Genomic DNA, 110,267 nt, shown 5'->3' on the forward strand with positions numbered 1-110,267 from the left:
TCAACTAAACGAATGGTGAGTTCGCTCGGCTCGTTGCGCATGGCTAGTGCTGCATCTACCCATTGCTGAAACTGCGCTGCAGTGGGTAGCTGCGCAGCGTCCGCGGCATATTGCAACTCTAAGGTGACACTCATTGGCTGTCGGTTCCGCTCAACGCTGCACGTTTGTCGACTTCCAGCTTTTGCTCGAAATCTTCGTATGCCTGCACAATTCGTTGGACAACTGGGTGGCGGACGACATCGGCGGCTTGAAACAGGTTAAAGCTGATGCCGTCGATCTCTTTCAATACTTCGATGGCATGGCGTAAGCCGCTTTTTTGCGAGCGCGGCAGGTCGATCTGGGTTATATCCCCGGTGATCACCGCTTTCGAGTTAAAACCTATTCGGGTCAGGAACATCTTCATCTGTTCCACCGTGGTGTTCTGCGCTTCATCGAGAATGACGAAGGCGTCATTGAGCGTACGTCCGCGCATATAAGCGAGAGGGGCTACTTCGATGACATTTCGTTCAATCAGTCGTTCAACCTTTTCAAACCCTAACATCTCAAAAAGTGCGTCATACAGCGGGCGTAGGTAGGGGTCCACTTTCTGGCTGAGGTCGCCGGGTAAGAACCCGAGCTTCTCGCCAGCTTCAACCGCGGGGCGTGTCAGTAAAATACGGCGGACATCCTGACGCTCTAATGCATCCACTGCGGCGGCAACGGCGAGGTAAGTTTTACCGGTACCGGCGGGGCCAATGCCGAAACTGATGTCGTTGAGTAGAATGTTTGCGACATAGCTGTTCTGGTTGGGATTACGAGGCTTGATAACACCGCGTTTGGTTTTGATAAACAGCTCTTTGGCCGGGCTGACCATCTCTTTTGGAGTGATCTGCTCAACAATACGGCTTTCTTGGATCGCTAGATGTACCTGATGGGCATCCAGTTCCGAAAGTTTGCCTTTGACTGTTTGGGTTTCGACGTAGAGCTTTTTCAACAGCTCGCCCGTAGCCACAGCGGTACTCTCGCTGCCAATAACGCGAAAGCTGTTGTCACGGTAGCTGATCTCGACACCGAGGCGACGTTCAATCTGCTTCAAGTTGTCGTCGAAAGGGCCACAAAGGCTAGAGAGACGCTTATTATCGGCGGGCTCTAATGTTACGTCATGGGTACTAATTTGAGTGCTCAACATCTACCTCCTGACCGGCGCTTAGCGTCGGCCAGTTTGGAATTAGTTAGGGGTGAAAGTCGCAACGCCCAGCTCATCTACGCCATTACCCTGGCGTATGATCTCTGCGGGTGAAACGTCACTACGCAGAGACATTTCTGCTTCAGTGCGGATCAGCTCACCGCGGAGTGAATTTGGCAATACTTCGGTGATCTTGACGTCAACAAATTGCCCGATAGAGGAGTGTGGCCCTTCAAAGTTGACCACACGGTTGTTTTCGGTACGGCCGCGTAACTCCATAGGGTTTTTCCGTGATGGTCCTTCCACCAGAATACGCTGTTCGCTGCCGATCATGCGGCGACCGATCTGTTGTGCTTGTTGCGTGATACGGTTTTGTAACAGATAAAGACGCTGCTTCTTGGTCTCTTCGTCGATATCGTCAATCATATCGGCTGCAGGTGTGCCGGGACGCGCGCTGTAGACAAAGCTGAAGCTTAGATCGTAGCCAACGTCCTGGATCAGGTTCATGGTGGCTTCAAAATCATCTGCGGTTTCGCCAGGGAAGCCGATGATAAAATCTGAGCTCATGCTGATATCTGGACGGATCTTACGCAGACGTCGGATCTTCGATTTGTATTCCAGTGCGGTGTGCCCACGCTTCATCATGGTCAAAATGCGATCGGAGCCACTTTGAACCGGTAGATGTAGGTGGCTCACTAATTCTGGCAGTTCAGCGTATACGTCAATCAGATCATCGCTAAATTCGACCGGATGAGAGGTGGTATAGCGAATGCGATCAATGCCATCGATGGCGGCAATGTAGCGCAATAGATCGGCGAAATGGCAGATGTCACCCTCATTAGTGTCACCGCGGTAGGCGTTAACGTTTTGCCCCAGCAGGTTGACCTCACGAACACCTTGGTCTGCCAGTTGCGCCACTTCGAACAAGACATCATCCAGTGGTCGGCTGACCTCTTCGCCACGGGTATACGGTACAACACAGAAGGTGCAGTACTTTGAACAGCCTTCCATGATAGAGACAAAAGCCGTTGGACCTTCAGCTCTAGGCTCTGGTAAACGGTCGAATTTTTCAATTTCTGGGAAGCTAACATCGACCACGGGTGCACTGTCATTCTGCACGCTACGGATCATTTCAGGCAGGCGGTGCAAAGTTTGCGGGCCAAACACGATATCTACATAGGGAGCACGTTGGCGCAGCGCGTCACCTTCTTGGGACGCAACACAACCGCCAACACCAATCACCAGGTTGGGGTTTTGCTCTTTCAGTTCGCGCCAGCGACCAAGTTGATGAAATACCTTTTCTTGAGCCTTTTCCCTGATTGAACAGGTGTTTAGCAGTAGAAGGTCGGCTTCTGCCGGTTCTTCCGTCAGCTGGTAACCGCCGATCGAATTGAGTAGGTCTGCCATCTTTGACGAGTCGTACTCGTTCATCTGACAACCCCAAGTTTTGATATGCAGTTTTTTGCTCATGTGCCGCCTAACCTATTACGAAATTGCTTTCCCGAATTCGGGGGCAGGCATTTTACTCTGAATGGGCGGCAGTGGCTAGAAAAAGGCCGCTCGGGATTGAGCGGCAAGCTATGTTTGCCATGAGCGGCTGGGAAAATCAGTCGTTAACCGTTGCACTCCGTCATCGGCAGTAAAGCAGCTTCCGGCAGTTGCGGTGCCATTCTGGCCTGCATCTCTTGGGATGGCTGTTGATGGCTAGCCACTTCGGAAGTCGCAAAACTTTCTGCCAAAGCCAGCTGCGCACTGTGGCGGATCTCTGCTTTGAGCTGTTGTTGCAGTGTTTGCTGGGTTTGCACCATCAATGCTTTACTGTCAGTCATCTTCTCTGCTGCTTGCACGGCGCTGGTGTGGCTTAATAGCAGTGCAGTTAGCGTGGCGACAATTGTTTTGCTAACCATGATTTCAACTCCATATCCTTTGGTAGCACCGGTTTTTGCCAGAGCTTTCCAGTGCGTGATTAATGTGAGTTGAAGAGTAGTCCTATAGATATGTCAGTGTTGTGCAAGATGTAAGCAACCTTGTCTGTGCGGCGGAACTATCATGTTTGCTTACAATTGTTGAAAAAAATAAGCAGTGAAAACCGTGGTTATTCTTGGAAAAAAGTTCGCGTACACTGTCTAGGTTGATCAAGGAGCTGTTATGGAAAGGTTTGAGCTGATAGTTGTGGGCGGCGGCATGGTGGGCGCATCGTTGGCGTTGAAAGTAGCTATGAGTGGCGTGCGAGTAGCCTTGATAGAGAAACGACCGCCAGCAGAGTTTGAACCTAGCAGTCCTTGTGGTTTACGGGTTTCCGCACTTAATCGCAGCTCTGAATCATTGTTAGAGACTGTGGGGGCCTGGCCAGAGCTGATGGCTATGCGCAGCCACTGTTATCGGCGTTTGTCGGTGTGGCAGCAGGGGGGAAGCCGGACTGACTTTGATGCCTCGGAGGTAGGTGAAGCTCACTTAGGCTACCTAGTAGAAAATGATCTGATTCAGCGCGCGTTGTGGAACGCGTTGGAACAGAGCAATGTCGCTCTTTACACACCAGACTCCGTTGTTGAGTTAGCGCAAGAGAGTAGCGCCTGCCATCTCAAGTTAGAGAGCGGGGCGGTGTTGCAAGGGGCGTTAGTGGTGGCGGCGGATGGTGCGGATTCTAAAATGCGTTCGCTGGCCGGTATTGGGGTGACTGGATGGGATTATCAACAACACGCCTTGGTGGTGGCCGTTAAACTGCAGCAGCCTGCCCCTGATATTACCTGGCAATCTTATGTTGAGAGTGGTCCTAGAGCGTTCTTACCATTGGCGGAAGAGCAAGCATCATTGGTGTGGTACCACTACCCGCATGAAGTGAAGAGGTTGCGGTCGATGGCGCCACTGAAGTTAGCGGAGGCGGTCCGAGAAGCGTTTCCAGATGATCTTCCTGAGTTTGAGATCCTGAACCAAAGTAGTTTTCCCCTTAAGCGGCAACATGCTAACCATTATGTGTCTGGGCGAGTGGTGCTGGTGGGGGATGCGGCTCATGTGATTAATCCGATGGCGGGGCAGGGAGTTAATCTGGGATTTCAAGATGTGATCGCTTTGTCTGAGCAGCTAGCTGCAGTGCAGCCTGACGAGTGGCCACAAGCGGCGCAGGCCTATGAGCGCAAACGGCGCGGCGCAAATTTACTGATGATGAGTACCATGGATGGCCTGTATGCGACGTTTGGTAGCGATAAGATGCCGCTGCGGATATTGCGTAGTGTTGGATTGTGGGCAGCCAATAGAGCAACGCCTTTGAAAGCTTCAGCGTTGCGCTATGCCATGGGGTTGCCACTTATTTGAGTGGTTCTGCTAAACAAAACTAAAAAAGCCCAGCATTAGCTGGGCTTTTTTAGTATATGGCTGGGATACCAGGATTCGAACCTGGGAATGGCGGGATCAAAACCCGCTGCCTTACCGCTTGGCGATATCCCAATTGTTTGGTGTGGCTTGCTCAGCCAGAGAAAATGGCTGGGATACCAGGATTCGAACCTGGGAATGGCGGGATCAAAACCCGCTGCCTTACCGCTTGGCGATATCCCAACAAACAATCACATGGTGCGGAAAGAGAGACTTGAACTCTCACACCCTAAGGTACTGGAACCTAAATCCAGCGCGTCTACCAATTCCGCCACTTCCGCATTCTTACTGTGACATTAGAAGATATGGTGGCTATGGCGGGACTTGAACCTGCGACCCCAGCATTATGAGTGCTGTGCTCTAACCAGCTGAGCTACATAGCCACTACTATCTTCTAACTTTGCCCCTTTCGGGTGGCGCGTATTATGCGAATAGGCCCCTACCTCGTCAACCCCCAATTTCGTTCTTTTTTCTATTTGCACATACTCTGAACAATTTGAACGAATTCTCAGCACCAATTTGAGGTGTGTGTGCAGATAATTGGACGGTTATAAGGAAATGCCAGATAAATGCGGCTTGGCGAAGATGGAGGTGAGCGTCTTCGCTGGTTAGAATAGCGTCGAATTTACTGAATATCATGGGTAGTTATGTTTTTTAAACGGATTGGAATACTGATAACTGTTAGCTTGGCTATGCTGTTCTCTTCACTTCAAGTGAATGCTGCCAATGTCTCTGATGTGCAATACAGCATAAGCATGACTGATCCCGCGCATCATATTGCTGACGTGTCTATTACTCTTGATGCTGACGTCGGTACTTTGGATCTGTATTTGCCTGTATGGCGAAGTGGTAAATATCGTATTTTACCTTTAGCCAACGGAGTTCGTCGATTTTCTGCGGTCGACTCACAGCAGCAAACACTCGCTTGGATGAAAGCTGATAAAAGTCATTGGCAAGTCGATGTTAAGCATGCTTCTGTGATCACCATTTCTTATCAAATCTACGCAAACATGTTGAGTGATAGAGTCCGTCATATTGATGATAGCCACGCTTTTCTTGATGCGTCTGGGGTATTTATGTATTCGCCCAAGCACCGAGATTTACCCTTAAGCGTGGTTTTGAATGTCCCTGAAAAGTGGCAATCGCGTAGCGGTATGAAGAGCTTGGCGCCCCATCACTTTGTTGCTGACAACTATGATGTATTGGTTGATTCGCCTATTGAGAGTGGAATTCATGAATATCACAGCTTTAGTGTTGGTGATCGGGAGTACGGCTTATTGTTTTGGGGAAGGGGGAATCACGATAGTCAACAGGTGATCACAGACCTGAAAAAGCTGGATAAAGCCGCAGGGGAGTTGTGGGGAGATTATCCGTTCAACGACTACCTCTATATGGTGCATGGCACCAGCGGAGCACGGGGTGCTACGGAGCATTTGAACTCAACCATCATTCAGTTCCCTTGGTATGCTTTTCATGAGCGCAAGGACTATATCCGCTTTATTTCCACTTCTGCCCACGAATTGATTCATACTTGGAATGTCAAAGCGTATCGACCTAAAGGACTAACGCCTTACGGCTATCAGCAGGAAAATTACACGCCGTTATTGTGGATCGCAGAGGGCTCAACGAGCTACTACGATTTGTTGCTACCAGTGCGTGCAGGGGTGGTAACAGAGAAAGAGTTTCTGGAGCTGTTTGCTAAAGAGTTGCAGTCGTATATGAATCGTCCAGGAAAGTCAGAAATGTCAGTCGCTGAGGCGAGTTTTGATTGGTGGATTGAAGGTGGTGGTGATAGAGGGCATAACCACAGCGTTAGTATCTACGGTGAAGGCTCGTTGGTCTCTTGGTTTTGGGATGTACAGTTGCGTCAAAGCAGCGGTGGTGAAGCTAGTTGGGATGATCTGCATCGCGCGCTCTATCGAGGGTTTTCTGTTACCCAAGGCGAAGGCTATCAAGTGGCGGACGTACAGAAAATCCTCGGTGATTTGAGTGGTGATGATATTTCACATTCTTGGGCAAACTACGTTGATGGCACTGAAACGTTAGACATTGCTACGCTGCTTGAACATTTCGGTTTGAGTATGGAGTGGCAGCATGACGATGCGATTGCTGATGCCGGGTGGAAGTTGGCAAACAAGCAGGGACGCTGGTTGGTTCAACAGGTGAGCCGTGGTAAGCCCGCATGGGCTGCTGGCATAACGGCAGACGATCAGATCTTAGCTATTAATGGCCAGCGTCTTTCTTCCGCGTCGGCTAAGAGTATTCTTACCCAGCATAAACCCGGTGACAGCGTGGTGGTCCATTATTTTCGCCGAGACGAATTGTTAAGAACGACAATGACATTGCAGGGTTCAAAAGGAAAACTAAAACTGGTCAAGGACAAAGCAGCGTCACCGATGCAACAGGCTCAATATGAAAGCTGGACGGGCCAACCTTTTTTCGAAGAAGTTGCTTCTGAAAAGCCGGTTAACAGCGCTAACAAAGAGTAATCGAGGATGTTCGTTAGAGTGAGCAACCAATCGGTTGTTCACTCAGCTTTATTTCATCTATCAGAATCCCTGCTTCGCTATGGTGCCCATGGTGGTAGAGCCCCATAATGACTCTATTTAGTTCTAATTTTCCGTCGCTTCGTAACCACAGGTTTTGCCAAGGCCCCAAGGCCTGGTTATCGATGGTGAGGTTCATACTGCCATTGGCTTGTGCTGCCGATGACGTGGGAGATCCTAGATCGACCATTAACTCAATACAGTACCACTGGTTGCTTGTTAAGTGAGGTAGGTTGGATATGGGGTGGTAGGCAGGATCTCGACAATAGCGTCGCTGATCTATAAAGCAGGGAAGGTGATCTCCCCAGCATCGACCATCAGGGTCTTGGCAATCCATCGACATACCAGGGTAGTAGGCGTAGATGAAAGGAGAAGGGAGACCGTTCGCTAAATTGATGCCGTGGTCTACTTTCGCGGAAAACCGATCGTTTCCTTTTGGACGATAACCCGGTTTTCCCCATTTTACATTTGCTTGTAGTCCTTGGCCGTGCATTTGCGCTGTAAAATCAAATCCAGATTCATAAAGGATAAACCAGCGTAAGTAGAGTTTTTGATATCCTTTAGCAAGTTGGCGGTTTATTCCCGAAGCGCCTTTCCCTGGAGAGACGCGAAGCTGCAATACTCGATTATTTGCGTTGCTGCCAAAAGGGCCCGGAAAAAGGACCGTTTTCGCATTGTTGTCTTTCTCCCCTTTTTGCCATTGACTGAATGGCTGCCATTCTTCGAAGTTGGTGTGCCAGATTAGTCCATCTTCATCAGCGTATGCATTGCTTTGATAACCGACATAAGCACCCGCCAAGGCAAATATCCCTACCGTGGCGAGCAGGGTGATTGCAGCGATAGTACGCCATGTGCAGCAGTGGCTACCTGATGGATTCATGGTTTGTCGTCTCAATCAGACACATTGCTGTTCTTAATCGTTTGTCAGTGAAGGAGACAGACGTGCCATAGCGTAGCTATCACAATACTCACCGTTCTTAAATGCATCAGCCCTCATCACCCCTTCTGTCTCAAAACCATGTTTTTTGTATAAGTGGATGGCTGCCTCGTTATCGGTAAAGACGGTCAGTTCCACTCTCATTAGGTTTAGCCAACGGTCTGCTTGTTGAAGTAACACCGTCATCATGTGATTTCCTACCCCTTTACCTTGCCAAGCGGGGGCCACAGTCAATGCGAGTTCCGCACTATGCTTGCGTCGGGGGTTTGGGTTTGTGAGCAAGCTACCGGCAGCGACAAGTGTACTACCAGAAAAAGCTAATAAGTGAGTATGATCTGGATTAGCGAATAACGGCGTGACCATGGCTACCGAATTGTATGGTTGCCGAGTGGTGTTTGGAAAAACTTCAGGTGTCGAAAGCATACCTGTGACCGCGGTTATATCTGAGGGCTCATAGGCCCTGATTGTAAGTTCCATCTCGCTTGCTCATTGTTAAATCTGTTTCGATTAATACTGCAATCTGTTGCATTGGATAGCAAGGTTCTATTTAGGCATTAAAAACTCGGCAATTGCCGAGTTTTTAATGCCTTACCAGAAGTTCGGGCCTAAGAGTCTACAAGCGACTTAGACGTTAAAGCGGAAGTGGATCACGTCACCATCTTTAACGATATATTCCTTACCTTCCAAACGCCATTTACCCGCTTCTTTTGCTCCGGATTCACCGTTGTTAGCAATATAGTCGTCAAAGCCAACGATCTCTGCGCGAATAAAGCCCTTTTCGAAATCGGTATGGATCACACCCGCCGCCTGTGGTGCGGTAGCGCCGACTTTTACCGTCCAAGCACGTACTTCTTTTACGCCGGCGGTAAAATAGGTATGCAGATGAAGCAGTTCATAGCCTGCACGGATAACACGGTTTAAGCCTGGCTCTTCAAGACCCATCTCTTCCATGAATTCCGCTTTATCTTCATCGTCGAGCTCAGCAATTTCTGATTCAATAGCGGCACACACTGGCACAACAACGGCATTTTCTTCTGCTGCAATCTCACGAACTTTATCTAGATATGGGTTGTTTTCGAAGCCATCTTCATTGACGTTGGCAATGTACATGGTTGGTTTGCCGGTGAGGAAGTTCATGTAGCGGATAGCGGCTTGCTCTTCCTTGGTAAGATCCAAGGCGCGCACCATTTTGCCCTCTTCGAGGTGGGCAAGGACCCGCTCAAGAACTGGCATCTCGAACTTGGCTTCAGCATCGCCACCTTTGGCTTTTTTAGCTACACGCTGAATGGCGCGTTCACAGCTTTCCATATCTGATAGCGCTAATTCGGTATTGATCACATCAATATCATCGGCAGGATCGATACGCCCTTCGACGTGGACGATATCATCATTTTCAAAACAACGAACAACGTGGCCGATGGCATCGGTTTCACGGATATTGGCAAGGAACTTATTACCCAACCCTTGGCCGGTGGAAGCGCCTTTGACCAGTCCGGCGATATCGACGAACTCCATTGTTGTCGGCAATATGCGCTGCGGATCTACGATCTTAGCCAGTTGATCCAAGCGTAGATCTGGAACGGGTACCACGCCCGTGTTGGGCTCGATAGTACAAAACGGGAAGTTGGCTGCTTCAATGCCAGCCTTAGTCAGTGCATTAAACAGGGTAGACTTGCCGACGTTAGGCAAACCAACGATGCCACATTTAAAACCCATTTTGATTATCCCCAGAAGTTAATTACTCGGCTTTAAAGCCGTGAAGTCTGTTCATGGCTTTGACTAAGCCATCTTTGACCAGGATGTCGGTGCAGCGCACGGCTTCATCAATGGCCTGATCGATCTGATCTTGCTCTTTACTCGGTGCTTTACCCAGTACATAGCCAGTGACCAGATTTTTGTCGCCGGGATGGCCAATACCGATCCGCAGACGATGAAAGTTCTTATTGTTTGCCAAGCGGGCAATAATATCTTTTAGTCCGTTATGCCCACCATGGCCACCGCCTTGCTTAAACTTGGCGACTCCGGGTGGCATATCCATCTCATCATGGGCGACTAACACCTGTTCAGGGGCTATACGATAAAAATTCGCCAATGCGCCAACGGCTTGACCGCTGCGGTTCATGAAGGTCGATGGAATTAACAGACGAACGGTTTCGCCGTTCAATTGGATCTGGGCAGTGCGCCCATAGAACTTGCTTTCCGCCTTAAGAGTTGCACCGTGGCTACGGGCAAGTTCTTCAACATACCATTCACCGGCGTTGTGGCGGGTTCTTTGATATTCGGGGCCTGGATTACCCAGGCCCACAATCAGTAGGATATCTTTGCTCAAGTGTGATTACCCGGGCAATTATTCCTCAGAGGCTGCTTCTTCAGCATCGCCAGCTTCAGCTTCGTCGTCAGCAGCAGCGCCTTTCGGTGCAGCAATACCAACCAATGCTTGGTCGTGACCTTCGCCTTTGCCCAGTTCAACTAAAACAACGCCTTCTGGCAGTTTAATGTCGGACAGGTGCAGAGTTGAGCCTTGCTCCAAGTCAGCAACATCAACTTCGATGAACTCAGGCAGATCTTTAGGCAAACAAGCAACTTCTACTTCAGTGATGTGGTGAACAACAACGCCACCCGCTTTCACTGCTGCTGAAGTGTCTTCGTTAAGGAAGTGAACTGGTACTTTAGTGTGAATTTCGTGAGTCGCATCAACGCGCAGGAAATCCAAGTGCATGATCTTTGGCTTATAAACGTGACGCTGAACATCTTTCAGCAAAGCTTCAACCTTCTCACCGCCGATGTTCAGGGTCAGAATGTGGCTATAGAAACCTTCATTTTCAGACGCTTTGAATACCTTGTTATGGGCCAAAGTCAACGAAACGGCTTCTTTGTCACCGCCATAGAGGACTGCAGGAACTTTATCCGCGTGACGTAGGCGGCGGCTCGCACCTTTCCCCAGGTCTGTACGAATTTCTGCATCCAGAGTGTAGAGATCAGACATGTGTGTAACTCCAATTAAGTAATTTTTGCCCGTCTTTTGCGACCAAAGAACGGACCCTGCCTTCAAAAGGCGCGGTATCCTAACACTTCACACCGACACGCTCAATTTAAAAAGCAAGAAAGGAGCCTAAAGGCTCCTTTCTTTTCACGAAGACAGCGAACAGATTAACTAAACATCGCTGAAATCGATTCTTCATTGCTGACGCGACGGATCGCTTCGGCCAACAGACCGCTCATGGTGAGCTGGCGAACATTAGGCAGTTTTGCCATGTCTGGGTGCAGCGGAATAGTGTCTGTGACAACGACTTCATCAATCACGGAGTCACGGATGTTGTCGATCGCACTGCCTGAAAAGACAGGGTGAGTTGCGTAGGCAAATACACGTTTAGCGCCGTGAGACTTCAATGCTTCGGCTGCTTTACAAAGTGTACCACCGGTATCGATCATGTCATCAACTAAGATACAGTCGCGGCCTTCCACATCACCAATGATATTCATTACTTGAGACACGTTGGCTTGTGGGCGACGCTTGTCGATGATCGCGAGGTCGGTTTCTAACAGCTTCGCCATGGCGCGTGCGCGTACAACGCCGCCAATATCGGGAGACACAACAATCGGTGCTTCAAACTGCTTTTGCTTGAGATCGTTGAGCAAGATAGGTGTACCGAATACGTTATCAACAGGGACGTCGAAGAAGCCCTGGATCTGCTCAGCATGAAGGTCAACGGTCAATACGCGGTCTACACCAACGCTAGACAGGAAGTCAGCAACCACTTTGGCTGTGATAGGTACACGTTGTGAGCGTACGCGACGATCCTGGCGGGCATAACCAAAGTAGGGGATTACCGCAGTGATTCGGCCAGCTGAGGCGCGACGCAGGGCGTCAACCATAACAATCAATTCCATGAGATTGTCATTGGTCGGTGCACAGGTGGATTGGATAATAAAGATATCCAGACCACGGACGTTTTCTTTAACCTCTACGCTGATTTCACCGTCACTGAAACGGCCGACAGTGGCGGAACCCAGTTTGATGTAAAGACGTTCGGCAATCTTTTCTGCGAGTTCCGGTGTAGCGTTTCCGGCAAAAAGCTTCATATCAGGCACAGGCTGACCCTCGGAGCATTAAAAGTAAGTGGCTGGGATACCAGGATTCGAACCTGGGAATGGCGGGATCAAAACCCGCTGCCTTACCGCTTGGCGATATCCCAATAACATGTCTTGGTTTACGTATTCAGATACTTTAGCAGAGGAGATGAGTTGATACCTTGTGCAACAAAGCCTTGGTAGGTATCGGCTGCTGCAGCAAGGCAGGCATTTGCCTGTATTTGACTGTCAAACTGTGCAAAAACACAGCTGCCTGTCCCCGTCATCCTAGCCGGCGCGTATTCTAGCAACCACTGTAAGGCCTTTTCAACCACAGGGTGCTTGTCACACACCAGTTTTTGACAATCATTGTTGAGCTGCCACAAATCTTCGGGCAGTTTCTCCAGTTTTTTTGTATTTCTTGGTAAGGCCGGATCGCAGAACACCTCTGCGGTGCTGACATGGCAATCAGGCCGTAATACCACGTACCAAGGTTCTGGCAATGTCACTGGGCGTAATTTTTCACCGACACCTTCGGCGTAGGCGGCTTTACCACGGACAAACACCGGTACGTCGGCGCCAAGAGACAGGCCTATATCTGCTAGCTGCGCTTCAGATAACCCTAGTTGCCAAAGCTGATTGAGACCATGGAGCGTTGTCGCTGCGTTTGAGGAGCCTCCGCCAATACCACCGCCCATTGGTAGCCGTTTTTCCAATTTAATGTCAGCGCCTAGCGTGCATTCAGTTGCTTGCTGCAGTTTTTTGGCTGCTTTTATAATTAAATTGTCGGCATCAGCCACCCCAGGTAATGATGGGGATAAAGTGAGTTCGCCATCACTGCGCAAGTGAAAGCGTAAGGTGTCGCCGTAATCCACAAACTGAAACACTGTTTGCAATTCATGGTAGCCATCAGTGCGGCGGCCATTGATGTGTAAAAACAGATTCAGTTTGGCTGGACTGGGCAGTGTCAGTGCCGTGTTCGTTGTTTGCGCTTTCATTGATCTTGGAGTTCCCACTTGCTGATCACCAATTTAATCGTGATCTCTGGGCCGTGTATGGTCATTTTTCTTGGCAGCCAATGGCCACCTGCTTGTTGATACTCACGATAGTCTATTTGCCAAAGTAAACCGTCGTCGGTTTGCAACGATTGACTGGCAAGCTTGCCGCTACTGTCTAACACATGTTTTGCGTTTGGCTGACTGAGTCGTCCTAAGATCCAATCGGGGAGGGTGCTGACAGGGAGGCGCCAGCCTGTTGTTTGGTAGATCAGACGTTCTGGTGCGCGGGAGTGATAGGTTTCGCCATCGACTTTTAATACCGCTTGGTATTTATCACCTTCAAGCTCCATTAAAGAGGTACCAATGAAGCTGGTGAGCATTAACTTGTAGTCAGCCCCAGCAAGTTGCCAGTTGAGATTTGCCGTATTGGATTCTTCAGCTGTTTTGATCGCTACTTTGCCACGCACCTGCCAGTGTGACAGCGTTGTCAGTGATTGCTGGTGCTGGGCAAAAGCTTGTGCAGGATCCGCGACCTCCGGGGCTTCCACGACAGGAGTTTGCGGGCAACCGAATAAAAACAGGCTGAAAAAAAGCAATAAGCTGGTGGCAGCGTAAGGGCGAAAACAGTGAAATGCAGATCTCATTATGTGCTCTTATTTATAACGGTTTTTGTCGAGCAATGTTGGTTCGCGTGGATGGCTAAGCAACAAGATGTGGTTGGCAAGTATACCTTGGCGGTTTAAGCAGGCAACTGTTCGACTTCCTTGTTGGCGCCGATTTACGTAAAATCATCGGATTGAGTATAAATTAATGATGGTTTGTTTTCTTCATGGCGCTATACGCCTTCGGTATTAATCATAAAACCGCTTCGGTTTCGGTCAGAGAGCAGGTGGCATTTTCGCCCGACACTCTGGTCGATGCGACGCGTGCGTTGCAGGCGAATAATGGTGTCCACGAGGCTGCTATTGTATCGACCTGTAACCGTACCGAGATCTATTGTCATGCTGACGATGGGTTGGCTGAAAACCTGGCTGCCTGGTGGGCAAATTATCATGGATTACCCCAAGCGCTGCTGAATGACTGTCTCTATCAATATCAGGATAATGACGCAGTGCGTCATTTGATGCGGGTTGCCAGTGGGCTCGATTCCTTGGTACTGGGTGAGCCACAGATCTTGGGGCAGGCAAAGCAGGCGTACGCATCAGCGCGAGCGGCGAATACGCTGGGTACTATTTTAGATCGCCTTTTTCAGCAAGCGTTTAGCGTGGCCAAACGGGTGCGTAGTGAAACTGAAATTGGTGCCAGCGCAGTTTCTGTCGCCTATGCCGCAGTGAATCTGGCGAAGCATATTTTTGGCTCGTTGGATAAAAGCCGGGTGATGTTAGTGGGAGCGGGTGAGACCATCGAACTGGTGGCGCAGCATCTGGCGGAGCAAGGCGTGCGCCAGATAGTTGTAGCAAATCGAACGGTACCGCGGGCGTTGGAGTTGGCTGATCGTTTTCATGGCGAAGCGCTGACGCTTAGTCAGATCCCCGAGCGCATGGCGGGTGCCGATATTGTCATCAGTTCGACTGCTGCGCCGCTGCCAATCATTGGCACCGGCATGGTCAGTGCCGCACTTGCTGAGCGTAAACGCGCGCCGATGTTGCTGGTTGATCTGGCCGTTCCTCGAGATATCGAGGCACAGGTGGGAGATCTTGATGATGCTTACCTCTATACTGTCGACGATTTACAAGGGATCGTGGAGCAGAATGTGGCCTCCCGCCAAGAGGCTGCGGCGGAGGGAGAGCAGATCATTGCGGATTACGTGGTCGCCTTTGAAGGATGGCTGCGTGGTCAAAGTGCGGTAGACACCATTCGTTCTTACCGTCAACTTGCTGAAGAGACCCGTGACGAGTTACTGGAGCGGGCATTGAAGAATTTGCAGTCAGGGGTTTCACCTGAACAGGTGTTGAATGAACTGGCTTATAAATTGACCAACCGACTTATCCATTCTCCGACCCGGGCGTTAACTGACGCAGGACAGGCGGGCGAATTGGAAAAACTCAATCTAATAAGAGATGTACTGGGCTTAGATCTGATTAAGAACGGCTAACATCTTATTCCGAGGAAAGATGAAACCATCTATCTACGCAAAATTAGAAGCGCTGAATGAGCGCTATGAAGAAGTACAGGCGCTATTGGGTGATCCTGGCACCATTGCTGATCAAGACCGCTTTCGCGCGTTGTCGAAAGAATACTCTCAGCTTGAAGAAGTGATCCAAGGATTCCATCGTTATCAGCAGGCCGAGCAAGATCTGGAAGCGGCTGAAGAGATGCTTAAAGATGATGATCCCGAAATGCGCGAGATGGCGCAGGACGAGTTTAAAGAAGCAAAGTCTGCGGTAGAGCAGCTCTCTGATGAGTTGCAGATCTTGCTGATCCCTCGCGATCCGAAAGATGACAATAACGCCTACCTTGAGATCAGGGCTGGGGCCGGTGGTGATGAAGCCGCGATTTTTGCCGGTGATTTGTATCGTATGTATGGTCGCTATGCCGAGCAGCTGGGTTGGAAGATGGAGCTGGTCAGTGCCAATGAGGGCGAACATGGCGGCTATAAAGAGGTCATTGCCCGCGTTGTCGGCAGTGGTGTCTATGGTCGGATGAAATTTGAATCTGGCGGACACCGTGTGCAACGGGTACCTGAAACTGAGTCGCAAGGACGGATCCATACATCAGCTTGTACTGTGGCGGTGATGCCTGAGGTTCCAGAAGCGGAAGCGATTGAGATCAACTCTGGCGATCTGCGCGTCGATACCTTCCGCGCCAGTGGCGCTGGTGGACAGCACGTTAACAAAACTGACTCGGCAATCCGTATTACTCATATCCCGACGGGTGTTGTGGTTGAGTGTCAGGATGAACGTTCACAGCACAAAAACCGAGCTAAGGCGATGAGCGTGTTGCAGGCTCGACTGCAGGCTGCTGAAGATGAAAAACGCCAGGCCGAAGAAGATACGATGCGTCGCAGCTTAGTAGCAAGTGGCGATCGATCTGAGCGGATCCGTACCTATAACTTCCCCCAAGGGCGGGTTAGCGATCATCGGATTAATCTGACTTTATATCGCTTGGCAGAAGTGATGGAAGGCGAACTAGACGCAGTGTTGCAGCCCATTATCCAAGAGCATCAGGCGGATCTACTCGCTGCGTTGGCGCAAGACAACTAAGACCGTTGGTCGGGATAGCTCGCGATATGCACTCCATAGCCGCCTTACTGCGCTGGGCGAAATCAGCTTTGGCTGACTGTTCTGATTCGGCCTCTTTGGATGCCGATGTGTTGCTCTGTTTTTTGTTGGATAAGCCTCGTAGCTATCTTTTGACTTGGCCGGAAAAGGAGCTGGATGAAGAGACTGAATTGGCTTTTCGTCAGCTCGTGGCGCAGCGGATCGCAGGTCATCCTGTGGCTCATTTAACGGGAGTGAGAGAGTTTTGGAGCCTACCGTTGGCGGTGAGCCCTGATACGCTTATTCCCCGTCCTGATACCGAAGTTTTGGTGGAGGTTGCATTAGATTTACCTCTGCCTGCGTCTGCGCGAGTGGTTGATTTGGGTACTGGTACCGGAGCGATTGCCCTTGCGTTGGCGAGTGAGCGGCCGGCCTGGCAGATTTATGGCGTAGATCGCATGGCGGGTGCTATCACGTTGGCAAAAAGCAATGCTCAGCGCCTTGGATTAGAGCGATGCCAGTGGCAACAAAGTGATTGGCTCGCTTGCTTCAGTCGTTCACCATTGTTCGATTTGATAGTGAGTAACCCTCCCTATATTGATGCCAATGATCCCCATCTGCGTGAGGGGGATGTGCGTTTTGAGCCATTGTCTGCCTTGGTGGCAGAGGAGTCTGGCTTAGCTGATATTCGCACGATTTGTGAACAGGCTAAAACCCACTTAACTTCACCGGGTTGGTTGTTGATAGAGCATGGTTGGCAGCAAGGCGCGCAAGTCGCAGCGTTGTTTGAAAGTGCCGGTTTCGTGGATGTGAAAGTGATAAATGATTATGCCGGGAACCCTAGGTGTACCTTGGGTTGTTGGCAAAGAGATAGCGAACAGATTCACGAACCAGAGTGAATGATGGGATGAAAGCAATACAGCAGATGATGGAGAAAAATGATGTTGGCTGAGAACTATATGATGTTGAAACACCTGCATATGACGTTTGCAGTGCTGAGTATTTTTCTTTTTGTGTTTCGCTTTTTTCTACAGCAATTTGCAGTAGGAATGGCGTCTGCTAAGTGGTTGAAAATTCTACCTCATGTCAACGATACATGCTTGTTGCTGACTGCGGCACTGCTGGCAATCGCTTTGCAGCAGTACCCACTAAGTGACGCTTGGCTGACTGAGAAAGTGTTGCTGTTAGTGGTTTATATCGTCTTGGGCCTGTTTGCCTTGAAACTCGGTAAAACTGCCACCATAAAGCGCATATCCTTTGTTCTCGCTGTGGCTACATTTGGTTTTATCCTCTACTTGGCTCGTAGCAAAGCGCCGATGTTGCTGGGATAAGCCTGTGGAACTTAGTAAAAATTTAGATAGAGAAAATTTAAAGTTGACTGTGCAGTTTGATATTAAAGCCGTGACCGCGAGGTCGTTAGAGCTATCTTCGAAATTACAGAAGCGTTTTGTTACAGCGCAAACCTTGCTGCACCTAGATAAGTGGGCATGGGATGCGGCACAGCGTACAGCCTATTATGATTCGATGGATGCCAGGCTTGCAGCTTTTCATGAATATCTTTATCAAGAGCTAAAGTTTCGGCCACAAGCGGAAAATTGTTTAAGCCCAGATAATGGCTTAGTTGACAGAGTGATAGAGCAGTCTGCTGGTAGCCCTATCGTGATGTCTATGCTGTATCTTTACCTGTTGCAATACAGTGAGATCCCTTGTGCTATCGTCGAGTACCCCGGCGCAGTCTTGGTACGTATTGATGATCAGCAATTGGGATATCGCTATATCGATGCTACGGACGGTCGTGAGTTGCGCTTTGCTGAAATGGAAGCTCGATTGCGCGGTATTCGCGGTGATCTGGCTCGTTTGTCAGACGATATGCTGCAACCGATTGATGAGGATCAGGCATTGAGTCGTTTGCTATTGGGTTTAAAGGCGGCATTGATCCGTGAGGAGCGCTTCGCGGAGGCTTTGATTTGCTGTGAGCAACTGCTGATTTTGAATCAGGATGACCCATTTGAGGTGCGAGACCGAGGGTTTTTATTACAGCAGTTGCAATGCTTTCCGTTGGCTTTAAAGGACTTTGAATTCTTTTTGCAAAAATGTCCCGATGATCCCTCGGCGCCGCTGCTAAAAACTCAAATGCGTCAAATGGCTAGCGAACAGGTTGTGTTCCACTAATCTTAGGTCAGGTGCTGTCGCAACCGGCAATGACGGTACCCATTTGTATAACTTATTCAGCAACCCCAATTAAGAGAGATTGTTATGGCACAGCAGGTTGTGAAGATTGGCGATATTCAAGTAGCAAACCAGGCTCCTTTTGTACTGTTTGGTGGTATGAATGTTTTGGAATCGCGAGACATGGCGATGGCGGTTGCTGAGCATTATGTGACCGTAACCGAGAAGCTGGGGATCCCTTATGTTTTTAAAGCCAGTTTTGACAAAGCTAATCGCTCTTCTGTGTTCTCTTATCGTGGACCAGGGATGGATGAAGGGCTAAAAATATTTGAAGAGCTTAAAAGCACTTTCGATATACCAATTATCACGGATATCCATACCTGCGAGCAGGCTGCGCCGGTCGCTGAGGTGGTGGACGTTATCCAATTACCGGCATTTTTGGCACGGCAAACCGATCTGGTTGAAGCGATGGCGAAAACCAATGCGGTTATCAATGTCAAAAAGCCGCAGTTTCTTAGCCCCGGGCAGATGAAGAATATTGTCGATAAATTTGCCGAGTGTGGGAATGAGCAGATCATTCTTTGTGAACGCGGTAGCTGCATGGGCTACGACAACCTCGTCGTTGATATGTTGGGTTTCGGCGTGATGCGAGACGCCTGTGACAATGCACCGATGATTTTTGATGTTACCCATGCCTTGCAGTGTCGAGATCCGCTAGGTGCTGCATCTGGTGGTCGTCGCCATCAGGTGACAGAGTTAGCACGTTCCGGTATGGCCGTTGGCTTGGCAGGGCTGTTTTTGGAATCTCACCCTGATCCTGAAAGCGCTCGTTGCGATGGCCCTAGTGCACTGCCACTAAACAAGCTGGAAGCCTTTTTGTCTCACGTTAAAGCGGTTGATGATGTGGTGAAATCGCTGCCGGATGTTGATACCAATTCCTGATGATTAACAAGCTCCCGCCGCTTAATGCGGTTAAGACTTTTGAAGCGGCTGCCCGCCATTTAAGCTTCACTCGAGCGGCGGAAGAGTTGTTTGTAACGCAGGCGGCGGTCAGCCACCAGATAAAAGCACTGGAATCCTTTCTCGGTGTGCGCCTCTTTCGGCGTGCCCATCGTACTTTGCTGCTGACGGAAGAGGGACAAAGTTACTTTCAGACAGTCAGCCCTCTGTTGCGCGCTTTGTCAGAAGCGACGGATAGAATGATGGCGATGCGGGCCAGTGGTGCGTTAACTGTCAGTCTTACGCCGAGTTTTGCTATTAGTTGGTTGGTTCCCCGGCTAAGTGAGTTTAGTGCCAAGTACCCTGAAATTGATGTACGGATTAAAGCCGTGGATAAAGAGTCTGGCCCATTGGATGATGACGTGGATGTTGCATTCTTCTACGGACGTGGTCGCTGGCCGGGTTTGGAATCGTGTAAGCTGCACTCAGAGTATCGAATCCCTGTTTGTGCGCCGCAGTTATTGCAGGGTACCCATCCGCTGAAAACGCCTAATGATCTGCAATACTACTCACTACTTCATGACGGTAGCCGTCAAGACTGGAAGCGTTGGCTGCGACAAGCATCGGCTAAACACGTCAATGCTAATGTCGGCCCGATATTTAGCCATTCAACTATGGCGTTACAAGCCGCTATTTTGGGGCAGGGAGTGGCGCTAGGGCATACCACGCTTGCTAGGCCAGACATCGAGAGTGGCCGCCTGGTTGTGCCGTTTAAAACCGCCATGTTGAGTCGTGATTCCTATTTCCTGGTCTTTCCAGACGAGGATGTTGATAACCCGAAGGTGGTTGCGTTTAAGGCGTGGGTGATGGAACGGGTGATGAAAGAGCAAAATTATTTAGTCGGGATCCAACCTGAGCCGATGGATGGCTCATATGAGTGAGCCGCTTCCGATCCAACTTATTAGTCAAGCTGATAAACCTATTGCCCGTATGATCATGGCCCATGGGGCGGGTGCGGGTATGAATTCTGAATTCATGGCGCAAATGGCTTCGCTTGTTACTGCGCAGGGGATTGAGGTTATACGTTTCAATTTTCCCTATATGGTCAAAATGATAGATGAGCAACGGCGACGTCCCCCCGATCGTATGCCGATTTTGATCGCGGCCTTTAAACAGGTTATGCAGCAATTTGATGATGAACTGCCATTGTTTCTTGCCGGCAAGTCGATGGGGAGCCGTGTGGCCGCTAATGTGGCTGCAGAGACTGAAACGGCACTTGGGCTGGTCGCTTTTGGCTACCCATTTCATCCGCCTGGTCAGCCAGATAAGTTGCGCCTGGCGGAACTGCATAGTTGCCAAGTACCGACGTTGATCTTGCAGGGGCAACGGGATCCATTTGGTAAAGAGGATGAATGGCCAGGTTTTAAGCTGCCCAATGATGTGTCGATTACCGCGGTTATTGATGGCGAGCATAGCTTTATTCCGCGTAAGCGCAGTGGAACGACTCTCGCGGAGAATATGATTTTTGCGGCATCGCAAGTGGCTAAATTTGTAAATCAGCAAGTCACCGTTGTCGGCGATAAGAGATAAAAATAGTTATGAAAAAAATTGCCACGATAGCGGCGCTGATGATGGCGACGGGAATAGCCTTGGGTGCTTTTGGGGCTCATGGTTTAAAGCATCGTTTGTCGCCAGAGTTAATGGCGGCCTTTAATACTGGGGTGCAATATCAGATCTATCATGGCTTAGGCGTACTGGCACTCGTCGCTTTGTCTCTTTACAGCAAAGTGTCGCTGCGTAGTGAAGCCATTTGGTTAATTCTTGGGGCGACCCTGTTTAGTGGAAGCCTTTACCTGTTGGCAGTTTCAGGTATAGGTGTTATCGGTATGATCACCCCTATAGGGGGCTCTGCCTTAATCTTAGGCTGGTTATTAGCCGCCAAAAAACTTTGGCAGGAGATGTCATGAACGCGCTGTTACTTTATTGTCGGCCCGGGTTTGAAAAAGAGTGCGCCGCAGAGATCACGCAGCGCGCTATGAGTGTATCTGCAGGCTATGCGGAAGCAAAGCCAAACACAGGTTATGTCTTGTATCGATGCTTCACTGAAGGCGATGCGGAATATTTGGTTCGCCGCTTGCAGTTCTGGCGTCTGATTTTTGCCCGCCAGATGATCGCTTGTGTTGCCCATTTGCAGGATATGTCGGTTGAAGATCGTATTTCTGAAGTTGTAGCGGCCGCGTCAGAATTTCCGCTATGCGGAGAATTGATGGTGGAGCCGGTTGATACCAACGAAGGTAAAGAGCTGAGTAAGTTCTGCCGTAAGTTTTCGGTGCCATTACGCCAGGCGTTACGCAAACATAGAAAGCTGACAGACAAGCCGAAAGCGGACAAACCCGTGTTTCATCTGTGCGTACTTGATGGGGCTGAGATGATGTTGGGTTACTCGATTCCAGGCAACAATAGTCGCTTTGAAATGGGAATACCGAGGCTACGTTTGGCTAAAGATGCTCCTAGTCGATCAGCGCTGAAGTTGGAAGAAGCTTTCATGACATTCGTCCCCCCGGAGGAGATGGAGAAGCGTGTTACATCGGGCATGAATGCTGTTGACCTTGGCGCCAGTCCCGGAGGTTGGACTTATCAACTGGTGCGCAGAGGCATGATGGTATCTGCGGTCGACAACGGCCCGATGGATGAAGGGCTGATGGAAACCGGTCAGGTGAAGCACTTCATGGCGGATGGCTTTGGCTTTGAACCAAAACGTAAAAATATCACCTGGCTGGTATGCGACATGGTAGAAAAGCCTGGCCGCATAGCTCGTTTGATGGGCCAGTGGCTAGCTAATCGTTGGTGTGAAGAAGCGATATTTAACTTAAAACTGCCAATGAAACAACGTTTCAGCGAAGCAGAACGCTGTTTAGAGCTAATGAAGCAGTTCTTACGAGATGAAGGTGTAAGATACCAAGTGACAGCGAAGCACCTCTATCATGATAGAGAAGAGATCACTGTACACTTGCGTCGGGAGCCTCGTCGAGACCGATAGATGCCCAGGCGCTCGCGCCGGGTACTATGCAGTCGTATTTATACCACTGCACACAGATTTGAACAGGGTGGCGCTGCCCGGGCTTCATTTGTGCGGCGCCGCATTCAACTTCGCCTTTTCTAATGTTAACCACTTGCCCGTACTTATGTTGGCCATCAAAGACACTGTAGCTCGGGCAAGCATTATCCGGCCATGAATCCAGCTCAGAGAGTGGCTGTTGGGCGACGAACTCTTTTAATTCTTGCTCTGGTTGTTTACCCGCTTCGAAGTAAAAACCGCGACACCAACGTTGAGTATGTCTATCGAGATCGCAGTCACCTGCTTGAAGTTGCATTTCTGCTGCAACTTTCTTTGCTACCGTTGGCGTGGCTTGCAACTTGGGGCGGTAGGTTTTGGGCTTGAGCTGCTCTTCGTAATCGGGAAGTTGATAGGTGTCACCTTCAATCTGGGTATGAGCATTTGCTAGGCGAGGCACTTCTGTAACATCAAAGCTATGTTGGCTATGCATCCAGAATCCCCAAGCGAATAAGCCTAAGCCTACAGGGATAGACAACATGAACGGACGAAATGCATAAGCGGCACCGACGCCCCAGTTTCGAGCGAAACAGGAAGCTCCAGCTACGCCCCATATGATCACCGCCAAATATACTGTGGTCGGTAGCGTTGGATTAGTACGTAATACGCCGTCCACAACAAAAAGGGCGGTTGCCGCCAAAATTAACAGGCTGAAAACCCAACGAATCAATACCAGCAATCTACTTCTCCTAAAACAGTCGGTGCCCGTTTACCGACAGATCGTTGATTCTACCACTGTTCATAAAATCAGCAAGCTAATCGAGTGGTGTGTAGGGGTGATATTGTTGAATAAATGTATTAAAGGTATTTTTAAGCTGACTATCGTTGATACTGAGTGAAACAGCTAATTCCTTGGTTTCTTTGTTTGTTAACGTCATTTCACCCGTTGCCATAAAGTGCTGATAAAGCTGGCTACAAAGTTTTAACAGGTGAGCGTAGCCGATCGCTTTTCTGCTGGCATTCGGGGCAACACGTTCTGCGGCGAGGAGCAGCGCGTTCAGGGCGAAAGGTGGAAGCTGCCAGCGCTTGGCGAAGGCAAGGCTTAGCGATTCCAATCGCAGGTTGTCCTGCTGTTTGAACCAAAATCCGGGACGTTGCCCGTCGTTTTGTATGTTGGCTGGGCGGGTGGCAATGAGTTCGGGAGACAATAGAAAGCCCGCACATTGAGCTGTGGAAATGATGCGGGTCTTCTCCATATCTGCAAATTTGGTTTGCTCTGCCATGAGAGAACAAAAAGCGCTATAGCACTCAATCAGTGAACTAAGTGTTCGTTGATATGGCCCAGCGTTGGCCTCAAGGGCTTCTAGCATAGCGTTACGCTGCACTAAGGGAGATGCACGCTCGAGTCCTAGCATCATTAAGATCTGTTTCGGGTCGCTGACGTTAAGCTGACGCCGGCTTAAACGTTGGGCTTGCTGCGCTAAACGCGACAATAGGGAGGGGTATTCGGTTAATAATCTAGCTAATGCTGGTATGTCAGGCTCTTCTAATTCAAATAGGTAAGCCACTTCTGTAATTTTTTCTGGGCTGAGTGTTTCTTGCCGGGCTATTTGTAGGCCGTCAAGTAAGGTGATGGATTGTGCTTGCATCTGCTGCCAGCCACGGATCAGTCGAGCGAGAAAGTGACGTCCCTTGTCGATCTGGGTGGGGTAGCGCTTTATTATGCCGCTGATATTGCACTGCTGAATATCCAGATCTTTAGTGACCACAGAGGTGATAATAGCTTCGCGCCTGTTTTGCCGGCCAATCACTATGGCATGTTGTTCATCTTCGGTCTTAATGACAGCCCCTGGCTGAATAGGTGCGAAGATCTGTGCGGTTTTATTAATTAGCTGTCGATCAAAGGCGTGCCGTCTGCGGCCTAAGGCGTAGCGGATGATTTGTCTGGGACGTAAGCCTGTGCGGTTGGCTCGGGGACAAATCTGTTCAGAAAAAAAACTGCACCAACTCAGTAGCCTGACCGCTGGTGTCAGCTGATAGCCGGCGAGAGCTGGGTAGCCAGAGCCGTCCATTTTGGCTGCATGCCCAGCGACAGCTTCGAGCCAAAGTTCGGAGGTGACTCCTGCGGCACTCAACCACTGCTTGGCACGATCACCACGGTTATGCCATTGCAGTGTTTCTTGCTCGTTAAAACGGGTGCCATCAAAGCGATTATTGTTTAACTGCAAGTCAGCAATATCTTTGCTGATGGCCGCAGCGATCAATGGTACGACGTGGTGGCTGCTCCAATGGCTTTGATAACCAAGTGCACAGGTCAAGATGGCACAATTGAGCGCTTCGTTAACTGCCAAACTAAACTTGTCATTGTGCAGCGACAGGTGGGCAATGACCACCGGGGCATCAAGAGGGTAAGACTGATAGATGATTTTTGCTAATTTGTGTACGCCAACGACAAATTGACTCGATGGCCCGTCGGTGCTCAAGTGAAATAGCTTATCCACCGCCAGATAAAGAGTATCAGGGTGTTTAATATGTAATGACTTGTCTACTGCTTTAGTTTTCATGACGTAACAGCTGTCGCTAAAAGGTTATAGGTGATTCACCATGGGATCACTGTACCATCGTAGTTCAACATGCGTCCTATTTGATTTTCATCGATATTTTCGATCACTCTTACCATGCTGTCGACTGACTTTGTGGTTGATATTAAGGCATTCGCACCACCCATCTCGGTTTGTACCCAGCCAGGATGAAGCGCGACAATTTTTATCTCATGGTTGTATAGATCCAGAGCAAGGCTTTTGACTACGGCATTCAGGGCTGCTTTGGAACTGCGATAGATATAACTTCCACCAGAGCTATTGTCTGCCATGCTCCCCATTTTGCTACTAATACAGACCATGATCTTTTGCTGGCTTTGCGCTACCTGTTGTTGAAACGCCTGACAAACCAAGAGTGGTGCGATGGCATTGGTGGTAAATACTTTTTGCCAGTCGTTTTGACTAATCTCGCCGAGAACAGAGCCTTTTGGTCCGTAAACACCTGCGTTATTGATCAGGATGTCGATGCGGGCAGTGCTCAGTTTATTTGCTAACTGTTCAATGCTTTCCGGAGCGTCAACATCTAGGGTATGCATTTGCAGCTGGTCTTTATGAATGCGCTTCAACGAATGCAACTGATGTGCTTCGCCAGGATGACGGCAGCAGGCGATGACTTGATCTCCTTGTTGCAGATACTTTTCGACAAAGGCTAGGCCGATACCTCGGTTTGCCCCTGTGATCATGATGGTTGATGAGTTAGTCATGACTTGCTCTCTGATAGCGAATATCGCTCATGGAAAACCCCAGTGGGATCTCCGTCCTGTACGTCAGTATTTTAAAGTTAGTGTGTAGCTTTTCCTGTTGCTCATGCAGCTTTAATGAAATTTTTTCCGGTATATCGTCAGCCCGTAGCAATGCGTCGATGGTGGTATAACGATTGAGTAAAGAGCTGGCCGTCTTCGCACCAACACCTTTGATACCTTTGATGTCATGACTATTGCTTCCGACCAGCGCATTGAACAAAGGTAGCTGATGGGGATGAAGCTGGTAGCGTTGTTGATAGAAATTGATGTCCAGAAATTGTCGGGCGAAACAATCCCATTGGTGTACCTGTGGCGACAGAAGTTGTCCGAATCCGTGGTCAGTGGAGATGATGATAACATCGGCGTGGTGACACGACTTGCTGCTTAGTGTCGCGATTAGGTCATCCGCTTCATCTGACTCTGACAGTAGCGAGTCGACTCCCATCTGCCAAAACGCTTCTTGTATCTGTTCTAAGCCTAGCTTCAGTGCGCTGGGCATTCCTTTGCGACTAATTTTATAATTCGCCAATAAGTCTCGGCGCCAATTGGGTTGATCACCATCGAACACACACAGGGCGTGGGTCGGTCTGTGCTGTTTAACGACACGATTCAGGGTCTGTGTGCAGCGTGATAGCGTTTGTTCTAGGGCATTGTGTTCAGAATGACGAGAGCAGGCAGCATAGATACGGCGCACCATATTCATGCCATCAAGCAATATAATGCGTCCTCGTTGGCCGGCTTTTTTATTAAGCGCGGACGGTGTAACAGGGGACATAGTCGCTTCCGGGCAATTTCATGCGTTGCTGTTCGACAAACGCTCTGAGTAGTTTATCTAACATCTTCATTAGCATCGGATCACCATTGATCTCAAATGGTCCGTGTTTTTCAATCGCTTTCATTCCCTCTGCTTTTACATTGCCGGCAACAATAGCAGAGAAGGCACGTCTTAGATCGGCGGCAAGTGCAGCTTTATTTTGATCTTTGTGCAGGTTGAGCGCAGCGATATTGTCATGGGTAGGCTCGAACGGTAGTTGAAATTCGGGTTCGATTTTTAACGACCAGTTAAAATGATAGGCATCACCAATAGTCTTTCGATACGCGCGTACATCAGGCATTGATTCTTTTAACACGCGAGCGGCTAGCGATGGATCGCCTATCACTATGCGATATTTATTTTGTGCTTCAGGACCTAATGTGGCACCAACAAATTGATCTATTTGATGGAAGTACTCTGCAGACTCTACAGGCCCTGTGAGCACTATAGGGAAAGGTTGCTTGGCATTTTCTTCATTGAGTAATATCCCGAGCAAATACAAAAGCTCTTCGGCCGTACCTACGCCGCCGGGGAAGATGATAATACCGTGAGCAACGCGAACGAAGGCTTCTAAACGTTTTTCTATATCTGGCAATATCACCAGTTCATTAACGATAGAGTTGGGCGGTTCGGCGGCAATAATGCTGGGCTCTGTTAGTCCAAGGTAGCGACCATTTCTGACTCGTTGCTTGGCGTGGCTAATGGCGGCGCCGCGCATCGGGCCTTCCATTGCTCCTGGACCACAGCCTGTGCAGACATTGAGTTGTCGGAGTCCGAGGGCATGACCTACTTCGAGGGTATATTGATGTTCGATATCGGAGATAGAGTGGCCACCCCAACACACCACCATATTGGGATCTGATTGCGAATGCAGTGCTCCAGCATTACGCAGAATATCAAAGACAACATGAGTTAGGTGTTGAGAGTTGGTCAGATTGATATAGGCATTGTTTTGGTACCTGTCACTGACATAAACGATGTCTCTGAGAACAGAAAATAGATGCTCTTGTATGCCCCGAATAATCTCGCCATCAACAATCGCTTCTTCCGGGGGGTTGATTAATTCGATTTTAACCCCACGCTCTCGGCGTAATACATTGATATCGAAACTTTTATAACGCTCAAGGGTTTCTTTGCTGCTATCGGTTTTGCTGCCAGAGTTCAAAACCGCCAATGAGCAGTTCCGATACAGGCGATAGAGTTGACTGGTGGAACTGGCTTTTAATCGTTCGACTTCTAATGGGGACAACAACTCCATGCTGCCGGAGGGACTTATTTGGGTGATCATAGGGCACCTCTCATAGGAGAAAGCCCCCAGCTATTGGGGGCATGATGATTTGGGAGACGGATAGCTATTTGATAACGAGTTGATTCCGGCCACTTTCTTTCGCTGCGTACAGCGCTTGATCGGCGCGCTCGAATACGGTTTCGGTGTTTTCACCTTTATTAAAGGTTGCCAGGCCGATAGACACGGTTACCGTGACATTTTGTCCCTTAAATTTAAAGGGCAGTTTTGATACCGCAATACGTAGTTTATTCATCGGTTGTGTGGCCGATTCAGCAGTTTGCTCCGGTAGGATCAACACAAACTCTTCACCGCCGAAGCGACAGATAAAGTCGGTTTTTCTAACTGTTTTACCGAGTAGCTTAGCGATTACCTGAAGGGTCTTATCACCGGCGATATGGCCGTAGGTATCGTTAATGTTTTTGAAGTGATCGAGATCTAACACGGCAATAGAGAGATCTCCGCCGTAGCGCTTCCAGCGTTGATATTCGATCTCTAATCGTTCATTGAAGGCTGCTCGGTTAGGCAGTTGAGTGAGACTGTCCAGGTAAAGCTGTTGCCGCTGTTCGTTCAACCTACTGCGATACGATTTAGCGTCCTCTTCTAGGGTATCAATACGATTTTGCATCGCCATCAGCAACTCGTTGAGACTTTGCTCCTGCTCGGCTAAACGTTCTCTTTTCTCTAATGCACTGGCGATCTCTTGCAGATGCAATCGGACTTTCTCTTTTAATAAATCGAGATCATTGGCCGCATCAACTTCTGCCCCCAGCTTCTCTATCTGGGTCTTTAATGCACTGTTAACCTCACGGCTTTGTTCGGTCAGCAGTTGAGAATTTTGCAGGGTTTGGGTGACGGCACCATAAACAGTGCTAAGTGCTTCATTGAGGTGGTTTAAAAACGCTTCTGATGACTTTCTTTCTTGTTGGACACTTTCCACCAAGAGTTTTATTAGTTCAATACAGTAACTAAGTAACTCATCAATATCGTTGGCCAGGCCGACTTTTTGTTTCAGTTGTTTGAGCCGAGTATTGGCTTCGTTATCAAACTCTACTTCGGTCATCAGTGCTAGCAATTCGTCACTGAATTCCCGCTTTAACTCTCTAACCTGTTGCGGTGCAGCTGTGTCGCCACTGCCAGCGGCATCGTACGCGTGATTATAGAGTTCAACGAGCTTTTGCAGATGGGGTAGAAAATCGTAAACAGACTGTTCGACTTTACCGCTTGAATCTATTAATGAGCGCAGATCTCGGCGCAACTGAGGTGGTAACCCTCGCCACTGCTGAAGATTTTTGCCTGATGTTTGGAACTGGTCTCTGGTGTAGCTGAGCTGCTTTTCAACATGGCTGGTGTGACTATTGAGCAACTGATCGATGCTCAACAACAATTTGTTGGCTTTCTCAATACTAAGGTTTTCTGTTAAATGACCTCGGAGTAATGCCAACTTGTTGTCGAGCTCAATGTTTTGCCCTTTACATGCGAGGGATAACTTATTTATCAGCTTATAAAGTGCCGCCGCTTCCTGTTTGTAGCGGACTTCGAGTTGCTGGTAAGCCTGCTGAGATTGCTGCAACTTTTGGCTGACCAATGCAATATTTGCACTTGCTGGTGCGGATTCCGTCATCATTATCTTCCTGAACTTACCACTGGCATCCACCTACTCTTGGAATTCAACTATAAACATAGCGTCTTTTACAACTATTTGATGATTGAATTCAGATATCAGTCATTAGGCCATTCAATCAATTGTTTATCGTGTGACGCTTGTACCTTTACTAAGCCTTTTCTTAAGCCTAACAAGCATCCTGTTCTTGCGTCATTATTGAACAGGGTGCCGGGCGTTGCATCGATCGCATGGAGTGTTACCCAGGCCGACTCGCCATTGATAACTCGCAGTTGATTAGCGCCATTTAAAGCCAAAACCAGTAGCTCGGGAAGGTTATTGCTGTCTATGGCTCGGCTTGCTTTTGATAAAAATGGCATACTAATAACACCAATAGAGTACAGTCGGGCGCGCTCAGACAGTGCCAATGCCTCAAATATGTCGTCGAGAATGGCTTGCACCTTCTTTACTGCTTGCGCTGATGTCAGGTAATTCGTTCCCGTTAAGCAAGCGCATAGGACATACTCTCTTGGGTGAAAAAATTTCAGCTCAGAGGTTATATTGGCTTGAATTAATTCGCCAAACTTAGCATCAAACAGCCGCCCTGCTTTAAACCCTTTTTGAACATAAACCTGCTTTAGTACAGGTAGCTCAATCAACAAGTAAAAGCTTTTGTGGTCTTTGCCTTGAGCATCACTTTCACTATAGAAAATTTCATGTTGCTTTTGTGCATCAGTGATTTTCTGTTTGAGGAAGTCATGCAAATGTTGTGTCCCCAGAAGTCCTGTCGTGGGGTGGAGGAATTGCTGTTTTTTTAATTCGACCGTCTGCCGTTTATTGCTTAGATAAAGGCGCAGAATGAGTATCAACAGCAGTATGCATATGGCTGTTATAGCCAATGAAATTATCAACCAGCTACTCTGTTGCTCATGTTCTATAGATGTATCTTCAAGCTGATTTCTTAAGCTTTGGAGAGTACGTTGTAATTGCTGCTGTTGATAGCGCTCGTCTGATACTTGAGCGGGGGGTAACAGCGCCTTATCAGGCCGCTGGTAATCACTCGCCTTACGTTGATGGTGGTAGGCGTCTGCAAACAATTCTTTGTCAGCGTAAAGCGTGGCCAATAGCAAGTGTGCTTCTGCCGGGGTAAACAGGTACTCACTTTCAGAAGAGAGTTTAAGTGATTGATGAGCGTGTTGCAGAGCCTCATTTACACTGTTTTGCTTATGTTTTAGTTTTGCCATCAACAGGTGAGATGCGCCAAGGTAATGATCTCTGCTGGCGGTTGTTAACTCCTGGAGCGAGCGTTCAAGGTAGCGCTGCGCATTGACGTAATCGTCTTGATGGAGATAGATCTGGCCAATATTATGATATAGCAGCCCGAGTTTCGTGGCTGTTGGGTGGTTTCTTGTTAGTTCTAATGCATTTAGGTAATGCAGCAGTGCGGTGTCGTACTGTCCTTGCTGTTCGTAGATAGTGCCTAAAAAGTTTAAACTATGGGCTAAATTCGAATCATCATTAAGAGATTGATAAATCTCTGCTGATCGCTCTACATAGTCTTGTGCTCTGGAGTAGTTTGACAGCTGTTTATAAACCAACCCTAGGCGACCAAAAATATACGCGGACAAGCTATCGTCTTTTGCTTTTTCAGCGATTGAAAGCGCCGATAAAAGGTACTTTATTGCCTGCTGCGATTGTAACAGCCCCTTGTAGGATTGGGCTAAATACACCCTTGTCCATGCCTTTAACAGTGGGTCATCAGTTTTTTGCGTTAGCGCCAGCGCGGCTAACATATGCTGACTGCCGAGGCTAAATTGTGCTTGATCGTTATAGGCGCGGCCAATGGCTTCATGCAGGGCATGCTTAAGTAGGCGAGGGGATGCCCCCGAATTATTGGCGAGTAATTGCAGGGCGCGGTCGAAGCGCTTGATCGCTGTGGGTACATCGTTATCAAAATAAGCCGCTATTCGTCCTTCAATTAATAGTGCTTCGGCTTCCAGGGTGCTATCGGGGGAGCTGGCGATTTGCCGTTGAGCAAAGTGCAGATGGTGTTTTGCTTTTTCCGCTTCGCTTTTTTCTTCGACATAAGTTGCCGCAACTAGGAGATGAGCACGGGCTAACAGCTGACCATCGGCTAGTGTTTCTGCGCCGGTTAACTCGGTGAGGATCAGTTCTCTGGCTTTTTGCGGGTTCTCAATTAACAGCGAGCGAGCTTCCGTGAGCAGATCCAAAGCTGCGTCGGTACCCCACGCAGGTGTATGGAAGAGCAAGATGCAGAAAACAAAGGATAGTTTTTTCAACAAGCCACTGACGTAATTAATAAAATGTTTCTGCATAGTAAAAGTTCTGACAGCAAATCGCGACCCTATTATTGCCGTGCCATTCTAATATTCGTTGGCATTGGTTCAAAATTACTTCTAAATGGATTGATATCTAATCCCCCTCGTCTTGTATATCTTGCATAAACAGTGAGTTTATCTAACGCGAAGCGAGATTGTAGGTCAGTAAAGATCCGTTCAACGCACTGCTCATGAAATTCATTGTGATTGCGAAATGACACTATGTATCGCAGCAGCGAGGCGTGGTTAATCTGTTGGCCTGTGTAACTGATCATGACGCTTCCCCAATCGGGTTGATTGGTGATCAGGCAATTTGATTTGAGTAGATGGCTTTGCAGTTTTTCACTAACAATTTTTTTATCGCTACCTGCTTTGAGAAGCGCTGGTTGGTAGTCATAATCAGTGATGTCGATATCTTGGTTATCAATGAGCTCGGCGTCAAAGCCGGTAATTTTTTGCTTTTCAAAGCTATCCAGCGTTGCCAACGACACATCAACTTCTGCCTCTGCGCACTTGGAAAGGTCCTGCTTTAATACCATTTTCACCGTTGCCCAATCGGAGAACGTGTGCTGGTTGAAGCTATTCAGGTACAGTTTAAACGACTTCGATTCAACCAAATTTGTGGAAGTGCAGGGTATGGCGAAGGTAGCAATGGCTACCTGAGGTAAGCCCTTTTCGTTTAACCATGATAATTCATAGCCAGTCCAGATATCACCGCCGTGGAACGGGAGGTCACTTGTCACTCCTATCTGTTCACGATTTAGGCGTCGTGGCACGGGTTGTAACAACTCGGGAGCGTAGTGCTGGCGATATTCGGTCTTTTCGCCCAGAGCGAGGTTAGATAGATCAGGGTGATTGTCGTAAGCGCTAGTCATAATAGAACTTGGTTGGTTAAACTGATGCCATTGTAACGCTTATTTGGAACCTCAAGAAATGATGTCTGCCACAACTGATGCTCTGGCGTCGCTTTTTCAACGTTTTCTTCAAGCAACGCAAGAAGCAACGGGTGAATTGCCAACACTCTGTTCTGATCCTGATTTACCCTCTCCCTGTTTTGTTGATGAGGTTGAGGATAAAGAGGGCGACAAGCATTGGCAGCCTTTTAAGCGAGACGAGCTGGGCGATTTTAGCAATGTGGAAGAGGCGATTGAGTGTGTGCTTGATGAGAGTGTTAAGGCATTTTATCAAAGCTATTTTTGTGACTCATTGGCGCTGAATTTCGCTGGCCATTCGTTTGATCTTATTCAGGTTTGGAATGAGCAGGACTTCAAAGGATTGCAGCAAAATATGATTGGCCACATCGTGATGAAAAAGCGGCTTGGGCAAAAGATCACGCTGTTCATTGGTTGTATCGATGATGACACCATTATTAGTGTCAACAATGAAACTGGGCAGGTGGTTGTCGAAAAAGTAGGCTGTGAGCCTCACAAAGTGCTGGCGGAGACTCTGCCTGATTTTCTTAACGCATTAACTGTCTGAAGCAGATTCATTCTGCTTTTCTATGTGAGCGCGGATCCAGGTGAGCTCGTTGCGGATCGCTTTGAGTTCCGCGAGCACCTCTGCTGAATTTGATGTTTCTGCATTACTGTTTTTAGCTGCCGTACTCGCAGCTGGTGCGGGGGCAGTATCAGCCGCAAGTATTTTTTCCGGTGCTGTTTTCGCCTGTTGTACTGCTGAGATCAGTTCATGCATGCTGACCTGCTTACCGACTCGCCCTTTTAGTAACGCAACGGAAGGAACCTTACCCTCTTGTAAAAGCTGTTGTAACGCCCTCATTAATTGATTATCCATGTACTTCCTTTAACGCCATCAGAGAAAGTCGCTATGTTAACTTGTGATGGGAAAAATGCCGAGATGGAACGGTGATAACTCGGCTCAATTACGCTTTTACGTCGGCTCTAAGCATACTGTCTAACTGATCGACAATCTCCGTCCAATCACTATCTTCGCTAAGTGCTTCACTGAGGAAGGTCGCTTGAGATGCGTTCCAAAATGGCGCGTCAGCTAACTTTTGTTCAGGGTTAAGTGAATGAGCGATGATGAAATCTTTGAGACTTGCAGGATCTGATGCTAATCCTAATTGAGCAAATAGATTACTCAGGTTATGCGTTGAAGTGTCCACTATGGTGGCCTCACTGTGGTGTATATCGAAAATGCTTCGATGATTTAACGTGGCAGAATAGTGCAATTATAGACTCTAGCTAAGGCGACACAGCTTAGGTTTCCGATTGGCGTTTTCGCAGGGAAATACAATGACAGAACAGAAATTTGAAAGCTTTCAGCAGTTCTATCCATACTATCTGCAAGAACACCGAGACCCGCGATGTCGTGCATTACACTATGTGGGAAGCACCTTAGTGTTGTTGACGGCCATCGGGATCGTTTGGCAGGCGCAGTGGCACTATATTTGGCTGCTACCTGTCATCGGTTACGGCTTTGCTTGGTTAGGACATTTTGCTTTTGAACACAATCGGCCTGCGACATTTAAGTATCCCTTGTATAGCCTGATGGGGGATTGGGTTATGTACTTTGAGTTTCTTTGTGGCCGAATTGGGCATCGCTTTAATTAGGTTTTAGCCTTCGCTAACCATTAACGTAGTGACGCTAAAAAATTACCGATGGCTCCAGCTAATGCTGGAGAGCGATCGCTACTACGGAAGGCATTTTGTAGCTTTCCTCTCATTCCAGGGATAGCAAATAGATCAAGAAGCAATGTGTTAAACAGCACTTGGTCTTGTCGTTTCGCTGTTTTTTCTAAGAACAGCGACAGGTTGGGATCAATTAGTAGCTCCCATCCGCGACCAGCGACGAGAATGAGGAACTCAGCATTATCACCTAACTCTGAACTCAACAACTTAGGTAGCATAGGGCTTAAGATGGCCTGATGTTTTGGGTGCAACAACATACGGGTTGCGCATAGTTGTTCGGCAATATCGCTACTCTTTTCAAGGTGTAGGGTAACAGCTTTGGCCAGTGTATCAGAGATGCCAACTTGTTCTGCCATGGCCGCTAATCCAGCTTTAACTTCTATTGGCAGCGCCTGATAGTCTGCGATGCTTGATGCTGAATCGCATTGCTGCTCCATTCTTATTATAAAGTCTGCTACCCCCTGTAATGGCAGTGACTGCCATTGCGAGTAGGGCAGTTGGCCACTGAAGTAGTCGGCGGCTTGTTCATAGTATTTAGATGCTGCTTGCTGTTTCTGTGCTCGTATGTGGGCGGTGATCAGAGCCAACTGTTGTTGGCTTGGTGCATAGGCGAAGGGGTTGCTTTTTAACATTGATTCCCGCTGCTCGACGGCAACTGCATGGTTAAATGCCTGCTGTATCAATGCACATAGTTGGTTTAAGGCGGAAAAGTCAAGCATACCCTGTTCGTCTAAGGGCAGTTTAAGGCACCAAAACGAAGGCTCAAACGGTGCTAATGCCGTTTCTATCACCATGGCGAGAATGGCATGGCGCTGCAGTGGGAAGGGGTAAGGAACTTCCTGTAACTGGAGCTGCGTAAACAGCGTTTGATCCAACAATTCGACTCGCCGGCCCAGATTATAGACGGTCAGGTTAAGCCCCAATTGCTTACAGCATAGATCTAGTTCAGCGTTCATCATCACCCCTCTTGGCTTGGCTGCGCCATTATAGTGGTCCGTTCTATCCCCTCAACCCCCAATTCGCTGTGATAATATGCAGCCGAGATAGAGGAGTTGTTATGAAATATATAGCAATAGAGAAATACCTTGGAGATGTATCCAAGTTGTTACGACAAGCGGGTCTATGGAGCGAACAGGCACCAGAAGCCGCAGCGCTTAGTTCATCGGCTCCGTTTTGTTGCGATACTTTGTCGTTTCAGCAATGGTTACAGTTTGTTTTTTTACCGCGAATGCAAGGTATCGTTAATCAGCGAGCGCCTTTACCGACAAGCTGCGATATAGCAACGATGGCTGAGCAGGTACTCGACCTATCCGTGCCAGAGGTTAGAAAGTTGATTGTTACATTGAAAGCGCTAGACCAGTCGTTAACCATGACAGCGGGGCATTAAGGGTGTCGAGTGAACTGAGAATTTTGCACCAAGACCCTTATATAGTGGTGATTGATAAGCCGGGCGGCATGTTAGTACATCGCTCTTTCATCGATCGTCATGAAACACGCTTCGTTATGCAGACTTTGCGGGATCAACTTGGGCAGCATGTCTACCCCGTGCATCGGTTAGATAAGCCAACGTCAGGATGTTTGATCTTTGCACTGGATCCGTCCACGGCAAGTGCTCTCTCTTTATTGTTTCAAAATGGCGAGATAGAGAAGCAATATCACGCAGTGGTTCGTGGATATGTTAACAGCGCTGATATGATTGACTATCCGCTCAAAGAGAAGCGCGATAAGCATGAAGATAGGCGTACTAGCGAAGATAAACCGCCTCAGCCTGCCGTTACTCACTATCAGCCTTTGGAGCAATTGTTATTACCAATTCCGGTAGGGAATTACCCAGAGGCACGCTATTCATTGCTTAAGTTGCGACCAGAAACGGGCCGACGACATCAATTGCGACGCCACATGGCTCATATTTCACACCCTATTGTGGGCGATACCACCCATGGCGATGGTAAACATAACAAACTGTTTCGTCAGGAATTAGGCCTAAAAGGGTTGTTACTACGTGCGACCCGGATCAGTTTTGTTCATCCCGTGAACGAACAGCTGGTCGAATGTGAGGCGGGTTGGGATGAGCTTTGGCATGGGGTAATCGAGTTGCCGAATTGGACAGTTGTTTGAAAACCAATCTGTAAATAAATTACAAACAAAAGGCTGCAGATCGCAGCCTTTTGTTTTTTTTCTACACCGCGCACATATTTGTCATACGTCTGAAAATACCAGTTAACAAGCGGTCTGCAATCAGTTATTAACGGTAACTTTAGAGCGAATGTTCAGTAACATTTTTCACCGAAGGTTCTATACTTGTAACTATCTTGTGAAGATAGTCACAGAAAAGTTGCTGACTCAGGTTTAGCATCTCCCCTGACTTTTAACGCCGGGGGGTGATTAAAGTCAGGTAGGCAGCGAAAGGCACTTAGCTGAATACCGGAGTGTTAACTAAATGAACACGAAGAGGTTCGTTAGCTAACGCTCCCAAGGGAATGTTGGTTTCTCAAATAACGAAGTAATAATCAAAAAAGGGATTAGTCAAATGGCTAAAATCAAAGCACTTCCAATCGCATTAGCGATCGCATCAGCACTGACTGCTGCTAGCGCTTCTGCAGTAGAATTTCACGGTTATGCCCGTGCTGGTTTGTCAACTACTGGCGACGGTGGCGAGCAAACTTGTTACGGTTCTGGCGCAGGTGGTCACTGGACTGGTCGTCTGGGTGATGAGTGTGATACTTATGTTGAACTCGACCTTGCTCAAGAAGTATACAATCGTGATGGTAAAGTTTTCCGCGTAGAAGCTATGTGGGCGACAGATATTCAGAATCAAGGTAACGATTACCAAGCTGTCTACTCTGATAATGATACCAATGCTGATGGTACTGCTAACAGCGGTGCTCGCCAGCGAGGGGAGCCTTGGGGCGGCGGCGATTTCGCACTTCGTCAAATCTTTGCTTCAGGTAAAGGTGTTTTAGGTTTCGCGCCTGAGGCAACTATCTGGGCTGGTAAGCGTTTCTATCAACGTAAAGATGTTCACTGGTTGGATCTGTTCTATGTGAACAACTCCGGTTACGGTGCTGGTGTAGAAGGTATTAAAGCAGGTCCTGGTCAGTTGTCTTTTGCATGGACTAACTTCGATACACCTTCTCGTATCGAAGGTGATGGTAACAACAACCAGGTTGGCGAAGGTCTTGGTACTATTCAGAATAACAAATTAGATATTCGTTATTCTGGTATCCCTCTGTGGGCTGGTGCGAACCTTGAACTGATCGGTATCTATGGCTTCGCTGACCTGACAGATGCTCAGGATGATGCGGACTATGGCGATGATGATGGTTACTTCGTTACTGCTGAGATTTCTCACGGTTTGATGGGTGGCTTCAACAAGATCGTTGTTCAGTATGGTAAAGACTCTATGGGTCACGCTGCATGGGCTAACCATGGTGGTGGTGAGTCGTTGAACCGCCCATGGTGGGATGGTCAGCAAGAAACTTCATATCGTTTCATGGATTTCGGTGTGATCAAGCTGTCAGCTGACATCGAAATGGGTTACTCAGTTATCTATCAGGTTGCTGAAACTTATGGCGATTATGATGATCTGAAGAAGTTGTCAATTGTTGCTCGTCCTACATACAAGTGGAACGACGTAATGAGTACTGCGGTTGAAATCGGTTATTCTGATGACGAAGGCTACCCATGGGAAGGCGATAACGGTGATTACGACCAGACTAAATTGATTGTTTCACAAAACTGGTCTGCAGGTAAGAGCTTCTGGGCTCGTCCTCAAATCCGTGTATACGCTGGTTCGTTCTGGGGAGATCAAGCTGAAGCCCGTGATGACGACGGTAACCTGCGTTTCGGTGCACAGGTTGAAGCTTGGTGGTAAGCCACTACAGAGTTAGTTAGAGTTATAATGACTTAACTGGACTCAACAAGCTAAAAGCCCTCGGCTAGTATTGCTAACCGGGGGCTTTTTCTATACGGTACTTTGTACATTTAGGTAGAGTTTTTGTTGGTTAAAAGGTTATTCATTTTTTATGAGAATCTGGCGTAGTTTAGTTGTAGGCTTTGGCTTAACCGTGTGTTTGTTGTCTCCCGTTCAAGCTGGGTGGTTTGATTGGCTTGGCGGCGGCGAGGAAGCGCGTCAACTGACCGATATTGAACAGGCAAAATGGGCTTTGTTTAATAAGGATAGTTGTTGTAACAGCTTATCGCAGTTAAATTATTTTCCCTTGCCTGCATCGTTTAGCGAAGAAGTATTTATAGATGTTGATGCGCAAGTGTTTGAGTTTAAAACCGGTAAAAGTTTTGTATTAGGGTATCGCCTGCCACAAGTGGTCGGATCGTATTCGGTTGAGCTTGAAAGCTTGTTGTATAACGACGTTATTTTTAGCCCATCGGCGCTGCTGTTGGATAACAAATTCAATATTACACGCGTTATATCTTCTAACCAGTTCACATATATTCCTGAAAAGATGTTTAATCCCAATCGGTTAAATGCGGTTGTTAATGTGAACGGTTTTCGTCAAGGCACGGATGGGGCTGAGACATACCTAATTCTCTTTACAACGGCAGAAGATCTGGAAGGTTCGACCCAGATGATCTCTACGATGCGTCTGTTTGCTGAAACGCAGGGGCGTGCTGATCCTGGTCTGCCAGATCCTATTGCGCCTCATAGTGCGGTTGGTAAGTTGAGAGTGACTGTTCGTTCTGGTTATTCAGATCCTACAGGGGGTGATGCTGTGGACCAATTCTTCAAAGATATGTTCCCAAGTGATGGCAATCGGAACAACGGTGAACAGTATTTAGATTTACCTGCACCGAGTGAAGTGCCAGATAGATCACCAACACCAGGACTCACTTCCGCGGTTGCTACAGGTAATGTTTCTATGCTGCCAGAAACAGAAGACCTCTATAACAACTTGATTGCTCAGGCGGTAGAAGCGAACGACATCGATAAGGCATTAAAATTAGTTGAAGAGGCGGAACGGGCAGGCTCAAGCTCGGCAAGAACGACCTTCATAGATAAAGTTAAGAACATGAAATAGTAGAACTTCTTTGTACCGATTAAAAAGGGAGCCTGTGAGGCTCCCTTTTTTATATCAATTAATCAGAACCGTCTATTCAGCACTACGAAGCAGGGCATTGATCCCTACTTTAGAACGCGTTTTTGCATCAACCTTCTTCACGATGATCGCCGCATAAAGGCTGTAGTTACCGCATTTAGAAGGCAGGCTACCACTAACAACAACCGAGCCAGCAGGGACTCGACCATAATGGACTTCACCTGTTTCACGGTCGAAAATACGTGTGCTTTGGCCGATAAATACGCCCATTGAAATCACTGAGCCCTCTTCGACAATCACGCCTTCAACTACCTCTGAGCGAGCGCCGATAAAGCAGTTGTCCTCGATGATTGTAGGATTAGCCTGTAGTGGCTCTAATACGCCACCGATGCCAACGCCGCCTGACAGGTGTACATTCTTACCAATTTGCGCACAGGAGCCGACAGTGGCCCAAGTATCAACCATGGTGCCTTCGCCAACATAAGCGCCGATGTTGACATAGGAGGGCATTAATACGGCGTCATTCGCGATAAACGCACCCTTACGTACGGCTGCAGGTGGGACGACGCGGGCGCCATCACGCTTAAAATCCTCTTCCGAGTAGTTTTCGTACTTCATTGGGACTTTGTCGAAGTACTTACTTTCAGCCCCTTCAACTACGGCGTTGTCATTGATGCGGAAATAGAGCAGTACCGCTTTTTTTAGCCACTGGTGGACAACCCATTCGTCAGCGATCTTTTCTGCGACGCGAGCTTTGCCGCTATCAATCAGCTCGATGGCAGCGATGATTGCTTCTTTGACTTTAGGCTCTACGGTTGATGGCGTGATAGTTTCACGCTGCTCAAATGCCGCTTCAATAATGCCTTGTAGTTCAGTCATTCATTTTCTCCGGTAAAAACAAAGTTAACGTTAATCTATTGTTTGGTTGATTTGAGCTTCCAGTGCATGTTGAAGCTCAATTCGTGCTGTTTCTTCTAAACCGCCACCGACTGAGTTGGTGAGGATGAAAAAGTCCTCTGCTCGCTCACCAATGGTGGTGATTTTTGCTGCTTGCAAATAGACATCATGGGTCTCAAATATATCCCCAATGGTGGCGAGTAACCCTGGGTAGTCTAGGGCGACCAGTTCCAACATCGTTCGGCTATGGTCTTCGACATTAAGAAATTTCACCTTGGTAGCCACTGAAAAGTGACGCATCTGCGTCGGTGGTCGACGGGTCGCTTCTCGATCAGTCGCTGGAGATGTCAAGGAGCTGAGCAGTTCGCGCTTTATCTCTTCTACGCGGTGAGGTGCCGTCAGTGGTTCACCGTCCTGCTCTAATACCACGAAGCTATCTAAAGTATGATCGTCTCGGGTACTTTGGATCTGCGCATCATGGACGTTGAGGCCTTTTCGATCTAGCACGCCAACTGTTTTGGCAAATAGCCCAGGACAGTCTTTGGTATAGATAAATATCTCAGTGCCACCACGGGTCATCTGTTTGCTGATAAGTATCAGCGGCTCGTCTGATTGATGGTTAACTATTTCTCGGCCATGCCAGGCAATTTGCTCCGGCGTATGGCGTAGGAAATAGTCATCGAAGAAACGAGATAACAGTAGTTCCACTTGCTCCAAAGGGAATCGCTTTAATAATGCTTTTTCTGCATCAGCTCTGATATTCGCTACCTGTTCAGATGGATCGTAGTCCAACTCCATACCGTTTCTAAACAGTGATTGCGTAGCAAAGTAGAGTTCACGCAACAGTGCCGCTTTCCAAGTGTTCCAAAGGTTGTCGTTGGTGGCGCAGATATCCGCCACTGTGAGGCAGTATAAGAAGTCTAGATGCTTTTCGTCACCCACCTTTTCTGCAAACTCTTTGACTACATCAGGATCATAGATATCTCGTTTCTGTGCGGTGACAGACATTAGCAAGTGGCTTTTAACCAGCCAAGCGACGATTTCTGAATCTTGTTGATTAAAGCCATGCTGCTTACAGAATGCTAAGGCATCCACCGCACCTAATACTGAGTGATCGCCGCCGCGGCCTTTGCCTATATCGTGAAATAGTCCGGCAAGAAACAGCAGTTCGGGTTTACGCATTTTGCGTAATAACTCACCACAAAGTGGGAAGTTCTGTTCTGCTCTTGGCCTTAAGAAATGATAAGTATTCTGTAATAGGCGATAGGTATGTTCGTCAACTGTGTAGGCGTGGAACAGATCAAATTGCATCTGACCGACAATCTGCTGCCATAACGGAAAGTAGAGCGCGAGCATTGAGTGCTTATGCATACGACTTACCGGCCGTCCCATACCGCGAGGGTGCTTCAACAACTGCACGAAAAGTCGACGGTATTGTGGGTGATCCACCATGTAGCCCTGGAAGTTACGGCGTGATATTCGCAACTGGCGTATGGTTTCTGCATTGATCCCTTTGATGGCAGGATCATCCGCTATATGAAGAAATAGCTCCAGCATTGCTTCCGGCCGGCGCTCAAAGACTTTTTCATCGATGATCTCCAGCATTTCGCCACGACGCTGAAAATCATTATCGATGGGATAGAGCTTTGCTTTGTTATTTGACCCCAATATCTCTTGGTCAAACAGCTGCATGAGCATGTCGTTCAGTTCACGCACACGACGAATGGTTTGATAGAACCGCTTCATCATCTTTTCAACCGCGGCGCTACCGTCGTCGCAATAACCAAGAGCGGCAGCTATCTGGGGTTGATGTTCAAACAGTAGGCGGTTTTCGGAACGTTCAGTTTCTACATGGAGGATAAAGCGAACTTGCCAGAGAAACGTTTGGCATTCGATTAACTCTTGATGCTCTTCCTCGGTGAGAAAGTTGTGGGAGATCAGCTCTTGCAGGCTATTGGCATTAAAGTGGCTTTTGGCTACCCAACCGATGGTTTGAATATCACGCAGCCCACCAGGGTTACTTTTGATATTCGGCTCAAGGTTGTAGCCAGTGTCATGAAACTGCTCATGACGGGTTTGTTGCTCGGCCAATTTTGCCTGGTAAAGCTCACTTGACGGCCAAAAGCGTTTGGACTGCACCGCATCTTGCAGTTTATCGAACGGCGTTGTAGCGCCACAGATCAATCGTGATTCCAGCAGATTAGTGCCAATGGTAATGTCGTTTTTACCCAGCTGAAGACACTCTTTAACTGAACGTACCGCTTGACCTACCTCTAAACGTATATCCCACAACCAGGTGATAAATTCGCTAATCTGACTCTTGGCGCTGTCAGGTACTTGGCGTTTGGCTAAAACCAATATATCAACATCAGATTGCGGGTGTAGTTCACCTCGGCCATAGCCTCCGACAGCGACCAGACTAAGATCTTTTATTTCGTTTAAGCCACAGCGTTGCCATAAACTGCTCAGTAAGGCATCAACAAAAGTTGCACGATGATGTACTAACGTTGTGACTGGTAAGCCGGATTGATATTGGGCTCGTAACCAGTTAAGAAAATCACTATTAGCGGTGCGGTAATCCGTGACTTTGCCGTCAATCGTTAACTCTTCGATTGCGTTGAGGATCTGCTGCAACTCCATTAATACTCCGTAGCTCAACGTTGGTTAGTCGTGCGAGATGACTCGGTCAATCGTATCGCAATCACGTAGGGTCATAATTTCACAGCCATTTTCTGTCACCAGCAAGGTGTGTTCCCACTGCGCGGAGAGGCTACGATCTTTGGTGATGGCGGTCCAACCATCTTTCATCAATTTCGAGTGGGGTTTACCAGCATTGATCATAGGCTCAATGGTGAAACACATACCCGCTTTAAGTTGCTCACCGGTTCCTTTTCGGCCGTAATGAAGCACCTGTGGCTCTTCGTGGAACTCTCTGCCAATACCGTGGCCGCAGTACTCTTTGACCACTGAGTAGCCATGTTTTTCCGCGTGTTGCTGGATGACAAAACCGATGTCGCCCAAATACGCGCCAGGTTTGACCAACTCGATACCTTTATACAAGCATTCCTGGGTTACACGGATTAATCTTTCCGCGAGGATTGAAGGCTTACCGACAACAAACATTTTACTTGTGTCGCCATGGTAGCCGTCTTTTATCACTGTGATGTCGATATTAACTATATCACCATCCTTGAGTTGCTTGTCTGAAGGGATGCCATGACAAATAACGTGATTTACAGAGGTGCAAATGGATTTTGGAAAACCGTGATAATTGAGTGGGGCAGGGATGGCGTTCTGCACATCAACGATATAATCGTGGCAGATCTGGTTTAGTTCATCAGTAGTAACGCCCTTTTTTACATAGGGGCCTATCATCTCCAGTACATCCGCAGCAAGGCGACCGGCGATCCGCATTTTTTCAATGTCGGCCGGTGTTTTAATCACAATACTCATCGTCTGCCCATTTACACTTCATTATTTAAGGAGCGGCAGTATAACAAACTGTAATCAGAGCGTCTTGCTATGCAAACTGATGAATTACGACATTTTCAGTGCTGGAGAATTGCTCGTGGGGGGGTAAATGTGGTATAAAGCGCGCCGAAATCCGTATCACAATTGTTTGTGATACAAACTACCACACACACATTCCGTCACATGCTTCGGGGTGCCTGAAAAGGTCGATTGCATGGGGGATGTGGAGGCTTAACCCCATAGAGGAAATTAAAATGCCTAACGTATCTATGCGTGACATGCTCCAAGCTGGTGTCCACTTCGGTCACCAAACCCGTTACTGGAACCCAAAAATGAAGCCTTTCATTTTCGGTGCTCGTAACAAGGTTCACATCATTAACCTGGAACACACTGTACCTATGTTCAATGAAGCGCTGGCTTTCATCAGCAATGCAGCTTCTAAGAAAGGTAAAGTATTGTTCGTCGGTACTAAGCGCGCAGCCAGCGTTGCAGTGAAAGAAGCTGCTCAGCGTTGTGGCCAGTTCTATGTTGATCACCGCTGGTTAGGCGGTATGTTGACTAACTGGAAAACTGTTCGTCAGTCAATCAAACGCCTTAAAGATCTGGAAACCCAGAGCCAAGACGGCACTTTTGACAAGTTGACCAAGAAAGAGGCGCTGATGCGTACTCGCGAAATGGAAAAGCTTGAAAAGAGCCTTGGTGGTATTAAAGATATGGCTGGATTGCCAGACGTGCTGTTCGTTATTGATGCAGAGCACGAACACATTGCAATTAAGGAAGCCAACAACTTAGGTATTCCTGTAGTTGCTGTTGTTGATACCAACTCTAGCCCTGACGGTGTTGATTACATCGTTCCTGGTAACGACGATGCGATCCGCGCAGTGGGTCTGTATCTTAATGCTGCGGCTGATGCCGTTGTAGAAGGTCGTTCACAAGGCGCTACTGGTGTCGAAGGCGACGGCTTCGTAGAAGAAGCTGTAGAGTAAATAGGGTTTTATTAATCACCCCTTTTACTTACCGCTAAGGTAATGAAACGCTGAAAAGGGGCCAGGTTAAGGCCCCTTTCTTCTAAACTTTACTGGATAATTTTGGCCGGAATACCGGCATGGCGAGGATTGACAGATGGCAGCAGTTACAGCAGCTCTGGTAAAAGAACTTCGCGAGCGCACAGGCGCTGGCATGATGGATTGTAAAAAGGCGTTGGTAGCAGCCGACGGCGATATCGAAAAAGCGATCGAAGAGATGCGCAAATCTGGTCAGGCGAAAGCAGCTAAGAAAGCTGGTCGTGTGGCTGCAGAAGGTATCATCTTGGCGAAAAGCGCCGGTGATAAAGCCGTAATGATCGAGTTGAACAGCGAAACAGATTTCGTTGCCCGTGACGAAAACTTCTTGGCATTTGGCGAGAAGCTGATCAGCTTGGCTCTGGACAACAAGACCGCTTCACTTGAAGCGCTGCTGGCTTGTGAGATGGATGGTGTGGCATTGGATACTGCCCGCACGAACCTGATCACTAAGATTGGCGAGAACATCAACATCCGTCGCGTTGCCTTGCTTGAAGGTGCCGATGTTGTTGCTAGCTACATTCACGGCGCACGTATTGGTGTTCTGGTTGCGGCAAATGGCGCTGATGAAGCATTGGCGAAAGATATCGCTATGCATGTTGCGGCAAGCAACCCTCAGTTCCTTAAGCCTGAAGATGTATCTGCTGACGTTGTTGAAAAAGAGAAGCAGATCCAGATTGAAATCGCTATGAACAGCGGCAAGCCAGCCGAAATCGCTGAGAAAATGGTGATGGGCCGGATGAAGAAATTCACCGGTGAAATCAGCCTGACAGGTCAGCCTTTCGTTAAAGATCCTTCAACTTCAGTCGGTGGCTTACTGAAGTCTGCTAACGCTGACGTGACTAACTTTGTTCGTTTTGAAGTTGGTGAAGGTATCGAGAAAGCGGAAGATGATTTCGCGGCTGAAGTGCAAGCACAAGTTGCCGCTGCACAAAAAGCTTAACTCGTTGTAAGATAAGGCAGCCAACTGGCTGCCTTTTTTCCGTCCTTAATTAGTCCGAGAGTACTATGAGTATCAATCCGAAGCCTGCTTATCGTCGAATTTTGTTAAAGCTTAGTGGTGAAGCCCTGATGGGTGATGAGGAGTTTGGCATCGATCCCAAGGTGTTGGGACGTATGGCTCACGAGATTAAAGAGCTGGTTGAGCTTGGTGTGCAAGTGGGGCTGGTGATTGGTGGCGGAAACCTGTTTCGTGGACAGAAGCTGTCCGAAGCAGGAATGAACCGAGTAGTGGGCGACCACATGGGTATGTTAGCGACGGTGATGAACGGACTCGCTATGCGTGATGCCTTACATCGTGCCTATGTGAACGCGCGCTTAATGTCTGCAATCCCTCTCAATGGGGTTTGTGACAGTTACAACTGGACTGAAGCGATTAGCTTGTTGAAGTCAGGTCGTGTGGTTATCTTCTCTGCGGGAACGGGTAATCCGTTTTTTACCACTGACTCTGCTGCTTGCTTGCGTGGTATCGAAATTGAAGCTGATGTCGTGCTGAAGGCCACTAAAGTTGAAGGTGTTTATTCTGCAGATCCTGTTAAAGATCCTTCTGCCACGCTGTATTCACATTTAAGTTACGATGAAGTGTTGGATCGTGAACTGAAAGTGATGGATCTGTCAGCGTTCACTTTGGCTCGGGACCATAATATTCCTATCCGCGTTTTCAATATGAATAAGCCTGGAGCATTACGCTCTGTGATCATGGGTGAGAGCGAAGGTACTCTGATCAGCAAAACGCCTAGCCAAGAAGATAAATAGAATCGAATTACAACGGAGAAAAATCCAGTGATCAACGATATTAAAAAAGATGCTAAGACCCGTATGGAAAAAAGCATTGAATCGCTGAAAGGACAAATGGCCAAGATCCGTACCGGACGTGCCCACCCAAGCCTGCTTGATACTATTATGGTGCCTTATTACGGCGCACCGACACCACTTAAGCAGCTTGCCAATGTGATCGTTGAAGATTCCCGTACTCTTGCATTGACCGTCTTTGATAAGTCATTAGCTGGTGCGGTTGAAAAGGCGATTATGAGTTCTGATTTGGGGTTGAATCCAAATTCAGCAGGCACTGTGATCCGTATTCCAATGCCGCCTTTGACCGAAGAGCGTCGTAAAGATTTAATCAAAGTGGTACGTGCTGAAGCTGAAGCAGCACGTGTTGCGGTGCGAAATATTCGTCGTGATGCAAACAGTGATCTTAAAGAGCTTCTTAAAGAGAAAGAGATCTCTGAAGATGAAGATCGTAAAGGCCATGACGAAGTTCAGAAAATCACCGATACTTTTGTTAAGCAAGTTGATGAGCTGCTTAAAGCAAAAGAGCAGGAATTGATGGCGTTTTAATACGTCACCTTGTCGGTGGTTCTTTGTTCTAGGAAAACGCTGTGTCATCCAACGGCACGGCGTTTTCTATATGTTTCAACAGTTATCTGTTAGGAAGAGTGCAGGTCTGGATGTCAGAGGAAAACCCTTTCGCCAACTGTGTTGAACGATTACCAAAGCATATTGCCATCATCATGGATGGTAATGGTCGTTGGGCACAGCAGAGGAAAAAGCCAAGGATTCTCGGACATCGTGCGGGCGTTGCAGCCGTGCGCGAGACTGTTCGTTTGGCGACAAAGTGGCAAATAAAGGCCGTGACGCTTTATGCGTTCAGCAGTGAGAACTGGCGTCGGCCGGATACTGAAGTCAGTTTGCTAATGGAGTTGTTCCTCAGTGTCTTGCAGCGAGAAGCAAAGCGCTTGCATAAGAACAATGTTCGTTTACGTATCATTGGTGATGTCAGTCGGTTCAGTGATCGTTTGCAGGAGCGCATTGCCGCAGCCGAAAGCTTAACCCAGGATAATGACGGCCTGACACTAAATATAGCGGCGAATTATGGTGGACGTTGGGACGTTATCCAGTCAGTGCAGAAGCTTGCACAGTCTTTACAGGTGGGTAGCCTTAAGCCTGAAGATATCACTGAAGAGATGCTCTCTGAGAATCTCACAACGGCGCAGCAGGGCGATCCTGACTTGATGATTCGTACCGGTGGTGATTGTCGTATTAGTAATTTCCTTGTTTGGCAAATGGCATACGCGGAAATGTATTTCACCGAAGAACTTTGGCCCGATTTTGGTCAAGCGCTGTTTGAAGATGCGATCAATACTTTCCTTGGGCGAGAGCGCCGCTTTGGCTGTACCGGCGAACAGGTGAAGTCTGTTGTCGGCGATACAGAAGATAAATAAGAGGTGATGCTTGCTTAAGCAACGAATAGTGACAGCGTTAGGACTTTTACTTGTAGCCTTGGGTGCGCTGTTTTTTCTGTCTGCCAATGGTCTAGCACTCGCCATGGGGGTAGTTGTTTGGATTGCAGGTTGGGAGTGGTCGCGGTTATGTGGACTGGTAACTAAGCCATCCCGTTTTGTTCTGGCCACTGCGCTATTTAGCTGTTTTGGGGGCTTACTTTGGCTGATCCCGCCTACTAGTCTAGAAACCCTTACAGCTTTAACAAGCATATTGATATGGGTGCTAGGTCTCGGTTGTGTGTGGTGGGTGTTGGCTGTCATATTGGTGTTCACATTTCCCGCTAGTGCCGCTGTTTGGCAAAATAGTTCCATTTTGAAAGTATTCGCAGGGCTATTGACCTTGTTGCCTTTTGCCGTTGGTGTTCTGTTACTGCGCAGCGCTCATGCATCCTCTTTGGGTATCTATTACGGGGCAGAACTGTTACTTACGGTGTTAGCCATGGTGTGGGCTGCTGACTCTGGGGCTTATTTCGCCGGTAAACGATTCGGCAAGCGGAAACTGATGCCGAAAGTGAGTCCTGGTAAAACCATCGAGGGCCTATTGGGAGGCCTTTGTGCTGCTTCGATTGTCGCATTGGTTGGCGCTTGGTTACTTAATATCGAACCTGCCGACTGGGGCTTTTTTGTCTTAGCCAGCGTGTTAAGTGTATTAGCTTCAGTATTCGGTGATCTGACGGAAAGCATGTTTAAGCGTCAGGCGGGGGTAAAAGACTCCGGGCGTATCTTACCTGGGCATGGCGGCATTCTTGACCGTATTGACAGTTTAACCGCTGCACTGCCGGTATTTGCTCTCTGCTATTGGTTGTGGATCGTTTAGATGCAAACTGTCTCTATATTGGGAGCGACTGGCTCCATTGGTGACAGTACGCTGGACGTTATTCGTCGTAATCCTGAACGTTTTACTGTTTATGCATTAACGGCGGGAAAAAACGTCACTCGTTTGGTCCAGCTGTGCCTTGAGTTCCGTCCCCGTTTTGCCGTGGTTGCCAGTCAGGCGTCATATAGCGAGTTAAAACTTGCGCTAAAAAATGCGGGGTTAGAAACTACTCCGTTAGCAGGAAGTGATGCCTTAATTGATGTCGCATCTGCAGATGATGTTGATACCGTAATGGCTGCCATTGTCGGTGCTGCTGGCCTTATGCCAACATTGGCTGCGGTTAAAGCAGGCAAGAAGGTGTTACTTGCCAATAAAGAAGCGCTGGTCATGTCTGGTGAGCTGTTTATTGATGCAGTAAAGAACCATAAAGCCACGCTACTGCCTATCGATAGTGAACATAACGCAATTTTTCAGTGCCTTCCTGCATCGGTTCAACAGCAAAGCTCACAAACTTCGTTGTGTAATAACGGCATAGCCAAGATCCTTTTAACTGGTAGCGGTGGTCCATTTTTAAATACACCATTGTCAGAATTGCCTGCAATGACGCCGGAGCAGGCGTGCAAACATCCGAACTGGGATATGGGGCGCAAGATCTCCGTTGACTCAGCCACCATGATGAACAAGGGCTTAGAGTTTATAGAAGCCAAATGGTTGTTTAACGCCAAGCCTGCAGATATCAATGTAGTGATCCATCCGCAAAGTGTTATCCATTCTATGGTGCAGTATGTAGATGGCTCTGTAATCGCGCAGCTAGGCAATCCAGACATGAGAACGCCGATCGCTCATGCGATGGCTTTTCCTGAACGGATCGAAAGCGGAGTGGCGCCATTGGATTTTGCGTCGATGGTCGATTTCTCATTTGTCCCGCCTGACTATGCCAGATTCCCTTGCCTCAAGTTAGCTATCGATGCCTGTAATGCAGGGCAATGGGCCTGCACAGCGCTCAATGCAGCCAATGAAGTGGCAGTTGATGCATTTCTTGAGAGGTCGATCAGGTTTACTGATATATCCGCGGTGAACCATCGTGTACTTGATGGGGTCTTACCACAGCAATTAAATAGTTTGGAACAGGTTGTCGAGCTAGATAAAATGGCACGAATGCTGGCCAAGCAATACCTGACAGAGAGCCAATAGTTCTATGTTCGACATATTATGGAATATATGTGCCTTCATTTTCGCGCTAGGCATTCTCATCACTTTTCACGAGTATGGTCACTTCTGGGTTGCTCGTCGTTGTGGGGTGAAAGTACTGAAGTTCTCGATAGGCTTTGGTAAACCCTTGTGGAGTAAAGTCAGCAAAAGTGGCACTGAGTATGTTTTGGCTGCTATCCCACTAGGCGGCTATGTGCGTATGTTAGATGGTCGTGTTGATGATGTGCCTAGTGAGCAAAAGCATCTAGCGTTTGATAGCAAACCTGTTAGCCAGCGGATCGCGATCGTATCTGCCGGCCCGCTAGCCAATTTCGTGTTCGCTATCTTAGCCTATTGGCTGATGTTTGGTATTGGTGTACCCAGTGTTAAGCCCGTTATCGGCGAGGTGATGCCAGAATCGATCGCTGCAGAAGCGGGTTTTGAACCGGGAATGCAAATAATCGAAATTGCGGGTCGACAAACGTTAGATTGGGAAGAGGTTAGCCTCGCTTTGGTTGCTCATATCGGCAATGAAACTATTCCTATTAAACTAAATTCTGCTTCGTCCGGCGTTAGCCACAAATCATTGGATATAAGAACGTGGCAATTCGATCCTGATCAGCAACCTTTATTGAGCTCTTTAGGTATCAAGCCGTTTTTCCCCACTGTGACGCTTGAGCTAGCGCATGTTGAAGAGACTGGTGCTGGTGCACAAGGAGGTCTAGAGGTTGGCGATCTTGTGATTGCTGCTGATAGTGAGCTAATTGAAAGCTGGCCTCAACTTGCTTCGATTATTGCTGTGCATGGTGGTGAAGAGCTCATCGTGGATGTGATGCGTGACGGTGCGCCGGTGACCTTGGTGTTAATGCCCTCAGAGAAGGCATCTGGAGATGGCAGTATTGGCTACTTAGGCATTGCTCCTCGGGTAGATGAATGGCCGGACGAGTACCGCTTTGAAATGCAATACAGTTTTGTTGATGCCTTTGTGAAAGGCGTCGAGAAAACAGGACAACTTATTGTGCTCAGCATTGATATGATCGGCAAACTCCTTACCGGTGACGTGTCAGTTAAGAATTTGAGCGGCCCCATATCTATTGCGCAAGGTGCAGGTAGCAGCGCGGGTTATGGCTTGGTGTATTTTCTCGGGTTCTTGGCACTGATTAGTGTTAATTTAGGGGTGATTAATTTACTGCCCTTACCAGTGCTCGACGGTGGACACTTAGTTTATTACATTGTCGAGCTTATACGTGGTAAACCAGTATCAGAACGCATTCAGGAAGTCGGGTTTCGTGTTGGCTCAGTATTGTTATTGGTCATCATGGGGATTGCCATTTTTAATGATGTGGCCCGTCTGTAGAAAATTTAGAATTATAAGAAGTATTCGAGCAAAAATAGAATGATATCAATGGGCTTTCGTAAAGCACTGGCGGCTATTTGTCTGTTGAGTGTGTCTTTGGGTAGTGTCGCGTCAACGGCCTTCGTTGTCGAAGATATTCAGATAGAAGGGTTACAACGGGTAGCGTTAGGTGCGGCATTGCTGCATGTACCTCTCCGGGTGGGCGATGAAGTGACCCCGTTAGGCGTGGCTCAGCTTATTAAAGCACTGAATAAGTCCGGCCATTTTGAATCTATCGAAGTACTGCGTGATGGCAATATTCTGCTTGTCCGTGTGTCAGAGCGTTCTACTATCAGTAACATCGTATTTAGTGGTAATGAAGATATTCCTGATGAACAACTGCAGGAAAGTTTGGCAGGCAATGGAATTAAAGTAGGGGAACCGCTCGATCGAAGTATTATTGCGAATGTTGAGAAGGGGCTAGAGGATTTCTATTACGGCGTTGGTAAGTATACTGCGAAGGTTGATGTCTTTGTCACGCCGCTACCTCGTAATCGTGTTGACCTTAAAATTGTTTTTAATGAGGGTGATGCAGCAAAAGTTCAGCAAATTAATATCGTAGGTAATAAGGTTTTCCCTGAGCCTGAATTACGCGAGCTATTTGAGCTGACGGACCATGTACCTTGGTGGGACTTTTTTGGCTCCCAGCGTTATGAGAAACAGCGCTTAAGTGGTGACTTAGAAAACCTGACGAGCTATTACCGTGATCGTGGTTACATTCGATTTAATGTGGACTCCACTCAAGTATCCCTAACGCCAGATAAAAAAGCCGTTTATGTGACAATTAATGTCAACGAAGGTGAGATCTATACTATTTCTGATGTGAAAGTCGCAGGCAATTTGGTGGGCAAAGAGGAGCTGATTCGAGCGCTTATCCCTGTTAAATCGGGCAGCCAATACAGCGCTGCAGAAATTACCTACGCAGAAGAGAGTATCAGTCGATACCTTGGCCGATTTGGCTACGCATACCCGAAAGTCAGTACTTACCCTGAAGTAGACGATGTTGATAAAAGCGTGAAGATTACCGTGCATGTTGAACCTGGTGCGCGTATTTACGTTCGGCGGATAAATTTCTCGGGTAACCACGTCACTAAAGATGAGGTGTTACGCCGAGAGATGCGTCAAATGGAAGGCGCTTGGTTGTCAGAGTCATCACTTGAACAGTCAAAAGCACGTTTAAATCGCCTGGGTTTCTTTTCCGATCCTAGTTATGACGTCGTGCGGATCCCCGGCTCAGAAGATCAAGTGGATGTTGATTGGAAAGTAACAGAGCAACAGACCGGTTCTTTCAACGCCGGTGTGGGCTATGGTACTGGCAGCGGCATTAGCCTGCAGGGCGGCCTCTCGCAGAATAACTTTATGGGAACGGGTAATAGTCTCTCCCTTAATTTAAGTAAAAACACATACTCTAATAGAGTGGATCTTGCATACAACGATCCTTACTTTACGGTAGATGGGGTGTCGTTAGGCGGACGAGTTTTTTACAGTACTTTTGATGCTGGCGACGCTAACCTTGTAAACTACAATAATGATTCTTATGGCTTAAGTACTAATCTCGGTTTTCCGCTTAATGAATACGACCGCTTTAGTATTGGCGCAGGTTATCGCCATAACGAATTGTCGAATTTAGATCCTTATGATCAGATCCAGCAATTTTTCCGGATCTATTCAGATATCAATGATCCAGATGCAAAACTGGAGTTTGACACGTATGATCTCAATGCTTCCTGGTCGCGAAATAAGCTGAACCGTGGGCTGTTTCCCTCCTCTGGTTACAAGCATACACTGAACGGTAAGGTCACAACGCCCCATAGCAGTGACTTACAGTATTTTAAGCTGAATTATGAAAGTCGCTGGTACTTTCCGCTGACCCAAAAGCAAGATTTCAGCTTCATGGTGAAAACCAATCTCGGCTACGGTAACGGCTATGGCGATAAAGATGGTAATGATCAAATATTACCGTTTTGGGAAAACTTCCGTGGTGGTGGCTCGGGCACCTTGCGTGGGTTTCGCTCGAACAGTATCGGTCCCCGTGGTGTGATCCGTTACCCTGATCCTGAGAATATTCCCGGTTCACCCAATCCTGGTGGGGGTAGCGATTCTATATTGCCTGGAGCGGAAGATGACCTTATTACTGTGAGTGATAACTCGCTCGGTGGTAATGCGTTAGCAGTTGCTACATTTGAGCTGTTTGTTCCTACTCCGTTTTTGGATGAATCATATAACAACTCTGTTCGTTCGAGTTTCTTCGTCGATGCGGGTAATGTCTGGGATACCGAGTTTGATTACGGCAGTTATAGCGATTTGTCGCCATCGGAGTACGATAAGCTATCTGACTATTCCGATTACAATCGTTTTCGAGTATCAGCAGGTATCTCAGTGCAATGGGTTTCTCCGATGGGACCAATGGTATTCAGCTTAGCTAAAGCTATTAAAGAATATGACGGCGATGAAACGGAAGTTTTCTCGTTTAATGTGGGTCAAACATTTTAGTCTCTGGTGTCCATACATTCTGAGTGCTAGATTTACAGGCTGATGGAAGCCTATTAATACAATAAAGGAGCATCCTTTGAAAAAGTTGGTTTTTGCTGCATTGGCGGCGTTCGTTTTGATTTCTAATATGGCCGTAGCCGCTGATAGCGTGGCCTATGTCAACATGCCTCGAGTATTGCAAGAGATGCCGCAGAAGGATGAGATTGGCAATATCCTTAAGCGTGAGTTTGCTGACCGCGTTGAAGAGTTAAAGCGTTTAGAAGGTGAGATGCAGGGTATTGTTCAAAAGGCACAAAAAGATGGTGCTTTGATGGGCGAAAATGAGCAGATTGCTTTAGAACGCCAACTGGAAGGTTTGAAGTCTCAGTATGAATTGAAGAAAAAGGCGCTGGAGGAAGATAATCGCCGCCGCCAAGCTGATGAACGGAATAAGCTTTTGCTACAAGTTCAGGATGCCATAAATAAGGTCGCTAAAGCAGAAGGCCTGGCAATGGTGTTTAACACCAATGCCTTAGTTTATGCTGCAGACAACACTGATATCACAGATAAAGTGATTGCTGAGCTGGCAAAAACTAAATAGGGATCGCTATGCCGACGTTTACTTTATCTGAGCTTGCTGAGCATCTAGGTGCGGAACTTATTGGCGATGGTACGGTTGAAGTTGAATCGGTCGCATCTTTAGACAGTGCAGGCGACCGTCAGGTCGCTTTTTTAACTAATCCCAAATATAAAGAGCAGTTGCAGGCTTGCTCCGCTAGTGCGGTGATAGTTGCACCCGCGGTAGCTGAACTATGCCCGACCAACGCAATTGTGATGGCTAACCCTTATTTGGGTTATGCGAAGGCCGCACAGCTTCTAGATACCTCACCAGAGCCTTCTCAAGGAATTCATCCTACAGCCGTGTTGGATGACGTGACGTTGGGGCAGGGGGTCTCTGTTGGCGCATATACCGTCATCGAGCCGGGTAGCATCATTGCTGATGGTGCAAGAATCGGCGCCAATTGCTATATAGGCCACTGCAGCCAGATCGGTGCTGAAACCCGTATATTCAGCAATGTCGTTATGTATCATCGCACCCATACTGGTGTTGCTTGTCGTATTCACAGTGGCGCAGTGATCGGGGCTGATGGTTTTGGCTATGCTAATGATGCGGGCAACTGGGTGCGTATTCCCCAGACCGGTCAGGTGATACTTGGTGATAATGTTGAGATTGGTGCCTGTACTACCGTGGATCGCGGAGCATTGGAGAATACCGTGATCCATTCTGGCGTTATTATTGATGATCACTGCCATGTTGCTCATAACGTTGTTATGGGCGAAAGAACGGCGGTTGCGGGGGCGACAACTTTTGCTGGCAGCGTCACTGTAGGCAAACAGTGCGTCATAGGCGGTGCATCGGTGATCAATGGTCATATCGAAATTGCTGACAATGTGCACTATTCTGGAATGAGTATGGTGATGCGTGGAGCCAAAGAACCTGGCGTCTATAGCTCCGGTGTGATCACGCTACCTAATAAAGAGTGGCGTAAAAACGCTGCGCGTTTTCCTAAGCTAGATGAAATGTATCGCCGTATTAAAGTATTAGAAGACGAGCTCAACGCACTGAAGCGTGAAGATTAATCTGTTCTATCATTTTTAAACATTTGAGGAGTTCCCCTTGTCTGAATCAAAGGCAATGGATATTCAGGATATCCTGGATCATCTACCCCATCGGTATCCTTTTCTACTGATTGATCGTGTGTTGGATTATGAAGCCGGCAAGTGGTTACATGCGATTAAGAATGTCACTTATAACGAGAACTTCTTTCCGGGGCACTTTCCTAAGAAGCCTGTTTTTCCTGGCGTATTGATTTTGGAAGCGATGGCTCAGGCGACTGGTATCTTGGGTTACAAGTCTGCTGCCGACAAGCCAAATGAGAATACCATTTACTATTTTGCCTCCTGCGATAATGCTCGATTTAAACGCCCTGTCGTACCTGGTGACACTGTTCACTTGGAAGTGGAATTACTGAAAGCTCGTCGTGGCATGGCGAAATTTGATTGTGTGGCGAAAGTTGATGGTCACATTGTCTGTTCTGCTGAAATTATGTGTGCGATACGCGAGGCATAATTGTGATTGATGCATCTGCCAATATTCATCCTACTGCATTGGTCGAGTCTGGTGCAGTCATTGGTGCCAATGTAGAGGTTGGCCCTTTTACTTATATTGCTGCCAATGTGACGGTTGGAGAAGGCAGTTGGATTGGATCCCATGTGGTCATCAAGGGACCCACGAGGATTGGCGCACGGAATAAAATTTTTCAGTTCGCCTCAGTCGGTGAGGATTGCCAAGATAAGAAGTACGCTGGCGAGCCGACCGAACTGGTGATGGGGGATGATAACGTTGTTCGTGAATGTGTCACTATCCATCGAGGAACGGTGCAGGATAAAGGGGTTACCCGGATAGCCAATCGTTGTCTGTTTATGGCGTATGTGCATATTGGTCATGACTGCGTTGTGGGTGATGATGTCATTTTGGCAAACAACGTAACTTTGGCTGGCCACGTTCAAATCGGTAATCATGCTATCGTTGGCGGTTTATCTGCATTTCATCAGTTTGTTAAGGTCGGTGACCACGCGTTTATTGCTGGTGCCTCAGCTGTGCATAAAGATGTGCCAACCTATGTTATGGCAAGAGGCGATAATGCCCATGGTATTAATGTTGAAGGGCTTAAGCGGCGCGGCTTTTCCAAAGAGGCTATTACCCTTATTCGTAGGGCATATAAGGTTATATACCGTCAAAATCTGACTTTGGAAGAAGCAAAGCCAAAACTTTTTGAGATGGCCGATGAATGCGCTGAAATAAGGCCTTTAGCAGAGTTTGTCATGGGCAGTGAACGTGGCATCGTCCGATAGCACTGCTGTACTCTCTTCACCTGTTATCGCCATTGTCGCCGGAGAGATGTCCGGCGACATTCTTGGTGCAGGGCTAATCACTGAATTAAGAAAGCGTTGTCCTAACGCTAAGTTTGTTGGCATTGGCGGCCCCAAAATGCTCGCTGCGGGCTTTGAAACCTGGTTTCCGATGGAGACCTTGTCTGTCATGGGCCTGTTTGAAGTGATTAAACATTTGCCCGAACTGCTTAGGGTTCGCCGCCAGCTGTTAACTCGCCTATATGACCTTTCTCCCGATATATTTATTGGCATTGATGCGCCTGACTTTAACCTTGGAGTTGAAAAGCGCTTAAAGGCTAAAGGAATAAAGACAGTTCATTATGTCAGTCCATCTGTGTGGGCTTGGCGTCCCAAACGTATTTTCAAAATAGATAAGGCGACGGATCTTGTGCTGTCGCTCTTGCCATTTGAAAAGGCGTTTTATGATAGACACCATGTGGCGTGTGAGTTTGTTGGTCATCCGCTAGCAGATGAGATCCCGTTGAACAGTGATAAATCCCAGGCTAGGCAAGTGCTTTCATTACCTGCTGAGGGGCTATACCTAGCGGTGTTACCTGGCAGTCGTGGTGGAGAGATGGAAAAACTGCTGCCTACGTTTATCGAAACTGCACTACGGCTAAAGAAGAGCCTACCCGATTTAACCTGTTTAATGCCCCTCGCCAATGAAGCCCGCAAAGCTCAATATCATGAGATCGTTGCACAGTATCCTGGTGCCGAGGGCCTGTTTGCCTGCTTTGATGGGCAGTCCCGGGAAGTGATGGCGGCAGCTGACACCATTTTGTTGGCGTCAGGTACAGCGGCATTGGAAGCGATGCTGGTTAATCGTCCTATGGTTGTCGCGTATAAAGTCAGTGAAATGACCTATTGGTTAGCGAGAAAACTGGTCAAAGTGAATTATGTTTCTTTACCCAATTTACTGGCTGACGCGCCCTTAGTGCCAGAGTTGTTACAGCACGATGCTACGCCAGAAAAACTTTATCAGACTTTGCATCAATTGCTCAGTAGCGACAGCTCTGATATGACCCAACAATTTGAGTCGCTACACCTCGCGCTGCGGCAGGGGGCGAGCGCTAGTGCTGCCGCCGCTGTTATTAACGTTATGGGATCATAAGAATGCTGATAGCTGGTGTCGATGAAGTAGGCCGAGGACCCTTGATTGGTGATGTGGTAACCGCGGCAGTGATCCTCGATCCGCAGCAGCCTATTGCAGGGCTTAATGATTCAAAGAAGTTGTCGGAAAAAAAGCGCGAGCTATTGTTTGACGAGATCATCAATAAAGCCATTTGCTATGCCGTTGGCAGAGCGTCAGTGGCTGAGATTGACGAGCTCAACATTTTGCACGCCACCATGCTTGCCATGCAACGAGCTGTTTCAGGGTTAGCTATTCAGCCTGAGATGGCGTTAATTGACGGGAACCGTTGCCCTGAGTTAAGCGTTCCTGCTCGCGCTGTGGTCGGTGGCGATGGCTTGGAGGCTTGTATCAGCGCTGCCTCCATCGTCGCTAAGGTGACTCGGGATCGAGAGATGCTGTTGCTGGATAAAAAGTATCCTGACTATGCTATTGCCCAACATAAAGGTTACCCCACCAAACTGCACCTTGAGCGCATCGAGTTGCATGGTGTCACTCCCGAGCATCGACGTAGCTTTAAGCCTGTGAAACGCATTCTGGCGTTATCCGAATAATAGAGACGCTATATGTCTACTGATCCGAAATTTGTTCATCTTCGCGTCCACAGTGATTTCTCCATGTGTGATGGTTTGAAGAAAATTGGCCCCATTATCAGCCGAGTTAAAGAACTCGGCATGCCAGCCGTTGCGATCACAGATCAGATGAATCTCTGCGGTTTGGTGCGATTTTATGGCAACAGCCAAGGTAACGCGATTAAGCCAATTATTGGGGCCGACTTTTGGGTTCAAGTGCCGGAATTTGAGGATGAGCTTTGCCGGTTAACCGTGCTATGTGCCGATAATGACGGCTATAAAAATCTGACACTTCTGATCTCTAAGGCCTATCAGCGGGGTCATATTCAAGATCGTGCCGTGATAGATCGTGATTGGTTGGTGGAACATGCGGCAGGTTTAATCATTTTGTCGGGTGCGCGGGAAGGGGACGTAGGGAAGGCATTGCTTAAGGGCAACGAACCGCAGGCCCTAGCTTGTCTCGAGTTCTATCAAAAATATTTTCCGAATAGTTACTTCTTAGAGTTGGTGCGCTCCGGGCGTCCCCATGAAGAAAGCTATCTACATATGGCTGTGGCTTTGGCGCAACAGGCCGATGTCCCCGTCGTGGCAACGAATGATGTGGTGTTTTTAGAGCCTGAGCAATTCGAAGCGCACGAAGTGCGGGTGGCTATTTATGATGGTTTTGCCTTAGAGGACCCGCGTCGTCCAAAACGCTATAGCGAGCAGCAATACCTGCGCAGCGAAGCGGAGATGTGTGACCTGTTCAGCGATGTTCCTGAGGCGTTGACGAACAGTGTTGAGATCGCCAAGCGTTGCAATGTAACCGTCCGGTTAGGGGAATATTTTCTACCCAATTTTCCAACTGGCGATCTCACCACGGAAGATTACCTAGTCAAAGTATCGGAAGAGGGATTAGAGGAGCGCCTTGAGTTTCTTTTTCCTGATGAGAAAGAGCGTGCGGAAAAGCGTCCCGAATATGATGAACGTCTAGATATCGAGCTTGGCGTGATTAATCAGATGGGCTTTCCTGGTTACTTCCTTATCGTTGCCGAGTTTATTCAGTGGAGTAAAGACAATAATATCCCGGTAGGCCCCGGACGAGGTTCTGGTGCCGGCTCACTTGTCGCTTACGCCCTTAAAATTACCGACCTTGATCCACTAGAATTTGATCTGCTATTCGAACGCTTTCTTAACCCTGAACGGGTATCGATGCCTGACTTTGACGTCGATTTTTGTATGGATCGCCGTGATGAAGTGATCGATCACGTTGCCGAGCTGTATGGTCGCCAAGCGGTATCACAGATTATTACCTTCGGTACCATGGCTGCGAAAGCCTCTATCCGTGATGTGGGGCGGGTACTTGGGCACCCTTACGGCTTTGTTGATCGGATCTCGAAATTGGTTCCTGGTGATCCGGGGATGACCTTGGCCAAGGCATTTGAAGTTGAGCCCAAGTTACCAGAGATCTACGCCGCAGATGACGATGTTCGTGAACTGATTGATATGGCTCGGATCCTCGAAGGGGTGACGCGTAACGCTGGTAAACATGCTGGGGGCGTGGTGATCGCGCCCACCACCATTACCGACTTTTCTCCACTGTACTGTGATGATGAAGGTAAAAACCCTGTCACCCAGTTCGATAAAAATGATGTTGAAACCGCAGGCTTGGTTAAGTTCGACTTCCTGGGGTTACGGACGCTGACCATTATCCAGTGGGCACTGGATATGGTGAATGATACTCGCGCCAAGCAAGATCTGCCGCCAGTACGTATTGAATCGATCCCGTTAGATGATCCTGCCAGCTTTAAGACGCTGTTGAGGCATGAAACCACCGCGGTATTCCAGTTGGAATCCCGCGGCATGAAGGATCTCATCAAACGTCTAAAACCTGACTGTTTTGAAGATATGATCGCCTTGGTGGCATTGTTTCGACCCGGGCCATTGCAGTCAGGCATGGTAGATAACTTTATTGATCGTAAGCTGGGTAATGAGGAGTTGTCCTACCCGGATGCTAAGTACCAACACGAATCGCTGATACCGATCCTACAGCCCACATACGGCATTATTCTGTATCAGGAACAGGTGATGCAGATCGCCCAGGTGTTGGCCGGCTATAGCCTCGGTGGCGCGGATCTATTGCGCCGCGCCATGGGTAAGAAAAAGCCGGAAGAGATGGCGAAGCAGCGTTCGACCTTTGAAAGTGGCGCTGCGGACAATGGCATCGATCCTGATCTGGCGATGAAGATCTTCGATTTGGTGGAAAAGTTCGCCGGATACGGATTTAACAAATCGCACTCAGCCGCCTACGCTTTGGTGTCTTATCAAACCTTGTGGATGAAAACCCACTACCCGTCGGAGTTTATGGCCGCGGTAATGTCGGCGGATATGGATAACACCGACAAAATTGTTACCTTGGTTGATGAGGTCAGTCGCATGAAGCTGACCATGCGTCCGCCCGATGTGAATGCGGGGCAATACCGTTTTAGTGTCGATGAAGCGGGCGCTATCATCTACGGTATCGGTGCTGTGAAAGGAGTGGGTGAGGGACCGATTGAGGCGATTATTGAAGCTCGGGAAGAGGGCGGTCCATTCAAAGACCTATTCGATTTCTGTGCTCGTATTGATCTTAAGAGGATCAACCGTCGGATCCTAGAAAAGTTGATTAAATCTGGAGCGATGGACAATCTCGGACCGCACCGGGCGGCATTGATGGCTACTTTACCTGATGCCATGAAAGCTGCGGATCAGCATCATAAGGCTCAATCTCAAGGGCAAGACGACTTGTTCGGGTTATTGGCCAGTGCCGATGAACATGTGACTCAACATTTTGTTAGTTCACCGAAATGGCCAGAAGAAGTATGGCTTGAAGGTGAGCGCGAGACTCTGGGACTGTACCTTACTGGTCACCCGATCAACCGTTACTTGAAAGAGCTTAAAAGGTTCACTTCTGGCCGCTTGGCCGACTTGCGCCCTACTGGGCGCGGTAAAACGGTAACGACTGCCGGTTTGGTGCTTGGCGTACGGGTGATGATGACTAAAAAAGGCACTCGTATGGGGTTACTCACCTTAGACGATCGCAGTGCCAGACTGGAAGTTATGCTGTTTTCTGAAGCCTTCGAACGCTATCAGGAGCAATTGGAAAAAGACCGGATCCTAGTCGTCGAGGGAGAGGTCAGCTTTGATGACTTCTCCGGCGGCCTTAGAATGACCGTCCGCGATTTGATGGATATCTCTGAAGCCAGAGAAAAATACGCCAAAAACTTGTTATTAAAAGTGAAACAAGCACAATTGGAAGGATCCGGAAAAAATCGTTTGCAGCAGATTTTACAACAACATTGGCAAGGTGTTTGTCCTGTCAGTGTTCAATATGTCCGTGATGAAGCTGAGGCTACACTCACATTGGGCACGCAATGGCGGGTTACCCCCTGCGATAAATTGCTATATGAATTAAGAGAAATGCTCGGCGAAGAACAGGTTGAGCTGGAATTTTAATCGTCGCATCCTATATTTCGAGGGTGTGGCCGACTTGCGGTAGCGAATGCAATGAGCTTGAATTTTTTAGATTTTGAACAGCCGATCGTTGAACTTGAAGCGCAGATTGATGAATTACAACTTGTGGCTAAAGGCACCGAGGTTGATATCAGTCTCGAGGAAGAGATCAATCGCCTGCGCCAAAAACGCGATGATTTGACGAAAAAGATCTTTTCTGGCTTAGGCCCATGGCAGGTTTCACAATTAGCCCGTCATCCTATGCGCCCTTACACTTTGGATTATATTCCACTGTTATTTACTGAGTTCGACGAGCAGGCTGGGGATCGTGCATTTGCTGATGATCCGGCTATTGTTTGTGGCACAGCACGCCTCGATGGCCAACCCGTGGTAGTGATTGGTCATCAGAAAGGGCGTGAGACCAAAGAGAAAGTGCGCCGCAACTTTGGTATGCCTAAGCCTGAGGGCTATCGTAAGGCGCTGCGCCTGATGGAGCAGGCTGAGCGTTTCAATATGCCGATTATTACCTTTATCGACACCCCAGGGGCATACCCCGGTGTCGGCGCAGAGGAGCGTGGTCAAAGTGAAGCGATCGCCCGCAATCTGAAGGTGATGGCAGGACTTAAGGTGCCGATTATCTGTACCGTGATAGGTGAAGGTGGCTCAGGTGGCGCGCTGGCTATTGGTGTGGGCGACCGGGTTAATATGTTGCAAAACAGTACTTACTCAGTGATTTCGCCAGAAGGTTGTGCTTCGATTCTGTGGAAGAGTGCAGATAAGGCACCTAATGCCGCTGAAGCCATGGGGATCACAGCTTCCCGTCTGCATGAGTTGAAACTTGTAGACGCGGTGCTAGAAGAGCCGATGGGCGGCGCTCATCGCCATACGGATAAGATGGCCGAAACGATGAAAGCCAAATTACTTTCTGATCTGGCAGCGCTCAAGGGGCTAACGACAGAGCAACTGCTTGAGCAGCGTTATCAGCGTTTGATGGGCTACGGTTACTGTTAACCCCACGAAATTGATGAGCAATGGGCGCATAGGCGCCCATTTTTGATCCCAATGGTTTATACCGTGATTTCAAATATCGATAATTTATGGCTAGTGCACTGAAATCGATTTTCAAGCAGCAAGTTGAGGCGCTCATTACTCAGGTCGAGGCGACGTCTGTTTGGGTATCGCTTAGTGGTGGCTTGGACTCGGTGGTCTTAATGCACCTGCTGGCCAACTGGCACGCCGACAACGCTTGTTCACTGCCGATGTCTGCTATTCACGTAGATCACGGACTCAGTAAAAATGCTCAGGCTTGGGCGCAGTTTTGTGAAGCACAGTGCCAGCAATTGTCGCTGCCAGTAAAGATTTGTCAGGTTAGACCGAAGCAAGGCCCGAGGCTAAGTTTGGAAGCTGAGGCGCGCGAGGCACGTTATAACGCCATTCAACAACAGTTGCCCAAGCGCGCTTTGTTGTTGACTGCCCATCACCTCAATGATCAAAGCGAAACCTTTCTGCAGCGATTGCAACGTGGCTCAGGGCCATCTGGGCTGTCCGCTATGGCTACTGTGAGCGAACTTAAACCAGGGTTAATGGTAGGGCGGCCCTTACTCTCAGTCTCCCGCGACGAGCTTGCTGAATATGCTGAGCAGCAAGGATTACACTGGGTTGAGGATGAAAGTAATCAAGATCTGCTGTTTGACCGCAATTTTTTACGTCATCAGGTGCTTCCCTTGCTACGTCAACGTTGGCCGAGTATCGAGCGAACCATGGCACGTAGCGCTCGCCTCTGTGCCGAGCAAGAACTACTTCTGCAGGAGTTTGTTGCTGCTGATCTCGCGGCTGCTGTTTCCTGCGAAAATGCTCTGAATATTACCTATCTGAGGGAGCTGACGCCGCTACGTCAAGCGTATCTGTTACGCAGTTGGCTTAAACAGCAGGGCGCCCAGATGCCCAGCGAAGCACAGTTAAGTAATATGCTAAGCAGCTTATTGGTTGAACGGCAAGACGCGTCACCGGAGGTGTGTTGGTCAGGGAGCTGTGTTCGTCGTTATCGCCATCAGCTGTATTTGGTTGAACAGCAATCAGCTAGGGATTTAACGTCGCTGATATTGCCATGGGATTGTCGCTCATCGCTGGTTTTACCCTATGGCTTAGGAACGCTCGAAGTGACTCGTCAAGTGCAGGGTACAGCTGACATGCCAGTGCTTAAGCTGCCACAAAATGAATGTGTAAGCGTCAGGTTTCGTTCAGGAAACCCGACTTGCCGCCCCTACGGTCGAAAGGGGAGTCGCCCTTTGAAAAAGCTATTTCATGAGTATCTTGTGCCGCCCTGGCAACGAGAATCCGTGCCATTGATTTACTATGATGATGAGCTGGTGGCGGCGGTCGGACTCTGGATCTGTGAAGAGTTTGCGCAGATTGAAGGCGAAGGGGGCACGTTCAGATTATCTCGCCCTTAGTGCAGGCGAGCGAAGTTAGCAGTGTAAGCTAAGGGAGCTGACGCTCCCCTATTTTTCTTCGATTAGGCCTGTTTTAAGCAGTTACGTCCATTGGCTTTTGCCTGGTAAAGCGCTCGGTCAGCTCTTTCAAAGAGCGTTCTGACGCTGTCAGCGGGGCGAAAGCGGGCGCAACCGATACTGGTTGAGACCTTTAGGCGGCGCAGGGTTTTTTCACTGAGCAGGCCATCCTGAATGCGCCTGCTGATGGTTTGCGGCACCTCATTATCACCGTCGAACAATAAAACAACAAACTCATCACCGCCCAATCTAAATGCACTGTCTGCTTCACGAACCGAGCGCTTAATGATCTTGGCAAAGCTAGCGAGTACCTCATCACCCACTAGATGGCCCTCTTGGTCATTGATCAGCTTAAACCGGTCGAGATCCAACACCATCAGGTGCAATGCAATACCGCTACGTTGCGCTTGTGCTAGCAGGCGTGGAAGGTTGTCCTCAAATTCACTGCGATTGCCTAAGCCCGTAAGGCTGTCTTTTAGTGCCGATTGCTTCAATTCGAGGAAGGTGATGCTGTTTTTCAGAGGAAATATCAGCTGCCGATGAAGACGAGCTAACTGTTCCAGTTGCAGTGGCGATAGTGGCGACAGGCTGTTGTAACAAATATGCCCAAGCTGACGTCCAGCGATCGCTAAAGCAAAATGATGAGCAAATTTTGAGTGTTCGGAATAGGCAACCACATGCTTAAAATCAGTACGATGAAAAGTCATACTGGCGAAATTGACTTGGGTGGCCGCATATTCGGCGAAGATCTCTAATAGTTCTTCTATCTCTAGCGTTGTTTGCAGTCGATCAGAGAGATTCTGGCTATCCAACAGCTCTTCGGCGGCGAAAGGCGGAATATAGGCCGCGCGACGAAAATCAGCTTCGCTGACACTATGACTTTCGATTAGATATAGATTTTCCACAACACACTCCTACTTCATTCGCTAAAACTAAAGCAAGAAAAGTGCCGAATATACTTTTTTCAATTAAAACAGCTTTGTATGGAAATTATTTGGTGGATTTCATCTCGAGTGTCGAACCGTTGACGTTTGACTTGCCGCTGAACTAAATCACGTTGGCAAAGATTTGCCGCCTAATTATTGACCTAAGAAGTCACGGATATTTTTTCGCTGGGCAATGCCGTCTTGATAGCCAATTTCTATCAGTTGTTGGCAATAGCTTTGTTCGAACATGAGGTAACTGACCAGACTCGATTCGGAATGGCGGTTAACGCCGATCAGTTTGAGCATACTGCGGATGGTGAGGGGCAACTGTGAGTAGCATTCGGCAGCGACCTGGCGAAAATCATGGGTAGGGTTGATCACTAAGGTCTCAATCTCTCTTAGCTGCAAATCGTCACGTTGCTCTGGGCTGATCTTACTCAAGGTGTTATTGATCCTGTGCAAGCGCTCTAAATCGGAGTTCAGTGTGTCAGCGAAGACGGTATCCAGAAGGTGACCGGCGACAGTGGCGATGCTGGGATGATGGGCTGGTTTTGGCCGGTACTGCGTGGCCATTGGTTTCTCAACGCCGATCACAAATAGTTTATCTGCACCTAAATGCACGGCGGGGCTGAGGGGGGCTAACTGATGGACTGAGCCGTCACCAAAATAGGCTTGATTGATCCTAACCGACGGAAAAATGCCTGGAATAGCCGAGGAGGCCATTAAGTGTTGCGGGTTAATGATGGTCGGCACGCCGGATCGTCGGGCACGTTGCCAGCCGGCGCGATTTTGCCCCTCTTGAAAGAAGCAGATTGAGTCGCCACTGGTGTAGCAAGATGCCGTCACCGTCAGCGCTTTTAGCGCGCCGTTGATTATATTGCGATCGATGCGTTTGAAGTCGAGAACGAACTCAAGTAGCTCTCTTAACGGTGCATTGTCTAATAATGATACGGGGCGTTTGTATGCATAATCGGCCTGGAAATTGGACATGATGTTCTGTAACAGGTGACCAAATACCCCCCACAAGTCGGTGCGATAGACCTGATTAATGCGAAAGTTTTTCCATACCCACTCTAGTTTGCGGATCCCTAAATGAAAACAGGAGGCATAACAGGCCAACGCCGTACCGTTAATCGCACCGGCAGAGGTGCCACATATGATAGGAAAGGGGATGGCATGATTTCTTGGGTACAGAGAAGCGATAGCCTTCAGAACGCCAACTTGATACGCGGCGCGGGCGCCGCCACCAGTTAGCAGTAGGGCACAGGTGGGGGACTGTGAGCTCGTTGCAACCAAACAGTTTGTCCTCTAGTGATTGTTTATCCGAGTATAGTCTGCGTCTGTCGTCAGGTTGTGAGCTAGCTTTTAGGCTTAACAATTAAGCCTTAGTTATTGAACTAAAAATGCTGTCTGAGGCAAAAAAATGGCGACCGAAAGGCCGCCATTGATGGGAGGTAGAGGTGAAAGTTTATGCTTGCTGAGTGATGAAGTTCACCACCTCATCAATCGCAATTTTCTGTTTTTCACCGCTGTGACGATTCTTGTACTCCACTACACCTTCATCAAGGTTGCGTTCACCGATCACTAAGCAATGAGGAATGCCAATCAGTTCCATATCTGCGAACATGACACCTGGGCGCTCTTTACGATCATCAAATAGCGTGTCGATGCCAGCGTCTTTAAGATCCGCATACAGTTTGTCTGCAACCTCTTTTACCCGTGCAGATTTATGCATATTCATCGGCAGTACAACGACGTTGAATGGTGCAAGACCATCAGACCAGATAATGCCATTGTCATCATGATTCTGCTCGATTGCGGCGGCGACAATGCGCGATACGCCGACGCCATAACAGCCCATGGTCATTACCTGATGTGAGCCTTGTTCATTGAGTACACCCGCTTTCATTGCTTCGCTGTACTTGCTGCCCAGTTGGAATATGTGGCCGACTTCGACACCGCGCTTGATCGATAGGGTGCCATGGCCATCAGGGCTGATATCGCCTTCTACCACGTTCCGCAGATCGGCGATTTCAGGCAGAGCGAGATCACGTTCCCAGTTGATGCCAAAGTAGTGTTTATCATCAATATTGGCGCCAGCGCTAAAATCTGACATCTGGGCGACAGAGCGGTCAATCACACAAGGTACCTTGAGGTTAACTGGGCCTAATGATCCTGGACCGGCGCCGATAAGCTTACGGATCTCATCTTCAGTGGCAAACTCTAGCGGGCTAGCAATTTGTGCTAGTTTCTCAGCTTTAAGTTCATTTAGATCGTGATCACCGCGAACGATCAGTGCGATCAATTCTGCCTCAGCTTCTTCTGCGGCTTTTACCAACAGTGTTTTAACCGTTTTCTCGATCGGCAGATCGAACTGTGTCACTAGCTCGTCAATGGTTTTCGCTTTCGGCGTATCCACCAGAGTCATTTCTTGGCTTGGCGCAGCACGTTCGCCGGCAGGGGCTACAGCTTCTGCCATCTCGATATTCGCGGCGTAATCACTGTCACTGGCAAAAGCGATCGCATCTTCGCCAGATTCAGCCAGGACGTGGAATTCGTGGGACACGCTACCACCGATTGAGCCTGTATCGGCTAGTACGGGGCGGAATTCCAACCCTAACCGTTTAAAGATATTGCAGTACGCCTGGAACATCACATCATAGGTTTGCTGCAGTGACTCTTCGCTTAGATGGAAAGAGTATGCATCTTTCATCAAGAACTCTCGGGCGCGCATCACACCAAAACGGGGGCGAACCTCATCGCGGAACTTGGTTTGGATCTGAAACAGGTTTAGCGGCAGTTGCTTGTAGCTGCTAACCTCTTTCCGCACTAACTCGGTGATCACCTCTTCGTGGGTAGGCCCCAGGGCAAATGGGCGGTTATGGCGGTCTGTAATACGCAATAGTTCTGGGCCAAACTGTTCCCAGCGGCCAGACTCTTCCCATAAATCGGCAGGTTGAACGACGGGCATGGAAACTTCGATAGCGCCAGCACGCTCCATCTCTTCACGAACCACCTTTTCGACTTTACGCAATACGCGTAATCCGGTTGGTAGCCAGGTGTAGAGGCCTGAGGCCAATTTACGGATCATTCCTGCGCGAAGCATCAATTGATGACTGGTGATTTCGGCGTCAGATGGTGTTTCTTTCAGAGTTGACAGCAAGTACTGAGTCGTACGCATGGGTTTTCCGGATCAGGATTAAAAAATTGGCGATAGTGTAACAACGCTGGCGCTTGCAAAAAAGGTTAGTTAGCGACTTCATAACGAATGATTTTGTCGATCACCTGTTGCTTGTCGTTCATCCCGCCAATTGTCAGTAGCTGCCCCTGCCATTCAAGCAATCCTCTATGATCCATGGTGGCGACACTGCGCGCTGGCAGTTGTTGCCAGTCGCTGCTAGCTAAGTCAAAGAAATCGACCCGGGATGACGCTGGCGCTGCTACACCATCGTAGCCGGTGCCGTTATAGTTATATGGGTTTTCGGAGCCAGCGACAAAGTAAAAGCCAGTTTTACCCTGTGGTTGTTGGCTGCCTATCGCGGCCATGCGATAGCGCGCTTTGCCAGCGAAATGTGGCGCAGTTTGCCAGCTGATTTTTGCTGGATCTTCGTTATCAATCTGGCCAAGGTAACAGGCGCGTTCGGCCTCATATTGACGTCGCCCATCAACAATGGCAGCGACCTTGACGCCATCGCAGATCAGCAGTTGGTTGTTCACAATGGCGCCGGCGTGGCCAAATACCGGTTCGCCCGGAAAGGGAGTGGCGTTAAACCAGCGATTATTCAAACGATCATAGACCTGAACCAGATCGACATTGCCATGGTTATGCCAGCCGCTAATCAGGTAGATATAGCGCTGCTGATAACTCAGGGCCACGCTGTCATCCACCGGTACCGGCATATCGGCGAGTTGTTCAAACTGCTTAATGTCCGGACGGTAGCTGTATACATCCGGGGTTGATATTTCGCTGTGATCTGCGGCGACAGTATATCCACCAAATAGGAGCAGTTCGCCTGGTAGCGTTGCTGCAACTGACGCTAGGCGGCCTTTCAAACTTAATGAACTGGGAACATCGGGAGTTCGCTGCCAACCATCCGGCTTTTGTGACAACGTCAATTGCCAGCCTCTATTGTGCACATCTGTATGGTTTTTTGCCGCCCCTAGTCCCATCATGCTGACCAGATAGTCCCCTTGCTTGGTGCTGACCAATGCCACGGCGTTATTGGCGACTGGCTCAGGTAATGGTGGCAAAGGCACTATTTGCGACGCGATGGCTGTCGCTGAAAAAGCGATCGTGCATAGGGTGGTCAAATATGTGGAGCAGCAGGTGCTGAATAGACGTCTGGATTTAGTCATTTTACGGTCTCAGTATATGGCAAAGGCTAGCCGACAGAACGGCTGTTGGACTATTGCTAATATGGTGAAAGATGGTTCGGGTTAAGTGCATTTTCTAATTTGCTGCTAGATAGTCTGGGTGCGCATCGGGTTTGTCGCGTCGGTCACCAATGATCCGTGCTGGGTTGCCAGCGACAATCGCATAGGCGGGAACGTCTTTGGTGACCACTGCGCCCATGCCGACGACTGCATGATCTGCAATCTCAACACCATCTCTAATGCATGCTCGGCTACCAACCCAAACATCTTTGCCTAGTACGACCCCTTGCGAGTGAACCGGTTGTTGATCTATTAGCGCGTTTGCGGCTAAGCCGTGATTAAAGGCGTAGATCGCGACGCCACTGGCAATTCGGCTGTTATCACCAATGGTGATACCATGTCGGCCACCATCAAAAGAACAGCCGTGGTTGATACCTACGTTGCGCCCCAGGGTCAGAGGGCCGTGGATAAACGTATCTGCGGCAATCGCGGTGCGATCCCCTATGGTTATTTGGCGACCTGGCTCTGCAAATAGGTTCGCTTCCGGAGCAACAAAGCAATCTTCACCAAACTGGATGGTCTCCAAAGCCATGAGTTCAGCCTGTTGCTGTTGCTGCCACGCTAGCGCCCACAGTTTATGTTTTGGTTTTAAACGATAGTAAAGCCATGGCATGTAAGAGAGCCGCTTTTTATGCTGGGACTGGTAGTCTGGAGGTGCGTTTTCAGTCACTGTTGATCTCCAGTACTTCCGTTATTTTGGCTTCAACTCGGTATTTTATATTGAGGTCGTAAAGTGCCATACCGTAATTCTGGCTAGCGACCACTCTTTGTTTATAGGCTGGTCGTGGATCTTGTTGTAACACTTGTTCGATAAGTAATTGCAGGTTGGCATACCGTTGTTGGTGATGGGCTAACTGCTGCGCCGCTTCAGGCGTAAATAACACCGTCATTTCACTGTCTGGACGGCTGTCAGCGAAGCCGCCGGCGGCCTCGTTGATCGCATCCGAGTAGGGCAGGTAAGGCTTAATGTCATAAATTGGTGTGCCGTTAACCAGATCAACCCCTTGCAAGCGCAAGCTAGCGCGGCCATGAGTAATATCCACAGCCAGCAGCTTTACCACTGAGAGCCCCATGGCATTCGGACGAAAGGTTGAACGTGATGCAAATACCCCGACTTTAGTATTGCCGCCTAGGCGCGGTGGCCTGACTAAGGGCTTCCATCCCTGTTCTGCCGTTTGATGAAACTTGAACAGTAGCCAGAGGTGGCTAAATGCTTCGATACCACGAACACATTCCGGGTTGTCATAGGGGGGGAGTAATTCCAATGTTGCTTCTGCGGCACTGACTAAGCCGGGTTGCCGAGGAATGGCAAACTTCTGTTGGTAGGGGGTATGGATCAAAGCAACCGGTGATATCAGGTGCTCACTCATGGTTACGGAGCCTCAACGGCTAAGGCGGTGCCGATGCATATGATGCTATCGATGCAGCCAGGCAAGGAATCATCGCCAGTTAAGGTTAAACACTGGCTAAACGTGACGCCATTGCCGCCCATTTCCGCTACGCTGGTTCTAGCTTGCGTTCTCGCGTCGCTGACCTGTGCTGGTGGGAGATCGCTTCTGTTGCGACAGCTTTCGCCCTGTACCGGCCCCAACTCTTTATAGTTTAAGTCAGTTAACTGTTCGGCAGTGTAGACGGTGACAGAGGAGGGGCGGTAATAATCGTCAAAGTTTTGTTTATCCAAATTAGTATGCAGGGAATAGCCGGAACAACCTGATAGTGTCAGGAGTAGAGCCGGAAGCAGCAATCGGCGCATTTGAGCCTCAACAGAGAATTAACCAATGCACTATTTTGCTTGCCATCGAGATTGGCTGCAACAAACATTCATTAGCGCGTATACTTGCGGCCAAAGTTTCAGTCTCAGGTTATATCTAGGAGTCGTTGGTCTATGAAGCGTATGGCATTGATGGGATGGTCATTGGGGGTAGCTTTGTTGATGGGGGCTATATTGTTGGTAATTGACAATGATGAGGTCCCAGAGAAAAAGCGTTTTTTACCCGCCTTACAATATGGCTCAGAAAAATTGGTTACCGTTGAAGTAGTGAACCCTGCCAATGATTCGGTGATTTATGCTGAGCGGGTTGAAAACGGTTGGGTAGATAAACACAGCGGCCGTACAATTGAAATTATGCCTTTGGCCAATTTAGTTCAGCAGTTGGCTCATGCCAAAGTGATTGCCGCGGAAACCAGTTTACCGCGCAACTATGAGTCATTAGATATGCTTCCACCCGGCGAAGGGAAAGGCAGTGCTTGGCGAGTTTCACTTAAGTCTGCAGGTGGTTATGAGAAAGATATATTGTTGGGCGGGCTAGATAGTCAGCGCGGAGGTCAATTTGTCAGAATGGCTGACGACGCCTCCGTCTATGTGCTTGACCGTGTCATTGGCTTACCGGAACAAGCATCTACTTGGTTAAAGTAAAGTCAGGTTGAACAAGTAAAAGATATAAAAAAACCTGCTTATTAGCAGGTTTTTTCTTTAACGGGAGGATTACTTAATTAAGAAAGTATCCAAGGCTTCGCCAGCATCGACCCGTACTTTGAATACGTTTGGCATACGGCCTTGACCTGTCCAGGTAATGCGCTCACCAGCGTCGTTCCAAATTTCATATTTAGCAGGGCGAGGCGCACGCTTTGTTTTAGCTTTTGGCGCGGCAGCAACACCGTCAGTAAGATCGTCGAGTTGAATACCATCGGCGGCAAGCATTTCACGATACTTTTCAATCTTGGCAATTTTTTCTGCGTTAACGCGCTTTTCTTCTTCTTCGGCAGCGACACGATCATCAATGATCTTCTGAAGTTTTTCCTTAACTTCCAATAGTTGTTCAACAGTAAGCTCTTCAGTTGAACTTTTAAGACGACGAGCATGGCTCAGGATTTTCAGAAAATCGCTCATGAATATTCCTTATATTAATATTATCGGTGGACTTCGAGTCTAAATATAATAATAGATATTCATTATGGTGCAAGAAATTTACTATTTAGATCACTTTTTTCACTATTAATCGGTAAATTTTGCGTATAAATCGGGTGAGATAAAAGTGGATATAAAAATAAACGAGTGGTCAGGGGTTAGCACAAAGCGTAGAAGCGGCCGTTCTACCGGCCGCCGATTCAATGAATTACTGCTCAAGCAGGCTATTACTCCAGCCTACGGCATCCATATAGAATTCTGGTAATTGTCCAGTATCTACGCCAATGGTTGAGGAGAGTGCATTGACTCCGTCCCATACGGCACGTTCATAGTCAAGAATTAGGGATAGGTAGTTAGCTAAGGGGCCTTCCCTTTTTAGTAATGCGAGTTTTATTTCGTCAGAAAGTGGTAGTTTCGACATTACCTTGTCCATGGGCTCATCGAGAATGGCACTGATAAGGGAAAAGAGACCTAGCAAGAAGGCTTTTGATGCATACTCGGGTGCTTGTTGTTGTGCAATCAATTCGCAAAAGCGGGCACGGGTAATTGATAATCGGATCAGTTCACTGGGCTTGTCCTCTGCCAAATTGGCAGCGGCTAACAGGGCAATAAACTTCCTTATCTCATTCTCCCCTAAATAAACCAATGCTTGGCGGATCGAGTTAATTTCCCGTCGACGGTTGAAAAAGGAAGAGTTAACGTAGCGGAGCAATTTATAGGTCAGCGACACATCACGTTGGATTATGGTGTCTAGTTCATTAAAGTCGCAGCTTTCTTGTCCTAATTTGGCGAGTAGTTCTACCAAGTTTATTTCATTTGGCTTCAATGCGCGTGTTTTTAACACTTCCGGTGCACTGAAGAAATAGCCCTGAAAGTAATCAAAGCCAAGCGTCATGGCGAAATTGAATTCATCATGGGTTTCTATCTTTTCGGCGAGCAGTTCTAAGTCAAAACTGGCCAGTTGATCACAGGTGCTTTGAATATCGTCGATTGAAGTGGCTCTAAAATCGATTTTGACCATGTCAACGTAGGGTAATATTGGCAACCAATGGGGTTGCATAACAAAATCATCCAGCGCGATTTTATATCCTTTCTGCTTAAGCTGTTGGCAGATCGCTTTTAATTCATGACTTGGAGCAATACTTTCCAATAGCTCGATAACGACCTGATTATTTGGCAGTAGTTCTGGTACCTTGACCAGTATCGACATCTCTGGAAAATTGATAAATGCAGGTACGGAACCTGTTAGATTGTCGATACCTAAGTGAAAATGGCTACCAGCCAGCAGTCTTGACGTTGCTTCATGGGGGTCAATTTGCGGGAATACATTTTCAATGCTGTCTCGAAATAACAGCTCGTAACCGATAAGCGATTTTTCTCGATCCAGAATAGGTTGCCGGGCAACATAAAAGAACATAGGGATACGACATCACCGTGGAAAATATGAGAATACCAATCTAAACCAACTGATGTGGTATCGCATCTATTTGAGGTTCGTTTTGTGATCGCTGAAATAAGCAAGTTATAAGGCGCGGAGATATGTCAAAAGAAGCTGTTCAAGGCTTGAAGGTCGGAGTGGCATTAGGCAGTGGCTCAGCCAGAGGCTGGGCTCACATTGGTGTACTGAAAGCGCTGGCAGAAATGGGGATCCATCCTGATGTTATCGCGGGCTGTTCGATCGGTGCTTTGGTGGGGGCTGCCTACAGTAATGATCGATTAAGCGAGTTTGAGTTATGGGTGCGAGAGTTTTCTCATTGGGGGATCGTCAGTCGTTTTGATGTTTCTCTAGCAAAAGGTGGATTACTTGCTGGCGACAAGGTGTTTAATGAGGCGGCTGAACTCATTGGTGAGACACGTTTTGAAGCGCTGCCGAAACCGTTTGCGGCAGTGGCGACCGAGTTACATAGTGGCCGCGAAGTATGGTTACAACAAGGCGATCTTATCAGCGCGGTAAAGGCCTCTTGTGCCGTGCCGGTGCTGTTTTCGCCGAAGATGTATCAAGGGCGCTGGCTTATTGATGGCGCTTTGGTTAATCCTGTGCCGGTGTCACTCTGTCGCGCAATGGGCGCAGATTTGGTGATAGCGGTGAATTTGAATGCTGATAACAACGTGCGTGCCGCGCAGCAATATCGGACTCATCGCGCCATCATTGAACCGCATATTGCGGATGATAGCGCTGAGCTTAAGCCCAATAAGGGTAACGGTCATAGTGGCTTTATGGGGCTGTTTGAGAATGGGCGTAACTATATTCAGCAGATGTTGCGGCGTTCATCGGTGGATGAAGTTCGCTCGCCCAGTTTGCTGGGGGTCTTTTCTAATTCGTTGAACATCATGCAAGACCGGGTAACAAGGGCAAGGATGGCTGGTGATCCCGCGGATGCTTTGATTGCGCCATTGATGGCTGATTACGGTGCTATGGAGTTTCACCGTGCCGATGAAGCGATTGAGGCGGGGCGTTTAGCGGTCGAGGTTGCCACGCCGGAGTTGATGAGAAATATTTTGCCACTACTTAATAAGCCTGCAGGATAGCAGGCTTATTGTGGCCACTTCGTCGAGACTTGTTGCTAAAATTGATAGTTAAGCTGTGCTGACAAGATGTGTGCGTCAGCGCTGTTTAACTGTCCCTGATAACTGCTCACCGGAATATGGATGGGAGCGCCGGTGTTTGGGTTGGTCGTTGTCAGGCCAAACTCTTCACTCACATCGACCTTTCGCCCGTAAAGATAGGCATAACCTAAGTCAAACGATACAGCCTCATCCCACTGATAGCTGGTACCTAAAGTAAACCATTGCCGATCTGTATCCGGGATGCTTAAAGTCCGATGTTTGGCGTCAACCGGGGTTTCGTCATAGGCGTAACCAGCGCGAAGGGTCCAGGCGGGCGTCGCAAGATAGGTAACGCCAGCTGCTAGACGCCAGGCATGATCCCAGTATTCATCTTTGATATGGACAGGCTCATCCAAGTTATCCAGTTTTGCTTCCAGTTTGTCGAAGCTGCCCCATTGTGTGTATACGGCGCTGGCCTGCAGTGACCATTGGCCGTTAATGGGTTGGTGAATAGCCAACTCAGTGATAGCGGGCAGATCCAGATCTAATGTTCCTTTGTCGTTTAGGGCCGCAGAAAGATCGGATTCAGCGTGACCGTCCAGCTCCAGTTCAACTTCTGAGCGATAACTAAGTGCCACACGGGTGCCTGCGGGTAACTGCCAAAGCAAGCCAATATTCCAACCGTAGGCCCAATCGTCACCACTCATCCGCAAGGTTGTGGCACTGCCGGGAACAGGCAGCAGGGTGGGTGCACCTATTTGCTCGGCGATCTGGTTATAGTCGTTTATAGGAGCCACGTAACCGTTCATATATTCCGGCGTTGTACTACCGATCTCTGCATCGGCATAAACCAGGTTTATGCCACCACCGATGCTCCACTCATCATTGATCCGATAGGCAAGATTAGGATTGATATTGATGGTAGTTACTTCTGCTTTATCGGCGAATTCGCTGGTGTTGGACTGGCTATCGTAGTCGGTACTGAGACCAAAATTGGAGAACACACCGAAGCCAAAGAACCACTGTTCATCGATTGGGCGAATATAGTATATCGCTGGTACCACGGCATCGGGGGCGATGTCCCGCTGTTTAGCATCGAATTCAGTTTGCACCATGGCAAGATCTGCGCCTGGAACTGCAGCGTTGACTCCAGCCGCCGCACCATTATAAAGCTCGCCATAATGGTTGGTCGTATGGCCAGTGATATCCACCTCAGGGTTAATATAAGTAGCGGCGACCGAGAGCTGCGCTTTGTCAAATAGCGTCATCGCCGCTGGGTTTCTTGCCAGTACCGCGGCATTTTCTGCGATAGCGCCCTCGCCGGCATAAGCGCGGCCTAGGCCGTTGGCACTGTGCTCATTGAGCTGAAAGCCGGCGGCGTAGGTTTGGCTGGAGATGACAGCCAGCAAGCTGGCAAGGGCGGTTTTTTTTAAAGATTGCATAGCGTGCTCAAGACTCGTGGGTGTCGTGCTTGGCCAACACCCTTTGTTATTAGAAAAACTGATCCGCTGACCCTGAGTCAGCGGCGCGCTACTATGCGGATGGGTAGATGGAAATGCAAGGTTCAACCTCGCATTGAGCTAATTTATTCCGTGGTTGGCTTGTCAAGGTTAGCAAACAGCCGCTCATGTCTGACGCACCGACACTTCGTGCGGTAACCGCCGACCCATTTTGGGGGCCACCTAGAATATAATCAGTGAGGTTATCGGTTGATTTGTAAGCAATAAACCCTAATCAAAGGGGGTTAACAGGCATGCGGTAAAAGTGGTCAGTGGCGGCCAATCGAGTTGCATAGCAGCGCTTTATGTCGTTATTGTGTTTTTAGTGCTAGTAACCTCAAGCGGCGGCATCCAGTACCGCACAATGTTTGGAGAGTAGAGTGCAGCCATTCAAGTGGTCCATATTGAGCTTTGAACAGCTAAGTAAAGCGCAACTGATAGCGATACTGAAGCTTCGGCAACAGGTATTTATGTTGGAACAAAACAGCCTATATCTGGATATTGATGGTGAGGATGAGCATTGCTCTCACCTGCTTGTCGAACAGGATAATGTGCTGATCGGCTATGCGCGCCTGGCACCGCCGGCAAGCTGCCATCCTAACTATCCGGTGCTGGGGCGTATTGTTCTAGCGAAACAGGGTAGAGGAGTAGGGTTAGGTGAAAAACTGATTAAAACAGGTTTGGATACCTTGGCAAAATGGTATCCCGGAGTCGCGATAAAGATTTCAGCACAGCAGGCATTAGTTCCTTACTACCAACAGTTTGGTTTTGAAGAGAAGGGTGAGCCCTACGATGATGGTGGGGTGATGCATCTGGATATGCTGTTACTGCCAACGCGTTAACTTTAGCGATAGGCATTAAGTAAAAAAAACGCGGCTTGTGGCCGCGTTTTTTTTCGCTTGCGCGATCAGTTTAAATATTCTGCCAGCGCAGTGATTTTTGTAATCGTTGTTCAACGGTCTTGATCTGCGCGTTAGGCTCAGATAGCACCACCATACTCATCCCTTGACCCTGGGAGTCGGTGAAGTGGTGGACTGAGCCAGCCATTTTGCCATCGTTGAACTGTTCATCGACCGGGCGCTTATTGTCAGGCACAAAAAACACCGTGACGCGATGGCCGCTATCGTCGTCAACAATCAAATGCAGTGAGCGAGTGCCATCAAAATCGCAGAAGTTAGCGAAATACACATGGCCAATATCCTGCTCCAGCTGACCTCCTAATTTGGCCAGTTTACTGTTCACCTGCTGAAAACGTAGCCCTTCATCAATGCCATCAAGATGATCAGCTTCGCCGTAAACATGCGCTAGTGAGTGTTGAATGACATTAAAATCATGTTGCGGTGTGCTCTTGAGCAAGCTAAAGCTAATGCCGACAGCAAAGGCGATGGATGCAGCCAAGGCTAAATGTACCCGCGAACGTTTACGTTGCTGACGGAACTGTTCCATTGACTGACTCAGGATCAAACGTTCGGCTAATCCTTCAGGTACTGGTACTTTTACCGCGCTGCTAATTTTTCCATCAAGCTGTTTTAGTTCGTCAGCAAACTGCTGATTACTCGGGGATGATGTCAGTGCGTCACTGATCTGCGGATCCTTATCATTGGGATCGGCATACAGGCGCCTTCTTAACTCCAGATCATCCATTGCTGTGACCTCGCTTTCTATCGCTTGTTTCTAATGCTTCTTTCAATTGGTTTCTTGCGCGAAACAAACGTGTCATGACTGTATTTTTGTTGAGCCCAAGTTGCTCGGCTATCTCATCGCCGCTAAAACCACCTAATACCTGCAAAATCAGTGGTTCTCTGTACTCAGGTGCCAACATTGCGATTTGACGTCGAAGTAGGTGGTTCTCGGTATCCTGCTCTGTGGAAACCGATTGCTGATCGGCGACCGGTTGGTCGTCAATATCCACCACATCGAACTGCTTGCGCTCAAAGCGCCGGGCGTTCTCGCGACGTACGATGGTAAATAGCCAACTTTTGGCTGCTTTTTCATCTTTCAACGAATCCAAAGAGCGCCATGCCCTAAGGAAAGTTTCCTGAACTAAATCTTCTGCTATGTCGGGGCTGTGACAAAGCCAATAGGCGTAGCGATAAAGATCGCCGTGCAGGGCGTTGACCAGGGCCTCATAGCGTTTCTGTTTATTTGCCATATCAACAGAGACCGGGTCTTTTGATTTTTTCTTTCGAAAAAGTGTAACTGCCATAAATTTAGGTCCAAAATAATGGAGTACGCAGCGGCTTTGGCTGGTTTGTTTCGCTGATTGGACTCTCTCGAAGAGCGAGTAGCGCCTCAACTAAAGGGGCTATTATGCGCTGATGGGTTGATACAGTTCAAACAGCCTAGTGAGATCTGCGTTATATTGCAGATATGTTTATCGATTAAGGTAAGAAAATGAGTAAGGATCTAACCTGTACCGCCAATGAAACAGAAGTATGTTGTTGCGTTGATGTCGGTACTATTCTCGATGGTGAGGATTGCACTGCGGAAGTGTCTGCTGTCGTTGCCGATGAAGCTGCTTTGGAAACGATCTTGGCCCATTGGTTGTCTATGGCCGAAAGCAAGTCGTCCGAGCCGGTTGAAGTGGTCGAAGTGAAGAAGCAAGAGGTCGCCGGTGGCATTGAAGTCTCTGGTACTTATCGCTTTGGCTGTCAGGCGGAAGGGCTGTTGTTCCAATTGGCACTAAGATAATTTCTGCGAAATAGCCTGCGTTTTTGTTCGAGCGGAAACGTAGCAAAGAGATGAATAAAAAAGGGCTGTGACGACAGCCCTTTTTTGTGCCCGAGAGTCACTGTTTAGGCAGTCGGATACAGCGGTGGTAATGACGTTTCGTTGGCTGGAACAGTCTGCATATAGCTGCTCTTTATTGCCGCTAATAGGGGCTCGGCAGGCCAAGTTTCGGCCTGTTGGTTGACCGCTTTATCCAGTGACGTTAGTTGATTTTCAATCTGTATGGCATTGGTGGCCGATACGGAAGCTAACCACTGCCGACGGCTGCGCCAGCCCTGAGATAAGCACCAACGCTGCAAGCCTTGTTGGATCGCGGCGGGTTGCGCTGTTGTACACACTTTTTCCAATTCAGCAAAAGAGAGGTTTTTCGCTGATGCAGGCTGTATCTGTGCCTGAGGTGTCGACTTGCTGCGCTTCAGATAGCTATAGATTGCAGCCGTTAATGTCACTAACCACAAGATGCTCATTAATATAAATGGCCAGAACCAGGTGCTGTCTTGTTCAACCTGCGCAGGGGATGCTTGTCGCGTATTCTCTGCGAGCGGCACTTGTCCTTCGGCGGCTATCACGGTAAATGTTCGTGCCGGCAGTTCTGCTGTTCTTTGTCTATTTTGCGCTGTATCCCACCAACTCACTGAGAGCGCCGGGAACGTGAGTTCTCCCGCTTGGGTTGGGATCAAGGCGACAGACTCCACACGCTGGGCGATCAGACGATCTTCCTGTACATAGGTGTCGTTAATCGCTTTATCTGGATAGACCTTAACGGTTGCCGGGTATTGGATCTGCAAATTTGGCAACTGTTTATCTTCAATGCCGATGGCACTGAGGGTGATGGTGCGGGTGATCGGCTCTCCTACCGTCAATTGGCTATTTTGCGGTTGCCATTCATCATGCAAGGTGACTAATTCCGATGGTAGCCAGTGGCCGCTGTAGTTTTCGGGTGCAGCTTTTACCTGCAGTGTCAGAGTGGGTGCCGACTCGTTGACTGGCAACCCGTACAACTGCCCCCGCGAATTTTGCTTCACCAATTGTCCTTTGACGTTGGCACCGATGATCTCGTAACTGCCAGCTTGTTCTGGCACCACAGCAAAGTTGCGTTGGATCACTTGGTAGCGACGGCCATCGACTATCTCTGTGGTTTTAGTATCAGAGCCGATATTGCGGATCGCCGCATCGGCCATCTGTGGATCAGCCAGGCTACCGTTGCGTAGTTCTTCGCCGAGATAAAGTTTGACGCTATAGCTGATCTGTTGTCCTAAATAAGCGGTGGTACTGGACAGTTCGGCGTCAATAAATAGATCCCGCGCTGGTCCAGTTTGCTTGGGTATTGGTCGCACATCGATAGTCACCGGTTTGCCCTTCACGCCATCGACAGAGGCGGCGGGCAGGGTATAAGTGCCTGCTTTGCGTGCATAAATTTCGGTGCGCCAGGTGGTTTGCCGTCTACTATCGCCATTGATGATTTGATAGTTACGGCTGACATTTGTTGCACCTACCACTAGGCCTTGCCGTAATAGCGCATCACGATCCAATTCCAGTTTGTCGGCGTTGGCATCGACACTGATGGTCAGCACAAAACGCTCCTCCACAAACACTGGATTAGGTGCCACAGAGCTGTCAATTTGCATGCTTGCCAATGACTGGTTGGCCCAAAGCAGCAGGATCAAAAGGGCAAAAAATCGTTGCATATGTGCTACCAAAGTTGTGTCTCCTCGCTTGTCTCTCCGGCTTTTTCCCGTCGCAGATGTTCAAGCTTCATTTTGTTTCTGAGCAGTAATGACGGATCGTCGGGGATCTGCTCTAACCAGCGTTGTAGTTTTTGCTCTTCAGGGGAAAGGGGCTCTCCTGGGGCGGTGGCGTAGGCCTGCGCTCCCTCTTGTTCTGGTTTGTCATCATTTATCTCCGGGTTAGCTGTCACCGGTTGTGGCTGTGGCATTTCAGCCTGACCATCGGGCTCGCTTCCGTCCTGTTCGCCGGGAGTCGGTTGTGGTGCCTTTAGTGCTGATTCATCGACCTCCAACTCGGAATCACCAGCGTTGCCCGCTGGCGGTTGGCTATCACTGTCTGCGGCTTCGTTCGGCGGCTGCTCGCCACCAGTTTGCTCTTGCGGTGGTTGATCGCCGGTGCCGTTTTTGCTCGTTTCGCTATTTTCGCCATCACCTGGTGGTTGTTGATCCGGTTGATTTTCTTCACTATCGCCTTCGCCGGGCTGGCCCTGCTGCTCTTGTTGTTCGTCGCCAGGTTGCCCTTGTTGCGACTCATCATTACCGTCGCCAGACTCTCCCTGAGACTGGTCAGGATTGTCTTCCATCAGGTCCATAATGCGCTGACGATTGGTGGCCGCATTCGCTAACTCTGGATCCAGTTCAAGGGCGCGGTTATAGGCGTCTAATGCTTCTTGGTACTGTTGTGACATCGCCAGTGCATTGCCACGATTGTAATGATTAATAGCATCATCAAATTCAGCATAGATAGCTGCGGCTTCTTCATATTGCCCCGCTTTATAGAGGCTAGCCGCGCGCCAGGCATCATTATCAAATGTTGCTGCCGCTTTGGCATAGTCGCCGTTTGCGAAAGACTCCGCCGCCAGTTGGTCATCGCTTTTCAGGGCATCAGGCAACCAATCGGCTTTGACCTGCGGAGCGGGCAGCAGTATTGGCACGCCCAACAGCAAGATGAGTAGGCCGCGACGAAACGCAGACAGTGCCAGAGGTAACAACAGCAGCACTAACCAATAACCGCTGTCGTGCCATTGCCACACCTCACCATCAACGGTTTGCGCTGTTTGGCTGTCGCCCTGGCTTATTGCCAATAAACTTTTGATATCGAGGTCGTCACTGCGAATACGAATATATTGACCGCCACTGTTCTGACTGGCTTTGCGCAGTGTGTTCTCTTCTAATGTGGGTACCGGCAGTTCGCCGTCCACCATCTTCAGGAGGCTGCCGTCGGGCATGCGGATCGGTCCACCATTGGGCGTACCCACCCCCAAAATGGACAGTTCAAAGCGGTCACCCAACAGGGCTTGGATCCGCTGCTGCTGTCCGGGTCTTATCTCATCACCAATGAGAAACAGTTGCCCCTTTTGATAGCCTGCGCTGGTGAGCAGTTCGATTGCCAGTGCCACGGCTTTATCAGGGCGGCTCCCCATCGCCGGCATGATGCTGGGATCTAATGCGGGGATCATGGTTTTCAGATTATTGATATCCGAGGTTAATGGGCTGAGTACATAGGCATCGCCAGCGAAGCTGATCAGTCCGGTGTCCCCCTCCTGCCAGCCATCTAATAGATCCATGGCTTTGTAGCGTGCTTGGACTAAACGATTTGGTTTGAGATCGGTTGCCAGCAGCGACAGTGACATATCCATAATCAACACTCGCCCGTTGGGGGCGGCGGACAGTGGGGTTTGCACCTGATACCAACTAGGGCCAGCCATCGCCAAAGTAAGTAAGCACCAGATCGCACTGAGCAGCCATAGCCATCCCTTGTGTGCGGGGGAATCGTCGGTTATCAAACGCTTTAGTAAGTCGGGGTGCACGAGCTTTTGCCAACCGGAGTTGGCGAAGTTCTGCCGCCATAACCACCAGATCACCAAGGGAAGGGGCAATAGGCTCAATAACCAAAATGGGCGCAGGAGATGAAAGTCAGTTAGCCAGTTCATTGTTGATCTCCAGATACATTGGCTGCATTAGCTGGAGGCAGTGTTAGCCGGTTTGCGAACATCGACCAAAAGAAGGCTGCTGTGATCAGTAGGAATGCTAACCCTAAAGGCCAAAAATAGATCTCGGTGGTTGGTCGTAACATTGGACGGTCTTGGTCAATGGGTTCTAGTTGTTCAATCTCTTGGTAGATCTGTGCCAGATCTTCAGCATCTCTGGCGCGAAAATAGCGGCCGCCGGTCAGGGCGGCTATTTTGGTCAGTGTGACCTCATCCAGATCGGCACTGGGATTAACTTTGCGGGTGCCCATGAAGGTCCGCTTAATCATTTCGTCGGCACCGACGCCTATGGTATAAACCTTCACCCCTTGTTCTGCGGCCACCTTGGCTGCATCCAGTGGGCTCACTTCACCGGCGGTGTTCTGGCCGTCGGTAAGTAATATCAGGATCTTTTGTGGTTGTTCATCGGCTAATAGGCGTTTGGTGGCTAAGCCTATCGCTTCACCAATGGCGGTTGATTGCCCAACCAGGCCAATCACCGTATCCGCTAGCAGTTGTTTCACGGTGCCGGTATCGAAGGTGAGAGGGGCTTGCTGGTAGGCGTTGTCAGCAAACAAGATCAAACCCACCCGATCGCCATTGCGCCGCTCAATAAACTCGCCAACCACGTGTTTTACTAGGGTTAGACGGTCAACCGCGCGGCCTCTGACCTGCATATCTTCAATCTCCATGCTCCCTGAGAGATCCACTGCGAGCATGAGATCACGTCCTTTGGCTGGCACTTCCACGGGATCTCCCAACCACTGTGGGCGGCTGGCGGCAATCACCAGCAGCACCCACGCTATTACCGCAAGCCATTTGATCTGTACCGGCCGGCCGCCACTGTTGGCTGTAAGCGAGTGTTGCGACAGCAAGGCAAAGGTTGGTAACCGCAAAGCGCCCGCTTTTGTCTCTACTTGCGGCAGAAAAAAGTAACTCAGTAGCGGCAGCGGCAGGGCAAGAAGCAGCCAAAGCCATTGAAACTCAAGCATCTTTCCTCCCTCTGTTTTGTTGTGTTGCAGCTGTTGTGCGGTGATGAGGTAACCGAGTGTGCTGTAACCAGTACGCTGCGGCAGCACGTAACGCCGGCACCTGCGTCGAGGCTGAAAAATCGGCCTTAAATCGTTGATCATCTGCGAGCAGTTGCAGTGGTGAGATCTGCTCGCGTAGCTTGGACGGAAGATGCACTGCTAAATTGTCGAACCAAGCTTTTCCGCTGGCTGGTTGTACGCTGAGCGCGTGGGGCTGGTAGGCGCGTATCACCTGTTGCAGTAGCTGTTTCAGTGGCCAAAGCTGCGCCAGGGTATTGTCATCCATCGCGGTCAGTGTCCGTAAACCGATACGGCAATAGCGTCGCTGCTGATAGCGAAGATAAAGTGCCACTGTGATGGCCACTGCGCATAACAGCACGGCAACGAGCAAGGCGATCAGCGACCATGAGATGCTGCTGACCATAGGTGGCAGTAGAAGATCTTCAAGGTCTAATTTAGCGCCCATGATGCTGCCTCCGCCACTGCTTGTTGATCTCTTCGTGGGCACCGATATGAAATAAGCGACAGCCACTTTTTTGTAGCTGGTCTAAACGGCTCTGGCGCGCCTGCTCTAAGCGTTGTTGGCATTGCTGGCGCTGGTTGCGTTGACTGAGGGGGAGGATGGCGCGCTGATTGCCATCGGTGATCATCAGATCATTGCCAAACTCAGTTTCAGGTAACTGGATCTCCAATGGGTCATAGATCTCTCCTGCGATGAGGTCGTTGTGGCGCCCCAGCAGGTTGAGGTGGCGGATCCCTTCGTCATTGAGCTGTTGGAAATCACTGATTAGGATCACCTGGCTACCGGGACGGACGATATAACGCAGACGACTTAAGGCGTGGTTAAAATCCTGGGGCTCTGCGCCATGTTGAGGTGTTTGTTCATGTAGTGACACCATGGTGTGGATTAAGTGCAACACCGCAGCAGAGCGACTTTTAGGTTTCAGCTCCTGATGTTGATATTGATTCCAGATCAGACCGCCGATGCGATCGCCATTGTCACAGGCGCACCATGCGAGTTGTGCGGCCAAGTGCGCTGCTTGCACCGATTTAAAACGCCACTGGCTTCCGAAGCGCATGCTGGCACCCAGATCGACAAGCAGAAACACTGGCCGTTCTCGTTCTTCATGGAACAGCTTGGTATGGGCTTTACCTGTGCGCGCGGTAACACGCCAATCGATACTACGAATATCATCACCGGGCTGGTAGTGACGGGTTTCTGCGTACTCCATGCCTCGACCGCGGGCTTTGCTTTGATAGCTACCCGCCAATTTACTACGCAGTTGTCTCGGCTTCAGCAAGGAGATGCCACCGGTTTGCTGTTTCAACGCAATAAGACTGCGTTGCTCCAGCATCCAGCCTGGCTCAGCCCTGTGGGATCTTTCCTCTGTCACGGCAGCGGCACCAAGGCTAATATCTTGTCTAATACCTGATTGACGGTGACGCCGTCAGCTTCTGCTTCATAGCTCAGCAGCAGGCGGTGTCTGAGCACATTATGGAACACGCTATGGATATCATCAGGGGTGACAAAATCGCGCTCTGCTAACCAAGCATTGGCACGGGCACAGCGTTCCAGCGAAATAGTGGCGCGAGGGCTGGCACCGAACTGCAGCCAGCTCGCCAGTTGTTGATCATAAGCGGCAGGTTGGCGGGTGGCGATAATCAGCTGCACCAGATACTGCTCCAACTCTGGCGCCATATGCAGTGACAATATTTTTTTGCGGGCAGAGAAAATACTTTGCTGGGTCAGTTTTTCGTCGATCTTTACCATCTCACCTAACGCTTCGTTACGGCTGAGTTTTAAGATCTGCTGCTCAACTTCTACCCCGGCATAGTCCACTTCCAGATGCATTAAGAAACGATCTAACTGTGCTTCCGGCAGCGGATAGGTGCCTTCTTGTTCGATGGGGTTCTGCGTCGCCATGACCAGGAATAGTTCTGGTAGTTGATAGGTCTTACTGCCGACAGTGATCTGGTGCTCACCCATCGCTTCAAGCAGGGCTGACTGCACCTTGGCCGGCGCCCGGTTGATCTCATCCGCCAGGATCAAATTATGAAACAGTGGCCCCTGTTGGAACTCAAAGCTGCCATTTTCCGGGCGATAGATATCTGTGCCGGTGAGATCAGCAGGCAGCAGGTCAGGGGTGAATTGGACGCGGTGAAAGTCGGCTTCGATGCCGTCAGATAGTGCTTTAATCGCACGGGTCTTGGCTAAGCCTGGAGGCCCCTCAACTAATAAGTGGCCATCGGCTAACAGGGCAACCAAAATATTATGGGTAAGCTCGGGTTGTCCCAAAATCTGCTGATTCAAATAATTGTTGAGTTGTTGGAACTGACTCACTGGCATGGTTTACGTACCTTCTAAGCATTTCTCTGGTGGCTCAACAGTGAGCCTAAGCCTTGGCGGCTATTGGTTTTATCTAATAATGGGGGCGAGATCCAGTATCACAACCGTCACAAATGTAAGGAAAAATCAAAACGGGTGTTTGAAACCGGTCAAGGACTAGCTACAATGCGTTTAGTTAAGAGGTCAGACCTCTAGGCCGAGTAGGCCTCCCTCAATAAACAAATAAGAAAGGTGTGGGATGAGTAAACAGGCATTGCCCCTCGTCAGCCAGGGCGGACATCGTATCGCAGTGGTCTCTGGATTGAGAACGCCATTTGCCAAGCAGGCAACGGCTTTTCATAAAGTCTCTGCGCTGGATCTGGGAAAAACCGTCGTTGCAGAGATGATGCAACGTATCGATCTGGATCCGGCATTAGTTGACATGCTGGTGTTTGGTCAGGTGGTGCAGATGCCTGAAGCGCCCAATATTGCCCGTGAAATTGTGCTGGGGACCGGGATGAATGTGGCGACCGATGCGTATAGTGTGAGCCGCGCTTGTGCGACCAGTTTCCAGTCGGTAGCCAATGTCACCGAGTCTATCCTCGCCGGACAAAGTCAGATCGGTATCGCTGGGGGCGCTGATTCCAGTTCCGTGCTTCCTATTGGCGTCAGTAAGAAATTAGCCACCGTGCTGGTCGAATTGAATAAAGCGCGCACCCTCGGTCAACGGTTAAAGATCATTCGTCAGTTGGGTTTAAAAGATCTGATGCCTGTGCCGCCAGCAGTGGCGGAATACTCCACTGGCCTGAGCATGGGACAAACCGCAGAGCAGATGGCAAAAAGCCATGGCATCACCCGGCAGGCGCAGGATGAACTGGCACACCGTTCTCATACGCTCGCTGCCAAAGCGTGGCAAGACGGTCTGCTAGATGATGAAGTGATGACCGCCCATGTGCCGCCCTATAAATCTTTTATTGAACAAGATAACAATATCCGAGCCGATGGTTCGCTGGCCGGTTACGCCAAATTACGCCCAGCTTTCGATCGTCGCCATGGCACAGTGACCGCCGCTAACAGTACGCCACTGACGGACGGTGCAGCGGCAGTGATGCTGATGCGGGAAGATATCGCGCACTCGTTAGGGCTGGAACCCTTAGGCTATATCCGCAGTTACGCTTTTGCTGCGATTGACGTTTGGCAGGATATGCTGATGGGCCCCTCTTATGCCACGCCAAGGGCCTTAGCTAATGCGGGGATCACGCTGAACGATCTCACTCTGATCGATATGCATGAGGCGTTTGCCGCCCAAGCTTTGTCAAATGTGAAGATGTTTGCCAGCGACAAGTTTGCTCAGGAGAAACTGGGATTAAGCAGTGCCATTGGTGAGATTGATATGGATAAATTTAATGTCCTGGGCGGGTCTATCGCTTATGGCCACCCGTTTGCAGCCACGGGCGCAAGGATGATCACGCAGACACTGCGGGAATTAAAGCGACGGGGAGGCGGGTTAGGCTTAACCACTGCCTGCGCGGCTGGTGGTTTGGGTGCAGCAATGGTATTGGAGGCGTAACCGATGAGCGAACAGAATAACGCATTTACCCTGAGCTACCGTGACGATGGTATCGCTGTACTGACCATGGATGTGGTGGGTGACACCATGAACACCCTCAAGGCTGAGTTTGGCGACGAGGTGAATGGTGTCCTCGATGAACTAGAGGCAAAGTCGGATCTGCAAGGGGTTGTACTGGTCAGTGGTAAGCCAGACTCGTTTGTTGCTGGTGCCGATATCAGCATGCTCGACGCCTGTAGTACGGCCGCTGAGGCGGAAACATTGTCGCTGCAGGGGCATAAAGTATTTGATCGGCTGTTTGCATTGCCTGTTCCCGTTGTCGCGGCGATCCACGGTGCCTGTTTAGGTGGTGGCCTGGAGCTCGCGTTGGCGTGTCACCGCCGCGTATGTAGCGATGATGACAAGACCCGTTTAGGTGTGCCAGAAGTGCAGCTAGGACTGCTCCCCGGTGGTGGCGGTACCCAGCGCTTACCGCAATTAGTTGGCATCGCGAAGTCGTTGGATATGATGCTCACTGGTAAGCAGTTACGGCCGAAGCAAGCACTGAAAATGGGACTGGTTGATGAGGTGGTAGCCAATACTATCTTGCTTGAAACAGCGGTTAAGCTGGTGATGAAAGGCAAACCGAAGACGATCAAGCCGCGCCTAAAAGGAATCGAAAAACTGTTGGAGCGTAATCCGTTTGGTCGCAAGGTACTGTTTGATCAGGCGCGCAAGAAAACTTTGGCTAAGACCCGAGGTAATTATCCTGCGGCAGAGCGAATTTTGGATTGTGTGGAAGCCGGCGTGGCTGACCGCCGCCGCGGTTTTGCTACCGAAGCCAAACACTTTGGCAATCTGGTGCAGTCTGCGGAGTCGCAGCAGTTGCGGAATATCTTTTTTGCTACCACGGAAATGAAGAAAGAGAGTGGTGTCGAGGGCGGAGAAGCTACTGCTATCCATAAGACGGCGGTGCTGGGCGGCGGCTTAATGGGGGCAGGAATTGCTAATGTCACAGCAATGCGAGCCAAGTTGCCGGTACGGATCAAAGATGTGGCTCCTGCAGGAGTCAGCAACGCCTTGCGTTACAGCTATGACCGCTTGTTGAAACAGGTGAAGCGCCGCCATTTGACGAAGCGCCAGATGGAAAACCAGATGGCACGACTGACTGGTGCGACTGACTATTCCGGTTTCAGCGATGTTGATATCGTGGTGGAAGCTGTATTTGAAGATCTCTCTTTGAAGCACAGTATGGTGAAAGAGGTGGAGGCGAACGCTAAGCCGAACACCGTATTTGCCAGCAACACTAGCTCGCTGCCCATAGCTCAGATCGCAGAAGCCGCAGCACGTCCCGAAAACGTGATTGGTTTACACTACTTTTCCCCGGTAGAAAAAATGCCGTTGGTTGAAGTGATCGCCCACGATAAAACCTCTGCAGACACCATTGCTACCACGGTGGCCTTTGCCAAGAAGCAGGGCAAAACACCTATCGTCGTGAAAGATGGTGCGGGTTTTTACGTGAATCGTATTTTGGCGTTGTATGTGAATGAAACGGCGCAAATACTGCTGGAAGGCCATGGTGTAGATACCATCGATCGCGCCTTATTGAACTTTGGATTCCCAGTGGGACCGTTCAAATTGCTCGATGAAGTGGGCATTGATGTCGGTAGCAAGATCGCTCCTATTCTGGAGAGCGAGTTGGGTGAACGGTTTAAAGCTCCAGACGCATTTTCGAAGTTGATCGCGGATGGTCGTCTTGGCAAGAAAAGTAAGAAAGGTTTTTACGATTACGGTAAAAAATCGAAAGGGAAGCAGGTCGATCTGTCCGTTTACGGCGTGTTAGGCATGCAACCAACCGCCACCACCAATGCATCGGCTGTGGCGGAGCGCGCGGCGTTACAGATGCTGAATGAAGCGGCACGATGCCTAGAAGAGGGGATCATCGCTTCGCCTCGTGATGGTGATATTGGTGCTATTTTCGGTATCGGTTTTCCACCTTTTTTAGGTGGGCCTTTCCGTTATATGGACACCTTGGGAGCCAAGCATGTTGTGCATACGCTTAATGGCTTGAAAGAGACCCATGGCGAACGTTTTACCCCGTGTGATTTGCTACAACGCATGGCGGAAAATGATGAAAAATTTTACCAATAGTTCTTAGTTGTTGGCTGTATTAGGGAAAAGGCGGTTATAACCGCCTTTTTTTGTGGTTATTTTTCATACATTGCGATGGTATGATCTTGAGTATGAATAGTGTTCCAGGCTGGCGTTTTTGTTTGGCGTGTTGTGTTGCTGCCGTATGGCGAGTCATTGCAATTAGGTAATTTGATAGGACTTTGTTGTGTTGCTGTTATTTGTTCCGTTAAGTGTCATTTGTGCGCTGTTTTTCTATGTAGAAGCGATGAAGTCAGCAATGAAGGCGAAACGCTGGGCGTTTGCCGCTGCTCTGGTTGGCCCTTTTGTGTGGCCACTGTTTCGGGTGGAGCGACGTATGCAGTGGCGGCGAAACGCCGGAACCAGTGCGGTGGTCTGGGCGGCATAACCTCGCATAGAGTGACCGTTATGCCGTGCGCGGTGCTGTCTCCATTAGTTCGATGGGCAGATTGCCTTGCTGGGTTGAGAGTAGTGTCGTCATATCACGCTGGGATAGCGGCTTACTGAAGTAATAGCCTTGGCAGACATCGCAGCTCATGGCACTGAGTATTTTCAATTGGTCGCGGGTTTCAACGCCTTCGGCTATCACTTCCAGCCCTAAATTGTGGGCAATGGTAATAATGGCGTTGGCCATCTGCCGATCTTCCAGCGAACTTTCCAGATCCATGACAAAGGTGCGATCGATCTTCAGCGTGGTAATGGGGAATTTCTTCAAATAGGCCAGTGACGAATAGCCAGTGCCAAAATCGTCCAGTGCCAACATGATCCCTTGACGTCGCAATGCCTGCATCGATTCCACCGCGGTCTTCGGGCTCTGCATAACCGAGCTCTCGGTTATTTCCAACTCCAGCGCGTTTGCGGGTAAGCCCGTCTTCGCCAACACCGCTTCTACGTGATCGCTGAAGTTATCAAGATCGAGCTCTTTGGCCGACAGGTTGATGGCAATGTGGCCCTTATAGAGGCCAATATCTCGCCACTGCTGAACGGTTTTACACGCCTGTTCCAATACCAGATTGCCGATATCGATAATCAGCCCTGATTCCTCCGCCAGCGGCATAAAATCACCGGGGAAAATAAGCCCTTGCTCTGGATGCCGAAGCCTGACCAGGGCTTCCATTCCCACCATCTGCTGTCGCTCAACAGAGTATTGTGGTTGATAGTGAACTTCGAACATGCCCTCTTTTAATGCCTGACGCATCAATGATTCTAAATGCAGCCGTTTTATCGCTTGTTCGTTCATCGACTCGCTGAAAAACTGGTAGCGGTTGGCGCCCTGATTTTTCGCGTAGTACATGGCGATATCAGCTTTCTTAAGCAACTCCTCTGTGCTTTCACCATCCAGGGGATACATGGCAATACCGATGCTGCTGGTGACAAACAGTTCAGATCCTTGCAGGGTAAAAGGGTCGTTGAGGGTCTGCATGGCGCGTTTGGCTACTTCTGTCAGAGTGCTGACAGAATTACTGCCCTCGATGACAATGGCGAACTCGTCTCCGCCTAATCGATAGAGGGTATCTTGTGAGCGGCAACAGCGCTTTAAACGGCGAGCAACGGCACACAAAACCTGATCGCCGGCATGGTGGCCTAATGAGTCATTCACCTTCTTAAAATCGTCTAAGTCGAACACCAGTAAGGCATGGGGCTCGGTTCTGCGTACCATGTGCTTGTGGTTAGCATAAAACAGCGAACGATTCGGCAGTTCTGTAAGGGTGTCAGAGTTCGCCAGTTTACGCAGTTCGCGTTCAGTGTTCTTACGTTGGGTGATGTCGGAGAAAACCCCCACATAGTGGGTAAACTGACCTTCATCATCACTGACCGCATCTATGGTCAGCTCGATTTGAAAAATATCACCATTGGCGCGGTTGGCTTCCAATTCGCCAAACCAGCGCCCAGTACTTTTCAAGGTTTGCTTGAGCTGCTCAGTAAATTGCTGGGGATAACGGTCAAAGGCGAACTGCCAGTTGGTTAGCTGCTCCTTCTGGTAGCCGGTGATTTTGCAGAATGCCTGATTCACATCCACCGCTTTGAAGGCTTTATCAAGGATCACCACGGCATCGGAGATATTCTCTAAAGTGTGGGAAAACAGCAGGTGTTGATCTTTACTCTGCATCAGGTGGTTGATATCAGACAGCGTCCCCGCCATGCGGGTTGCATGCCCTTGGTTGTCTTTCCCAACGACTCGGCCACGGTCGAGTACCCAAAACCAGCTGTCACTGTGTTGCCCTTTGAGCCGGTAGGTGATCTGGAACTGATCACTACCCCCTTGAATATGTTCATTCAAGGCCTTTCTGACCCGGGGTAGATCTTTTGGATGAATAGTACCGGCGGTATAGTGGTCGTCACTCCGCAAGCCATCGTCAGGAAAGTAGTCCCAATGATGGCCACGATGAAACTCCTGCTTGGCAATATCCCACTCCCACCACTCGTCGCCACTGGCATTAAGTGAGTGATTTAGTCGCACGAGTTGCTCGTTCAGCTGGTGCCGACGATGTTGTATGCGACTCATTAACTTGCTAAGCAATTTATACATCAACAAACAAGTGCCAATGACGATCAGGATAATTTCAGCATAGTCGCTGATATTCGAACCTGCTGAATTAGCGAACTTATTTGCGGCGGCAAATGAGGGGGGACAGATCGTTACACTGAAAGCAGTCAAACCGCTTAATAGGGAAGTTCTTAGTAATTTTTTAGACGACAACAACGCTGGCAAAACAACCCCAATTAACCATGGCGCCCAGTGGTTAGGTGCCATGATTTATTTATGATAATCAGCTGGTTATGAACCGTTGGTGAAAAATGATACTGATATCATTGGTAACAAAATCGCACATTATGGGAAATTGCTTAAACAGACAAGGCTTGATATCGCATTGTTTGATCTTGATTAGTTGAGAACAAACCTTTCGCACATTAGTTTGAACTCGGCAATGTTTTCCACATGCGTCACGTCTTTGTCTGCCACCGGGGTTGGGTCTTGTTCGCCATGGCTGTATAGCACCACGCGATCGACCTCGGTTGATAGCAGGCGCTCCTCAACAAAGCGTTGAATACGTTGCTTGGTGAGCCCTTGAATATGCTTAGCCACATGCTCTCTTTGGTTAAACTCAATGTCCTTATTACCAATACTGACCCAATAACGCTGAGCCAGGGTTCTTAAGTTGTTGTCGGGTTCAATTACCTGATTAATGAGTCCTAGTTGGGCGTGTTGCCACTCCTCATCCGACATTTGCTCGAGTATGGCCGGGAAAGTTTTCAAGAATTCATCGACGGCTGAAAGCAGGGTGTTCGGGCCGTTATTTGGCGATTGTAGGTACATAATGAGGCCCGGATGGCGTTGCATCGGCAAGTAACCCGTGCCCACCATATAACCCAGCTGTTGCTGTGTTCGCAATTCATGGAAGAAAGGCGATGACAACAGATGGTTGAGGAGTAAGAACAGAGCCACTTTATTTGGAGAGGTGAGGGTGGATTGGTAGTAAACCACCAGAGCCGCGTCGTTGTGGGGAACTTCCAGTTGACGATGAAGTGTGCCTAGGCCGCCTATATTTAGCAGCTCGCGGGGGCAACCTTTACCTGGGCGGGCATGACTAAACAGGCGTTGCTGTACCCAATTCCCCAGCTCGGCAGCTTCGTCAGCTAGCCAATCGCCATGGATCATCATCTCTAAATGCAGTTCCACTTTGAAGCTGTCTACGTAGTCTCGCAGTTGCGGCAGGGTGACATTCTGGATCTCATCAGCCAGCCTTCTAGGGCCTGGATTAGCCGGTTGCAACAGTGCCGCCAACTCGGAAAAAAGTTGGCTGACCGGACGGTTCTTCTCGGCATTTTTCCAGTGGCGAAGTAGCTGACTTTTTAGCTGGACAAAACTCTGCTCATGAAACTCGGGATAGTAGAGGTGCTGTAGCAGGGTTTCTAATAACAGGCGTTGTTTACCGGTAAAACCGGCCAGGTGCAAAGTGACACCGCACTGATGGGCATAGATGTGGTAGCTAAGTCCGGCTATCTCTGCGGGATAAGTGGTCTCTGACAGGTTATCTAAAATCATCTCTACCGCCAGACGCAACATGGCTATCTCGGTCGGATTTCGGCTGGCATAGGGGCTATCAACGCTTAAATAGAGATGCCCTTTGGGCTGGTTAAATTTCTCTTCCTGTTTATGCCAAAGGCGGAAGTGAGGTTGGTCAACCAGTCGCACCGGATGGGCAAGCGGCTGGGCTACCTCGCGCGGTTCATTGGCGGCCACTAAATAGGGATTGGGTGGCGGTAATACATGGGGACGCAAAGACACCTTTGGTTGTTTCCAGCTGGTGAGCATCTCTTCATCAAAGGGAAACACACTGTAGTGAGTAAAGTAGAGCTTTGCTTCGCGATCGGTATTGACCTCAGGAGCGATGACATAAAGGCGCATATTTTCAGGTTTGAGCAATGCCAAGCGGGCGTTGGCTTCCGCTTGAATCAGCCCTTCCATGCGGTAATCGCCGTAGATCACATCTTCTTCGTTGTAGTGCTGCATATTAACTGCAAGATGACCAACGAGGTCGATAGGGCGTCCTTTCTCCTGAAAACGGAATGCTTGTTCGGTCAGCTGTTTCTTCTCGGCGTAGCGCCAATCTTCAAGGCCGTTCGCTTTAATCTCGTTGATCAGGGCAAAGGTATGCTCAACGATATCTGGCACATGGCCTAAGCCCTGCTCGGTTAGCAGAAACTCAATATTAAAATCTTTGAAGTTACTGCCGTTAATGCCGCCGCCCGCCGACATGCTGGAGACCCAATTGTTCGCCTTTAATTGCGCAAGCAGGCTGTCACTGCCTTCGTCGCCGAGTAGGTGACTGATGAAGTTGACCGGTTTAGTGCGGTAGCAGCTATCTACCTCCGGCATAGCGAAACTCATGATCAGTTTACGAACCGTTTTTTGCGGTTTAACTAATAGCGTGATGCCTTGATCTTCTGGTCGATACAGTGGCTCTTTGACCAGGCTGGGTTTGGTTTCTCCACTGCGCACGCCATCAAACACTGAGATCGCTTCAATCTGTTCGGCTAATGGCATCGCGCTGAGCATACACAGGGTCATGTTGCCGGCGTGGTAGTTTTGCGCAAAATAGTCACGTAATTCGGTTGCCAGTTCCGAGCCTTCTCTGTCGGCTAGGGTCTCCAAATCACCCACTGAGAATTTGGCAAACGGGTGAGCTGGGTTAATGGTTTCTTTATGTACTTGAAACAGGCGGCGCACATCGTCTTTGATCTTCATCCGGTATTCGGCATCGATCGACTGACGCTCTTTCTCTAACCAGCCGGGATCGAGCAATGGAGCGATAAAAAACTGAGCAAAGCGATCTAGCGCAGGTAAAAATTGTTGGTGGTCAATATCAAAGAAATAGCAGCTGTGTTCGGTGCCGGTCCAGCCGTTATGATTGCCACCGTGTGTTGAGATAAATTTTTGATAATCTTCGGCATTTGGATATTTTTCTGTGCCGAGGAATAGCATATGTTCGAGTAGGTGAGACATGCCCTGGCGTTCGAAGGGGTCATTGAAATGACCCACATTCACCGCTAATGCAATGGCAGATTTTGTCGCTTGCGGATCTTCTGCTAACAACACTCGCAGGCCATTTTCTAGCGTCAGATAGCGATAGCTTCTGTGGTCATTTGGGCTGGTGAGCACGCTGCCTCCGTCTCAAACTGGGTGACATTAAATACTAGTTGATCATCAAAGGCTTGTCGCAATCTTTGTTATGTTGACTGTAATTTATGAGCGTTCTGCTTGCCCTATGTATGGGGCTTCCCTATGCTACAGCTTGCATAAGCATATTAGTCAGTACGGTTGTATCCCCATGCAAGTGTTTATTATGCGTCATGGTCAAGCAGAAGAGTTAGCAGGGCGCGATAAAGATCGTGCACTGACACCTGATGGACGCTTGGAAAGCAGTTTGATGGCTCGTTGGCTGGTCGAACAGGGCGGGCATTTTCAGTATGCGCTGGTGAGCCCCTATCTGCGTGCGCAGCAAACCTTCTCGCAAGTTAATGCCGTTTTAGGTATTCAGCGTAGTGATGTCGAAGTGTTGGAAGAGCTAACGCCCCACGGCACACCTGATGCCGTGGCAGACTATCTCTATGCATTGGCCGACAAAGGGATTGATTCGCTTCTTATTGTCTCTCATATGCCGCTGGTGAGTTTTTTGGTTGAGCAGTTAGATTGTAAGCACGCCACACCGATGTTTTCCCCCTCATCTGTTGCACGTATCGACTTTGATATCGAAAGCCAGTATGGCCATCTACTGGCCGTGCAGGACGCCGTCAACATGGCGTAGTTCGCCGTTCTGGATACTCAGGCTTGCCGTGTGTCGTCCTGTGCCAGCAGGATAAGTAGGGCATTACGGCCACCAAACTCTCTCGGCGCTTCACAGAAGGCTAACACATCCGGATGTTGCACCAGCCACTTTGGTAGCTGGGCTTTTAGTATCCCCATGCCTTGTCCATGCATGACCGACACGACATCTATCCACTCTCGTTTACTGGTGGCAAACAGTGCCAGCAGCTCTTGTTTCGCTTCAGCACGACTCAAACCATGCAGATCAAGAAATAGTGCTGGCGCCAAATCACCACGGCGCAAACGCTTTAATTGATGTGAAGGCAACGAGGGGTGGCGAAATTCGACGCCCCGACTGAAATCCAGTAACGGCTCATAGTCATCGCTGAAAAACTGGTCGACCTGCCGTTGTTGCTGGTTGTCAGACGCTTGTTTTATGTGCTGTTTAGTCTGTGCACGGGCGTGACGTATGGTATCCTGCTGCAACTTTTGCGAGCCGGAGACGGCTTGCCTGAACAGTTGCATCTCGTCGTCTGTTGTTATGGGTGGTTTTTTCATTAATTAATTACCAGCGATGGCTGTAACGGGTCGTGATAGTGACCATGGTACTGAGAGAGGAATATTTTGGACAAGATATTTGTCGATGAAGCAGTAAATGAGCTGCGCACGATCGGTGATCTTATTCGCTGGAGTGTCAGTCGTTTTAATGATGCCCAGATATTCTGTGGTCATGGAACCGACAACAGTTGGGACGAAGCGGTGGCTTTGGTATTGCAAAGCGTGCATCTGCCCATCGACTCAGATCCCAGTGTGCAACACGCAGGCCTGACCCGCAGCGAGAAACAGCGCATCGTTGAACGTGTGGTTAAACGTATTGTTGATCGTGTGCCAGTACCTTACCTGACTAACCGTGCTTGGTTTGCTGGATTAGAGTTCTATGTTGATGAGCGCGTTTTGGTGCCACGCTCTCCTATGGCTGAACTGATAGAGCAAGGATTTCAGCCTTGGTTAAAAGCGATGCCGATGCGGGTATTGGATATGTGTACCGGCAGTGGCTGTATTGCCATCGCTGTGGCGCACGCGTTCGAAGATGCGGAAGTGGATGCAGCTGATATTTCGACTGACGCACTGCAGGTCGCTGAAATCAATATTCAGAACTACGGCTTGGAAGATCGCGTTTTTCCGCTGCAATCAGATCTGTTTAACGATCTGCAGGGACAAAAATATGATCTTATTGTCAGTAACCCACCGTATGTTGATGCAGAAGATCTAGCTGAGATGCCAGATGAGTTTCAACACGAACCAGAACTGGGTTTGGCTTCAGGCAATGACGGTCTCGAGCTTACTCGGCAGATGTTGGCCGAAGCCGCCGATCACCTCAATGAAGATGGCATATTGATTGTTGAAGTGGGCAACAGTCAGATCCATTTAATGGATCAATTTCCGGAAATACCTTTTACCTGGTTAAGTTTTGAGCGTGGTGGTGACGGCGTGTTTATGCTGGAGTATGACCAGCTCAAACAATATCAGGCTCAATTTAAAGCGGCGTTGCCAGGCGAGTAGCCCGACGCGGTTGATATACGAGCGTTAAAAAACGTTTAAAACAGATAATAAAAGTATCAAGTTTAAAGAGTTAGGGGACAAGAAAACCATGTCAGGGAACACATTTGGCAAGTTGTTCACAGTGACCACATTTGGTGAAAGCCATGGGGTGGCGTTGGGATGTATCGTTGACGGTTGCCCGCCGGGTATCGAGTTGAGTGCAGAAGATCTGCAGATCGACCTTGATCGCCGCAAGCCGGGTACCAGCCGTTATACCACGCAGCGTCGTGAATCAGATGAAGTACAGATCCTCAGTGGTGTATTTGAAGGAAAAACCACGGGAACCTCTATCGGCATGGTGATCTTTAATAAAGATCAGCGTTCGCAAGATTACGGCAAGATCAAAGAGCTGTTCCGCCCAGGGCATGCTGATTACACCTACCAACAAAAATATGGTTTCCGTGATTACCGTGGCGGAGGCCGTTCTTCGGCGCGTGAAACGGCGATGCGGGTTGCGGCCGGTGCGGTGGCAAAGAAGTACCTGAAACAAAAGCATGGCATTGAAGTGCGTGCTTACCTATCACAGATGGGTGATGTGAAAGTGGATCTAAAAGACTGGGACGCGGTAGAGCAGAACCCGTTTTTCTGCGCCGATCCAGACAAAATCGATGCACTGGATGCTTTGATGCGTGACTTGAAAAAGCAAGGTGACTCTATTGGCGCCAAAGTTTCTGTCGTTGCCGATAATGTACCTGTTGGTTGGGGTGAGCCGGTATTTGACCGCCTAGATGCCGATATCGCCCATGCCCTGATGAGCATCAATGCGGTGAAAGGCGTTGAGATTGGTGATGGTTTTGAATGTGTTAATCAAAAGGGCAGTGAGCATCGGGATGTAATGACGCCGGAAGGGTTTCTGTCAAACCATGCCGGTGGCGTGCTCGGCGGGATCTCTACGGGTCAGTCAGTGGTTGCTCACATTGCCATGAAACCCACTTCCAGCATCACCGTCCCTGGCGAAACCGTCGATATAAATGGTGACAGTGCCGAGGTGATAACTAAAGGTCGTCATGATCCGTGCGTTGGCATCCGTGCGGTGCCGATTGCTGAAGCGATGATGGCCATTACTTTAATGGATCATTGTTTGCGTCACCGTGGTCAAAACGCCGATGTGCAAAGTACAACACCGGTGATCCCCGCACAGCCAAAATAACGGCTGTTATAAAAATGGAACGACGTCAGTACCTCAGTCTTGGCGCAGGCTATTTTAGCTTCTTCGCCATTCTGGGGCTGATGGTTCCCTACCTCAGCGTGTTCCTTGATGGTCGTGGTTACAGCTCCCTGCAGATTGGTGAGCTGCTCGCTATCGTGATGGCCACGCGGATCATTTCCCCTAATCTTTGGGCCGCTGTCGCTGACCATACCGGTAAACGGGTACAGGTGATGCGTGGTGGTGCCTTGGTGGCTTTCCTCTGTTTCTTTGCCGCTTACCCCGATATCAATTGGTGGTTTATGGCGTTGGCTATGGCGAGCTTCTCCTTTTTCTGGACTGCGATACTGCCGCAGCTTGAAGTACTGACGCTGCGTTCCCTGGGGAAGGAGCGTCATCGCTACAGCCGACTGCGAGCCTGGGGCAGCGTCGGTTTTATTGTGGTGGTGATCTGTGCTGGCTATGTGGTGGAACAGTTGGGTAGTGAAGCCGTGGTTTATATTGGCTCTGTGCTGCTGATCTTGTTGTTACTCAGCACCCTGCTGGTACGAGAGCTGCCAGGGCAAAATGATAAACAGGGGAGTACTCACTTCGCTGCTAACTGGCTTAGTCGGCCGATGTTGATGTTTATGGCTGCCACCATTTTACTGCAGATAAGTCACGGCCCCTATTACGGCTTTTTTGTGCTCTACATGGAAGGTTTGGGTTATAGTGCGGCGTTTGCCGGTTGGCTGATCTCACTTGGCGTTGTGGCAGAAATTGCGCTGTTTATGGTCAGTGGTCAATTGCTTAAACGTTGGGGGGTGAAATGGTTGCTAAGCATCGCGATGGCACTTACCGCGTTGCGTTGGCTGTTGCTGGGGCTGCTACCAGAAAGTTTAGCCGTGCTGTTGTTTTCGCAGACCCTGCATGCCGCTAGCTTTGGCTTAACCCATGCCGCGTCCATCCAGTTTATCCATGGATACTTTTCGGAGCGCCAGCAGGGGCGGGGGCAGGCGATGTATAACAGTGTCGGCTTTGGTATCGGTGGTGCCCTAGGCGCCTGGATCGCCGGAGTGACCTGGCAGCAAGGGGCTGGAGCCATGACCAGCTACCTAATCGCTGCGCTGGCTGCGACAGCAGCCTGTATGTTAGTACTTGCTATCCCACGGCAGAAGATGGCGTAATCGGTTTGCTATCTTTGCCTTGGTCATCTTTCCTGCAAGTCGCTATCTTCGGCGAGGCCACTGAAGCGCATTGTTGCGTTTGAGTACTATCCGTAAGACTGCGCTACAGGAATTGCTCAAATCCCCTAGTTTCTTGATGTTATCTGTTGCGGCGGTTGGTTGAGTTGCGGGTTAAGTTCAACTTTTGGAATCTTTAACGGTTGAAATGTTTTTTGCCATCCCCATCTAAGGTCTCAACAGCCTTTGTGTTAACCAATGTAGAGAAGAAAAGTCGGATATGGCACATCAAGAAACCCACGGTTTTCAAACCGAAGTTAAACAGCTCCTGCAGCTGATGATCCATTCACTCTATTCAAACAAAGAGATCTTCCTGCGGGAACTGGTCTCTAACGCTTCCGATGCAGCAGATAAGCTGCGTTTCAAGGCGCTGTCGCAGTCTGACCTTTATGAAGGTGACGGTGACTTGCGTGTGCGTATCAGCGTGGACAAAGACGCCCGTACCATCAGCATTATCGACAACGGTATAGGTATGACCCGTGATCAGGTGGTTGAACATCTGGGTACGATCGCGAAATCGGGCACCGCTGATTTCTTTAAGCAGCTATCTGGTGATCAGGCAGCTGATTCACAGTTGATCGGTCAGTTTGGTGTTGGTTTCTATTCCGCCTTTATTGTGGCTGACAAGGTTACGGTAAAAACCCGAGCTGCAGGTGAATCTGCAGATCGTGGTGTGGTGTGGGAATCCGAAGGTGAGGGTAGCTTCACGGTAGAAGATATCGAGCGCGCAGAGCGTGGTACCGAGATCATTCTTCATCTGCGTGAAGAGGAAAACGAGTTTCTTGATGATTGGAAACTGCGTTCTATCGTCAGCAAATATTCGGACCACGTCAGCGTGCCTGTGCAGTTCTGGAAAGAGGAAGTGCCAGAAAGTGAAGGCCCAGATGGCGAAAAAATTGAAGCTAAGCCGGGTGAGTGGGAGCAGGTCAACAGCGCGACAGCACTGTGGACCCGCAGTAAGAGCGAGATCTCCGAAGAGGAGTATAAAGAGTTCTATAAAACTGTTTCCCATGACTATCAGGAGCCATTGCTTTGGTCCCATAACCGCGTTGAAGGTAAGCACGACTACACCAGCTTACTTTACGTGCCAAGCAAGGCGCCCTGGGATCTTGGGCATCGTGAAAGCAAGCATGGCCTGAAGCTTTATGTTCAGCGCGTGTTCATCATGGATGACGCTGAACAGTTTATGCCTACCTACCTGCGATTTGTGAAGGGTGTGCTGGACTCTAACGATCTGCCGTTGAACGTTTCCCGTGAGATCCTGCAGGACAACGCGGTCAGTGATGCGATGCGTAAAGCCTGTACTAAGAAAGTACTGGATATGCTGGGTCGCATGGCGAAGAAAGACGAAGAAAAATATCAAGGCTTCTGGGCTGAGTTCGGCAATACGCTGAAAGAGGGCCCTGCTGAAGATCATGCTAACAAAGAGAAGATCGCGGGCCTGCTCCGTTTTGCTTCGACTCACAATGACAGCAGTGTCGATAACGTTTCTCTTGATGCTTACATTGAGCGGATGAAGGAAGGTCAGGACAAGATCTATTACATCGTCGCTGATAGCTATGCAGCCGCTAAGAATAGCCCGCACCTGGAAGTGTTCCAGAAAAAAGGCGTTGAAGTGCTGCTGATGCATGAGCGCATCGATGAGTGGTTGATGAATCACCTTAGCGACTACAGCGAGAAGCAGTTCCAATCTGTGACTCGTGGTGCGCTGGATTTAGGCGAGCTGGAAGACGCAGAAGAGAAGAAAGCACAGGAAGAGGAAGCCAAGCAGTTTGATGGCCTAGTTGAACGTGTGAAAGCGGCTCTGGGTGATAAAGTGAAAGATGTGCGTATCACTCACCGCCTGACTAACTCTCCAGCGTGTATCGTGGCAGACGAGCATGACATGTCTAGCCAGATGATAAAGCTGATGGAAGCGGCAGGTCAGCCTGTGCCTGAAGTGAAGGCTATCTTTGAGGTGAATCCGCAGCACGACATCGTCAAGCATGTTGATGGTTTACAAGATGAAGAAGCATTTGCTGAGTGGTCTCAGCTGTTACTTGAGCAAGCAACCCTTGCGGAGCGTGGCAGTTTAGAAGATCCGGCATCTTTCGTGGCGCGCGTGAACAGCATGTTGCTAAAAGCAGCACAATAGTGCTGACTGACACGCTGTAAATAGATAGGACGGGGAGCTTGCTCCCCGTTTTTACGTTTGATTTGATCTGAATGAAAGCCTTTAACTTGTTTTAACACTGACCGCTGTTAAAATTGTGGCTTAGTAATCGTTCGATTATTCTAATTTTTATCTGCTGAGACATGAGTCTCACGCAAGAGGACAAAAACCAAATGCGTATTATTCTGCTTGGCGCACCCGGTGCTGGTAAAGGCACCCAGGCGCAGTTCATCATGAACAAGTATGGTATCCCTCAGATCTCTACCGGAGATATGCTGCGTGCCGCCGTTAAAGCCGGCACTCCGCTTGGATTGGAAGCGAAAAAAGTGATGGATGCTGGTCAACTGGTATCAGATGAACTGATTATTGGCCTGGTAAAAGAGCGCGTTGCGCAGGATGATTGTGAAAAAGGCTTTCTACTTGATGGCTTCCCACGCACCATCCCACAGGCAGATGCGATGGCGGAAAACGGCATCGATGTTGATTTCGTCGTCGAATTCGATGTGCCAGACGATGTGATTGTTGACCGCATGGGTGGCCGTCGTGTTCACCCTGGTTCTGGCCGTGTTTATCACACTGTCTATAATCCACCGAAAGTGGAAGGCAAAGATGATGTGACCGGTGATGACTTGGTTATTCGCCCTGATGATGAAGAATCGACTGTGCGTAAGCGCTTAGGTATCTACCATGATCAAACGGCGCCGCTGATCGCCTACTACACCAAAGTGGCTGCGGCCGGTAATACCCAGTACCTCACTTTTGATGGTACACAAGCGGTTGAAACAGTTAGCGCTGAACTGGCTGAAAAACTGGGTTAAACCAAACCCTGCGTCTTCAGCAAGAAAGCCCACTTCAGTGGGCTTTTTTCGTTTTATGCCGAGAACCCTCCTAAATTGGCTCTTTATCTATATTGCTAGCTGTTAACTGTTAGCTCTTTGCTCCTTCTTAGCTCCTTCTCCCCTTGGGGGAGAAGGCGGGGATGAGGGAAGCTTTGTTTTTTGACAGCGGAAAAAAGCCTGATACTTTTATAGGCCAGACGGTGACTGACGGTTGTCCAAGGAGGGATGATGACAATAAGGTGTTTTGTTGCGCGCAGTGCGTGCTGGTTGGTATTACTTGTTGGCCGCTTTTGTTCTGCTGATGAGAGCCTGCCATCAAACGATCACTGTGCTGACAACAAGATATCAGCCGCTGCCGTCGCTGAACTCGCTGATAGCATCCTTTATCATCGCCAACGTTACGAGTCTGGACTCGCCCCAGAAATTAGTGACAGCGCTTATGATCAGCTCGTAAGGCGCTTAGCGGCATTGGCTCAATGCTCGCCATCATTTGCTGCTCACTATCAAAGAACAACAGATTCCCCAGCTAGTAGATCCCAGCATAAAGTGCCTCATCTCCGGCCTATGCTCAGTTTGAATAAAGCCTATTCGTTTGCTGATGCTAAGAGTTTTTTTACTGGCGAGTTAGCGAGTAGAGCGTTGGTGCAGCCGAAGCTAGATGGCATTGCGGTGGAGTTGCAATACAGCGAGGGGACACTTGTTTCGGCCGCTACCCGCGGTGATGGCGCTTATGGCAGTGATATCACCGGTTTGCTTAATCGTGTCTCGCCGTTGCCGAAAAGGCTACCAAGTCCATCCTCGTTGGCGGTTTACGGTGAATTGGTGGCTACCAGACCTTGTTTCGAGCAGTTGGGATCTGATTACGTTTCTACACGCCATATGGTGGCCGGTATGGCGGCGGCAAAAGAGCATGCTGCAGCGCATGTGAAATGCCTAAGATTCTACCCCTACGGCCTGTATGAGTTACAACGTCGGCAGCAAAGGGATGATATTGCGGCGTTATCCCTGCTGACTAAATGGGGCTTTAGTGATTTGCTGGCGCATACGGAGATCGTTGACAGTGAACAGCAGCTTATCTTGCTGTATGGCAACTACTTCGCCGTTTCCAAAAGTCGAGGTTCAGCTCTCGTCGCAGCTAACGCCTACGACATGGGGCTCGATTTGGATGGTATTGTCATCAAGGCGATAACGCCACAGGGCCGAGAGCAACGCGGTCAAACAGCGCAAGCGCCTGAGTGGGCGATGGCTTGGAAGTTTCAGCAACCAGTGGCAGTGACGAAAGTGATGGCGATTGAATGGAAACAGGGGCGAACCGGCAAAGTCACGCCAGTGCTGCAGATCGAGCCCGTTGCGTTATCCGGGCGCAAGATCAGTAAAGTCAGTGGTCGATCCAGCAAATGGTTGCAGTCAAAACAGATCGGTGTGGGAACACAGCTGGAGTTGGAACTCAAGGGCGATGCCGTGCCGCAAGTGGTTGGGGTTGTATCTCGTCCTGGGCCTTTAGCGATGCAGCATGCGTTGACTCATATTCCGCAGCAAACGTCGACAGGGGGCGATCTCTGTCTTTCATATAATCCATCGTGCGAAACACGTTTTATGCTGCAGGTTAAGTATGCGTTGTCGGCATTTAATTACCGTGGCGTTGGTGAAAAAAAGATACAGCAATGGATAGCGAAAGCGTCACTTAGTACTTTGGCTGATATCTTTTCTTTGCCGCCGTTAGACGCTGAATTGAGACCGTTCATCCCGTTAAATACCAAAGATCTGCTGTCAATGCTCGGCGTCCCCGGTTTGAAAACGGCGGCGGCTCAGCGGTTGGCGCGAAAGTATCCGACGCCGACACAAATAACACAGCTATCCGAAGCTGAACTGCGCGCTGTTACAGGCATTGGTGAAGTATCCGCAGGGCGGTTATATCGGTTATTTAGGCGTGATGAAGTGCAGCAATTGATCGCACAGCGCTGAGTTCAGCGTTTGCTAACGTGGTGAATTGTGCACGCTGTTGGCGAGGGGCAGAAACAAGGTCCTAATTTTGTGGTTTAGCTATTGATCGTAAAAGCGATCTGCTGCGTAATGAGGCTAGCAATAATCATAAGAGAGTTTTGATGGAGCTTAAGCATTCTTCTGGCAACTACGGTGTGCTGCTGGTTAATTTGGGGACACCCGACGAGCCGACTACACCCGCTGTGCGACGTTATTTGAATCAGTTTCTATCTGATCCCCGAGTTGTCGATGTGCCTAAGTGGTTGTGGCAATGTATTTTGAAAGGCGTGATCTTACCATTTCGTTCGCCCCGCGCTGCCAAGGCATATTCGAGTATCTGGTGGGAAGAGGGCTCGCCATTACGGGTGATTAGCGAGCGCCAACAAAAAGCGTTACAGGACGCTCTGATGTTTGCTGTTGGTCACAAGCTCCCAGTTGAGCTCGCGATGACTTATGGTCAGCCGTCTATCCCTGATGCGCTAGAAAGACTGACCGCCGCCGGTGTGACAAAAATCGTCGTGTTGCCATTGTTTCCGCAATATTCATGTAGCACCACGGCCGCAGTATTTGACGGTATAGCCGCCGCCTTGAAGAAGCAACGCCTGCTGCCTGATTTACGCTCGGTTCATCACTATCATGATCATCCTGCCTTTGTGAAAGCGATGGCGGGTAAAGTGTCTGCCTACTGGCAGCAAAATGGTCGTGGGAAACATCTGTTGATGAGCTTTCATGGGATCCCCCAGCGTTACGCTGATCAGGGCGATCCCTATGCCCAACATTGTCATGAAACGGCGACATCGGTTGCCGAGGCATTGGGGTTATCCGCTACGGAGTGGACCATTAGCTTTCAGAGTCGGGTCGGCCGAGAGCAGTGGCTGACGCCTTATACCGACGACACCCTCAAGGCGATGCCAGCGCAAGGGATCAAGGACCTTGACGTCATCTGCCCAGCGTTTTCTGTTGACTGCCTCGAGACACTCGAAGAGATCAAAGAGGAGAACCGCGAGTATTTTGAACATGCTGGCGGCGAACAGTATCGCTATATTGAGTGTTTAAACGATAGTCCCTGTCATATTCAGATGATGGTTACTCTGATTAAAGAGCAGTTGGTAGGTTGGTAGACAGGGTGATTTATCGCTCTGCTTTGTCATAAGATTAAGCCTGCGGGTGCTATGGCTGGTTTAACATCGAAGCTCGCCCTTTTGCTCACATTGAGAACCGCGGAGGGTGTGCTGGCACTGCGACAAATTGCGCCAGCATTGATGGTTATCAGGCAAGTGAACTCTTCGCCGTAAAGCTTTACAATGCGCCCCATTAAGCAGGGGCTTTCCCCCTGAGATTGAATCGTCAAAGCTAATTTCGCCCTGCCAATGAGGTTTATCGGCACCATGATTGTTGAGAAAGACCGACACCAATATCAAGATCTGATCGCCTTGTTTAATGGTCAATTTAAACAAGCGCTCAATACTGTATTGGTGGCCGGGGATGGCGAGCCTTTGTATCAACCAGCTAACAGCGACAGTGAAAACCATCAGGTGATCTTCGCTCACGGCTTTTATGCCAGCGCATTGCATGAGATCGCACACTGGTGCGTGGCCGGTGAGGCTCGGCGCCAGCAGTTGGATTATGGCTATTGGTACTGCCCGGATGGCCGCGATGCAGCGCAACAAGCAGCGTTTGAGAAAGTAGAGATAAAACCGCAGGCGATTGAGTGGGGACTCGCCGCTGCGTGTGGCTTTGCGTTTAATGTCAGCAGTGACAACCTTAATGGCGTGATGCCGGATCGCCTGGCGTTCCAGCATCGGGTGCATGATCAGGTACTGCTGTATTTGCAACAGGGCTTTCCTGCCCGTGCGCAGAGATTGATTGATGCCTTCAGGGCTTTCTATCAGCGTCCGGCGCTGACGTTGGCTGACTTTGATTACCGGGGCATGTATGAGCGCTAAGTTTCGCTTAGGTTTGCTGATTAACCCCTATGCAGGTATTGGCGGCAGCGTGGCGCTGAAAGGCAGTGATGGCGCAGATATCCGTCACCAAGCGTTGGCCAAAGGGGCAAAGCCACAGGCGCAACTTCGCGCTGAGCAAGCGTTACAGCTGCTGCTCCCCTACAAAGATCAATTAGAGATATTCACCGCTGCGGGAGATATGGGCTTAGCGCTGTGTCAAAGCCTGGGCTTGAACGCCTCCGCTATCTATCATCCTCAGCAGACCCCAACCGAAGCCAGTGATACCCAAGCGGCACTGCAACGTATGCTGGACAATGAGATCGACCTGCTGCTATTTGCCGGTGGTGATGGCACTGCGAGGGATATCTGCGCTGTGGTTGAGGCGGAGCCGGACAAAGCGATTACTGTTCTGGGGATCCCCGCTGGTTGTAAGATCCACTCTGGCGTTTACTGCGTAACCCCGGCCGCCGCCGGACGTGTGGTAGAGGATCTGCTAACTGGTAAGGCCGTTAGCCTGATGGACGCCGATGTCATGGATATCGACGAGCAGGCATTTAGGGAAGGGCGGGTGAGAGCGCGTCGCTTTGGTGAAATGACGATCCCTGCTGAACTGCAATATGTACAAAGCGTTAAGATCGGTGGGCAGGAATCTGATGAACTGGTGTTGGATGATATTGCCGACCATGTGATCGAACAACTCGAGCCCGAAGATCTTTGTTTGATGGGCTCAGGTAGTACAGTCGCCGCCGTCATGGAGCGGATGGGCGTGGTGAATACCTTGTTAGGCGTAGATGTCGTGCAAGACCAAGCGTTGCTTGCCAATGACCAAACCGCTGAACAACTACTGGCGCAAGTGGCGAAGCATAATGATCCTGAGCGTGTGAAATTGGTTATCACCTTGATTGGTGGTCAGGGCCATCTGTTTGGGCGCGGGAATCAACAGCTTAGTCCCGCGTTACTTAAGCAGATAAAGCGACAAAATATTTTGCTGGTGGCGAGCAAAGCGAAACTGAGTGCCTTGAATGGCAGGCCGCTGATCGTCGATACCGGCGATGCTGATTTGAACCGCCAGTTGTGTGGCACCATAGCGGTGATCACCGGTTATCACGACAAAGTGTTGTATCGGATCGCAAGTCCTGCGTGAAGGTTATTGCCTTGGTAATATCAGATCAATGCTTTGCAGTGGGCTGGCAACGCCAGTGCCATGCAATCCCAGCACATGGGTGTAGATCTGTGTGGTGGTGATATCTTCATGTCCCAGTAATTCTTGTATCGTGCGTAGATCCGTCCCCTGTTGCAGAAGGTGTGTTGCAAAACTGTGGCGCAACGTATGGCAGGTCACATGTTTATCGATCTTTGCGCGCACGGCTGCAGAGCGAACTGCGCGTTGAAGTCCCTTCTCCAATAAATGATGCCGCTTTTCTCGCCCCGAACGTGGGTCTATGGCGCGATTAGGAGAAGGGAACAGATACTGCCAATAATAACTTTTTGCCACATGGGGATATTTTCTGCCGAGGGCGTCAGGCATAGAAGCTTCACCGAAGCCTTCTAGTTTATCCTGAGCATGGATTAGCCGTACTTTCTCCGCTTGCACACGCAACTGAGAGCGCAAATTGTCAGGCAGTAGCGTGACACGGTCTTTGCCTCCTTTCCCACGCCTAATCGTGATAGTCATCTGTTCAAAATTAAGTGCCTCGATACGCAAGCGAAGGCATTCACTTAACCTCAGCCCTGCGCCATACATCAGACAAGCCATAAGCTGATAATGACCCTTTAGCTGTGCGATCACCGCACGCACTTCGTTGTGGGTTAATACCACGGGAATTTTCACTTTCGGCTTAGCGCGTTGTGCCCGAATATTGTCCATGTCCCGTCCTAGTACTTTTTGATACAGGAATAACAGAGCGTTCAGGGCGATATTTTGTGTTGCCGGAGCAACTAGCCTATTGACGGCAAGGTGAGTCAGGAATCGTTCAACATCACTTTTTGTCAATTTATCTGGATGCACCTTATTGTTAAATAAGATAAATCGTCTTATCCAATGCCAGTAGGTCTTTTCAGTTTTTAGGGCGAAATGATAATGCATGATGGTTTCATGAAAGCGTTGCTGAAGTTTTTTCGGGGACTGTTCCATGTCTGCGCTGATTTGTGCTGTATAAATATACAATACTGTATGGGTGACCATGTGATATCTGTCAAATCGCGATCTGGCACTAATTTCGACGGACTTTGTGAAAAAGAGAGTAAAAATCGAGTAATCAGTGAGTTATGATTAAAAAATAATTAATAGAAAGTAGGTTAGACGAGATCTTTCCGGTTTGGGGTGATAGGTATACATGTACCCCTTATCCAGATAGATGGTCCGTGTATACCTACTTAGCGTTGTACTCGCCGAGGCAGGCCTCGGGGAAGTCTTTTTTTGCTAGATTGCTGGATAAATAAACAGTGGTTTGCTATAGCTTAGTCCATGAAAAGGACACTGCAAACGCTGCTGGATCAGCACTTC

At 49.1% G+C, this 110,267-nt stretch carries 101 protein-coding genes and 5 tRNA genes (1 of these 106 only partly in view); 53 read left to right on the forward strand and 53 right to left on the reverse strand.

All coding sequences use genetic code 11. The features are described from left to right. The 4 genes from ybeY to DU002_RS13640 form a co-directional block, all read right to left on the reverse strand. Positions 1–134: the 5' end (the start) of an rRNA maturation RNase YbeY gene (gene ybeY / locus DU002_RS13625; RefSeq protein ID WP_114338948.1), read on the reverse strand. It extends 328 nt beyond the left edge of the window; the window shows 134 of its 462 coding nt (coding positions 1–134); the start codon lies at positions 132–134; the stop codon falls past the left edge of the window. Beyond that, positions 131–1,168, reverse strand: a complete 1,038-nt coding sequence (locus DU002_RS13630) for a PhoH family protein (protein WP_407642950.1) — start codon at positions 1,166–1,168, stop codon at positions 131–133. Before DU002_RS13630 ends, ybeY begins: the two co-directional genes overlap by 4 nt. Positions 1,169–1,207: 39 nt before the next feature. Next, positions 1,208–2,635, reverse strand: a complete 1,428-nt coding sequence (miaB, locus tag DU002_RS13635) for a tRNA (N6-isopentenyl adenosine(37)-C2)-methylthiotransferase MiaB (RefSeq protein WP_114338949.1) — start codon at positions 2,633–2,635, stop codon at positions 1,208–1,210. Positions 2,636–2,778: 143 nt separating this feature from the next. Further along, complete coding sequence (locus DU002_RS13640; RefSeq protein ID WP_114338950.1) at positions 2,779–3,072, reverse strand: hypothetical protein; 294 nt, start codon at positions 3,070–3,072, stop codon at positions 2,779–2,781. Positions 3,073–3,313: 241 nt separating this feature from the next. Between DU002_RS13640 and DU002_RS13645 the strand changes: the two genes are divergently transcribed. After that, positions 3,314–4,477 (forward strand): FAD-dependent monooxygenase, encoded by a 1,164-nt coding sequence (locus DU002_RS13645; RefSeq protein WP_199405248.1) that lies wholly within the window; start codon positions 3,314–3,316, stop codon positions 4,475–4,477. 57 nt (positions 4,478–4,534) lie between these two features. Here the strand turns inward: DU002_RS13645 and DU002_RS13650 are convergent. The 4 genes from DU002_RS13650 to DU002_RS13665 all read right to left on the reverse strand — a co-directional run bounded on the left by DU002_RS13650 (position 4,535) and on the right by DU002_RS13665 (position 4,917). Further along, a tRNA-Gln gene (locus DU002_RS13650) sits at positions 4,535–4,609 on the reverse strand. A gap of 33 nt (positions 4,610–4,642) precedes the next feature. Further along, positions 4,643–4,717: transfer RNA gene (locus tag DU002_RS13655), tRNA-Gln, on the reverse strand. A gap of 13 nt (positions 4,718–4,730) precedes the next feature. Continuing rightward, a tRNA-Leu gene (locus DU002_RS13660) sits at positions 4,731–4,815 on the reverse strand. A 25-nt stretch (positions 4,816–4,840) separates the two neighbouring features. Then, a tRNA-Met gene (locus tag DU002_RS13665) sits at positions 4,841–4,917 on the reverse strand. Between the two features lie 309 nt (positions 4,918–5,226). Between DU002_RS13665 and DU002_RS13675 the strand changes: the two genes are divergently transcribed. Next, positions 5,227–7,023: a M61 family metallopeptidase gene (locus DU002_RS13675; protein WP_267897006.1), complete on the forward strand. Its 1,797-nt coding sequence runs from the start codon at positions 5,227–5,229 to the stop codon at positions 7,021–7,023. A 13-nt stretch (positions 7,024–7,036) separates the two neighbouring features. Here the strand turns inward: DU002_RS13675 and DU002_RS13680 are convergent, their stop codons facing one another. The 9 genes from DU002_RS13680 to lolB all read right to left on the reverse strand — a co-directional run bounded on the left by DU002_RS13680 (position 7,037) and on the right by lolB (position 13,730). Beyond that, a complete protein-coding gene (locus DU002_RS13680; protein WP_114338953.1) occupies positions 7,037–7,960 on the reverse strand; it encodes a hypothetical protein in 924 nt (307 codons plus the stop codon). A gap of 33 nt (positions 7,961–7,993) precedes the next feature. Further along, positions 7,994–8,494, reverse strand: a complete 501-nt coding sequence (locus DU002_RS13685) for a GNAT family N-acetyltransferase (protein ID WP_114338954.1) — start codon at positions 8,492–8,494, stop codon at positions 7,994–7,996. A gap of 147 nt (positions 8,495–8,641) precedes the next feature. Beyond that, entirely contained in the window at positions 8,642–9,733 is a 1,092-nt protein-coding gene (gene ychF / locus DU002_RS13690; protein WP_114338955.1) for a redox-regulated ATPase YchF, read from the reverse strand. A 22-nt stretch (positions 9,734–9,755) separates the two neighbouring features. Further along, entirely contained in the window at positions 9,756–10,346 is a 591-nt protein-coding gene (gene pth / locus DU002_RS13695; RefSeq protein WP_114338956.1) for an aminoacyl-tRNA hydrolase, read from the reverse strand. 18 nt (positions 10,347–10,364) lie between these two features. Next, a complete protein-coding gene (locus DU002_RS13700) occupies positions 10,365–11,003 on the reverse strand; it encodes a 50S ribosomal protein L25/general stress protein Ctc (protein ID WP_114338957.1) in 639 nt (212 codons plus the stop codon). Between the two features lie 164 nt (positions 11,004–11,167). Beyond that, positions 11,168–12,109 carry a ribose-phosphate pyrophosphokinase gene (locus DU002_RS13705; protein WP_114338958.1) on the reverse strand — a complete coding sequence of 314 codons (942 nt, stop codon included), beginning with the start codon at positions 12,107–12,109 and terminating at the stop codon, positions 11,168–11,170. Positions 12,110–12,138: 29 nt separating this feature from the next. After that, positions 12,139–12,213, reverse strand: a tRNA-Gln gene (locus DU002_RS13710). 15 nt (positions 12,214–12,228) lie between these two features. After that, the gene (gene ispE, locus DU002_RS13715) at positions 12,229–13,086 is read right to left on the reverse strand and encodes a 4-(cytidine 5'-diphospho)-2-C-methyl-D-erythritol kinase (protein ID WP_114338959.1); all 858 of its coding nucleotides are present in this window, start codon (positions 13,084–13,086) and stop codon (positions 12,229–12,231) included. Further along, entirely contained in the window at positions 13,083–13,730 is a 648-nt protein-coding gene (gene lolB, locus DU002_RS13720; protein WP_114338960.1) for a lipoprotein insertase outer membrane protein LolB, read from the reverse strand. The genes ispE and lolB overlap by 4 nt, the downstream gene beginning before the upstream one ends. 185 nt (positions 13,731–13,915) lie before the next feature. On the opposite strand from lolB, the gene hemA reads away from it, so the two are divergent. From hemA to rlmM, 10 genes are all read left to right on the forward strand, one after another. Continuing rightward, a complete protein-coding gene (gene hemA / locus DU002_RS13725; protein ID WP_114338961.1) occupies positions 13,916–15,181 on the forward strand; it encodes a glutamyl-tRNA reductase in 1,266 nt (421 codons plus the stop codon). 19 nt (positions 15,182–15,200) lie between these two features. After that, complete coding sequence (gene prfA / locus DU002_RS13730; RefSeq protein WP_114338962.1) at positions 15,201–16,289, forward strand: peptide chain release factor 1; 1,089 nt, start codon at positions 15,201–15,203, stop codon at positions 16,287–16,289. A 26-nt stretch (positions 16,290–16,315) separates the two neighbouring features. Continuing rightward, positions 16,316–17,185 (forward strand): peptide chain release factor N(5)-glutamine methyltransferase, encoded by an 870-nt coding sequence (prmC, locus tag DU002_RS13735; protein ID WP_114338963.1) that lies wholly within the window; start codon positions 16,316–16,318, stop codon positions 17,183–17,185. 39 nt (positions 17,186–17,224) lie between these two features. Beyond that, positions 17,225–17,617: a SirB2 family protein gene (locus DU002_RS13740; protein WP_233496503.1), complete on the forward strand. Its 393-nt coding sequence runs from the start codon at positions 17,225–17,227 to the stop codon at positions 17,615–17,617. 4 nt (positions 17,618–17,621) lie between these two features. Further along, a complete protein-coding gene (locus DU002_RS13745) occupies positions 17,622–18,458 on the forward strand; it encodes a SirB1 family protein (protein WP_158538061.1) in 837 nt (278 codons plus the stop codon). Positions 18,459–18,542: 84 nt separating this feature from the next. Further along, positions 18,543–19,397 carry a 3-deoxy-8-phosphooctulonate synthase gene (gene kdsA, locus DU002_RS13750; RefSeq protein WP_114338966.1) on the forward strand — a complete coding sequence of 285 codons (855 nt, stop codon included), beginning with the start codon at positions 18,543–18,545 and terminating at the stop codon, positions 19,395–19,397. Continuing rightward, the gene (locus DU002_RS13755; protein WP_114338967.1) at positions 19,397–20,335 is read left to right on the forward strand and encodes a transcriptional regulator GcvA; all 939 of its coding nucleotides are present in this window, start codon (positions 19,397–19,399) and stop codon (positions 20,333–20,335) included. The genes kdsA and DU002_RS13755 overlap by 1 nt, the downstream gene beginning before the upstream one ends. Continuing rightward, positions 20,328–20,984 (forward strand): alpha/beta family hydrolase, encoded by a 657-nt coding sequence (locus tag DU002_RS13760; RefSeq protein ID WP_114338968.1) that lies wholly within the window; start codon positions 20,328–20,330, stop codon positions 20,982–20,984. The genes DU002_RS13755 and DU002_RS13760 overlap by 8 nt, the downstream gene beginning before the upstream one ends. A gap of 8 nt (positions 20,985–20,992) precedes the next feature. Further along, positions 20,993–21,361 (forward strand): DUF423 domain-containing protein, encoded by a 369-nt coding sequence (locus DU002_RS13765; RefSeq protein WP_114338969.1) that lies wholly within the window; start codon positions 20,993–20,995, stop codon positions 21,359–21,361. Further along, positions 21,358–22,434: a 23S rRNA (cytidine(2498)-2'-O)-methyltransferase RlmM gene (gene rlmM / locus DU002_RS13770; RefSeq protein ID WP_114338970.1), complete on the forward strand. Its 1,077-nt coding sequence runs from the start codon at positions 21,358–21,360 to the stop codon at positions 22,432–22,434. The genes DU002_RS13765 and rlmM overlap by 4 nt, the downstream gene beginning before the upstream one ends. Here rlmM and DU002_RS13775 read toward each other — a convergent pair. The 8 genes from DU002_RS13775 to queF form a co-directional block, all read right to left on the reverse strand. Further along, complete coding sequence (locus DU002_RS13775; RefSeq protein WP_114338971.1) at positions 22,394–23,188, reverse strand: hypothetical protein; 795 nt, start codon at positions 23,186–23,188, stop codon at positions 22,394–22,396. The two genes, rlmM and DU002_RS13775, sit on opposite strands and share 41 nt — an antisense overlap. 76 nt (positions 23,189–23,264) lie before the next feature. Next, on the reverse strand, positions 23,265–25,013 hold the full coding sequence (locus DU002_RS13780) for an HD domain-containing phosphohydrolase (RefSeq protein WP_114338972.1): 1,749 nt from the start codon (positions 25,011–25,013) through the stop codon (positions 23,265–23,267). 35 nt (positions 25,014–25,048) lie between these two features. Then, complete coding sequence (locus DU002_RS13785) at positions 25,049–25,753, reverse strand: SDR family oxidoreductase (protein WP_114338973.1); 705 nt, start codon at positions 25,751–25,753, stop codon at positions 25,049–25,051. After that, a complete protein-coding gene (xni, locus tag DU002_RS13790) occupies positions 25,746–26,567 on the reverse strand; it encodes a flap endonuclease Xni (protein WP_114338974.1) in 822 nt (273 codons plus the stop codon). The genes DU002_RS13785 and xni overlap by 8 nt, the downstream gene beginning before the upstream one ends. Next, positions 26,539–27,894: a nucleotide 5'-monophosphate nucleosidase PpnN gene (gene ppnN / locus DU002_RS13795; RefSeq protein ID WP_114338975.1), complete on the reverse strand. Its 1,356-nt coding sequence runs from the start codon at positions 27,892–27,894 to the stop codon at positions 26,539–26,541. Before ppnN ends, xni begins: the two co-directional genes overlap by 29 nt. A 64-nt stretch (positions 27,895–27,958) precedes the next feature. After that, entirely contained in the window at positions 27,959–29,518 is a 1,560-nt protein-coding gene (locus tag DU002_RS13800; RefSeq protein WP_114338976.1) for a GGDEF domain-containing protein, read from the reverse strand. A 95-nt stretch (positions 29,519–29,613) separates the two neighbouring features. Continuing rightward, complete coding sequence (locus tag DU002_RS13805) at positions 29,614–31,830, reverse strand: tetratricopeptide repeat protein (RefSeq protein ID WP_114338977.1); 2,217 nt, start codon at positions 31,828–31,830, stop codon at positions 29,614–29,616. A gap of 32 nt (positions 31,831–31,862) precedes the next feature. Then, positions 31,863–32,708: an NADPH-dependent 7-cyano-7-deazaguanine reductase QueF gene (gene queF, locus DU002_RS13810; protein ID WP_114338978.1), complete on the reverse strand. Its 846-nt coding sequence runs from the start codon at positions 32,706–32,708 to the stop codon at positions 31,863–31,865. A gap of 58 nt (positions 32,709–32,766) precedes the next feature. Here queF and syd point away from each other — a divergent pair, with 58 nt between their 5' ends. Then, positions 32,767–33,312 (forward strand): SecY-interacting protein, encoded by a 546-nt coding sequence (gene syd / locus DU002_RS13815; RefSeq protein WP_114338979.1) that lies wholly within the window; start codon positions 32,767–32,769, stop codon positions 33,310–33,312. Here the strand turns inward: syd and DU002_RS13820 are convergent. Both DU002_RS13820 and DU002_RS13825 read right to left on the reverse strand, forming a co-directional pair. Then, positions 33,301–33,624 (reverse strand): hypothetical protein, encoded by a 324-nt coding sequence (locus DU002_RS13820; protein ID WP_114338980.1) that lies wholly within the window; start codon positions 33,622–33,624, stop codon positions 33,301–33,303. The two genes, syd and DU002_RS13820, sit on opposite strands and share 12 nt — an antisense overlap. Positions 33,625–33,712: 88 nt before the next feature. Further along, the gene (locus DU002_RS13825) at positions 33,713–33,955 is read right to left on the reverse strand and encodes a DUF2789 domain-containing protein (RefSeq protein WP_114338981.1); all 243 of its coding nucleotides are present in this window, start codon (positions 33,953–33,955) and stop codon (positions 33,713–33,715) included. Between the two features lie 130 nt (positions 33,956–34,085). Between DU002_RS13825 and DU002_RS13830 the strand changes: the two genes are divergently transcribed. Then, positions 34,086–34,403 (forward strand): DUF962 domain-containing protein, encoded by a 318-nt coding sequence (locus tag DU002_RS13830; protein WP_114338982.1) that lies wholly within the window; start codon positions 34,086–34,088, stop codon positions 34,401–34,403. A 20-nt stretch (positions 34,404–34,423) separates the two neighbouring features. Here the strand turns inward: DU002_RS13830 and DU002_RS13835 are convergent, their stop codons facing one another. Then, positions 34,424–35,440 carry a DUF3549 family protein gene (locus DU002_RS13835; protein ID WP_114338983.1) on the reverse strand — a complete coding sequence of 339 codons (1,017 nt, stop codon included), beginning with the start codon at positions 35,438–35,440 and terminating at the stop codon, positions 34,424–34,426. Between the two features lie 98 nt (positions 35,441–35,538). Between DU002_RS13835 and DU002_RS13840 the strand changes: the two genes are divergently transcribed. From DU002_RS13840 to DU002_RS13855, 4 genes are all read left to right on the forward strand, one after another. Continuing rightward, complete coding sequence (locus tag DU002_RS13840) at positions 35,539–35,868, forward strand: YqcC family protein (RefSeq protein ID WP_114338984.1); 330 nt, start codon at positions 35,539–35,541, stop codon at positions 35,866–35,868. A 2-nt stretch (positions 35,869–35,870) separates the two neighbouring features. Next, positions 35,871–36,599: a tRNA pseudouridine(65) synthase TruC gene (gene truC, locus DU002_RS13845; RefSeq protein ID WP_199405249.1), complete on the forward strand. Its 729-nt coding sequence runs from the start codon at positions 35,871–35,873 to the stop codon at positions 36,597–36,599. Between the two features lie 412 nt (positions 36,600–37,011). Continuing rightward, positions 37,012–38,355 carry a maltoporin LamB gene (gene lamB / locus DU002_RS13850; protein WP_114338985.1) on the forward strand — a complete coding sequence of 448 codons (1,344 nt, stop codon included), beginning with the start codon at positions 37,012–37,014 and terminating at the stop codon, positions 38,353–38,355. Positions 38,356–38,548: 193 nt separating this feature from the next. Beyond that, on the forward strand, positions 38,549–39,517 hold the full coding sequence (locus tag DU002_RS13855) for a MalM family protein (protein ID WP_158538062.1): 969 nt from the start codon (positions 38,549–38,551) through the stop codon (positions 39,515–39,517). A gap of 72 nt (positions 39,518–39,589) precedes the next feature. On the opposite strand, the gene dapD is transcribed toward DU002_RS13855, so the two are convergent. The 3 genes from dapD to map are packed head-to-tail and all read right to left on the reverse strand — an operon-like array spanning position 39,590 to position 43,885. Continuing rightward, positions 39,590–40,414, reverse strand: a complete 825-nt coding sequence (gene dapD / locus DU002_RS13860; protein WP_114338987.1) for a 2,3,4,5-tetrahydropyridine-2,6-dicarboxylate N-succinyltransferase — start codon at positions 40,412–40,414, stop codon at positions 39,590–39,592. 30 nt (positions 40,415–40,444) lie between these two features. Next, positions 40,445–43,072, reverse strand: a complete 2,628-nt coding sequence (glnD, locus tag DU002_RS13865; protein ID WP_114338988.1) for a [protein-PII] uridylyltransferase — start codon at positions 43,070–43,072, stop codon at positions 40,445–40,447. A 24-nt stretch (positions 43,073–43,096) separates the two neighbouring features. Continuing rightward, positions 43,097–43,885, reverse strand: a complete 789-nt coding sequence (map, locus tag DU002_RS13870; RefSeq protein WP_114338989.1) for a type I methionyl aminopeptidase — start codon at positions 43,883–43,885, stop codon at positions 43,097–43,099. A 272-nt stretch (positions 43,886–44,157) separates the two neighbouring features. Here map and rpsB point away from each other — a divergent pair, with 272 nt between their 5' ends. The 18 genes from rpsB (at position 44,158) to tilS (ending at position 64,704) form a co-directional block, all read left to right on the forward strand. After that, entirely contained in the window at positions 44,158–44,889 is a 732-nt protein-coding gene (rpsB, locus tag DU002_RS13875; protein ID WP_147271865.1) for a 30S ribosomal protein S2, read from the forward strand. 136 nt (positions 44,890–45,025) lie between these two features. Beyond that, on the forward strand, positions 45,026–45,907 hold the full coding sequence (tsf, locus tag DU002_RS13880; protein ID WP_114338991.1) for a translation elongation factor Ts: 882 nt from the start codon (positions 45,026–45,028) through the stop codon (positions 45,905–45,907). A gap of 65 nt (positions 45,908–45,972) precedes the next feature. Then, positions 45,973–46,719 (forward strand): UMP kinase, encoded by a 747-nt coding sequence (pyrH, locus tag DU002_RS13885; RefSeq protein ID WP_114338992.1) that lies wholly within the window; start codon positions 45,973–45,975, stop codon positions 46,717–46,719. A 63-nt stretch (positions 46,720–46,782) separates the two neighbouring features. Further along, positions 46,783–47,304: a ribosome recycling factor gene (gene frr, locus DU002_RS13890; protein WP_407642952.1), complete on the forward strand. Its 522-nt coding sequence runs from the start codon at positions 46,783–46,785 to the stop codon at positions 47,302–47,304. A gap of 110 nt (positions 47,305–47,414) precedes the next feature. Then, positions 47,415–48,188, forward strand: a complete 774-nt coding sequence (locus DU002_RS13895) for an isoprenyl transferase (RefSeq protein WP_114338994.1) — start codon at positions 47,415–47,417, stop codon at positions 48,186–48,188. Positions 48,189–48,198: 10 nt separating this feature from the next. Continuing rightward, a complete protein-coding gene (locus DU002_RS13900) occupies positions 48,199–49,065 on the forward strand; it encodes a phosphatidate cytidylyltransferase (RefSeq protein WP_114338995.1) in 867 nt (288 codons plus the stop codon). Continuing rightward, positions 49,066–50,259 carry a 1-deoxy-D-xylulose-5-phosphate reductoisomerase gene (gene ispC, locus DU002_RS13905; protein WP_114338996.1) on the forward strand — a complete coding sequence of 398 codons (1,194 nt, stop codon included), beginning with the start codon at positions 49,066–49,068 and terminating at the stop codon, positions 50,257–50,259. It abuts the gene before it with no gap. Between the two features lie 4 nt (positions 50,260–50,263). Further along, the gene (rseP, locus tag DU002_RS13910) at positions 50,264–51,613 is read left to right on the forward strand and encodes a sigma E protease regulator RseP (RefSeq protein WP_114338997.1); all 1,350 of its coding nucleotides are present in this window, start codon (positions 50,264–50,266) and stop codon (positions 51,611–51,613) included. Between the two features lie 48 nt (positions 51,614–51,661). Then, positions 51,662–54,145, forward strand: a complete 2,484-nt coding sequence (gene bamA / locus DU002_RS13915; protein WP_114338998.1) for an outer membrane protein assembly factor BamA — start codon at positions 51,662–51,664, stop codon at positions 54,143–54,145. Between the two features lie 76 nt (positions 54,146–54,221). Next, on the forward strand, positions 54,222–54,725 hold the full coding sequence (locus DU002_RS13920) for an OmpH family outer membrane protein (protein ID WP_114338999.1): 504 nt from the start codon (positions 54,222–54,224) through the stop codon (positions 54,723–54,725). Between the two features lie 8 nt (positions 54,726–54,733). Beyond that, a complete protein-coding gene (gene lpxD / locus DU002_RS13925; RefSeq protein ID WP_114339000.1) occupies positions 54,734–55,765 on the forward strand; it encodes a UDP-3-O-(3-hydroxymyristoyl)glucosamine N-acyltransferase in 1,032 nt (343 codons plus the stop codon). A 55-nt stretch (positions 55,766–55,820) separates the two neighbouring features. Beyond that, positions 55,821–56,255: a 3-hydroxyacyl-ACP dehydratase FabZ gene (gene fabZ, locus DU002_RS13930; protein ID WP_114339001.1), complete on the forward strand. Its 435-nt coding sequence runs from the start codon at positions 55,821–55,823 to the stop codon at positions 56,253–56,255. Between the two features lie 2 nt (positions 56,256–56,257). Then, the gene (lpxA, locus tag DU002_RS13935; protein ID WP_114339002.1) at positions 56,258–57,040 is read left to right on the forward strand and encodes an acyl-ACP--UDP-N-acetylglucosamine O-acyltransferase; all 783 of its coding nucleotides are present in this window, start codon (positions 56,258–56,260) and stop codon (positions 57,038–57,040) included. After that, complete coding sequence (gene lpxB, locus DU002_RS13940; protein WP_267897004.1) at positions 57,024–58,190, forward strand: lipid-A-disaccharide synthase; 1,167 nt, start codon at positions 57,024–57,026, stop codon at positions 58,188–58,190. Before lpxA ends, lpxB begins: the two co-directional genes overlap by 17 nt. A gap of 2 nt (positions 58,191–58,192) precedes the next feature. Then, positions 58,193–58,762 (forward strand): ribonuclease HII, encoded by a 570-nt coding sequence (rnhB, locus tag DU002_RS13945; RefSeq protein ID WP_114339004.1) that lies wholly within the window; start codon positions 58,193–58,195, stop codon positions 58,760–58,762. Between the two features lie 12 nt (positions 58,763–58,774). Further along, positions 58,775–62,254: a DNA polymerase III subunit alpha gene (gene dnaE, locus DU002_RS13950; protein WP_114339005.1), complete on the forward strand. Its 3,480-nt coding sequence runs from the start codon at positions 58,775–58,777 to the stop codon at positions 62,252–62,254. 51 nt (positions 62,255–62,305) lie between these two features. Continuing rightward, the gene (gene accA, locus DU002_RS13955; RefSeq protein WP_114339006.1) at positions 62,306–63,262 is read left to right on the forward strand and encodes an acetyl-CoA carboxylase carboxyl transferase subunit alpha; all 957 of its coding nucleotides are present in this window, start codon (positions 62,306–62,308) and stop codon (positions 63,260–63,262) included. 86 nt (positions 63,263–63,348) lie between these two features. After that, complete coding sequence (gene tilS / locus DU002_RS13960) at positions 63,349–64,704, forward strand: tRNA lysidine(34) synthetase TilS (RefSeq protein ID WP_114339007.1); 1,356 nt, start codon at positions 63,349–63,351, stop codon at positions 64,702–64,704. A 62-nt stretch (positions 64,705–64,766) separates the two neighbouring features. On the opposite strand, the gene DU002_RS13965 is transcribed toward tilS, so the two are convergent. From DU002_RS13965 to rcsF, 7 genes are all read right to left on the reverse strand, one after another. Beyond that, complete coding sequence (locus tag DU002_RS13965; protein ID WP_114339008.1) at positions 64,767–65,666, reverse strand: GGDEF domain-containing protein; 900 nt, start codon at positions 65,664–65,666, stop codon at positions 64,767–64,769. 174 nt (positions 65,667–65,840) lie between these two features. Beyond that, positions 65,841–66,983, reverse strand: a complete 1,143-nt coding sequence (locus DU002_RS13970) for a patatin-like phospholipase family protein (protein ID WP_114339009.1) — start codon at positions 66,981–66,983, stop codon at positions 65,841–65,843. Between the two features lie 172 nt (positions 66,984–67,155). After that, positions 67,156–68,868, reverse strand: a complete 1,713-nt coding sequence (locus DU002_RS13975) for a proline--tRNA ligase (protein WP_114339010.1) — start codon at positions 68,866–68,868, stop codon at positions 67,156–67,158. Positions 68,869–68,933: 65 nt separating this feature from the next. Further along, positions 68,934–70,043 (reverse strand): Kelch repeat-containing protein, encoded by a 1,110-nt coding sequence (locus tag DU002_RS13980; protein ID WP_233496504.1) that lies wholly within the window; start codon positions 70,041–70,043, stop codon positions 68,934–68,936. A 94-nt stretch (positions 70,044–70,137) separates the two neighbouring features. Then, positions 70,138–70,734: an acyltransferase gene (locus DU002_RS13985; protein ID WP_114339054.1), complete on the reverse strand. Its 597-nt coding sequence runs from the start codon at positions 70,732–70,734 to the stop codon at positions 70,138–70,140. Between the two features lie 49 nt (positions 70,735–70,783). After that, on the reverse strand, positions 70,784–71,491 hold the full coding sequence (gene tsaA, locus DU002_RS13990; RefSeq protein WP_114339011.1) for a tRNA (N6-threonylcarbamoyladenosine(37)-N6)-methyltransferase TrmO: 708 nt from the start codon (positions 71,489–71,491) through the stop codon (positions 70,784–70,786). Between the two features lie 2 nt (positions 71,492–71,493). After that, positions 71,494–71,874: an Rcs stress response system protein RcsF gene (gene rcsF / locus DU002_RS13995; RefSeq protein WP_114339012.1), complete on the reverse strand. Its 381-nt coding sequence runs from the start codon at positions 71,872–71,874 to the stop codon at positions 71,494–71,496. Between the two features lie 132 nt (positions 71,875–72,006). On the opposite strand from rcsF, the gene DU002_RS14000 reads away from it, so the two are divergent. After that, positions 72,007–72,537, forward strand: coding sequence for a hypothetical protein (locus tag DU002_RS14000; protein ID WP_114339013.1), 531 nt, complete (start codon positions 72,007–72,009; stop codon positions 72,535–72,537). Between the two features lie 69 nt (positions 72,538–72,606). Here the strand turns inward: DU002_RS14000 and DU002_RS14005 are convergent, their stop codons facing one another. Together DU002_RS14005 and DU002_RS14010 are read right to left on the reverse strand one after the other, a co-directional pair. Further along, positions 72,607–73,011: an H-NS family histone-like protein gene (locus DU002_RS14005; protein WP_114339014.1), complete on the reverse strand. Its 405-nt coding sequence runs from the start codon at positions 73,009–73,011 to the stop codon at positions 72,607–72,609. A 226-nt stretch (positions 73,012–73,237) separates the two neighbouring features. Continuing rightward, the gene (locus tag DU002_RS14010; protein WP_114339015.1) at positions 73,238–74,446 is read right to left on the reverse strand and encodes an EAL and HDOD domain-containing protein; all 1,209 of its coding nucleotides are present in this window, start codon (positions 74,444–74,446) and stop codon (positions 73,238–73,240) included. A 122-nt stretch (positions 74,447–74,568) separates the two neighbouring features. Between DU002_RS14010 and rssA the strand changes: the two genes are divergently transcribed. Continuing rightward, complete coding sequence (gene rssA, locus DU002_RS14015; RefSeq protein ID WP_114339016.1) at positions 74,569–75,558, forward strand: patatin-like phospholipase RssA; 990 nt, start codon at positions 74,569–74,571, stop codon at positions 75,556–75,558. 35 nt (positions 75,559–75,593) lie between these two features. Here rssA and DU002_RS14020 read toward each other — a convergent pair whose 3' ends face one another. Continuing rightward, positions 75,594–77,018, reverse strand: a complete 1,425-nt coding sequence (locus DU002_RS14020) for an OmpP1/FadL family transporter (protein ID WP_114339017.1) — start codon at positions 77,016–77,018, stop codon at positions 75,594–75,596. Between the two features lie 437 nt (positions 77,019–77,455). Here DU002_RS14020 and DU002_RS14025 point away from each other — a divergent pair, with 437 nt between their 5' ends. Continuing rightward, a complete protein-coding gene (locus tag DU002_RS14025; RefSeq protein WP_114339018.1) occupies positions 77,456–77,917 on the forward strand; it encodes a GNAT family N-acetyltransferase in 462 nt (153 codons plus the stop codon). Between the two features lie 70 nt (positions 77,918–77,987). On the opposite strand, the gene DU002_RS14030 is transcribed toward DU002_RS14025, so the two are convergent. Both DU002_RS14030 and DU002_RS14035 read right to left on the reverse strand, forming a co-directional pair. After that, complete coding sequence (locus DU002_RS14030) at positions 77,988–78,719, reverse strand: DUF3379 family protein (RefSeq protein WP_114339019.1); 732 nt, start codon at positions 78,717–78,719, stop codon at positions 77,988–77,990. Further along, the gene (locus tag DU002_RS14035; RefSeq protein WP_114339020.1) at positions 78,712–79,281 is read right to left on the reverse strand and encodes a sigma-70 family RNA polymerase sigma factor; all 570 of its coding nucleotides are present in this window, start codon (positions 79,279–79,281) and stop codon (positions 78,712–78,714) included. Before DU002_RS14035 ends, DU002_RS14030 begins: the two co-directional genes overlap by 8 nt. 188 nt (positions 79,282–79,469) lie before the next feature. Here DU002_RS14035 and DU002_RS14040 point away from each other — a divergent pair, with 188 nt between their 5' ends. Beyond that, positions 79,470–79,766 carry a YfcZ/YiiS family protein gene (locus DU002_RS14040; protein ID WP_114339021.1) on the forward strand — a complete coding sequence of 99 codons (297 nt, stop codon included), beginning with the start codon at positions 79,470–79,472 and terminating at the stop codon, positions 79,764–79,766. Positions 79,767–79,870: 104 nt separating this feature from the next. Here the strand turns inward: DU002_RS14040 and DU002_RS14045 are convergent, their stop codons facing one another. The 6 genes from DU002_RS14045 to DU002_RS14070 are packed head-to-tail and all read right to left on the reverse strand — an operon-like array spanning position 79,871 to position 86,880. Continuing rightward, positions 79,871–81,493: a BatD family protein gene (locus tag DU002_RS14045; RefSeq protein ID WP_147271866.1), complete on the reverse strand. Its 1,623-nt coding sequence runs from the start codon at positions 81,491–81,493 to the stop codon at positions 79,871–79,873. Between the two features lie 5 nt (positions 81,494–81,498). Then, positions 81,499–83,466, reverse strand: coding sequence for a VWA domain-containing protein (locus DU002_RS14050; RefSeq protein ID WP_114339023.1), 1,968 nt, complete (start codon positions 83,464–83,466; stop codon positions 81,499–81,501). Beyond that, positions 83,463–84,494 carry a vWA domain-containing protein gene (locus DU002_RS14055; RefSeq protein WP_114339024.1) on the reverse strand — a complete coding sequence of 344 codons (1,032 nt, stop codon included), beginning with the start codon at positions 84,492–84,494 and terminating at the stop codon, positions 83,463–83,465. The genes DU002_RS14050 and DU002_RS14055 overlap by 4 nt, the downstream gene beginning before the upstream one ends. Further along, the gene (locus DU002_RS14060) at positions 84,487–84,999 is read right to left on the reverse strand and encodes a DUF4381 family protein (RefSeq protein ID WP_114339025.1); all 513 of its coding nucleotides are present in this window, start codon (positions 84,997–84,999) and stop codon (positions 84,487–84,489) included. The genes DU002_RS14055 and DU002_RS14060 overlap by 8 nt, the downstream gene beginning before the upstream one ends. After that, positions 84,989–85,927, reverse strand: coding sequence for a DUF58 domain-containing protein (locus DU002_RS14065; protein WP_147271867.1), 939 nt, complete (start codon positions 85,925–85,927; stop codon positions 84,989–84,991). Before DU002_RS14065 ends, DU002_RS14060 begins: the two co-directional genes overlap by 11 nt. Continuing rightward, positions 85,924–86,880 carry an AAA family ATPase gene (locus DU002_RS14070; protein ID WP_114339027.1) on the reverse strand — a complete coding sequence of 319 codons (957 nt, stop codon included), beginning with the start codon at positions 86,878–86,880 and terminating at the stop codon, positions 85,924–85,926. Before DU002_RS14070 ends, DU002_RS14065 begins: the two co-directional genes overlap by 4 nt. A gap of 238 nt (positions 86,881–87,118) precedes the next feature. Between DU002_RS14070 and fadI the strand changes: the two genes are divergently transcribed. The 3 genes from fadI (at position 87,119) to DU002_RS14085 (ending at position 90,947) form a co-directional block, all read left to right on the forward strand. Then, positions 87,119–88,429, forward strand: a complete 1,311-nt coding sequence (fadI, locus tag DU002_RS14075) for an acetyl-CoA C-acyltransferase FadI (RefSeq protein WP_114339028.1) — start codon at positions 87,119–87,121, stop codon at positions 88,427–88,429. 3 nt (positions 88,430–88,432) lie between these two features. Further along, positions 88,433–90,559: a fatty acid oxidation complex subunit alpha FadJ gene (fadJ, locus tag DU002_RS14080; protein WP_114339029.1), complete on the forward strand. Its 2,127-nt coding sequence runs from the start codon at positions 88,433–88,435 to the stop codon at positions 90,557–90,559. A gap of 187 nt (positions 90,560–90,746) precedes the next feature. After that, the gene (locus tag DU002_RS14085) at positions 90,747–90,947 is read left to right on the forward strand and encodes a hypothetical protein (RefSeq protein ID WP_233496505.1); all 201 of its coding nucleotides are present in this window, start codon (positions 90,747–90,749) and stop codon (positions 90,945–90,947) included. A gap of 18 nt (positions 90,948–90,965) precedes the next feature. On the opposite strand, the gene DU002_RS14090 is transcribed toward DU002_RS14085, so the two are convergent. After that, positions 90,966–93,065: a bifunctional diguanylate cyclase/phosphodiesterase gene (locus DU002_RS14090; protein WP_158538063.1), complete on the reverse strand. Its 2,100-nt coding sequence runs from the start codon at positions 93,063–93,065 to the stop codon at positions 90,966–90,968. A gap of 381 nt (positions 93,066–93,446) precedes the next feature. Beyond that, positions 93,447–96,224, reverse strand: coding sequence for an insulinase family protein (locus DU002_RS14095; RefSeq protein WP_114339031.1), 2,778 nt, complete (start codon positions 96,222–96,224; stop codon positions 93,447–93,449). A 169-nt stretch (positions 96,225–96,393) separates the two neighbouring features. On the opposite strand from DU002_RS14095, the gene sixA reads away from it, so the two are divergent. After that, entirely contained in the window at positions 96,394–96,870 is a 477-nt protein-coding gene (gene sixA / locus DU002_RS14100; protein WP_158538064.1) for a phosphohistidine phosphatase SixA, read from the forward strand. A gap of 17 nt (positions 96,871–96,887) precedes the next feature. Here the strand turns inward: sixA and smrB are convergent, their stop codons facing one another. Beyond that, positions 96,888–97,427: an endonuclease SmrB gene (smrB, locus tag DU002_RS14105; protein ID WP_114339033.1), complete on the reverse strand. Its 540-nt coding sequence runs from the start codon at positions 97,425–97,427 to the stop codon at positions 96,888–96,890. A gap of 66 nt (positions 97,428–97,493) precedes the next feature. On the opposite strand from smrB, the gene prmB reads away from it, so the two are divergent. From prmB to DU002_RS14150, 9 genes are all read left to right on the forward strand, one after another. Beyond that, on the forward strand, positions 97,494–98,432 hold the full coding sequence (gene prmB, locus DU002_RS14110) for a 50S ribosomal protein L3 N(5)-glutamine methyltransferase (RefSeq protein ID WP_114339034.1): 939 nt from the start codon (positions 97,494–97,496) through the stop codon (positions 98,430–98,432). A gap of 88 nt (positions 98,433–98,520) precedes the next feature. Next, positions 98,521–99,621 carry a chorismate synthase gene (gene aroC / locus DU002_RS14115; RefSeq protein WP_114339035.1) on the forward strand — a complete coding sequence of 367 codons (1,101 nt, stop codon included), beginning with the start codon at positions 98,521–98,523 and terminating at the stop codon, positions 99,619–99,621. 14 nt (positions 99,622–99,635) lie between these two features. Then, positions 99,636–100,784, forward strand: coding sequence for an MFS transporter (locus DU002_RS14120; RefSeq protein WP_114339036.1), 1,149 nt, complete (start codon positions 99,636–99,638; stop codon positions 100,782–100,784). A gap of 277 nt (positions 100,785–101,061) precedes the next feature. Beyond that, entirely contained in the window at positions 101,062–102,975 is a 1,914-nt protein-coding gene (gene htpG, locus DU002_RS14125) for a molecular chaperone HtpG (RefSeq protein WP_114339037.1), read from the forward strand. 191 nt (positions 102,976–103,166) lie between these two features. Continuing rightward, entirely contained in the window at positions 103,167–103,811 is a 645-nt protein-coding gene (adk, locus tag DU002_RS14130) for an adenylate kinase (RefSeq protein WP_114339038.1), read from the forward strand. 246 nt (positions 103,812–104,057) lie between these two features. After that, positions 104,058–105,797 (forward strand): helix-hairpin-helix domain-containing protein, encoded by a 1,740-nt coding sequence (locus DU002_RS14135; RefSeq protein WP_114339039.1) that lies wholly within the window; start codon positions 104,058–104,060, stop codon positions 105,795–105,797. Positions 105,798–105,937: 140 nt separating this feature from the next. Continuing rightward, positions 105,938–106,936 (forward strand): ferrochelatase, encoded by a 999-nt coding sequence (gene hemH, locus DU002_RS14140; protein WP_114339040.1) that lies wholly within the window; start codon positions 105,938–105,940, stop codon positions 106,934–106,936. A gap of 267 nt (positions 106,937–107,203) precedes the next feature. After that, entirely contained in the window at positions 107,204–107,761 is a 558-nt protein-coding gene (locus DU002_RS14145) for an elongation factor P hydroxylase (protein WP_199405250.1), read from the forward strand. Next, complete coding sequence (locus DU002_RS14150; protein ID WP_114339042.1) at positions 107,751–108,905, forward strand: ATP-NAD kinase family protein; 1,155 nt, start codon at positions 107,751–107,753, stop codon at positions 108,903–108,905. Before DU002_RS14145 ends, DU002_RS14150 begins: the two co-directional genes overlap by 11 nt. Before the next feature lie 3 nt (positions 108,906–108,908). Here DU002_RS14150 and DU002_RS14155 read toward each other — a convergent pair whose 3' ends face one another. Beyond that, positions 108,909–109,895: an integron integrase gene (locus tag DU002_RS14155; protein ID WP_114339056.1), complete on the reverse strand. Its 987-nt coding sequence runs from the start codon at positions 109,893–109,895 to the stop codon at positions 108,909–108,911. Between the last annotated feature and the right edge of the window lie 372 nt (positions 109,896–110,267).

It is taken from the genome of Corallincola holothuriorum (assembly GCF_003336225.1).
GTDB lineage: Bacteria > Pseudomonadota > Gammaproteobacteria > Enterobacterales > Neiellaceae > Corallincola > Corallincola holothuriorum.

Excerpts from the sequence above, each read along its gene's own strand:
- DU002_RS13630 (WP_407642950.1), bottom strand. The coding sequence starts at position 1,168 with ATGTTGAGCACTCAAATTAGTACCCATGACGTAACATTAGAGCCCGCC.
- miaB (WP_114338949.1), bottom strand. The coding sequence starts at position 2,635 with ATGAGCAAAAAACTGCATATCAAAACTTGGGGTTGTCAGATGAACGAG.
- DU002_RS13640 (WP_114338950.1), bottom strand. The coding sequence starts at position 3,072 with ATGGTTAGCAAAACAATTGTCGCCACGCTAACTGCACTGCTATTAAGC.
- DU002_RS13645 (WP_199405248.1), top strand. The coding sequence starts at position 3,314 with ATGGAAAGGTTTGAGCTGATAGTTGTGGGCGGCGGCATGGTGGGCGCA.
- DU002_RS13675 (WP_267897006.1), top strand. The coding sequence starts at position 5,227 with ATGCTGTTCTCTTCACTTCAAGTGAATGCTGCCAATGTCTCTGATGTG.
- DU002_RS13680 (WP_114338953.1), bottom strand. The coding sequence starts at position 7,960 with ATGAATCCATCAGGTAGCCACTGCTGCACATGGCGTACTATCGCTGCA.
- DU002_RS13685 (WP_114338954.1), bottom strand. The coding sequence starts at position 8,494 with ATGGAACTTACAATCAGGGCCTATGAGCCCTCAGATATAACCGCGGTC.
- ychF (WP_114338955.1), bottom strand. The coding sequence starts at position 9,733 with ATGGGTTTTAAATGTGGCATCGTTGGTTTGCCTAACGTCGGCAAGTCT.
- DU002_RS13700 (WP_114338957.1), bottom strand. The coding sequence starts at position 11,003 with ATGTCTGATCTCTACACTCTGGATGCAGAAATTCGTACAGACCTGGGG.
- ispE (WP_114338959.1), bottom strand. The coding sequence starts at position 13,086 with ATGAAAGCGCAAACAACGAACACGGCACTGACACTGCCCAGTCCAGCC.
- lolB (WP_114338960.1), bottom strand. The coding sequence starts at position 13,730 with ATGAGATCTGCATTTCACTGTTTTCGCCCTTACGCTGCCACCAGCTTA.
- hemA (WP_114338961.1), top strand. The coding sequence starts at position 13,916 with ATGGCGCTATACGCCTTCGGTATTAATCATAAAACCGCTTCGGTTTCG.
- prfA (WP_114338962.1), top strand. The coding sequence starts at position 15,201 with ATGAAACCATCTATCTACGCAAAATTAGAAGCGCTGAATGAGCGCTAT.
- prmC (WP_114338963.1), top strand. The coding sequence starts at position 16,316 with ATGCACTCCATAGCCGCCTTACTGCGCTGGGCGAAATCAGCTTTGGCT.
- DU002_RS13740 (WP_233496503.1), top strand. The coding sequence starts at position 17,225 with ATGATGTTGGCTGAGAACTATATGATGTTGAAACACCTGCATATGACG.
- kdsA (WP_114338966.1), top strand. The coding sequence starts at position 18,543 with ATGGCACAGCAGGTTGTGAAGATTGGCGATATTCAAGTAGCAAACCAG.
- DU002_RS13755 (WP_114338967.1), top strand. The coding sequence starts at position 19,397 with ATGATTAACAAGCTCCCGCCGCTTAATGCGGTTAAGACTTTTGAAGCG.
- DU002_RS13760 (WP_114338968.1), top strand. The coding sequence starts at position 20,328 with ATGAGTGAGCCGCTTCCGATCCAACTTATTAGTCAAGCTGATAAACCT.
- DU002_RS13765 (WP_114338969.1), top strand. The coding sequence starts at position 20,993 with ATGAAAAAAATTGCCACGATAGCGGCGCTGATGATGGCGACGGGAATA.
- rlmM (WP_114338970.1), top strand. The coding sequence starts at position 21,358 with ATGAACGCGCTGTTACTTTATTGTCGGCCCGGGTTTGAAAAAGAGTGC.
- DU002_RS13780 (WP_114338972.1), bottom strand. The coding sequence starts at position 25,013 with ATGAAAACTAAAGCAGTAGACAAGTCATTACATATTAAACACCCTGAT.
- DU002_RS13785 (WP_114338973.1), bottom strand. The coding sequence starts at position 25,753 with ATGACTAACTCATCAACCATCATGATCACAGGGGCAAACCGAGGTATC.
- xni (WP_114338974.1), bottom strand. The coding sequence starts at position 26,567 with ATGTCCCCTGTTACACCGTCCGCGCTTAATAAAAAAGCCGGCCAACGA.
- ppnN (WP_114338975.1), bottom strand. The coding sequence starts at position 27,894 with ATGATCACCCAAATAAGTCCCTCCGGCAGCATGGAGTTGTTGTCCCCA.
- DU002_RS13800 (WP_114338976.1), bottom strand. The coding sequence starts at position 29,518 with ATGATGACGGAATCCGCACCAGCAAGTGCAAATATTGCATTGGTCAGC.
- DU002_RS13805 (WP_114338977.1), bottom strand. The coding sequence starts at position 31,830 with ATGCAGAAACATTTTATTAATTACGTCAGTGGCTTGTTGAAAAAACTA.
- queF (WP_114338978.1), bottom strand. The coding sequence starts at position 32,708 with ATGACTAGCGCTTACGACAATCACCCTGATCTATCTAACCTCGCTCTG.
- syd (WP_114338979.1), top strand. The coding sequence starts at position 32,767 with ATGATGTCTGCCACAACTGATGCTCTGGCGTCGCTTTTTCAACGTTTT.
- DU002_RS13820 (WP_114338980.1), bottom strand. The coding sequence starts at position 33,624 with ATGGATAATCAATTAATGAGGGCGTTACAACAGCTTTTACAAGAGGGT.
- DU002_RS13830 (WP_114338982.1), top strand. The coding sequence starts at position 34,086 with ATGACAGAACAGAAATTTGAAAGCTTTCAGCAGTTCTATCCATACTAT.
- DU002_RS13835 (WP_114338983.1), bottom strand. The coding sequence starts at position 35,440 with ATGATGAACGCTGAACTAGATCTATGCTGTAAGCAATTGGGGCTTAAC.
- DU002_RS13840 (WP_114338984.1), top strand. The coding sequence starts at position 35,539 with ATGAAATATATAGCAATAGAGAAATACCTTGGAGATGTATCCAAGTTG.
- lamB (WP_114338985.1), top strand. The coding sequence starts at position 37,012 with ATGGCTAAAATCAAAGCACTTCCAATCGCATTAGCGATCGCATCAGCA.
- dapD (WP_114338987.1), bottom strand. The coding sequence starts at position 40,414 with ATGACTGAACTACAAGGCATTATTGAAGCGGCATTTGAGCAGCGTGAA.
- glnD (WP_114338988.1), bottom strand. The coding sequence starts at position 43,072 with ATGGAGTTGCAGCAGATCCTCAACGCAATCGAAGAGTTAACGATTGAC.
- map (WP_114338989.1), bottom strand. The coding sequence starts at position 43,885 with ATGAGTATTGTGATTAAAACACCGGCCGACATTGAAAAAATGCGGATC.
- rpsB (WP_147271865.1), top strand. The coding sequence starts at position 44,158 with ATGCCTAACGTATCTATGCGTGACATGCTCCAAGCTGGTGTCCACTTC.
- tsf (WP_114338991.1), top strand. The coding sequence starts at position 45,026 with ATGGCAGCAGTTACAGCAGCTCTGGTAAAAGAACTTCGCGAGCGCACA.
- pyrH (WP_114338992.1), top strand. The coding sequence starts at position 45,973 with ATGAGTATCAATCCGAAGCCTGCTTATCGTCGAATTTTGTTAAAGCTT.
- frr (WP_407642952.1), top strand. The coding sequence starts at position 46,783 with ATGGAAAAAAGCATTGAATCGCTGAAAGGACAAATGGCCAAGATCCGT.
- DU002_RS13895 (WP_114338994.1), top strand. The coding sequence starts at position 47,415 with ATGTCAGAGGAAAACCCTTTCGCCAACTGTGTTGAACGATTACCAAAG.
- ispC (WP_114338996.1), top strand. The coding sequence starts at position 49,066 with ATGCAAACTGTCTCTATATTGGGAGCGACTGGCTCCATTGGTGACAGT.
- rseP (WP_114338997.1), top strand. The coding sequence starts at position 50,264 with ATGTTCGACATATTATGGAATATATGTGCCTTCATTTTCGCGCTAGGC.
- bamA (WP_114338998.1), top strand. The coding sequence starts at position 51,662 with ATGGGCTTTCGTAAAGCACTGGCGGCTATTTGTCTGTTGAGTGTGTCT.
- lpxD (WP_114339000.1), top strand. The coding sequence starts at position 54,734 with ATGCCGACGTTTACTTTATCTGAGCTTGCTGAGCATCTAGGTGCGGAA.
- fabZ (WP_114339001.1), top strand. The coding sequence starts at position 55,821 with ATGGATATTCAGGATATCCTGGATCATCTACCCCATCGGTATCCTTTT.
- rnhB (WP_114339004.1), top strand. The coding sequence starts at position 58,193 with ATGCTGATAGCTGGTGTCGATGAAGTAGGCCGAGGACCCTTGATTGGT.
- dnaE (WP_114339005.1), top strand. The coding sequence starts at position 58,775 with ATGTCTACTGATCCGAAATTTGTTCATCTTCGCGTCCACAGTGATTTC.
- accA (WP_114339006.1), top strand. The coding sequence starts at position 62,306 with ATGAGCTTGAATTTTTTAGATTTTGAACAGCCGATCGTTGAACTTGAA.
- tilS (WP_114339007.1), top strand. The coding sequence starts at position 63,349 with ATGGCTAGTGCACTGAAATCGATTTTCAAGCAGCAAGTTGAGGCGCTC.
- DU002_RS13975 (WP_114339010.1), bottom strand. The coding sequence starts at position 68,868 with ATGCGTACGACTCAGTACTTGCTGTCAACTCTGAAAGAAACACCATCT.
- DU002_RS13980 (WP_233496504.1), bottom strand. The coding sequence starts at position 70,043 with ATGACTAAATCCAGACGTCTATTCAGCACCTGCTGCTCCACATATTTG.
- DU002_RS13985 (WP_114339054.1), bottom strand. The coding sequence starts at position 70,734 with ATGCCATGGCTTTACTATCGTTTAAAACCAAAACATAAACTGTGGGCG.
- tsaA (WP_114339011.1), bottom strand. The coding sequence starts at position 71,491 with ATGAGTGAGCACCTGATATCACCGGTTGCTTTGATCCATACCCCCTAC.
- rcsF (WP_114339012.1), bottom strand. The coding sequence starts at position 71,874 with ATGCGCCGATTGCTGCTTCCGGCTCTACTCCTGACACTATCAGGTTGT.
- DU002_RS14000 (WP_114339013.1), top strand. The coding sequence starts at position 72,007 with ATGAAGCGTATGGCATTGATGGGATGGTCATTGGGGGTAGCTTTGTTG.
- DU002_RS14005 (WP_114339014.1), bottom strand. The coding sequence starts at position 73,011 with ATGAGCGATTTTCTGAAAATCCTGAGCCATGCTCGTCGTCTTAAAAGT.
- DU002_RS14010 (WP_114339015.1), bottom strand. The coding sequence starts at position 74,446 with ATGTTCTTTTATGTTGCCCGGCAACCTATTCTGGATCGAGAAAAATCG.
- rssA (WP_114339016.1), top strand. The coding sequence starts at position 74,569 with ATGTCAAAAGAAGCTGTTCAAGGCTTGAAGGTCGGAGTGGCATTAGGC.
- DU002_RS14020 (WP_114339017.1), bottom strand. The coding sequence starts at position 77,018 with ATGCAATCTTTAAAAAAAACCGCCCTTGCCAGCTTGCTGGCTGTCATC.
- DU002_RS14030 (WP_114339019.1), bottom strand. The coding sequence starts at position 78,719 with ATGGATGATCTGGAGTTAAGAAGGCGCCTGTATGCCGATCCCAATGAT.
- DU002_RS14035 (WP_114339020.1), bottom strand. The coding sequence starts at position 79,281 with ATGGCAGTTACACTTTTTCGAAAGAAAAAATCAAAAGACCCGGTCTCT.
- DU002_RS14040 (WP_114339021.1), top strand. The coding sequence starts at position 79,470 with ATGAGTAAGGATCTAACCTGTACCGCCAATGAAACAGAAGTATGTTGT.
- DU002_RS14045 (WP_147271866.1), bottom strand. The coding sequence starts at position 81,493 with ATGCAACGATTTTTTGCCCTTTTGATCCTGCTGCTTTGGGCCAACCAG.
- DU002_RS14050 (WP_114339023.1), bottom strand. The coding sequence starts at position 83,466 with ATGAACTGGCTAACTGACTTTCATCTCCTGCGCCCATTTTGGTTATTG.
- DU002_RS14055 (WP_114339024.1), bottom strand. The coding sequence starts at position 84,494 with ATGCTTGAGTTTCAATGGCTTTGGCTGCTTCTTGCCCTGCCGCTGCCG.
- DU002_RS14060 (WP_114339025.1), bottom strand. The coding sequence starts at position 84,999 with ATGGGCGCTAAATTAGACCTTGAAGATCTTCTACTGCCACCTATGGTC.
- DU002_RS14070 (WP_114339027.1), bottom strand. The coding sequence starts at position 86,880 with ATGCCAGTGAGTCAGTTCCAACAACTCAACAATTATTTGAATCAGCAG.
- fadI (WP_114339028.1), top strand. The coding sequence starts at position 87,119 with ATGAGTAAACAGGCATTGCCCCTCGTCAGCCAGGGCGGACATCGTATC.
- fadJ (WP_114339029.1), top strand. The coding sequence starts at position 88,433 with ATGAGCGAACAGAATAACGCATTTACCCTGAGCTACCGTGACGATGGT.
- DU002_RS14090 (WP_158538063.1), bottom strand. The coding sequence starts at position 93,065 with ATGAGTCGCATACAACATCGTCGGCACCAGCTGAACGAGCAACTCGTG.
- sixA (WP_158538064.1), top strand. The coding sequence starts at position 96,394 with ATGCAAGTGTTTATTATGCGTCATGGTCAAGCAGAAGAGTTAGCAGGG.
- smrB (WP_114339033.1), bottom strand. The coding sequence starts at position 97,427 with ATGAAAAAACCACCCATAACAACAGACGACGAGATGCAACTGTTCAGG.
- aroC (WP_114339035.1), top strand. The coding sequence starts at position 98,521 with ATGTCAGGGAACACATTTGGCAAGTTGTTCACAGTGACCACATTTGGT.
- DU002_RS14120 (WP_114339036.1), top strand. The coding sequence starts at position 99,636 with ATGGAACGACGTCAGTACCTCAGTCTTGGCGCAGGCTATTTTAGCTTC.
- htpG (WP_114339037.1), top strand. The coding sequence starts at position 101,062 with ATGGCACATCAAGAAACCCACGGTTTTCAAACCGAAGTTAAACAGCTC.
- adk (WP_114339038.1), top strand. The coding sequence starts at position 103,167 with ATGCGTATTATTCTGCTTGGCGCACCCGGTGCTGGTAAAGGCACCCAG.
- DU002_RS14135 (WP_114339039.1), top strand. The coding sequence starts at position 104,058 with ATGATGACAATAAGGTGTTTTGTTGCGCGCAGTGCGTGCTGGTTGGTA.
- hemH (WP_114339040.1), top strand. The coding sequence starts at position 105,938 with ATGGAGCTTAAGCATTCTTCTGGCAACTACGGTGTGCTGCTGGTTAAT.
- DU002_RS14145 (WP_199405250.1), top strand. The coding sequence starts at position 107,204 with ATGATTGTTGAGAAAGACCGACACCAATATCAAGATCTGATCGCCTTG.
- DU002_RS14150 (WP_114339042.1), top strand. The coding sequence starts at position 107,751 with ATGAGCGCTAAGTTTCGCTTAGGTTTGCTGATTAACCCCTATGCAGGT.
- DU002_RS14155 (WP_114339056.1), bottom strand. The coding sequence starts at position 109,895 with ATGGAACAGTCCCCGAAAAAACTTCAGCAACGCTTTCATGAAACCATC.